The following is a 115,343-nucleotide window of genomic DNA, read 5'->3' as shown; positions in this document are numbered from 1 at the left end:
GCGCCACCATCGCGGCGATCGTCGCCGCCAGCTCCTGCACGGCCTGCTGCGCGGTGATATCGCCCGTGGTGGCGGCATAGGAGAGCCCTTCGGCCGCGCCCAGCATGCCCCACAATCCCGCCTGGGCCAGCACGCCGGAGGGTGCGAACGGTGACAGCAGCGCGCCGCACTGCTCGAGAAACACGACGTCGTACTCGCGCTTGATCCGTGCCAGTTCGGGCGAACCGGCCAACGCCGCGATCACGCCGGGAATCTCACGCCCCTGCTTCATGACGCAGGCGACGTAGGCATCGGCAATGACCTGCGCCTTCTCGGCGAGCGTCGGACCGCTGTCTGCAAAGCGCGCTTCCATCACCACGCCCTGGCGCGCATCGAAATCCTGGTACAGCGCCGCGAGCAGACCGGCCCGCGTACCGAAATGGTCATACACCACCGGCTTGGTCACCCCGGCCTGCTCGGCCAATCGCCCCAGGGTCAGCGCGTCGGTGCCTTCCTCGCGCACCAGCCGCCACGCTTCCTCCAGCAACTGGCGCAGGCGATCGTCGCGGGTCATGCGGCGGCGAGGCGCCACCGGAACGGCAGAGTCGAGCGGGCTTGACATCGCTATATACCAATCGTAACTTACAGTTCGTAACTTACCGAAAGTATACAACCTCCTCCCCTTGGACGCGCATGCACACCCTGATCGTCACCTCTCACCCCCATCCCGACGCCCTGACCCAGGCCGTCGCCCGCCGCATCGCGGACGGCCTATCCACCGCCCCCGGCGCGACCGTGGAACTGGCCGACCTCCATGCCGAGGGCTTCGACCCCCGCTACACCCGGCACGACCTGGACGGCCACCACCGCCTGAGCGCGTTCCCGGCCGATGTACTGGCCGAACAGGCCCGCCTGGACCGCGCCGACGCACTCGTGCTGGTGTTTCCCGTTTACTGGTGGAGCATGCCGGCGCTGATGAAGGGCTGGATCGACCGCGTCTTCACGGGCGGCTGGGCCTATGACGACAGCAGCGGCCAGGGCGTGCTCAAGAAACTGGGGCGCCTGTCCGTCCATCTGGTCGTACTGGGGGGCGCCGATGCGCGCACCTGGCACAAGCGCGGCTACACCGAGGCTATGAAGACCCAGATCGACACCGGCATCTTCGATTACTGCGGCGCGCCGGTGCTCTCGTCCACGCTGCTGCTGGAGACCGACACGGGTGATGCTCAGGCCCACCTGCACAGTGCGTTCGCGCTGGGCGAGCGGATCGCAACGGCAGCGACGGCAGCGCGGTGAGCGGAGAAGACAGCACGCAATGCGACGTGGCTGAAGGACCGACACGAGCATGACGCGCCGCACGCTTCATGAATCGCGACAGCACCTCGCGCATCAACTGTGACGTGCGGCAGGCGCCGGCGACCGCCGGCGCTTTACTCTCCGGCGACCGCCTCGCCCCGCACGCCACCTTCGCCCGGACCCTGCATGAAGTACTTCCTTGTTCTGTTGCTGTTGCTGCCCGCAACGCAAAGCCACGCCCTGACCTTGACCAACCCGGCGTGGCGCGTCGAGATCGATCCTGCAACGCTGGCGGTGACCGCCACCCAGTCCGACGGCACCACCACCCGCATCTCTTCGGCGGGCGACGCCGGCACGGTGTCGGCGCTGAAGCAGACCGCCGCTACCGGTCGATGGCAATGGGGCGATGCAACGCAGGTACGGGCCGAGCTGGTCGGCGATACGCTGCAGATGCACTTCAACCGGACCACCGAGGGCAGCGTGCACTGGCCGCGACTGCCCGCCGGTCCGCACGCCCTGTTGCTGCCGCTGCACGAGGGCTACTACCTTCCCGCCGATGACACCGTCTGGCGGGATGAACTGCTTGATGCCTACGGCGAGATCAACACCACCGAAGACCTTACCCTGCCCGTGATCGGCCTGGCGTGGCCGGATCGCGTGCTGTCGATCCTGTTCGCGACACCCTTCAACAACACCGTTCACTTCAGCGCCGATGGGCCAGGCGTCGCGGTCGCCGCCGAGCACCACTTCAATGCGCTCAACGTGTCTGAGCCGTATACCGTCATCGTCAGCCTGGATGCGCCGGATTGGCTGGCGCCGGCCAAACGCTACCGGGCGTGGCTGCAGGCGCAGGGCGGCTTCGTGCCGCTGAAGGACAAACTCGCCGCGTTGCCGGACGGTGAGAAGCTCATCGGTGCCAGCCACCTGTATCTGTGGGGTGACCGCCTGCTGGTGGAACAGGACGTGCGCGACTGGGCGACGCTGAAGGCGCTGCTGCCACGCGCGTGGATCCAGAAGGATGACGAGGCGTTGGAGGCGTTGGCGGCCGCACGCAGCGGCCCCTATGTGCAACAGGTGTTGGTGGCCGCGATCAATGCCGCGCTGGCGGAACAGTTTCCCGGTGACACCGCCCAGGCCATGCAGCAGCGCCGGCACCAGCTGGATGCAACCTTGGGCACGGCGCTGCAGCCCGAGGCGTTGCGGGGCGACAGCGCGTCGCCGCAGATGATCCGCGCCCTGCAGGCCGCGGGCCTGCCGCGCCTGTGGCTGGGACTACCGGACTGGACGGCGGGCTGGGCGAGCCCGGGCGGCGTGGAAGCAGGCGTACAGGCCGGCTACCTGGTGGCGCCGTACGATTCCTATGACACCGCCCTGCCCGACGGCAACGACAATCCGTCCTGGCTGTCGGCCCAGCTCGGCCAGGACGCGTTCGAGCGCTGCGGAATCATGAAACCCGATGGCCAGCGGATCAAAGGGTTCCAGGGCAGCGGGGTGTATACCAACGCAGCCTGTATCCGGCCATTGATGGAACGTCGGGTGCGGGACCTGCGCGCCACCACGCCCTACAACAGCTGGTTCCTGGATGTCGCAGCGACCGGCATGCTGTTCGATGACAGCGACCCGGCCAAGCCCACCCCGCAGGCGCAGGATGCGGCCAACCGCAACGCGGCCCTCGCCTGGCTGGCCGATACCCAGGCACTGGTGGTCGGCTCGGAAGTCGGCTCGGCCGTGGTCAACCGGCATATCGTCTTCGCGCACGGCGCGCAGACCGCCGGGTTCGGCTGGCGCGATCCGCAGATGCGCCGCGAGCGCGACTCGCCGTACTACCTCGGGGCGTGGGCGCCGGAGCACCAGCCTGCCTTCTTCTTCAAACAGAGCCGGCTCAAGCCCCGCTACCAGCAGCTCTACTTCAATCCGGCCCGTCGCCTGCCCTTGCTGCAGGCAGCCTTCCACGACAGCGTGGTCAGCACCCATCACTGGACCCTGGACAGCCTCAAGTTCCGCGAGAGCCGCAGCACCACCGAGCTGCTGCAGCAGCTGTACAACGTACCACCCCTGCTCAACCTCAGCGTGGCGACCGCCCCGTCACGGATCGCCTACCTGCGCCAGCTGGACGCGTTCTTCCGTCCCGTGCATGAGCACTTGTTCGACCAGGCACTGACCGACTTCCGCTGGCGCGATGCCGCCGGGCAGGTGCAGCAGACCACATTTGCCGATGGCAGCGTGATCGTGGCGAATTTCTCCGATCAACCACGACAGGTGGATGACCGTCCGCTTCCGGCGCGCAGCGCGACCGCCCGCCTGGCAGACGGCCGTACGCTGGAGTTCATTTCGCCGGCGGGGCCGTAGGCCGGCACGCCACCCGACCTGTGCGCCCGCGGACCTGCCCCCCCCCCGGACGTGTGCGCGCCCACCGCTCCGGTGAGCGCGCCAAGGCGTCACTCCTTCGCCGCTTCCGCCTTCCACGCAGCGACCTTGGCCCTGGTCTGCGTCAACAGCGCATCCAGCGCCGTGCGGTCATAGCCCTGGCCGCGCAGCACGACGTACTGGATGCCGCGCGTGGCCTCGATATCCTCCAGTGGATTGCGCTCCAGCAACACCAGGTCGGCCGCCTTGCCGGGCGCGACCGCACCGTAACGATCCAGGGTGCCGAACCAGGCCGGGCCCGCGCGCGTGGCCGCGGACAGGGCCTGCGCCGGGGTCAGCCCTTCCTTGACGAACAGCGACAGCTCGTCATGCAGGCCGATACCGGGATAGTTGAACGAGTTGAGGAAGCCCGCATCGGTACCGGCCATGATCGTCACGCCGGCCTGCTGCAGCATCGGCAGCACCGCGGCGACCTGGTGGTACTCCTGGTGCCGCGCGTCGATCTGCGCCGGGGTCGCCTTTGCCGCGCGCTCGACGCGCCAGGCGTAGGTGGCCTGCAGCTTCGGGCCGATGTAGGCCAGGTAGGGATCGTTGCGATGGTCGTCCTGGTCCAGGAAGTCCAGAATGCGCCCGCCATTGAGGGTCGGCGTCACGAACACGCCTTTGGCCGCGAAACCACGATAGGCGGCCATGGCGGTGTCACGGTCAAAGCCCGCATCCAAGCGCGCGTTGGCCTGCGCGCGATCGATGCGCTTGGCGCCGAAGTCCGCGGCGATCGCGGCTTCATCGTTGACGCCCGCCTTGTAGGCGTAGTCCAGGTGTTCGATCGAGCTGATGCCCGCATCGACCGCCTGCTGCACGGTCAATGCCATCGGAATATGCCCGGATGCACGCAGACCGTTGGCGCGTGCACCGCGCACGGCCGCCAGGAACAATTCCGGGGTCAGGGTGCTGTCGGTGATCTTGACGAAGTCGACGCGGTCGCGCTTCAAGCGCACGAACGCCGCATCCAGGTCCGCCTGCGAGCCGACTTCGATGGTGCCCTTCCAGACCGGCTTGATGCCTTCGATCTTGGCACCCGAGGTGAACAACTGCGGGCCGGCCAACCGGCCGCTGGCGATCTCGCCGCGCCACTGCAGCACCTGGTCGGGCAGATCGCCGGAGGCGTCGCGGATGGTCGTGATGCCATGGGCGATGTACAGCGGCAGCAGCGCCTTGTTCTCCTCAATGAGCTCCGGGCCGCCCCCGAAATGCACGTGCATGTCCCACAGGCCCGGGATCAGATAGCGCCCCTTGCCGTTGACCTCCTCGCGGGCCTTCCACGCCTTGCGCATCGCACGATCACTGCCCATCGCCACGATGTCCTGGCCGCGTACCACGACGGTCTGGTCCGGCACGGTGGAGGCATGCTCCACATCGACCACGGTCGCATGCCGGATCATCAGGTCGGCCTGCTCGGCCGCGAATGCGGAAGGGGCCAGTGCAAGCAGCACCGGAAGGGCAAGACGCAGGGACATGGGCAATGCACCGGAAAATGGAGAACCGGGCCACCTTACGGTCGGGCCCGGTCCATTCACCAGTTAAATTTTGGAATGCGCGTCATGTGCATTCCAGATGAGCATGCTGCTTCACATCTCGCCCTGCATCACCGGCCGTGCCTGCAGCTGTCCCAGCCACGCCGCCACGGCCGGGTGCGCGTCCACGGCAGCGCCCACGAAGGTCCCGTAGCCGACCACCTTGCCCACCACGAGATCTACCAGCGAGTAGGCCTCACCCAACATCCATGGCTGCTGCGACAGGCGCGCCTCCAGCACGTCCAGTAGTTCATTGGCCGCGCGGATGCCAGCTGCGGCATGGTCGGCATGGCGCAGCGCATCGTCCGTGGTGGCCAGCCACACACGCCCGATCACCGCGCCATAGGTGACATATGCCCACGTGCACCACGACATCGCCTCCAGCCGCGCCGGTGTACCGTCCTGCGGCCAGAGCCCCTTGGCCACGCCGTGGTGCTCGCCCAGCCACAGGTGGATCGCCAGGGCTTCGAACATCGGCGTGCCATCCACCACCAGGCACGGCACCTTGCCGTTGGGATTGATGGCCAGGTAGTCGGCCGTGCGCTGCTCGCCGGCGCGGATGTCGATCCTGACCCGCTCATGAGGGACAGCCAGTTCGGCCAGGGCGCAGGCGATCGGGGTGGCGCTGGACATCGGGTGCCAATAGAAGACGAGGGACATCTGGAACTCCTTGAGGGTGGTCAGGGGTGCGACCAAAGCGGTCCTGCACCGTGGCCCCAAGGCTAGCCACCCTTGCGGACAGAACCCGCCCGCAATGGCTGCTACGCTTTCCTGATGCTGACCGCCTCCGCCCGCCTGCTGAGCCTGCTGTCCCTGCTGCAATCGCGCCCGCATTGGGGCGGCGGCATGCTGGCCGAGCGCATGGGCATCCATCCACGCACGCTCCGCCGCGACATCGACCGGCTGCGCCAGCTGGGCTATCCCATCCACGCCAGCACCGGTGTCGCCGGCGGCTACGCGTTCCGCCCGGGCCGGGCCCTGCCACCGCTGCTGCTGGACGACGATGAAGCGCTGGCGGCCGCAATCGCGCTGCGCACGGCGATGGCCGGCACCATCAGCGGGATCGAGCAGACCGCGATCACCGCGCTGGTCAAGATTGAACAGGCGATGCCACCGCGCCTGCGGCCCCGTCTGGAGGCACTGCGCTCAGCGATCCTGCCCACCGATCAGATCGGACCGTTGGTCGATGCCGGTCGGCTGACCGCCCTGGCCGCTGCCTGCCGCGACCAACTGCAACTGGCCTTCGAGTACATCGACCGCACAGGTCAGCCGAGTTCTCGCCAGGTGGAGCCACAAGGCGTGGTGCACACCGATCGGCGCTGGTATCTGGTTGCCTGGGACCCCGCACGCGACGACTGGCGCACCTTCCGCATCGACCGGATCACCAGTACGCCCGTGGTGGGCGCGCATTTCGCGCCCCGCGCCGGCCCCGGCGACGGCGACCTGCGCCAGTGGGTGGCCCGCTCGCTCTCGCTCGGGCAGTACCCCGATGAGGCGCGGATCATCCTGCACGCACCCCTGGCTGCCCTGCGCCAGCGCATCCCTGCGTCGGCCGGGGTACTGGAGGGTGTGGATGACCAGCGCTGCCTGCTGCGCTGTGGCGCCAACCCGATGGGCTCGGTGATCTATTGGCTGCTGGCCATGGACCTGGAGTTCGAGGTGCTGGGGCCACCCGCACTGATCGACCGGCTACGTGCGGCTGGCGAGCGGGTGGCGCGCAGCCTGACCCCAGGCGTCGCCGCCGTCGTGCCGACGCCCGAGGACGTGTAGCCACCGGGCATGGCCATGGCGGCCGTGGTCATTGCGCTTCACAATGGCGCCATGACTGCCAGTGAAAAACCGAATCGGGCCCTGTTCGACCTGGACCTGTTGCGCGCCATGGTGATGGTGGCCGATTGCGCCAGCTTCACCACGGCGGCCGCCCGCCTGCATTCCACCCAATCCACCATCAGCCAGAAGATCCGCCGGCTGGAGGACATGGCCGGCCATCCGCTGCTGGTGCGCGGCAACCGTGATGTGCATCCCACCGATGCCGGCGAGATCGTCCTGGGTCACGCGCGCCAACTGCTGGCGCTCAACGATCAGCTGCTGGAGGCCCTGGCCGGCACCACGGTGGCCGTCACCGTGCGGCTGGGCGTACCGGAGGACTTTGTCAGCGCCGCGACCACCCAGCTGCTTGGCGCCTTCAACCGCGAACATCCCCAGGTGAAGCTGGAGGTCACCAGCGGCCTCAGCCGCGACCTGGCCCACGGCTACGATCACGGCGAACTCGACCTGATCCTGGTCAAGCAGCGTCGCCACAGCCGTGCTGCGGTGGCCTGCTGGCCCGAGACCATGGTCTGGATCGACAGTGCCCGCAATGGCTGCATCGGGCTGGATCCGGTGCCCCTGGTCACCTTTCCGCCGCGCGGACTCTACCGCGACGACATCATCGACGCGATCGAAGCACTCGGGCGCCGCTGGCGGATCAGCTTCACCAGTTCCAGTCTGAGCGGGATCCAGGGCGCGGTGGCCGATGGCATGGGCATCAGCCTGCTGCCGGCGCGTGCCTTGAGCCGCGAGCACACCGTGCTGGGTGCCGAACAGGGCCTGCCACCGATCGATACGTTCGAGATCGCCCTGCTCCATCGCGCCACCGCCGACCCGCTGGTCAAGATGCTGGCGATGCGCCTTGGCGAACTCCTCAACCACGAGCGCGCCAGCAAGAACGTCACGCCGGCCTGAGCATGCAGTCGATCCGGATCACGCACCAGTCGATCGACCACGACGTCAGGCTGTATCACGCGTGGCAGGCCGCCCTTACTTGAGCTGCAGCGGGTAGCGCTGCCAGAGCACGTGCACCAGGAACCCGGTCAGTTCCGGGTCCTTGCTGGTGATCGAGGCGCGGATCTTGTCCAGCAGCACCATGTCGCTGCAGTTGCGCACATCGGCGTGGCCGGCCTGGCCGGCGCGGCGGGCCCGGTAGCGGGCGGCGCGCTGTGCATCGGTCATCGCGTAGCCGAAGGTGGGCGGACGGCCGCGCTTGCGCGGCAGCGTCAGTTCCAGTGTTCCGGGGTCTTGTTCATCGCGCATGACGGACGAGGATGCAAACGGGGGCGCGCACGATATCGTGAGACATCACTTTAATCCAGCGTTTTCCGTGGATTTCTGCATTTGCGACGCAAGCGTCAGCGCCACGCCTCTGCGACACGCGCGCCCGCCCACACCAGCAGCATCCCGCCAACGAGGCTCACGCCCAGATACAGCGGCACCATCACGCTGCGATCGGTGCGGGTGAACACCAGCGATTCGAGCATCATCGAGGAGAACGTGGTCAATCCGCCCACGATCCCGACGATCAGGAACGCGCGCCAGTACAGCGCCGCCGTGCCACGACTCTGCAGCCAGATCATCACGTAACCGGCGACGAACGCACCGGCCAGGTTCACCGTCAGCGTGCCCCACGGAAAGCCATTGCCGAACTGGCGCAGCATCGCATCGCCCACCATGAAGCGCAGCGCGGCGCCCAGTGCGCCGCCGGCCATCACCAGGCCCAGCTGCTGCCACCAGACGCCGATGCCGTCCATCAGTCGCTGCCCTTCTCCGCACGGGCCTGTTCGCGCGCGGCACGCAGGCGGTCCAGCTTTTCCTTCAGCTTGATCTCCAGCCCGCGCGGCACCGGCTCGTAATACACGCGCTCGCCCATCGCATCGGGGAAGCCGGTCTGGTCCAGCGCGATCCCGCCGTCGGCATCATGGTCGTACTGGTAGGTCTTGCCGTAACCCAGCTCTTTCATCAGCTTGGTCGGCGCGTTGCGCAGGTGCAACGGCACCTCCTGGGTGCCGGTCTCGCGCACTTCCTGTTTGGCCTTGTTGAACGCGGCATACCCGGCGTTCGATTTGGCGGTGCTGGCCAGGTACAGGACCAGCTGTGCGAAGGCGAGCTCGCCTTCCGGACTGCCCAGGCGCTCATAGATATCCCACGCCTCCAGCGCCATCGACTGCGCGCGCGGATCGGCCAGGCCGATGTCCTCGATCGCCATCCGGGTCAGGCGCCTTGCCAGGTACGACGGATCGCAGCCGCCATCGAGCATGCGGGTCAGCCAGTACAGCGCGGCATCGGGGTTGGAGCTGCGCACGGATTTGTGCAGCGCCGAGATCTGGTCGTAGAACTGCTCGCCGCCCTTGTCGAAACGACGGGTGCGATCGGCCAGCACCTGCACCAGCATCTCCGGACTGATCCGCCCGCCGTCGCCGCTGGCCAGTTCGGCCGCGATCTCCAACAGCGTCAGCCCACGGCGCACGTCACCATCGGCTGCGGTTGCGATCTCCAGCAATGCCTCGGGTGCCACCTGCAGATGCTCCGCGCCCAGACCGCGCTCGGTGTCCTGCAGCGCACGTTCCAGCGCCTCGACGATGTCACTTGGCGACACCGACTCCAGCACGTGCACGCGGCAGCGCGACAGCAGCGCCGAGTTCAGTTCGAACGAGGGGTTTTCGGTCGTGGCGCCCACGAACACGATCGTGCCGCGCTCGATGTGCGGCAGGAACGCATCCTGCTGGGCCTTGTTGAAGCGGTGCACCTCGTCCACGAACAGCACCGTGCGGCGCCCCTCGACGAAGCGCTGCGCGGCCTCGGCCAGCACCTGGCGCACCTCCGGCAGGCCGGACAGCACGGCGGAGATCGCGCGGAACTCGGCATCGGCGTAATGCGCCAGCAGCAGCGACAGCGTGGTCTTGCCGCAGCCTGGCGGGCCCCACAGGATCATCGAGTGCACATGGCCGGACTCGACCGCCCGGCGCAGCGCGCTGCCCGGGGCGAGCAGGCGCTTCTGGCCCACCATCTCGTCCAGCGTCTGCGGGCGCATCCGCTCGGCGAGCGGACGCATGTTGTCCCGATCCACGGTCAGCAGATCGGGCCCATTGAAAGTCGTTCGGTTTCTGGCCACGTGTCTAGTGTATCGCGGCAGATTGCAGCGGGCATGCCGGCCAGCGGCCGGCACTACACCGTCATTCGCCGATGACGTCCACACCCTTGGCCGGGGTGAAGCTGAAGGTGCCCGAGGCGAAGCTCGGGTTGCGTTTCCAGCCAGTGAAGCTGATCACCGTGCGCTGGCCAACCGCATCCACGACTTCCATGCGGGCCAGGCCCTGGCCATTGAAGCCCAGTGCGGCGTACTGGAAGGCGGTATCGGTATCACGCTTCGGGCTCAGCGCCAGCCACTGCAGGCCATCACGCACGGCCGCCTCTTCGCTGACGTCGTACTGCTTGTCCAGCAGCGCCGGATTGATCAGGGCGGTCAGCGGGCTGTTCTGCTCTTCCTGGCCCTGCGGGCGCACGCTGGCCTGCTCCAGGTCCGGCTCATACACCCAGACCTTCTTGCCATCGGCCACGATCAACTGTTCGTGCGGCTTGATGTACTCCCAGCGGAACAGGCGCGGCGCGGACAACGCAACGCGGCCGCTGGTGGTTTCCTTGACCTTGCCCTTGCTGTCGAACACCTGCTGGCTGAACTGCCCGTCCAGGCCCTTCAGACCCTGGGTGAAACGGTTGAGCTCATCACGGGCGCCCGCCCAGGCCGACGCCGAACCGACACTGGCGACAACCAGGGTGGCAGCAAGCAGGGAGCGGCGGAAAGTGGTGTGCATGCGGGTATCCAGGCGAATGGGAAGGATGGGAGGCAGTGTGCCCATTCAATCCTGAATGGGCGATCAGGGACGCATTATGCGCTGGAAGCGGGTGTGCCGAGCGTACTCATGGCCCGGCCTGCACCGTCTTCAGATCGCCGTACACCACCTGCCCGCGGAAGCCGCGCCGGACCTGCTGGTACAGCTCGCGGAACGCCGCGTAGTCCTGCGGCTGGCAGAGCGCGTCCGCCCCGCGCACGGCGCGTTGATGCAGCCGGTGGCGCGCGGTGACCACCTGCCCTTCGCGCGTCCACTCCACCGTGTACTGCCCACCCGCATTGTCGAACTGCTGGCTGCGCGGAATCGCCACGATCGGCACGCTGGCCGGGAAGGTGAGCCGATAGCGCTCCTCGCGCACACTGTCGTTGCAGTAGAACGGCGTAGCGTTGTCCGGCGCCGAGGTGCTGGCGTACAGGTCACGGAACGACTCACCGCCCGGCGCATCGGGCAGCACCATGCCGCCGAGAACCGCGAAATCGACGTAGTCGCTGGCCTGGAAGTCGTAGCGGAAGTTGAACGGACGGGTCAGGTCCTGCGGATCCCCGAGCAGGGTGAGCGCGCCACTGCCATCGAAACCGGAGGCGGCCATGATCGATTCTTCCGCCCGCGCCCGGTTCTGTGCGTTGAGCCGTGCGAAGGCGGCCCGCATGCCGATCTCGGCCACGCCGCTGGGCTGCTGCAGGGTCTGGCCGACCAGGTTGCCAGCCGCGTCGAAGCGGAAATCAGCCTCCAGCCCGGTGCCGTTGCGGCTGGCATCGTTGGCGGGGGTGCGCGCCACCACGGCCTGGCGGGTGTGCAGCACCGGTGCGCCGAGATCGGCGTCGGGCAGTTGGCCGAAGCGCGCGTAGGAGGTCGTCGAGTCCAGATACAGGTCGAACTCGGGGAGATAGGTGATCGCGTGGTTGAAGCGGCCCAGCAGCGGAATGGTCGGCAGGGTCGGCCCGCCACCGGCGCCGATCAGCACCGGGGTGCTCTGGATGCCCCGTGCAGCCAGCAGCGCCTCCAGGATCACTACATGGTCTTTGCAGTCGCCGTAGTGATTGTCGAGGATGCTCTGCGCCGGGTTCGGCTCCAGCCCACCGTTGCCCAGGTAGACCGCCACGTAGCGGATGTTCTGGGCGACCCAGCGGTACAGCACGGCGGCCTGCTCGCGCCGGTCGGTGATGCCACGGGTGAGCTGGTCCGCCAGCGCCTGGATCTGCGGGGTGACCGCGGCCGCCTCGCCACCCTTGAGCTGATAGGCCTGTGCCACCTGCGACCAGTCACGATACGTGCTGGCCATGATGCCCGGGCTGTACTCCCAGGCGGCGGCGGACCAGTTCTGTGCCTTGAGCGGCTCACTGCGGCGGTACGTCCACTCCCACTTCGCCTGGCCATTGCGGATCCGGGGCTTCTCACTGCCACGCACGCCCCGCTGCTCCACCTGCATCGGCAGGCTGGCCGGGGCGGTGAGGGTCACGCGCGCATCGTCATACGGCGTGAACACGCTGAAGGTTTCCCAAAGGCCGAAGTAGCCGGGGAAGTACGGCGTGTTCTGGGTCCGGCGGGTCTGGTAGACCACGCGCGTGCCCGGCGCCAGGTTCGGAAACACCACCACCCGCACCTTGCGGTCGGCATACATCGCTGCGGCAGCGCTGGAGTAGCTTTCCTGCGTGTAGATGCGGTCGGCGGGCACGTCGCGGCGCTGGCCATCGGCGGTCAGGGTATAGGCCTGCAGCACCTCCAGCGTTTCCATTTTCTCGCTGTAGCTCAGCCGCACCTGGCTGAACTGCTCGACCGCCGATTTGGTCTTGAGCAGGATCTCGTACTCTTCGGTCTGGGTGTTGCCCGCATCGGGGCGCACCACGTAGTCGGCACGATAGCGTACGAAACTGAAGTTGTTGCTGGCCTGCGCTTCAGCGCCCGCGGCCGGGCCGCCCTGCCCGCCCGGGGTGGTCGGTGCAACGGGTGTCGCGGGTGTCGCGGGTGCCGGTACGGGCTGGGCATCGGCCCACGCCACTGCCGGCGCAAGCGTCATGGCGCCCAGCATCGTCCAGATCATCGGCTTCATTGCAGGTTCCTTGTGCTCGGCAACACCCGGGCAGCGCCCGGGTTCCATGCAGCCAGGCCGAGCCCGGCGTTACTTGGGCGGGGGCGGCGCCAGCACGCTGCGGTCGCCATTGTGCTCGGGCGGGCTGACCACGCCAGCCGCCTCCATCGCTTCAATCAGGCGCGCAGCACGGTTGTAGCCGATCTTCAGGCGACGCTGCACGCCGGAGATGGAGGCACGGCGGGTTTCGGTGACGATGCGCAGCGCTTCGTCGTACAGCGGGTCGGATTCGTCGCCGCCACCACCGCCTGCCTCGGGCAGTCCGCCGGGGCCGACCACCACGCCATCGCCCATCATCTGCACCTCGTCCAGCACGCCGGTGATGTAATCGGTCGGGCCGCTGGCCTTGAGGTGTTCGACCACCCGGTGCACTTCCTCATCGGAGACGAACGCACCGTGCACGCGGTCCGGCAATGCCGTGCCCGGCGGCAGATACAGCATGTCGCCGTGGCCCAGCAGCGTTTCCGCGCCGGACTGGTCGAGGATGGTGCGCGAATCGATCTTGGAGCTGACCTGGAAGCCGATGCGGGTCGGGATGTTGGCCTTGATCAGGCCGGTGATCACATCCACCGAGGGGCGCTGCGTGGCCAGGATCAGGTGGATGCCGGCCGCACGCGCCTTCTGCGCCAACCGCGCGATCAGCTCTTCGACCTTCTTGCCGACGATCATCATCATGTCGGCGAATTCGTCGATGAAGATGACGATGAACGGCAGTGTCTCCAGCGGACGCGGGGCCTCGCCAAGTTCCGGATTGGGCTTGAACAGCGGGTCCATCATCGGCTGCCCGGCATCCTGGGCATCCTTGACCTTCTTGTTGAAGCCGGCCAGGTTGCGCACGCCCACCGCGCTCATCAGCTTGTAGCGGCGTTCCATCTCGGCCACGCACCAGCGCAGGCCGTTGGCGGCCTCCTTCATGTCGGTGACCACCGGCGCCAGCAGATGCGGGATGCCTTGGTAGACGCTCAGCTCGAGCATCTTCGGGTCGATCATCAGCATCCGCAGGTCTTTCGGCGAAGCCTTGTACAGCAGGCTCAGCACCATCGCGTTGACCGCCACCGACTTGCCCGAGCCGGTGGTGCCGGCCACCAGCAGGTGAGGCATGCGCGCCAGGTCGGCCACGGTCGGGCGGCCGGCGATGTCCTTGCCCAGCGCCAGCGTCAGCACGCTGGCCGACTTGTCGTATTCCTTGGAGCGCAGCAGTTCGGACAGGTAGATCATCTCGCGGGTGACGTTGGGGATCTCCAGACCCACCACCGATTTGCCCGGGATCACATCCACCACGCGCACCGACTTCACCGACAGGCCGCGGGCGATGTCCTTGTCCAGCGAACTGATCTGGCTGACCTTGATGCCCGGCGCGGGTTCGATCTCGAAGCGGGTGATCACCGGGCCGGGATAGGCGCCGACCACCTGCGCATCGATGCGGAAATCCTTGAGCTTGAACTCGATCTGGCGCGAGAGCGTCTCCAGCGTGCCCTCGTCGTAGCCCTTGGGCTGCGGCTTGGGATCATCCAGCAGCGCCAGCGGCGGCACGTCCGAGCCATCGCCATTGACGCCACGGAACATCGGAATCTGGGTCTCGCGCTTGGCCCGGTCGCTTTTCTCGAGGACCGGCTCCGGGCGCGGCTCGATCTTGACCGGCTCGCGCTTGGCGCGGACCTCGGCGTCGACCTTGCGCACTTCCTGGCGCTCCTCGCGCATGGCGCGGGTCTGCTGCCACTCGGTGGCCTGCTCTTTCTTCTTGTTGAACAGCGGCGGCAGCGCCAGCACCCAGTTGCCGATCTTCTCCATCACCACGAACCAGGAGATGCCCGTGGCCAGGGTGATCGACGCCAGCAGCAGTACCAGCACGAACAGATTCGCGCCCAGGGCGCCGAAACCGACGCTGAGCGAACTGCCCACCAGCTTGCCGAGGATGCCGCCGGCGTGGGCCACATCGGCGACGAACAGGCGCAGGTGCAGGAAGCCGGTACCGGCGATCAGGAAGCCGACCAGACCGACCAGGCGCAGGGCCGGGTCCAGGTCATGCTCGCCCTTGGCCTCGCGCTTGAGGCCGAACATCGCGATCCACGCCAGTGCGCCCAGCACGATCGGCAGTACGAAGGCCATGTAGCCGAACAGCTGCAGCAGCACGTCGGCGATCCAGGCACCGGCGCGGCCACCCATGTTGTGGACCGGCGCGACCACGCTGCCGGTATGCGACCAGCCCGGGTCGGTGGCCGAATAGGTGAACAGACTGGCGACCAGATACAGCAGCGCCGGGGCGACCGCGATCAAGCCCAGGTCGCGCCACAGGCGCTGCCGGCGCGGGTTGTCCACGCTGGCCGGTTTGCGCGGCGCTGCCTTGCTGTCGGACGCCTTGGATCGTTCCGGGACCTGTTTCGCCACCTTAGACCACACCTTGGGAATGCACTGTTAGTGCTTGATAATAAACGACTGGACCCCACCCCGGTAGGTGCCGGCCGCTGGCCGGCACGGTCAGCGTCAAAACCCCGGCGCCGGAATGGGCGTCGTGCTGCGCGGGTCGCCGCGTTCCACTGCGCGCCTTGAATCGCCCCGCCCCTGCCGCCACTCTATGACTTCGCTCGGATGCCGCGCAATCACTGCGCCGGCACTCCCGCCCTACCTTCTATTGCGAGCTTACATGAGCAACTCCAAGCACTCCCGCCTGTTGATCCTTGGTTCCGGCCCGGCCGGCTGGACCGCCGCCGTCTACGCCGCGCGCGCCAACCTCAAGCCCGTCGTGATCACCGGCCTGCAGCAGGGCGGCCAGCTGATGACCACCACCGAGGTGGACAACTGGCCTGGAGATGCACACGGCCTGATGGGCCCGGACCTGATGACCCGCATGCAGGCGCATGCCGAGCGCTTCGAGACCGAGGTCATCTTCGACCACATCCACACCGCTGATGTCTCCCAGCGCCCGTTCAAGCTGATCGGCGACAGCGCCGAGTACACCTGCGACGCCCTGATCATCGCCACCGGCGCCACCGCCAAGTACCTGGGCATCCCCAGCGAAGAGGCCTTCAAGGGCCGCGGCGTGTCCGCCTGCGCCACCTGCGACGGCTTCTTCTACCGTGACCAGGACGTGGTCGTGGTCGGCGGCGGCAACACCGCCGTGGAAGAGGCCCTGTACCTGTCCAACATCGCCCGCAAGGTCTACCTGGTCCACCGCCGCGACACCCTCAAGGCGGAAAAGATCATGCAGGACAAGCTGTTCGCCAAGGTCGCCGCCGGCAAGATCGAGACCGTGTGGCACCACCAGGTGGACGAAGTGCTGGGCAACGACGCCGGCGTGACCGGTGTGCGCGTAAAGTCCACGCTGGACGGCAGCACCCGTGACATCGAGGCCCATGGCTTCTTCGTGGCGATCGGCCACCACCCCAACACCAGCCTGTTCGATGGCCAGCTGACCATGAACAACGGCTACCTGGACATCCGCTCGGGCCTGGGCGGCAACGCCACCCAGACCTCGGTGGAAGGCGTGTTCGCCGCCGGCGACGTGGCCGACCAGCACTACCGTCAGGCGATCACCTCGGCCGGCTTCGGCTGCATGGCCGCACTGGATGCCGAGCGCTATCTGGATGCGAAGGGTCAGGCGAGCTGATCTGACGCCCGAATCGCGCAGCACACGAAGGCCGGTGAATCATTCACCGGCCTTTTTACTGGCCGGTACGTTCCGCCCGCCCTGCGCCCGTCCCACCTGCTCTATCCTCTGCCCATGCCCGATCCACGTTTCCTGCATCGCCTGTCCGATGTCCCCGCCGCCGCCTGGGACGCCCTGCACGACGGCCGCAACCCGTTCCTGTCGCACGCCTTCCTCGCCGGCCTTGAAGAACACGGTTGCCTGCGCCCCGAATGGGGCTGGCGGCCGCGCCACTTCACCCTGTGGGACGGGGACACCCTGGTCGCGGCGATCCCGGGTTATCTCAAGGACAACTCGCACGGCGAGTTCGTGTTCGATCACGCCTGGGCGCACGCGTACGCCCAGCACGGGCTGGACTACTTCCCCAAGTGGCTGGGCGCGGTGCCGTATTCGCCCGTGACCGGCCCGCGTCTACTTGCCGGCACAACGGAGGATCGTGGCGCGCTGCTGGCATCGCTGGCGGGCGAAGTGGCACGCCTGGGCTGGTCCTCGGCCCACATCAACTTCCACCCCGCCGAGGAAGACCCCGCCTTCAGCCCGGACTGGCTGCTGCGCGAGGACATCCAGTTCCAGTGGCACAACCACGGTGGCTGGCAGACCCTCGACGACTTCCTCGGTGCGATGGACCACAAGCACCGCAAGAACATCCGCCAGGAACGCGCCAAGCTCGCCCGCAGCGGCGTCACGTATCGCATCGTGCACGGCGACGAGGCGACCGATGGCGATCTGCGCGCCATGCACGGCTTCTACCTGCAGACCTTCGCCGAGTACGGCAATTCGCCCGCCCTGACGCTGCCATTCCTGCAGCATCTCGCCCGCACGATGCCGCGCGCGCTGGTGATCTTCCTGGCCATGCGCGACGGAGCGCCGGTCGCCGGCGCGCTGTGCCTGCGCGGCGCGGACACCCTGTACGGGCGCTACTGGGGCGGCGCCACCCTGCCCGGCCTGCATTTCGAGACCTGCTATTACCAGGGCATCGCCTACTGCCTGCGCGAGGGACTCACCCGCTTCGAGCCCGGCGCCCAGGGCGAGCACAAGCTGGCGCGCGGCTTCCTGCCACACACCGTGCGCAGCCGGCACTGGATCGCCGAACCGGCCTTTGCCGAAGCACTGGCTGCGTGGTGCGCGCAGGAGCGCGCCGAGACTGCCCGTTATCGGCAGGTGCTGGCCGCGCACAGCCCATTCAAGAGCGACCCGGCATGACGCGCCGCCTGCCCTGGCGGCTGGACGAGGCGCCCGACGCCCCGTTCCCGCCCGCCGAGACCGCCCTGCGCGATCCCGATGGCCTGCTCGCGCTCGGTGGCGACCTCTCGCCGGTGCGCCTGCTCAACGCCTATGCCGGCGGCATCTTCCCGTGGTTCTCCGAGGGCCAGCCGCTGCTGTGGTGGTCTCCGGACCCGCGGATGGTGTTCCGCACCGACGGCGTGCACCTGTCCAGCCGTTTCCGCCGCTCGCTGCGGCAGAGCACATGGACGCTGCGCGCCGACAGCTGCTTTGCGCAGGTGATCGATGCCTGCGCGGCCAGCCCGCGGCCGGGGCAGGACGGCACCTGGATCACCCGCGACATGCGCGATGCCTACATCGAACTGCACCGGCTGGGCTTCGCGCACTCGGTGGAGGTGTTCGATGGCGGACAACTGGTCGGCGGCATCTATGGCGTAGCGATCGGCCGGATGTTTTTTGGCGAGAGCATGTTCAGTGCGGCTACCGGCGGCTCCAAGGTTGCCCTGGCCGGATTGGCCCATCGGCTGGCCGGCTGGGGCTGGCCGCTGATCGACGCACAGGTCGAAAATGACCATCTGCTACGCATGGGCGCCGAGCACTGGCCACGCCAACGCTTCCTGGCCTTTGTCCGTGAACAGGTCCAACAGCCAGCTCCCGCAGGCGATTGGCGGGATTTGTTCGGGACGCTGGCGGCTGCCGATCTGGCCACGCGGGCCTGGCCTTAACCAAAACTTTGCATCAAACGCCCGACGCGCGTAAAATGCCCGCTCTTCAGGCCAGCTCGGCCGGTTACAGAACTGCACAGGACTACATGTCGAAAGACGACTCCATCGAGTTCGAAGGCACCGTCAGCGAGACGCTGCCGAACACCACTTTCCGCGTACGACTGGAAAATGGGCATGAAATCATCGCCCACATCTCCGGCCGCATGCGCAAGAACTACATCCGCATCCTGACGGGCGACCGCGTCAAGGTCGAAATGACCCCGTACGACCTGACCAAGGGTCGCATCACCTACCGCATGAAATAAGCGGTCCGGGGGTTGTTCCCGTCAGAAGGCCAGCCAGGTGCTGGCCTTTTCGCGTGGGCGCCATTCAGCCATCGCCCCACCCCTGCCAAGCGTCACCCTGACCCTGTGCACCCTGACGTCGGTCAGGATGCCTTGATGCAGATTCGCCCTGGCGCAAAAACGCCCATTGTGGCCCTCGATCCAATCCGGATCCCGACCCGATGGCCCCCGCCATGAAACGCCTGCCTTCCCTGCTCCTGCTTGCTGCCTGCCTGGCTACCGCTGCCTCCGTCCAGGCCGCCGAACCGGCCGCTGCCGGCGATTGCATTACCCTGTCCCCGGATCAGCAGCTGGTGCGCAATGGGGCAGACCGCGATGTACTGCTCCGCAATGGCGACCAGCACTACCTGGTCCGTTTCGAGCGCTCCTGCAGCAGCGCAGCCATGTCCCCGAAACTGGCCTTTGTCACTCCCGGCCGGGACGGCCAACTCTGTGGCGCAGGAGCCAGCAGGCTGCGCACGAACGGACAAAGCTGCACGATCAGTGCGGTCGAGCCGATCACCGCCGAAGAATTCACCCGCAAGGCACGCGCCCGCCAGTAACCGCACCGAAGGCTGCCGCGCACCCAAAGAAAAGCCCCCTTGCGGGGGCTTTTCAATGACGGTGCAGGCATCTACCGCGCGGTCAGACCGTGGCCGGCAGCAGACGCTCCGGCTCGGCTTCGGTCTCGACGAACAGCTGGTCGTCGCGCACATCGATGCTGACCTTGCCACCGTTGACCAGCTTGCCGAACAGCAGCTCGTCGGCCAGCGGACGCTTGATCTTGTCCTGGATCACGCGCGCCATCGGGCGGGCACCCATCAGCGGATCGAAGCCATGGTGGGCCAGCCAGTCGCGCGCGGTCGGGGTGGCCGACAGGCTGACGTGCTTTTCCTGCAGCAGCATTTCCAGCTCGATCAGGAACTTGTCCACCACGCGCAGGATGTGCTCGAAGCCCAGCGCCTGGAACTGCACGATCGCATCCAGACGGTTGCGGAACTCCGGCGTGAAGCTCTTGCGGATGACCTCCATCGCGTCGGTGGCATGGTCCTGGCGGGTGAAGCCGATCGAACGCCGCGAGGCCTGGGCCGCGCCGGCATTGGTGGTCATCACCAGCACCACGTTCTTGAAGTTCGCCTCACGGCCATTGGTGTCGGTCAGCACACCGCGGTCCATGACCTGCAGCAGGATGTTGAAGATGTCCGGGTGGGCTTTTTCCACCTCGTCCAGCAGCAGCACGCAGTGCGGGGTCTTGACGATCTTCTCGGTCAGCAGGCCTCCCTGGTCGAAGCCGACATAGCCCGGAGGGGCACCGATCAGGCGGCTGATCGAATGCGACTCCATGTACTCGCTCATGTCGAAGCGGACCAGCTCGATGCCCAGCTGCAGCGCGAGCTGCTTGGTCACTTCGGTCTTGCCTACGCCGGTCGGGCCGGAGAACAGGAAGTTGCCGATCGGCTTTTCCGGATTGGCCAGGCCCGAGCGTGCCAGCTTGATCGCCGAGGACAGCGTCTCGATGGCCGGGTCCTGGCCGAAGATCACCATCTTCAGGTTGCGCTCCAGATGCTGGAGCACGTCCTTGTCGGTGGCGCTGACCTGCTTGGCCGGGATCCGCGCCATCTTGGCGACGATGGTCTCGATCTCCTCGATGTCGATCAGCTCCTTGCGCTCGCCGTCCGGCAGCAGCCGCTGGCGGGCACCGGCCTCGTCGATCACGTCGATCGCCTTGTCCGGCAGCAGGCGGTCGTTGATGTGCTTGACCGACAGGTCCACGGCGGCCTGCAGCGCGTCATCGGCATAGGTCACGCCGTGGTGCGCTTCGTACTTGGGCTTGAGGCCCTGCAGGATCTCGTAGGTCTCGCCCACCGTCGGCTCGACGATGTCGATCTTCTGGAAGCGGCGGGCCAGCGCCCGGTCCTTCTCGAAGATGCCGCGGTATTCCTGGAAGGTGGTCGAGCCGATGCAGCGCAGCTCGCCCGAGGCCAGGGCCGGCTTGATCAGGTTGGAGGCATCCATGGTGCCGCCCGAGGCGGACCCGGCACCGATGATGGTGTGGATCTCATCGATGAACAGCACCGCGTTGGGCAGCTTCTTCATCGCGGTCAGCACGCCCTTCAGGCGCTTTTCGAAATCACCGCGGTACTTGGTCCCGGCCACCAGCGCGCCCAGGTCCAGCGAGTAGATCACCGCATCGGCGAGCACATCCGGCACCGACCCTTCCACGATGCGCTTGGCCAGGCCTTCGGCAATGGCGGTCTTGCCCACGCCGGCCTCGCCCACGTAGAGCGGGTTGTTCTTGCGGCGGCGGCACAGGACCTGGATGGTGCGCTCGATCTCATCGGCACGGCCGACCAGCGGGTCGATCTTGCCGTTGCGGGCCTGGTCGTTGAGGTTGCTGGCGAACTCGGCCAGGGCATCGCCCTTGCCCTCGCCTTCGGCACCCTCGGCGCGGCCCTCGCCATCGGCGGCGGGCGGCACTTCGCCCTCCTCGCCCAGCTTGGCAATGCCATGGGAGAGGTAATTGACGATGTCCAGCCGGGTCACGTCCTGCTGGTTGAGGTAGTACACGGCATGCGAGTCCTTCTCGCCGAAGATCGCGACCAGCACGTTGGCGCCGGTGACTTCCTTCTTGCCCGAGGACTGCACGTGGTAGACCGCGCGCTGCAGCACGCGCTGGAAGCCCAGGGTCGGCTGGGTATCGCGCCCATCATCTTCGGCCAGGCGCGAGACGGATGCCTCGATGGCCTGCTCCAGTTCCTGGCGCAGGCGCTCGGCGTCCGCACCGCAGGCCTTGAGAACGGCTTGGGCGGACGGGTTGTCGAGCAGTGCCAGCAGCAGGTGTTCCACCGTCATGAATTCATGCCGGGCCTCACGGGCGCGCTTGTAGCACTGTCCGATGGTGTGTTCGAGGTCTTTACTGAACATGATTAACTCCGGCGGCAGTTAGGAACAATATGCGGCCAACCTTCACGATTTCCATCACCCTAGCGGATCAGTGCGTTCAGACGGCGTTAGCACTCCGCCGATCGCGCCGATCCATTCGACGGCCTCCATCATGCACGAACTTGCCGCCACGAAATGGCAGCTTCAACGTGATGGTGATGTCATCGTGACGCCACCCCGGACCAGCGCTGGCCGGTGCAGCCGCCGGGCGGCAGCCTGGCGATGCTCACGTGGGTGCGGATGCCGAGAACCCGACGGCTCCGGCTAGGCTGGGGCTGGCCGCACGTCTGTCGCCATGGCTGGAACAGTGGCGGATCGCTGGCGCGCCTGTGGCGGGGCCAGGGGCGGCTCAGCCGCTGGCCTTCTCCATCGTGCACAGCAGCGGGTGCTGGTTCATGCGCGAGAATTCATTGACCTGGGCGACCTTGGATTCGGCGACCTCGCGGGTGAACACCCCGCACACGCCGCGGCCGCGGGTATGCACGTGGAGCATCACCTGGGTGGCCTGGTCCAGGTCCATCGAGAAGAAGTGCTGCAGGACCGTCACCACGAAATCCATCGGGGTGTAGTCGTCGTTCAACAGCATCACCTGGTACAGCGGCGGCGGCGCGACCTCGGGACGTGCAGGCTCAAGCAGCACGCCGTGGTCGTGATGAGTTTCGTGGGAAGTCTCGCGGGGCATCCCCCCATTATAGGGCCCCGCCCGGCCGGATTGGACGTTGCCCCCTGCGGCCTTCACAATCTGCACTCTCCAACCAGATGTTCACAGGGATTTCATGAAAAGGATTGCTGCCGCACTGCTGCTGGCCGTCACTGCCACCGGCGCCCATGCGGCCGAAGCGGACAAGGCCGTCGGGCGAGCGCTGGACACGCTCAAGTACACCTACGAGGTGGACGAGGACGGCGATTACAAGATGGTGTTCGACATGGATGACGGCCGCAGCCAGCTGGCCTTCGTGCGCTCCACCGTCGAGGAATTCGGCAAGCACAGGATCCGTGAGATCTGGTCGCCGGCCTACAATTCGCCGGGCAAGCAGTTCCCCGCTGCCGTCGCTAACCGCCTGCTGGAAGACTCGCAGGATGCCAAGATGGGTGCCTGGGTGAAGCAGGACCAGCTGGCGATGTTCGTGGTCAAGGTCGATGCCACTGCCACCCCGGAGCAACTCAGCGACGCCATCGATGCGGCCATCCGCACTGCGGACGCCATGGAACTCGAACTGACCGAGCAGGACGAATACTGAAGTGAATGCCGTGCAGGAACCGCGCTGGACGCCCCATGTCACCGTGGCCACCGTGGTGGTGCGTGACGGGCGTCTGTTGCTGGTCGAGGAGGCGATCGACGGCCGCCAGGTGCTGAACCAGCCCGCTGGCCACCTGGAGCCCGACGAGAGCCTGGCCGCCGCCGCGTGCCGGGAAACGCTGGAAGAGACCGGCTGGACGGTGCGCCTGAGCGCCTTCATCGGCACCTACCAGTGGACCGCCCCGGACGGCACGCCGTTCCTGCGCTTTGCCTATGCGGCCGAGCCGGTCTCGCACGATCCCGCCCGTCCGCTGGACACCGGGATCCTGCGGGCCGTGTGGCTGACCCCGGCCGAGCTGAAGGCCGAGCCCGGCCGGCTGCGCAGCCCGCTGGTCTGGCAGGTGGTGGCCGACTATCTGGCCGGCCAGCGCCACCCGCTCTCCATCGTCAAGGAGGCCGCATGAGCCCCCCACGGATCATGGTCGGTGTCTCCGGCGGCGTGGATTCCTCGGTCGCGGCCTGGCGGCTGGTCCAGCAGGGCGAGCCGGTGGCGGGACTGTTCATGCAGAACTGGGCCGATGACGGCAGTGGCGACTGCCGTGCCGAAGATGACCGCCGCGATGCGGTGGCAGTCTGCGGCCTGCTCGGCATCCCGTTCCACTTCCGCGATTTTTCCAGCGAGTACTGGCAGGGCGTGTTCGAGCATTTCCTGGCCGAGTACGCCGCCGGCCGCACGCCCAACCCGGACGTGCTGTGCAACCGCGAAGTGAAGTTCAAGCATTTCCTCGACGCCGCGCGCGAGCTTGGCGCCGAACGCATCGCAACCGGCCATTACGCGCGGATCGCCCAGGTGGGCGGCCGCTGGGCGCTGCTGCGCGGCGCCGACCGCAGCAAGGACCAGAGCTACTTCCTGCACCAGCTGGGCCAGGAACAGCTGGCCGCGACCCTGTTCCCGATCGGCGACCTGCAGAAGAACGACCTGCGCCGGATCGCACGGGATGCACGCCTGCCGACCCACGCCAAGAAGGATTCGACCGGGATCTGCTTCATCGGCGAACGCGACTTCCGCGAGTTCCTCGGCCGCTACCTGCCGGCCAGAACGGGCGAGATCCGCGATCCCGATGGCGCCCTGATCGCCGAACATCCCGGCGTGTTCTATTTCACGCTCGGCCAGCGCGAGGGCCTGAACATCGGTGGCGTGCGTGGCCGGCCGGCGGCCCCGTGGTACGTCGTCGGCAAGGACGTGGCCAGCAACGTGCTGTACGTGGACCAGGACCGCGAGAGCCCGTGGCTGCAGTCCACCCGCCTGCATTCGGAGGCCGCCCACTGGATCGCCGGCGCCCCGCCCGCGCGCCGCTTCGAGTGCACCGCCCAGACCCGTTACCGCCAGCCCGACGAGCCGTGCACCGTTACCGTGCGCGACGATGGCACCGTGGACGTGCGCTTCGCGCGCCCGCAGCGTGCCGTCACCCCGGGCCAATCGCTGGTGTTGTATGACGATGAGGTCTGCCTTGGTGGCGCCGTCATCGCCGCCACCGATGCGCCGCTGGAACAACGCCTTCGCGCCACCCCTTCTCCTTTCGAGGTATCTGCTGCATGAGTTTTTCCGTCGACGACCGCGTACTCGCTCTGGCCGGCATCGCCCAGGCCCTGCAGCAGGTGCGCCGCATCGCCGAAACCGGCCACTCCGAAGCCGCCGTGGTCCGCACCGCGGTGGAGAGCGTGTTCCGCATCGATGCGGCCAGCCCGCAGGACATCTACGGCAGCGCCAGCAATGTCGCCCCCGGCCTGCGCCTGCTGCACAACTACCTCAGCAGCCAGGGGCAGGACGAGCAGTTGCCGCGCCTGGCGCTGTCGGTGCTGCAGCTTGAGCGCCGCTTCGTGCGCGAGGACGCGATCGTGGCCAAGGTCAGCACCGGGATCGAGCGCGCCCGCACCCAGGCCGGCGAGCTGGGCGACAGCGCCCACCCGGACGTGCTCGCCGCACTGGGTGGCCTGTACGCGGACACCATCAGCAACCTCAAGCCGCGGGTGATGGTCCAGGGCAACCCGCACTACCTCGGCCAGGCGGGCGTGGTCGCCGAGATCCGCGCGCTGCTGCTGGCCGCGGTCCGTTCGGCGGTGCTGTGGCGCCAGACCGGTGGCCAGTACTGGGACTTCCTGTTCTCGCGCAAGACGATGCTGGAAGCGGTCGCGCGCCAGCTGCGCTGAGCTCGGCAGCCACCCATCGGGTGGCTCCACCCGGGGGGCCGGGACGTGCGGTTTTTGATCGAATGTGTGGTGCAGGACTAAAGCAAACCGGGGTACGGCCGATACAGCATCCGTGCACCTCCCCGAGAACGTCCATGTACTCACGCCTCTTCATCCGCCTGGCCGCCCCCCTGGTCCTGACCCTTCTGCTTCCCTTTGCCATCGGCTTCGAGTGGCCCGCCGCCCTGCGCTGGGCGATCCTGAGCACGATGACGCTCAGCTGGCTCGGGTTTGCCTGGTGGAGCGCCCGCGCCCAGACCCAGCGTTCGCCTGAGCAGGCCCGCATCATGCGCGAGCAGGACCAGCTGCTGACCGAGCTGCGCTCGTTCGTCGGCAACGAAATCGACGGCTCGCGTGGCGAAGTCGAACGTGCCCGCGACCTGATCCGTCATGCGGTCGGTGGCCTGGGCAGCAGCTTCGATGCGATGAACCGCAAGTCGCGCCAGCAGAGCCAGGCCCTGGCCCGCATCGTCGACCGCGCCGGCGAAGAAGGCGGTGCCGGCGTCGACGTGGCCCGTTTCGCCCAGCACGCCAGCCAGCGGATGGAGCAGCTGGTCGAGGCGCTGGAACAGGTCAGCGGCCAGAGCAGCAACACCGTGCAGCACATCGACCAGATGGCCCAGCACCTGGATGGCATCTTCGCGCTGCTGGAGGACGTCAAGTCGATCGCCGACCAGACCAACCTGCTGGCCCTGAACGCGGCCATCGAAGCCGCACGTGCCGGTGAAGCCGGCCGTGGCTTTGCGGTGGTCGCCGACGAAGTCCGCAACCTGTCCGAGCGCTCGACCACCTTCAACGAGCAGATCCGCAAGCTGGCGCACAGCTCCAAGGACGCCATCGCCAAGGTGCGCGAGACGGTCTCGCACATGGCCTCCCGCGATATGGACCGTTCCCGCGAAGCGCGCCACGAAGCGGCGCAGATGCTGGAGAACGTGGCCCAGATCAATGCCTCGCTCGGTGACGGCATGCGCGAGATCTCCGAATGCGGTCGCGCCATCGACAGCAGCGTCGCTGAAGCCGTGCGCGCCCTGCAGTTCGAAGACATCGCCACCCAGGCCCTGGGCGGCGTGCACACCCACCTGGACCGCCTGACGGCGATCAACCGCGAGGCCGTCGCCCTGCAGGAGCTGCTGCATCGCAGTGGCGGCGTGTTCGACGAGGAGGTCGTGACCGCCCTGCAGCGCACCGGCAGCCGCCTGCGTGACATGCGCACCGAGTGGGAGCGCCCGCCGCACAAGGCGGTCGCCCAGCAGAGCATGGCCGCAGGCGCGGTCGAGCTGTTCTGATCCAGATGTCCCGTGCCGACCCCGGCACAGACAACGGCCCCGGTTTCCCCGGGGCCGTTGTGCTTGCACGACCCGCCTTGGCTGCAGATGATTACCCGATGTTGAACGCGTCCGTGTTGTCCGTTGCATCCGTTGTCCCCGCCGAGCTGGAGCCGGCGGTGCAGCGCAGTGAGACCGTCACCGCCGTTGCAGCGCCTGCCGCTGCGGCAGCGCCGGTTGCCCCGCTGCAGGGCCGCGCCCTGATCGCACGGTTGGAGCAGCTGGCCCAGCAGGAACTCGCGCAGCTGGCCAAGCGCCCCGCGCCGGGCATCGTCACCCTGCCCTCCGCCGTCGACCCCGCCCTGGCCGGCCTGGCCTGGGACCTTGGCCTGAGCGGTGATGATCTGGATGCGGCGGCGCGCTGACGCTGCCTGCCCGGCATCAACCGCCGTGAACGCCAACGCAGCTACCCGTCATCGCACGTCCGCAAGCGGCCGTCACGGCGCTACCCGTTGAGGCGAGCGCAGCACTCGCCGCAGGACTGACGCCCAGGGCGGTTCGGCAGCTTCATCGTATTTCCATCTGTGTGCCCGCTGATATCGCCGGGCGATGGCCTGTGCCGGACCGAGGGGGACCCCGGCCGGAGGGCTGTGCGCAGGTCACATGCAACGCAAGCGCCGAGGTCGCGCACGACCCGTATGACGGGACGGCAACCCAGGGCTGTGCAGAGCCCACGGAGGGGCGCTGCAGGACCTTACTCAAACGCTCTGCGTCACCGCGGCATAGCTCTCGCGCGGCAGCGTCTGCGTGCCCAGCTTCAACCACTGCGCCAGATCGCGCGGCGCCAGCGGGCGCGAGTACAGGTAGCCCTGGATCTCATCGCAGCCCTGGCGGCGCAGCATGGCCTCTTCCTGCTCGGTCTCCACGCCTTCGGCCACGACCTTCATGCCCAGCGCGTGGCCCAGGTGCACGATCGCCTGGGTGACCTCAGCGGTGCCGGCATCGTGCAGCATGCCCTGGACGAAACTGCGGTCGATCTTCAGGCGCCCCACCGGGAAGCGGTTGAGGTAGTGCAGGTTCGAGAAGCCGGTACCGAAGTCGTCGACCGCCAGCGGCACGCCGTGGCGTTCGAGCACCTCGAAGCAGTGCCGCAGCACGTCGGTGTCACGGATCAGGGCGGACTCGGTCAGCTCCAGCTCCAGGCGCTGCGGCGGCCAGCCGTGGGCGTGGCAGATGTCGATCACGCGTTCGGCGAACCCGCGGTCGCGCAGCTGTACGGCCGACACGTTGACCGCCACGCGGTCGAATTGCAGGCCGGCGGCGTCCCACGCAGCGGCCTGGCGGCAGGCCTCGGCCAGCACCCAGTCACCGATCCGCACGATCTCGCCGCACTTCTCGGCAATCGGTATGAACTCGGCCGGGCTGCAGTAGCCGATGCCGGGCCGATGCCAGCGCAGCAGCGCCTCGATCGCCGGGGGCTGGTCGTTCTCGGCATGCAGCAGCGGCTGGTAGGCCAGGGTGAATTCTTCGCGCTCGATCGCGCCGAGCAGTGCGTGCTCGATCTCCAGCTTGCGCTGGATCTTGGCCAGGGCGTCCTGGCTGTAATACTGGTAGGTGTTGCGCCCGGCTTCCTTGGCCGCGTACATGGCGGCATCGGCGGCGCGCAGCAGCGATTCGAAATCCTGGCGACTCTCATCGAGCATCGCGATACCGACGCTGGCGCCGACTTTCAGCGTGCTCTCGCCGCGGTGCAGCGGCTCGGCCAGCGAGGCGATCAGTTTGCGCGCGACATGGCCGGCATCTTCCGGCGCGGCCAGGTCGCGCAGCACGACGATGAACTCGTCGCCGCTGAAGCGGCCGAACAGGTCGTTGTTGCGCAGGCTCTGGTGCAGGCGCGAGGCGGCCGCCTTGAGCAGCGCATCGCCGGTGGCGTGGCCGAAGGTGTCGTTGATGGTCTTGAAGCCGTCCAGGTCGATGAACAGCATCGCCAGCGGGCTGCCGCGATCGCGCGCCACCTCGATGGCATCGGCGGTCTGCTCGCGCAGCAGCATCCGGTTGGGCAGGCCGGTGAGCAGGTCGTAATGGGCCAGCAGTTCGATGCGCTCGTTGGCTTCGCGCTCGCGGGTGATGTCACGGAACAGCACCACGAACCGCGTCGGCAGGCCATCGCGGCGGTCCAGCTCGATCAGCACCTGGACCCAGATGCGCAGTCCGGACTGCCGGTAGAAGCACAGGTCCAGCTGCTCGGGCAGGCCCCCCTCGGCGATCCGCACCAGCGCCGCCTCGAACGCATCGCGCGAATCCTGGGTGTACAGGCTCAGGGCCTGGTCAAGGCTGATCGGCTCCTTGCGCAGCCCGTGGATGCGGTAGCACTCCTCGGTCCACTGCATGTGGCGGGTGCCCACCTCGATCTCGCAGCCGCCGATACGACCCAGGGCCGAGACGCGGTTGAGCAGCTCGGTACGCCAGCGGATCAGCGCATCGGTCTGGTGTTGTTCGGTAATGTTCTGGACTTGGCCCAGCAGGCGCTGGATGCGACCGTCCGGCCCGATCAGCGGCTGCATCCACACGCGCAGGTGCAGCGCGCCGTTGTCGCGGATCAGCTCCAGCTCCAGCGTGGTGGCCGCACCATCGCGCCACATCCGGCGCCAGGCATTGCGCAACCGGCCGCGCGACTGCGGTTCGAGCTGACGCAGCCAATGGCGGCGACCGTGCGGCGGTGTTTCGCCGGTGCCCAGCAGTACGCGGAACTCGGGCGACCACCAGAACCGGCGCGCCTCCGGATCCCAGGACCAGCTGCCCATGCTGGCGATGCGCTGGGCTTCGCGCAGCTGCACCTGCTGCTCGCGCAGCTGGACTTCCATCTGCTTCTGGGCCTGGATGTCGGTATGGGTGCCGACCATGCGCAGCGGCTGGCCATCGGCCGTGCGGGTGACCACCCGGCCCCGATCCAGCACCCAGCGCCACTCGCCATCGGGGTGCCGGGCGCGGAACTGGGCCGTATAGACCTCGCTCTCGCCGCGCAGGTGCGCATCCATCGCCAGCCGCACCGCCGGCTGGTCGTCCGGGTGGACGTTCTCCAGCAGCGCGCTCACGCCCTCGGCATGGCTGTGGGAGTCCTCGATGGGCTGACCATCCCAACGCCGCGAGCGGCGCACGCTGTCGCTGGGCAGGTCCCAGTCCCACAGCCCATGCCCGGCATGATCCAGGGCGACTTCCCAACGGCTGCCGGCATAGGCGGCGACCGGCTCGGGCACGCTCAGGGTGAAGGCCAGCAGATGCCCATCCGGATCGTGCACGGCGCGCATCCAGCCATCGAAGCGGCCACCGGGCCCACCGGGCAGCTGGCAGGGCACCAGCCCGCCGTCCGCGGCGAGCAGGCGCAGATCTTCCAGTACCTCGCCGTACGCGGCGACGGTTGCCGGCAGGCCGTGCTCGCGCGCGGCCGGGTTGGCGGCGATCGGACGACCGGCACGGTCGAGGATCACCAGCGCCGAGGCCAGTGGGTGCTGCAGCAGACTCGCGATAATGCCTTGGTCCACGCCCTGTAACTCCGAAAACGCACCCGACAACCGGGGAACGCAATCGTTAACGGCGGAGATTGCGGATTATTGAGTTCCCTGGCGACCTGCATCCTCACCCCGGGCAGGTAAGATGACGCTCGCCTTGTCCGACTGGCCCCGCCCTGCCCCATGCCGACCCACCTGCCAGGCCCTTCCGCACCCGCTGACGACACGCCCCTGGCCCGCGATCTGCGCCGCGACCGCTGGCGCGTGGTCGTGGCCTACCTGGTGCTGGCCCTGGTGTGGATCCTGTGCAGCGATGCGGCGGTCAAGGTGGTGGCCGGCGACCTGCAGACCGCGGCGCAGTGGCAGACCATCAAGGGCACGTTCTTCGTGGTCGCCAGTGCGGCGCTGATCTATCTGCTGCTGCGGCCGCTGGCCCAGCACGTGCTGCACACCCATGCGCGGCTGGAGAGTTCGGAAACCCGTCATCGGCAGATGTTCGAAGGCAATCCCGGCCCCATCCTGGTGTATGACCTGGAATCGCTGGCGATCCTGGACGTCAATCCGGCGGCGGCGGGCTTCTTCGGCTACAGCCGGGAAACCTTCACCGCGATGCCGATCACGGCGCTGTGGCCGCCCGGTCACGAGGCCCTGCTCGAAGCCAAGCTGGACCACATCCGCGCCAACCCCGAGCAGCTGTGCGTGATCACCGCCGATCTGCGCCTGAGTGATGGCAGCACCCGGCGCATGGAGATGCGCAGCAATTTCATCGATTACGGCGGCCGCCGTGCGCGACTGCTGATCGCGATCGACCGTACCCGCGAAGACCAGGCCCTGCTGCGCCGCGACCAGGCGTTGGCCCGCGTGGAGGAAGCGCACGAGATGGCGCGCATCGGCGCGTGGGAGATCGACCCGGCCACCGGACTGGGCCGCTACGCCAACCAGGTCTACCGCCTGCTGGCGCGGCGCGCGCCGGAAGCCCGGCGCTGGCACCGTTTCGAGGAACTGCTGGTGCCCGCCGATCCGGCCACCGCCGCGCTCAGCGAACAGCTGTTGCAGGAAATGAGCTCGGGCGAACCGGTGCAGATCGATGTGCTGCTGCCGCTGCTGGCGATGGACGGGCGCGCCTTGATGGTGCACCTGCGCGCCGAGAGCGGCCAGGACGATGCCGGGCGGCCGCGGGTGCTGGGCACCCTGCAGGACGTCACCGAGCGCGAGCAGTCGCGGCGCCTGTTGCGTGAGCGCGAAGAGCAGTTCCGCGAGCTGGTGCGGGTGCTGCCCGATGGCGTGGTGATCCTGTCCGAAGAACACGTGCTGTACGCCAACGCCTGCGCCGCCACCCAGTTCGGGTACGGCCACAACACCCTGCTCGGCGAGCCGCTGGCCGCGCTGGTGACCGCCGACGATCTGCCCCGCGTACGCGCCCAGCTGTTCGCCCAGCTGCCGCTGCACCACGGCGGGGCCGGCGAGGTGATCGGCATGCGCCGCTTCAACGGCCAGGCGTTCCAGGCCGGCCTGGCGGTCGGCGATGTGCGGTATGGCGGCCGCAACTGCAAATTGCTGATCGTGCGCGACCTCAGTGAGCCCGAGCGCATCCGCGAGGCGCTGGAAACCAGCAACCGCGAGCTGCAGGCCATGGCCGGCCGGCTGTTCTCGCTGCAGGAAGACGAGCGCCGCGCCATCTCGCGCGATCTGCACGACGATATCGGCCAGGCGATCACCGCGATGAAACTGTCCGCGTATGCGGCCCAGGATGAGCAGGACGCCGCCCGCCGCGACGAGGACCTGGCCCAGATCATCCAACTGGCCGATGCGACCGTGGGCAAGCTGCGCGACATCTCGACCCTGCTGCGCCCGCCGCAGCTGGATGCACTCGGGCTGGAAGCGGCGCTGCGCTGGCAGGCCGGCGTGCTGTTCCGCTCGGCGGCGATCGAGCTGCTGCCCGATATCCAGTCCCTGCCCCGGCGCCCGGCCGGCGATATCGAACAGGCCTGCTTCCGCATCGCCCAGGAAAGCCTGACCAACGTGCTGCGCCATGCGCGTGCGAGCCAGGTGAACCTGCATCTGCGCGATGTGGACGACCACGGCCTGCACCTGCAGGTCCGCGACGACGGCGAGGGCTTCGACCCGGATGGCCCGCGCGGGCTGGGCCTGATCGTGATGCGCGAGCGCGCGCAGAGCGTGGGTGGCACATTACGCATTGAATCGGCGCATGGCGCCGGTACCCTGATCGACCTTTACCTGCCGTACCGCGCCACCGGCGCGACGGCTCACGACGCACTGGAACACTGAGCTCATGTGGAACCCTTCCCTGCCCCTGGTCAGCATCGAGGACGCCCCGGCCCGCCTGGGCGCGGGCAATCCCGAACTGCAGGCGATGGTGACCGAGGCCGCGTCCGGCGGCACGCCGCTGATGCTGATGCACGTGGACATCGACCACTTCGCCTCGGTCAACGAGAACATGAGCGCCGAAGTCGGCGACCAGGCCCTGGTGCTGGTCGCCCAGCGCCTGCAGCACCACCTGCGTGGCCGCGGCAAGCTGTGGCGCCACGGCAGCGATGAATTCCTGCTGGCCGTGCCGCGCACCGCCGACATGCCACTGCCCGAAGACCTGGCCGAGGAAATCCGCCAGCAACTCGAGCTGCCGCTGTCGGTGCTGCCCTACACCCTGTTCATGACCGGCAAGCTGGGCGTGAGCCTGTGCCCGGAACACGCCACCGGTGTCTCGCGCCTGCTCGACCACGCCGAAGATGCGCTGTACCAGGCCGCCCGCGAAGGCGGCAACGCCGTGCGCATCCACGCCGTGGATACCCCCTCCAGCGCGCACAGCGAGAGCATCATCGCGCGCCAGATTGTCGATGCGATCCCCAACGGCGAGCTCAAGCTGCGTTACCAGCCGCTGGTCAGCGCACGCGACGGCCACGTGGTGGGGATGGAGGCACTGCTGCGCTGGCAGTCGCCCACCCTGGGGATGCTGGTGCCCGAGCGCTTCATGCGTACCGCCGAGCGGCTGGGCATCATCGTGCAGATCGGCACCTGGGTGCTGGAAGGCGCACTCAAACAGGCCAGGCTGTGGCGCGACCAGGGGTTTGATGACTTCACCATCGCGGTGAACGTCTCCACCCTGCAGCTGCTGCGCCCGAACTTCTTCGCCGAGGTGATGTCGCTGATGCAGGCGGCCGGCGTTCCGGCGCAGATGCTGACGCTGGAGATCAACGAAAGCGCGCTGACCAACAACGTCAACTTCGTCCACGAGACCCTGGTCAACCTGCGCAACGAAGGCATCAGCCTGAGCCTGGACAACTTCGGCACCGGCGATTCCAGCCTCAGCGCGCTGGTCCGCTATCCGGTGGACAAGCTCAAGATCGACCGCAGCTTCATCAAGAGTGCGCCGGCCGGCAATCGCGAGGCTGCCATCGCGCGCGCGATCATCGCCATGGGCCACCAGCTGGGCATGACGGTGATCGCCAACGGCGTCGAGTCGCAGGCACAGCTGGGCTTCCTGCGCCGCAACGACTGCGATGTGTTCCAGGGGTATCTGTTCGGCGAGCCGATGTCGGCCGACGCGGCCGGGATGACCCTGCGCCGCCGTTACCTGCGCCCGGAGGCCTTCGCCGAGACCCGCCCGGACCGCACGCTGTTGCTGCTGGACGACGAAGAGAACGTGCTGCGCTCGCTGGTGCGCCTGTTCCGCCGCGACGGCTACCGCATCCTGGCCGCCGGCAACGTGCGCGATGCGTTCGATCTGCTGGCCATCAACGATGTGCAGGTGATCCTCTCCGACCAGCGCATGAGCGACATGAGCGGCACCGAGTTCCTGGGCCGGGTGAAGATGCTCTACCCCGACACGATCCGGCTGGTGTTGTCCGGCTACACGGACCTCAACACGGTGACCGACGCGATCAACCGCGGTGCGATCTACCGGTTCCTGACCAAGCCATGGAACGATGATGAGCTGCGCAAGCACATCCACCAGGCATTCCGCACGCACGAGGAACAGCGCCGGGCGAACACCGCACCGGCGCCAGCGCTGCCGGCGGTTGACGCGGACTGAGTCGGATTGAGGCGGATTGACGCGGCAGCCGACCAACGGTCGGCTCTACGTTGCACGCGCCAGATATCCAGGTAGAGCCGACCGTTGGTCGGCTGCTCTCGCTCAACCGAACGCGATGCCTGAAAGCCCCTCCCCGCAATGCCGGCCAGCGACCGGCACGGCCATTGCCGGCTCAGCGCGGCTGCTTGATCGGCAGCACCACGCGGAACTTCGAGCCCACGCCCGGGGTGCTCTCCAGATCGATGCGGCCGTGGTGCTTGTTGATGATGCTGTAGGAGATCGACAGGCCCAGCCCCGTACCGCTGCCAACCGGCTTGGTGGTGAAGAACGGATCGAAGATGCGCTGGCGCAGGTCCGGTGAGATGCCGCCGCCGGTATCTTCAAATTCCACCCACACCGTGTCGCCGTCCACACCGGTGCGGACGTGGATCGTGCCGCGGTCGGCGATGGCGTGGCCAGCGTTGAGCAGCAGGTTCATGTAGACCTGGTTCAATTCCGAAGGCAGGCACTCCACCAGCGGCAACTGGCCGAACTCCCGGTGCAGGGCGACCTTGTACTTGAGCTCGTTCCAGATGATGTTGATCGTGGATTCCAGGCCCGCATGCAGGTCCACCAGCTTCCACGATTCATCGCGGCCGGAATACGAGAAGTCCTTCAGGTCACGCACGATCCGGGTCACCCGTTCGATGCCTTCGCGTGATTCGGCCATCAGCTGCGGCAGATCGCGGCTGATGAAGTCGATGTCGAAGCGTTGACGGATGTCGTCGATTTCCGGGATCAGTGCTTTCGGGTCCGGCGCACGCAACGCGCGCTCGTAGGCTTCGATCACGGTGAACAGGCTGCGCAGGTATTCCTGCAGGCTGCCCAGGTTGGAATGCACGTAACCGATCGGGTTGTTGATCTCGTGCGCCACGCCGGCAGCGAGCTGGCCGATGGAGGCCATCTTTTCCGACTGCAGCAGCTTTTCCTGGGTGCCGTTCAGGCGCAGGTAGGCCTGGCGCAGTTCGGCATGGCGCTGCTGCAGTTCGCGCTCGTAGTCTTCCTGGCCCTCGATACGCCGGAACAACGCCAGGTAGTGCCGCTGGCCAGCGTCGTCGTGATGGTAGACATGGGCAATGACCATGCGCTCGCCGACCGGCAGGCTGCCGTTCCAGTGGCCGTTGAGGCGCGCATGTTCCAGGGCATCCGGTGGCAGCAGCTGGCGCAGCCATTGCGCCGGCGTCTGCTCGGCATCGCGTTCGGCCTGGCCGAGGATCTCGCTGACCGCGGCATTGGCCAGGGCCACGCTGCCATCCTCGCGGAACAGCAGCACGCCCTCCTTGATCCGCTCGAACAGGGCAAGCAGGACCGGATGCGGAGGCAACGGGGCGGTGACAAGGGTGGACGTTACGGTCACGGTCACATCGAGGCGGCTGGAAACAGGCGATCAATATACGCGGTGACGTTCACATCGGCAGCCCGGGGCTGCCAGACAGGGAGATCAGGCGACCGCGAGGGGCCGCCGGGTGTGCAGGATGTGCGACTGGCCCTTGGCGTCATACGCCGAGGATTCTTCACTGCGGCCGAGCTGGCGCAGCGCCCAGTTCACTTCGCGGCGGCGGCGCGACAGCAGCACACCGTTGGCGTGGTTGCGCTCGGCCAGTTCCTGCACGCGTTCGGCCTGGCCGACCGGCAGCGCGGCCTCGAGCGCCCGAAGCGCTTCCAGTTTGGCGCCGGTCGCACGGATCAGCGCGTGCACGTCATGCTCGACCAAGGCCTGGCGTTCGACGTCCAGGGCATCGCTGAGGCGCTGCAGCGGCTCGCTCATCGCCAGCTTCATCCCTGCAGCTGCTGGTCCAGCTCAAGCATGCGCGAAGCGATCGCGTCAGGATTGATCTTGTAGCTGCCGTTCTGCAGGGCTTCGCGCACCGCCTGCACCCGCCCGGCATCGATCGCCGGCGCCGAGGACAGTTCACGCTGCAGGGTCTGCAGGCTGGTCGCTTCGCCGGTCAGGCGCAGGCTGTCAGCGGCTTCCACCGGGCGGGCCGGGGCATCGGTGCTGACGCTCGGCTTGTTGCCCGGAGCGACGCTGCGCAGATGGGCGGTGGCCGGGAGGTTGCCGTCGATTTTCTGGCTCATGGAGTTGTCCTGGGAATGCGGTTCACAAGGGATAACGGCCGGGCGGACGCCATCTTTAGGGGAATATTGCAGGTTTCGCGGGGAAAGTGGCGCGTATTCACAATGGTGTTCAGCGCGTCACTAAAACGTCACCGCTGGCCGCGACGGTGCCCTGCACGATCTTGCGCGAGGACAGGTTCTCGACCGAGACCCGCTCGTTTTCGCCGGCATCGGCCATGGCGCGTCCGGCTACCCGGACCTCCACCCCGCCCCGCCGCGACACCAGCGCGACGCTGTCGCCCCGCCGTACCAGCCGCTGCGCGACCAGGTCATTGGCCGACAGCAGGCTGCCCGCACTGAGGGTCCTGCGTGCCACGCGACCGACCGCCGCGGCCGGATCGGCCAGCGCAGCACCGGCGATCCGTGCCGCATCACGCTGGCCAGTGGTGATATCGGCCGCCGAGAGGGTTTCTCCAGCGGCCACGCCACGGTTGAGGATGAGCACCGTCTGGTTGCGACGCACTTTTACGGGTACGAACAGGCGCCAGCCGCCCGCATCGGGGCAGCTGACCTCCACGGTGCTGCTGCCGGTTGGCTGGGCCGCCAGCGGCTGGCCGCACGCCGGCAGGCGCAGTGCCGAATCCAGCGTGGTGTCACCTTCGCTGCCGGCCGGGAGGGTGCCCAGCGCCGCCTGGCGGATGCTGTCCACGGGTTGCCAGCCGCCGGCGGCCCAGGCGGGCGCCACCAGCACCAGCGCGGCAAGGACAAGAGAACGCATGGGCACTCCAGGGGCAAGGAACATGGGCAGCACGATGCAAGCGCCGTGCCGAAGCCTTGCGCACGCCGCGCTCAAGTCATCGCCACCGCCGCCGATACCAAGCCCATGTCCCATGACCTGCTCAACCGCATCGACCAGCGTACGCGCCTGGCCGGCCACAATCGTCTGGCCCTGCTGCTGTTCCGGCTGGGGGGACGTCAGCTTTTTGGCGTGAACGTGTTCAAGGTGCAGGAAGTCCTGCGGCGCCCGGATCTGTTCCAGGTGCCCGGGCTGCCCAGCCAGTTCGCCGGTGTGGCCGATGTGCGTGGCCGCTCGGTGCCGGTGCTGGACCTGGGCCTGGCGATCGGCCACCCCGAGCGTGAGCCCGATGCCGACAAGGCGCCCGGCTACCTGGTGGTGACCGAGTTCAACCGCTCCATCCAGGGCTTCCTGGTCAGCGGTGTGGAACGCATCGTCAACATCGCCGTGGAAGACATCCACCCGCCGCCGGAACTGGGCGCCGAGTCGAGCTACCTGACTGCCGTGACCCGTTTCCAGGGCGAGCTGATCCAGGTGATCGACGTGGAAAGCGTGCTGGCCGACATCGCCGAGATCCGCGGTGAGGCGGTGCTGGATCCCTCCATGGCCCTGCCGCCCGATGCCCCGCCGATGCAGGTACTGGTGGTGGACGACTCGCGCGTGGCCCGCCAGCAGATCCGCAGCGTGCTCGACCAGCTGGGGGTCGGGGCGACCCTGCTGTCGGACGGCAAGCAGGCGTTGGACCACCTGCTGCAGATCCACGCCTCGGGCGAGAACCCGGCCGAGCGCTACGCCATGGTGATCTCCGATATCGAGATGCCGGCGATGGATGGTTACACCCTGACGACGGAAATCCGGCGTCACCCGGGCCTGGCCGGCCTGTACGTGCTGCTGCACACCTCCCTGTCGGGCGTGTTCAACAACGCGATGGTGGAACGGGTCGGCGCGAACGCGTTCGTGGCCAAGTACTCCCCGCATGAGCTGGCGGACTTCCTGCTGGACCGCCTGCGCAAGGTGGCGATGGCGGCATGACACGCCGCCCAGCGCGGCCGGAATGACCCCCGGCCGCTAGACGACATCCACGCCTGGCGTGGATCCACCCCGGCGTGAACACGCCGCCGGGGAGCGGCCCGCAGCCCCCTCTGGCACGCCGCTTGCACTGCCCCAGGCATCGTCCCGTGGGAGTGCGTCATGCCCAATCTGATTTCGAACTATCTGGGTGTCCACGCCCAGGCCATGCCGTTGCGCGAGCAGCGGATGAAGCTGATCGCCAGCAACCTGAGCAACGCCGACACCCCCGGGTACAAGGCCCAGGACCTGGACTTCGATGCCGCCCTGCGCAATGCCCAGGGGCTGGATGCCAACGGTCTGATGAGGACCACCAACGAACAGCATTATGAGATCGGCAACGGATTGAACCCGTTCCAGATCGCCAAGGAAGGCGTGCAGCCGAGCATCGACGGCAACACCGTCGACCCGGATGCAGAACGTGCCGCCTATGGCCGCGCCGCGCTGGAGTACCGCGCCTCGCTGAGCTTCGTCGAATCCAAGGTGCGCTCCATGCTCACCGCGATCACGGGGCAGTAAGCCATGAGCAATCTGCCCATCTTCGACATCGCCGGGTCCGCGCTGCAGGCGCAGTCCGTGCGCATGAGCACCATCGCCTCCAACCTCTCCAATGCCGACACCGTCGCCGGCTCGGCCGATGCGGTCTACAAGCCGCTGGAGCCGATCTTCCAGTCGGTGACCAGCCGCAACGATCCGAACATCACCACGGTGCAGGTCAAGGAGATCAGCCAGAGCAACGCCGCGCCGATCCAGCGCTACGAGCCGGGCCACCCGCTGGCCGATGCCGATGGCTACATCTACCAGCCGGACGTGGACCCGGTCGCGCAGATGGTCAACCTGATCTCCACCTCGCGCAATTACCAGGCGGGCGTGGAAATGCTGACCACCGCCAAGGAACTGGCGCTGGCCACGCTGACCATGGGTCGCTGACCCTCTAACCGCAGGAATCCCCTCCCATGAGCAGCACCACCGGCGTCGGCCAGAACAGCAGCGACATCTACACCGCACTGGGCCTGAACGCGCCCAACAGCGATACCAGCAAGAAGAAGAGCACCCTGGACCAGGCCGATTTCATGCGCCTGATGACCGAGCAGCTGCGGCACCAGGATCCGCTCAAGCCGATGGACAACACCCAGATGGTCGCGCAGATGGCGCAGCTGTCGCAGGTCCAGGGCATCACCGACCTCAACAACACGGTCAAGGGCTTCCAGGATTCGATGTCCAGCGACCAGATCCTGCGCGGCGCGGCCCTGGTCGGCCACGAAGTGCTGGTGCCGTCGGAAAAGCTGGCCCTGGAGAAGGACGGCGATGTGACCGGCATGGTCGCCGCGCCCGGCGCCGGCTTCGTGACCGTGGACATCACCGATGCCAACGGCGTCAAGGTCAACCAGATCAGCGTGGAAGCCAAGGCCTCCGGCGAAGTCACCTTCGATTGGGACGGCAAGGATGCCAACGGCAACCGCATGGCCGAAGGCACCTACACCATCGCCGCCTCGCACACCGATACCGCCGGCACCAAGACCAAGCTCAACACCTACGTGCAGGCCCCGGTGGAGAGCGTCACGGTCGGCACGGACGGCCTGTACCTCAACCTCAAGGGTCTGGGCACGGCCCCGATCGATTACGTGCTCCGCATCAGCTGAGCCGCCTTACCCGCATCCACAGGAGCATCCCATGGGCTTCAACGTCTCGTTGTCCGGCATCAACGCAGCCAATGCCGATCTGAACGTCACCGCGAACAACATCGCCAACGTCAACACCACCGGCTTCAAGCAGTCGCGCGCGGAGTTCGCCGATCTGTTCTCCGCCACCAGTTATGGCCTGTCAAAGAACGCGGTCGGTTCCGGCGTGCGGGTGACCAACGTGGCCCAGCAGTTCTCGCAGGGCAACAACGAACAGACCGGGCGCAGCCTGGACATGGCCATTTCCGGCGAAGGTTTCTTCACCCTGACCATGAACGGTGAGCGCGTGTACTCGCGCGCCGGCAACTTCCAGACCGACCAGGCCGGCTACGTGACCAACCCGCAGGGTGCGCGCCTGCAGGTGTTCGCCCCGAATGCGGACGGCACCAACTTCGATGCCGGCCGCCTGACCGACCTGCAGCTGATGACCACCGACAGCCCGCCGCGGCAGACCGGCAAGGTCGATGTGAGCTTCACCCTGCCCGCCAACGCCAAGCAGCCGACGGTCGCCGCCTTCGACCCGACCGACTCCAACAGCTACAACCACTCCACCGGCGGCATCACCGTGTACGACTCGCTGGGCGTGAGCCACACCCAGACCTCCTACTTCGTGAAGACCGAAAACCCGAACGAGTGGCAGGTCTACAACTACGTGGACGGCAAGGCCGCTGGGACCCCGACCACGCTGCAGTTCTCCGACAGCGGTGCGTTGACCAGCCCGGCCGACGGCCAGATCGTCATGGATCCGTTCATCCCGACCACCGGCGCCGGCGTGCTGTCGATGTCGCTGAACCTGAGCGGCTCGACCCAGTACGGCGAGAAGTTCGCGCTGCGCAACACCCAGCAGGACGGCTATGCGGCAGGCAAGCTCAACGAGATCACCGTCTCCGAAGAGGGCATCGTCTACGCCCGCTACTCCAATGGCGATGACAAGGCGCTGGGCCAGGTCGCCCTGACCACCTTCAACAACGCACAGGGCCTGGAAGCCAAGGGCAACAACCTGTGGACGGAAAGCTTCGCCTCGGGCACGCCCCGCACCGGTGCGCCGGACAGCTCCAACCTGGGCAAGATCCAGGCCGGTTCGCTGGAAGCCTCCACGGTCGACCTGACCGAGCAGCTGGTCAACATGATCACCGCCCAGCGCAACTTCCAGGCCAACTCGCAGATGGTCTCCACGCAGGACCAGATCACCCAGACCATCATCAACCTGCGTTGATGAGCCACTGACCGCAACACGGGACTACACCGATGGACAAGGCACTCTACGTCGCGATGACCGGTGCACGCGCTTCCCTGCAGGCGCAGGGCACGCTGTCGCACAATCTGGCCAACACCGATACCCCCGGCTTCAAGGAGGCGCTCGCCAACACCGAGGCCTTCCCGATCAAGGGGACCGGCTATGCCTCGCGCGTGGATGCCCTGCACGTGGATGCCGGCTTCAACCGGCGCATGGGCGCCCAGCAGATCACCGGCAACCCGCTGGATCTGTCCCTGCAGGCCGGCAACTGGCTGGCCGTGCAGGCACCGGGCGCCAATGGCGGCGAGGCGTATACCCGGGGTGCGGCGCTGTCGATCACGCCCAATGGCCAGCTGGTGACCGCCGGCGGCCATCCGGTGCTGGATGAGAACGGCAACCCGATCGCGATACCGCCGCACCAGGCGATGGACATCGGCAACGACGGCACGATCTCGATCATCCCGCTGGGCGAAGGCCCGCAGACGATGGCCAACATCGGCCGCATCCGCGTGGTGCAGGCCGACGACGCACGGCTGGAACGCGGCCTGGATGGGCTGATGCGCAACAGCGACCCGCAGCAACCCTTCGTGCAGGCCCAGGGCAAGTCGCTGGAAAGCGGCCAGCTGGAAGGCAGCAACGTCGATGCGGCCGGTGCGCTGGTGCAGATGATCCAGCTGCAGCGCCAGTACGAAATGCAGGTGAAGGTCATCAAGCACGGCGATGACAACGCACGCAGCGCCAACAGCCTGCTGCGCCTGGGCGGCTGACCGCGCGCCGTGACGTAATCCCGGCGCCGTTCTGGCACGCGCCATGCATTGCCCTTCGCAAGGGCCGCACCACGCGGCCACCCGCTACAACACAGGAATGACGCCATGAACCAGGCATTGTGGATCGCCAAGACCGGACTGGATGCGCAGCAGACGCGCATGTCGGTGGTTTCCAACAACCTCGCCAACACCAACACCACCGGTTTCAAGCAGGACCGTGCCAGCTTTGAAGATCTGCTGTACCAGCAGGTCCGTCAGCCCGGCGGCGCTTCCTCGGCGCAGACGCAGTTGCCGTCGGGCCTGCAGCTGGGCACCGGTGTGCGCGTGGTCGCCACCTCAAAGAACTTCGAGCAGGGCAGCCAGCAGCAGACCGGCCGCGCACTGGATGTGATGGTCAACGGCCGCGGGTTCTTTGAAGTGCAGATGCCGGACGGTTCCTCGGCCTATACCCGCGACGGCTCGTTCCAGCGCAACCAGGATGGCGAGCTGGTCACCAACAGCGGCTACCCGGTGCAGCCGGGCATCCAGATTCCCGAAGGCGCGCAGTCGCTGACCATCGGCACCGACGGCACGATCAGCGTGAAGATGGCCGACGACGCCGCCTCGGTGGAAATCGGCGCACTGACCCTGACCGACTTCGTCAACCCGGCCGGCCTGCAGGCCCGCGGTGAAAACCTGTTCCTGGAAACCACCGCCTCCGGCCCGGCGCAGAACGGCAATCCCGGCCTCAACGGCCTGGGCACCGTGGTGCAGGGTGCGCTGGAAGGCAGCAACGTCAACGTGGTGGAAGAGCTGGTCTCGATGATCGAAACCCAGCGCGCCTACGAAATGAACGCCAAGGCGATCTCCACCACCGACGCGATGCTCGGCTACCTCAACCAGAACGTCTGATCGGTCGACCCGGGAACCTGCCATGTCGCGTCTTGCCCCTACCCTCCGCCTGCTCGCCGCCGCCGCCCTCATCGCCACCCTCGGTGGCTGCGTGATCGCCGGCGATGTCCGCCCCTACCCGGCCATGGCGCCGGTGGAACCGATCATGCCGCCCTCGGCCCAGGCCACGGCCGGTGCGATCTACGCCGCCGGCCCTGGCCTGCAGCTTTACTCGGACCGGCGCGCCCGCGATGTGGGCGACCTGCTCACGATCACGCTGACCGAGAACACCACCGCGCAGACCACCGCCAACACCTCCACCTCGAAAGAGTCGGAGCTGAGCATCGGCACGCCGACCATCTTCGGCGCCCCGGTCACGCTCGGCGGCAAGGACATCCTCAGTGCCAGCGCCGCCGGTTCGCGCGATTTCACCGGCAAAGGCACCAGCGCGCAGAGCAACCGCCTGCAGGGCAGCGTGACGGTCACCGTGATCCAGCGCCTGCCCAACGGCAACCTGGTCGTGCAGGGCGCCAAGAACCTGCGCTTGAACCGGGGCGATGAGCTGGTGCAGGTGCAGGGCATCGTGCGCGCGGCGGACATCTTCCCGGACAACACCATTCCCTCCAGCCGCGTTGCCGATGCCCGCATCGTCTACGGCGGCCGCGGCGCGATCGCCCAATCCAACGCGATGGGCTGGCTGAGCCGCTTCTTCAACTCGGCGCTGGCGCCGTACTGAGCCTGACATGACCTTCTCCCTTTCCCTGTTCCGGCAGCGACGCATGGCGTACCCCCACGTGGCGAAGCAGCGACGCGCGGCGTCGCTCTACATGGTGACGCAACGCATGGTGTCGCACGGCGCGACGCGTGCCGTGCTGGCGCTGCTGGCGGTGTTCGCGCTGGTCGCGCCCGCCTCCGCCGAGCGCATCAAGGACCTGGCCCAGGTCGGCGGCGTGCGTGGCAACGCGCTGGTCGGCTACGGTCTGGTGGTCGGCCTGGATGGCAGCGGCGACCGCACCAGCCAGGCGCCCTTCACGGTGCAGAGCCTGAAGAACCTGCTGGGCGAGCTGGGCGTCAACGTGCCGGCCAACGTCAATCCGCAGTTGAAGAACGTGGCGGCCGTGGCCATCCATGCCGAGCTGCCGCCGTTCGCCAAGCCCGGCCAGCCGATCGACATCACCGTTTCCTCGGTAGGCAACGCGGTCTCGCTGCGCGGCGGTTCGCTGTTGATGGCGCCGCTGCGCGGTGCCGATGGGCAGGTCTACGCCATCGCCCAGGGCAACCTGATCGTGGGCGGCTTCGGTGCGCAGGGCAAGGATGGCTCGCGCGTGTCGGTCAACGTGCCCAGCGTCGGGCGTATTCCCAATGGCGCCACCGTCGAGCGTGCGCTGCCGGATGTCTTCAGCGGCGGTGGCGACATCACCCTGAACCTGCACAAGAACGACTTCACCACGGTCTCGCGGATGGTGGCGGCACTCAACAATGCCTTCGGTGAAGGCGCCGCGCGTGCCATCGATGGCGTCACCGTGGCGGTCAACGCGCCGTCCGACCCGGGCGCACGCATCGGCCTGCTGGCGCGCATCGAGAACCTGGAACTGACCCCCGGCAGTGCGCCGGCCAAGGTGGTGGTCAATTCGCGTACCGGCACGGTGGTGATCGGCGCACAGGTGCGCGTGGGCGCCGCGGCGATCTCCCATGGCTCGCTGACCGTGACCATCAACGAGAACGCCAACGTCAGCCAGCCGGGCGCGTTCAGTGGTGGCCAGACCGTGGTGACACCGCAGTCCACCATCACCGCCACCAACGATGGCAGCCGCATGTTCAAGTTCAACGGCGGCACCACCCTGGATGAAATCGTGCACGCGGTGAATGCCGTGGGCGCGGCCCCGGGCGATCTGATCGCCATCCTGGAAGCCCTCAAGCAGGCCGGCGCGCTCAGTGCCGAACTCGAGGTGATCTGACATGCGCATCCAACCGGCCCTGGAACTCAATCCCGCCCAGCCCAACAGCCCGGCCAAGGTCGACAAGGTTGCCCGCCAGCTGGAAGGCCAGTTCGCGCAGATGCTGATCAAGAGCATGCGCGAGGCGAGCTTCGGTGATTCGCTGTTCCCCGGCGAAAACACCATGTTCCGCGAGATCTACGACCAGAAGATCGCCGATGCGATGACCCGCGGCCGCGGCCTGGGGCTGTCGAGCATGATCGCGCGCCAGCTGGGCGGCGCCGAGGGCGAGACGGCCAAGCCGGTTGATACCACGCTCAACCCGGCTGCGGCCCTGCGTGCCTATCAACTCAATGCACCGGCCGCCGGCATGCCGTTGCCGGCCAGCACCGCGCCGTCCGCGCCACGCGAGGTCGACCTGCTGCAGCAGTTGAACGGCGATGCACCGTCCGCGGTGCTGCAGCCGATGGAACGCGCGCTGGACCTGATTGCCGGCCGTGAAAGCAGCCAGATGCACGAGGCGATCGGCCGCAGCGATCCCTATGCGGCGACCCCTGTGACCGATCCAGCCAGCGCCGACTGGGCCATGGCCGATGACCGCTGGAGCGGCGTCAACCGCACTACGGCCACCGGCCCGAGCGCCGCCGATACCCTGGCGGCCAACACAGCCGCCGCCGAGCTCGGCCCGCACACGCCGGAAGGCTTCGTGGCCAGCATCTGGGGCCATGCGCAGCAGGCCGCGCGCGAACTGGGCGTGGATGCCAAGGCGCTGGTCGCCCAGGCCGCGCTGGAAACCGGCTGGGGCCGCAAGCTGGTCCGCCGCAGTGGCGGTGACAGCTCGCACAACCTGTTCGGGATCAAGGCCAATGGCTGGCAGGGTGAGCGCGCCACCAGCGGCACCCACGAGTACGTCAACGGTGTGCGCCGCAACGAGACGGCGAGCTTCCGCGCCTACAACTCGGTGGGCGAGAGCTTCGCCGACTACGTGCGCCTGCTCAAGACCAGTCCGCGCTACCAGAACGCCCTGCAGGCCGGCAGCAACGTGCGCAGCTTTGCGCAGGGGCTGCAGCGCGCCGGCTACGCCACCGACCCGACCTACGCGGCCAAGATCGCCGCGATCGCCGGCGGCCCGACCATCGAGCGCGCCGTCGCGGCGGTGAGCGATGCCGGCGAGCGCCTGGGCCGCACTTTTGCCAGCACCGCCAGCCCGACCGGGCTGGGTTTCATCCGTCGTTGAGGTAACCCATGTCCAGCGTACTCTCCACCGGCACCAGCGCCCTGCTCGCTTTCCAGCGGGCCCTGGCGACCACCAGCCACAACGTCGCCAACATCAAAACGCCCGGCTACAGCCGGCAGAAGGTGGACTTCGCCACCGCCAACCCGCAGAACTACGGGTATGGCGACGTCGGCAATGGCACCCGCATCACCGATGTCCGCCGCGTGGCGGACCAGCTGGCCATCTCGCGCCTGCTCGATGGCAGCGGTGAGCTGGCGCGCCTGAAGCAGTTGTCCACGATGGCCGACCGGGTCGATGCCATGTTCTCCGACGCCTCCACCAACGTCGCCGGGGTCTGGTCGAACTTCTTCGATTCGGTCAGCGGACTCTCATCCAACGCCTCGGGCAGCGCCGACCGGCAGAACGTGCTGGACAGCGGCAAGACGCTGGCCAACCGCTTCCAGCAGCTCAATACACAGCTCAACAACCTCAATGGCGAGGTCAACAACGGCCTCATCGCCGGCGCCACCGAGATCAACCGGTTGGCCCAGGAGATCGCCCAGCTCAATGGTTCCATCGGCAGCAACGCCGCCACGGCGGCCCCGGACCTGCTCGATCGCCGTGACCAGCTGATCGCCAACCTGGTCGGCTACACCGGCGGCAACGCGGTGATGCAGGACGGCGGCATCATGAATGTCTACACCGCCGGCGGCCAGGCCCTGGTGGTGGGCACCACCGCCTCCAAGGTCACCACCGTCACCGATCCGTACCAGCCCGAGCGGCTGCAGCTGGCGCTGGAGAGCCAGGGCCAGAAGATCAACATTGATGGCAAGACCCTCGGCGGCCAGATCGGTGGCCTGCTGGAGTTCCGCAATACCGTCCTGACCCCGGCCCAGGCCGAGCTGGGCAAGCTGGCGATCGGCATGGCCAGCAGCTTCAACGACGTCCACCGCCAGGGCGCGGATCTGTACGGCAACATGGGCGGCGACTTCTTCGCCATCGGCAACCCACGCATCACCGCCAACAGCAGCAACACCGGCACGGCCAGCATGAGCGCCAGCTTCGGCGACCTCGCCAAGCTGGATGGCCAGAACATCGTGATGAAGTTCGATGGCACCCAGTGGCAGGCCACCCGCGCCGACACCGGCGCCACGATCCCGATGACCGGCACCGGCACCGCAGCCGACCCGCTGGTGCTCAATGGCGTCAGCCTGGTCATGAGTGGTACGCCGGCCAAGGACGACCGCTTCCTGCTGCAGCCCACCGCAGGCGTGGCCGGCAGCATGGAAGTGGCGATCACCGACACCTCGCGCATTGCCGCCGCCGCGCCGATCAAGGGCAGCGCCGCGATGGCCAACACCGGCACCGGCAAGCTCACCGGGGTCAAGGTGACCGATGCCGGCAACCCGGCGCTGCGTAATCCTGCGGCGATCGTGTTCACCAGTGCCACCGAATACACGATCGATGGCGTCGGCCCGAACACCTACACCGCCGGGCAGACCATCACCGCCAACGGCTGGAGCTTCGTGCTGGACGGTGCTCCCAAGCAGGGGGATACCTTCAACATCGGGCCGACCCCGGCCGGTTCTTCGGACAACAGCAATGCGCTGCTGCTGGCCAAGGTCGAAGACGCCAAAACGTTCAACGCAGGCACGGTGACGCTCAGCGGCGCGCTGGGCGGCTTGACCACCCAGGTCGGCGCCGCCGCCCGCTCGGCCGAGTACTCGCTGCAGGCCCAGCAGGTGATCACCGATCAGGCCCAGGCCGCACGCGACTCGATATCCGGCGTGAACCTGGATGAGGAAGCGGCCGACATGCTTCGCCTTCAACAGGCTTACCAGGCTGCATCGCAGCTGATCTCCACCGCCGACACCATGTTCCAGACGATCCTGGGAGCCGTACGCTCATGAACAACCGCATCTCCACCGGCATGATGTTCAACCAGTCGGTTTCGCTGATGCTGGCCAAGCAGGCCAAGCTGAACCATCTGGAGAACCAGATCGCCACCGGGAGCAAGATCGTCTCCGCCAAGGACGACCCGGTCTCGGCCGGCGCTGCGGTCGGCCTGGATCGTGTCGTCGCCGGGCTGGAGCAGTTGGGCAAGAACGCCAACAACGTCCAGAACCGCCTCGGCATGCAGGAGAACGCGTTGGCGCAGGTCAACGACCTGATGTCGCGCGCGGTCGAGCTGAGCATCCAGGCCAACAGCCCGGTGCCCAAGAGCAGCGACCTGAAGGCCATCGTCAGCGAGCTGAAGACCATCCAGCAGAGCCTGTTGTCGCTGGCCAATTCCAAGGACGGCAGTGGCCGCTACCTCTTCGGCGGAAACAACGATGCTGACGCCCCCTTCCTGCTCACCGGGGGCAGTGTCAGCTACACCGGTGACCAGAGCCAGCGACAGGTGGAGGTCGCCCCCGGGCAACTGGTATCCGATGCCCTGCCCGGCAGCGACATCTTCATGCGCATCCGCACCGGCGATGGCACGGTGGATGCCAGTGCGAGCGCCGGCAACACCGGCAGCGGTCTGCTGACCTCGGTCAGTCGCGACGGCACCGGCGCGTGGGCAGGCGGTTCGCTGACCGTGCACTTCACCGATGCCGGTGAGGGCGCCTACGAGGTTCTGGACGCCGGCGGCGCCGTGGTCGGCACTGGCACGCATGCTGCCGGGGAAGACATCGTGGTCGCCGGTGTTCGTCTTCGTATCGAAGGCAAGCCCGCTGCCGGCGATGCGTTCAACGTCGGCGATGCGGAGACACGCGACATCTTCTCCACCCTGGACAAGCTGGTCAGCGCGCTGGAAACCGATCCGTCGACCGACAGCGATCGCGCGGCACTGCAGAACACCCTGCAGTCCAGCATCCGCGACATCACCCGCGCATCGGAAAACATGATCGATGCGCGTGCCAAAGGCGGAGCCCAGCTGGCCGCCATCGACAGCGCGGCCAGTGCGCGTGAATCCACCGCTGTCACCGTCAAATCCACGCTGTCGACCATGCGTGACCTCGACTACGCCGATGCCATCGGCCAGTACAAGCTGGAGAGCGCCGCTCTCCAGGCTGCACAGACCATTTTCAGCCAGATGCAATCGATGTCCCTCTTCAACATGATCCGCTGATCCCCCCTCCCTTCATCTGAATCCACGCAGGGCGCATCCCGCGCCAGACCCACCCGACCCGAATCGAGCACCCACGGAGACGCAACATGGCACAGATCATCAACACCAACACGATGTCGCTGAATGCTCAGCGCAACCTGACCACCAGCAGCAACTCGCTGGCCACCTCCATCCAGCGCCTGTCGTCCGGCCTGCGCATCAACAGCGCCAAGGATGACGCGGCCGGCCTGGCGATCTCCGAGCGCTTCACCACCCAGATCCGTGGCCTGAACCAGGCTGCCCGCAACGCCAACGACGGCATTTCGCTGGCGCAGACTGCTGAAGGCGCGCTGGGCGAAGTCGGCAACAACCTGCAGCGCATCCGCGAGCTGGCCGTGCAGGCCCGCAGCGCCACCAACTCCTCTTCCGATCGCCAGGCGCTGAATGCCGAAGTGCAGTTGCTGAAGCAGGAAATCCAGCGCGTGGCCGAACAGACCACGTTCAACGGCACAAATCTGCTCGACGGCAGCTTCACCAACCAGGCCTTCCAGATCGGTGCCGATCAGGGCCAGACGATCAGCATTTCGCAGATCGCCAATGCGAATGTACATAAGCTGGGCAGCTGGACCAGTGCCTCGACGAACGCCTCTGCTCAGGGCGTCATGCCGGACGGTGGTGCCGTCAAGGCGGAAGCGTCCATCTCGGCAGTGTCCGGCGTCTTCCAACCGGTCGCTGCGGGTGGTACGGACGCGTACAACCTTACTGTCGGCGGCGTAGAGATCCTGGGCCGCGCAGCCGGCACTGCTGTCTCGGCGGGTGAAATGCAGACGGCGATCGACGCCAAGACTGAGCAGCTCAAGGCCGCCGGCATCACCGTTACGGGTACCGTCACGGGTGGGGATATCCAGTTCAGCCGCGCAGATGGCGGCAACTTCACCATTACCCAGACCGGCGGCGGCTTCGACGGCGGCACGTTTGCAGCCGCCGTCAATAACGGGATCGAAGCCACACCGGCAACCTTTGGCAAGACCAGCTTCACCATCACCGGCACCGTGAATGGCGCCCCCGGTCAGGCAGTGACCATCGACCTGGACAGTGCCAAGACCGCCGCAGAGCGCTCGACTCAGATGGTCAACGCCATCAATGCCAAGACCCATGAAACTGGCGTAAGCGCGTCGCTGGTGGATGGGGCGCTGAAGCTGACGTCGAAGGACGAGAACTTCACCGTCGGTGCCATCGGCACGGACCAGACCGCGGCTGCGGCTGCGTTGGCGCAGCAGACCGGCCTGACCGCCGGTGCCACCACCAACTACGCCGCGGGCACTGCTCAGGTTGGCTTCGCCGAGTTGGACATTTCCAACCAGGAGAACGCTGACAACGCCATCCTCGCAATGGACGCTGCGTTGAATTCCATCAACTCGGCCCGCGCGGACCTGGGCGCGATCCAGAACCGATTCACCTCGACCATCGCCAACCTGAACACCACCTCGGAAAACCTTTCCGCCGCGCGCAGCCGTATCCGCGACGTGGACTACGCACAGGAAACCGCCGAGCTCACCCGGGGCCAGATCCTGCAGCAGGCGGGCACGGCCATGCTGGCCCAGGCCAACCAGGTGCCGCAGAACGTGTTGCGACTGCTGCAGTCGTAAGCCGCCGCCGGTGACAAGCTCTGAACGGGCCCCGCCATGCAGATGGCGGGGCCTTTTCGTTGGCCGCCACGAAAAAAACGGGAAAGACCGCTAAAGGCAGGGCGTGGGGTGCCGTTATTGATTTCAGCAGCGGTAGCACACCCCTTGGTGGGGCGCCAGCCACTGCCCCCCGAAACCGGTCAGGCTGCTCTGCCGGACACACTGCCAACAAGGAAACCGCACCATGGCACAAGTCATCAACACCAACACCATGTCGCTGAACGCCCAGCGCAACCTGAGCACCAGCGGCACCAACCTGGCCACCACGATCCAGCGCCTGTCCTCCGGCCTGCGCATCAACAGCGCCAAGGATGACGCGGCCGGCCTGGCCATTTCCGAGCGCTTCAGCACCCAGATCCGCGGCGCCAACCAGGCCGCCCGCAACGCCAACGACGGCATCTCGCTGGCCCAGACCGCCGAAGGCGCCCTGGGTGAAATTGGCAACAACCTGCAGCGCGTCCGTGAGCTGGCCGTGCAGTCGCGCAGCGCCACCAACTCGGATTCGGACCGCCAGGCGCTGAACGCTGAAGTCCAGCTGCTGAAGCAGGAAATCCAGCGCGTCGCCGAACAGACCAACTTCAACGGCACCAGCCTGCTAAACGGCAAGTTCACCAACCAGGCCTTCCAGATCGGTGCCAACCAGGGCGAAACGATCAACATCTCGCAGATTGCGAACGCCAACATCAGCAAGCTGGGCAGCTGGACCAGCGCAACGCAGTCTGCGTCGACCGCTGGCGGTCTCCCGAACGGTGGCGCCGCCGCCGCCGATGCCAACGTGTCCGCGGCGAGCGGTGCCTTCACCAGCGCAGTGTCCAATGCAGCTGGCCAGAGCTTCAGTCTCTCGGTCGGCTCGGTTGAGATCCTTTCGCGCACGCAGGTCGGCGCCACTGCGGAGACAGTTGATGACGCAGCGATCGATGCCGCACTGACGGCTGACAAGATTGCGGAGCTGAAGGCGGCTGGCATCACCGTCAGTGGCAAGGCTGCAGACGATGACCTGAAGTTCACCAAGGCTGATGGCACCGCGTTCGAAATCAAGCTGACCAGCGACTTCAATACCGCCGGTGCATTTGCTGGCACTGGATTCGTGGGTGATCAGGACAATGGCGAAGCCGCAGTCGCTGCGAGCTTTGGCAAGACCAGCTTCACCATCTCCGGTACGCTCGATGGCAAGCCCACGTCGGCAGTATCTATCGACCTGGATCCGGCGAAGTCTGCCGGTGACCGCGCAACCCAGATTGTCAACGCCGTCAATGCCAAGACCCACGAAACCGGCGTGAGCGCCTCGCTCGTCGAGGGCAAGGTCCAGCTGACCGGCAAGGAGGGCAACTTCACCGTCGCCTCCACCGCAAACGACGCCGCCGGAAACGCCGCTCTGAAGGAGCAGACCGGCCTGACCACCGGCACCACCAACAACTACTCGGCAGGCAGCGCAAAGGACGGCTTTGCCGATATGGACATTTCCTCGGTCGGCGGTGCGGACAACGCCATCCTGGCGATGGACGCCGCGCTGAACTCGATCAACTCGGCCCGTGCTGACCTGGGCGCCATCCAGAACCGCTTCACCTCGGTGGTTGCGAACCTGAACACCTCGTCGGAGAACATGTCCGCCGCCCGTAGCCGTATCCGCGACGTGGACTACGCTTCGGAAACCGCCGAGCTGACCCGCAACCAGATCCTGCAGCAGGCCGGTACCGCCATGCTGGCACAGGCCAACCAGTCCAGCCAGAACGTGCTGAGCCTGCTGCGCTGATCCAGCAGTAGTACCTTGCAGTAACGGGAAGGGGGCGAAAGCCCCCTTCTTCGTGTCCGGAGCAAACGTGGCACGGAGCTTGCAGCACGCAGGGATGCGCCCAGGCGCTCAAGCTCGTCCATCAACAGCCGATAGCAGATGCAGGACATCCGCACGGCCCGCCCCAGAACAAGGATCCCCTTCATGGCCCTCGGCACGATTGGCTCCGGCCTCGACATTCCCTCCCTGGTTTCACAGCTGGTCGCCAAGGAGCGCGAACCCCGGGAAAAGCAGATCAATACCGCCGGCGTGGCCGCCAGCGCCAAACTCTCGGCGCTCGGCACCATCAAGAGCGGCATGACCGGTCTGCAGACGGCGCTGACCACGCTGACAAAGGGCATGGCAACCCCCGGGCTGAAGACCAGCACGCCGACCGAGTCCAACTTCACCGCTGCATTGGATACCAGCACCACCGCTGGAAAAGCGGCAGCGGGTACCCACCAGGTGGAAGTCAAATCCCTGGCACAGAACCAGAAGCTGAGTTCGAAGGCCTATGAGAAAGAAGCGGTCGTCGGTGACGGTACGCTGACGATCGGCTATGGCGACAAGAGCATCAGTGTCACCATCGAAGCGGGCGCAACGCTGGCCAAGATCGCGGCCGAGATCAATTCCGCCGCCGCCAGCAAGGGCGTGACCGCGGCGGTCGTCACCGCCGACGATGGCGAGCACCTGGTGCTGACGGCGGTGGACGCCGGCACCAAGGGTGCCCTCAAGGTCAGCGCCAGCGGCGGCAACGGCGGGCTTGCGGCGCTGCAGTACGACGGTACCGATGCCTCGACGATGGACGTGATGGTCGAAGCCAAGGATGCGGTGGTGGTGGTGGACGGGTTCACCCGGACCAGCAGCTCCAACACCATTACCGATCTGGTGCCGGGCGTCAGCCTGACCTTGACCAAGGCCAAGGAAGGCGAGACCCAGACGCTGACCATCAGCCCGGATAACAGCACGCTCAAGACCAACCTCAACGCGTTCATCACCGCCTACAACTCCATCCAGTCCACGCTGAAAAACTCCAGCGCCTACAACGCCGAAACCGGCACCGCCTCGACCATGACCGGCGATGCAATGGTGCGCGGCCTGCAGCAGCAGCTGCGCGGGCAGATAAGCGCGAACGTCAACGACCTCAAGGCGCTGGGCGTGACGATCGCCGCCGATGGCACCCTGAGCCTCAACTCGACCACGCTCGATACGGCGTTGTCCAAGAATCCCGAGGCCGCAACGAAACTGTTCGGGGCCGATGGCGCCATGGGCAAGCCGATGACCGAGCTGCTCAAGAGCAACCTCGATGCGACCACGGGCACCATCACCCAGCGCACCAGCTCGCTCAACAAACAGATCAAGGCGCTGGAAAAGCAACTGGACGACCTGGATGCGCGGATGGAAAAAGTCTCCGATCGCTACACCAAGCAGTTCACCGCCATGGAATCGCTGGTCACCCAGATGCAATCGGCCAGCAGCTCGCTGGCCTCGCAGCTGACCAGCTGATCCGCCCCGCCTTCCCCCTTTGCATACGGCAGCCTCAAGTCGGCGGCCGTATGCGCCGATAACCCAGTAAGACCTGTGCCACGCTGCGTCAACCGCGCAGGTACTCCGGCACGCAGGCAACTCAGGAGAGTCCATACATGTACGGTCCCAATCGGCAGTTCGCCGAGCAGTACCGCAAAGTCGGCGTCACCACTTCAGTGGTCGATGCCGATCCGCACAAGCTCGTCGCCCTGCTGCTGGCTGGCGCCTGCGAGCGTATCCGTACGGCCGAAGCATCGCTGCAGCGCAATGACCAGCCGCGCAAGGGTAAGGCGATCGGCGAAGCCTGCGCCATCGTCGGGCACCTCAACGGTTCGCTGGATCATGAGGCCGGCGGCGAGATCGCGGCCAACCTTTCGGCACTCTACGATTTCATCATCATGCGCCTGACCGAGGCCAACCTGCACAACGATCCAACGGCGTTGAAAGAGGCCCTTGGACTGGTGATGGAAATCGACTCGGCGTGGAACGCCATCCCGGCTGACCACCGGCAGGTGCGGCCGGTTGCTGCGCCATGAACCTGCGCCCGCTCCACGACACTCTGGATACCCTGGAAGCTGCATTGCCCAGCGGCGACCACGAAGCCAGCCAACGCCTGATGACCGACCATCTGCAGGCGGTTGCGGCGCTGTCACTGGTGGTGGAACGCCCGACCGATGCTGCGATCCAGGCGTTGCGCGACCATCAGCAGCGCGTGCTTTCGCGCATGGTCCAGCTGCGCGACGAAGCTGCCGCGCAGTTGCAGCACAGCGGTCGCTCCCTCCGCGCCGCCCACGCCTACCTGCAGGCAGAGGCGCTGTGATCGCCTCGCTCGGCTCGATCAACGCACGGCTGGATGCACTGGAAGCGGCCCTGCACGATGAGAACCTCGTCGAAGCGGGTCGCCAGCTGGATGCCCTCGATGCCGCCCAGCGCAATTATCTGGCCGGTCCATCAGCCCTGTTCGACGTGCCGGGGCTGGCTTCACTACAGGCACGCCAGCAGCGCATCATGCTGTTCATGATGCGGCAGCGCGAAGGAGCCAGCCGCTCTGGCCGTGACCATCGCCACCCACCCCGCGCCGCACAGGCGCGCCTTTGCGCAGAATCCCTGTCATGAACGAACTTCGCACCAGCGCCATCCATCACCCGGCCGAAAGCGAGCTGTTCGATGAGACGCTGAGCTGCGAAGTGGCGCTGCCGGCCGAGTTCCGCATCGGCAGCGCGGTGATCCGCCCCGGCACGGCCGAGACCCTGCTGCGCAGCGTGGCGCTGGTGGAGGATGCCCGCGGCGATGACGGGCATGACGAGCGCAGCGATGCCACCCTGCAGGTGCAGCGCCTGGAAGCCAAGCTCGATCTGGTCATGGTGCTGCTGGGCCGCCTGGTCCGGCAGAGTGCGCAGGACCTGCCACTGCGCCCCCTGCGCTGGTCACGCCGTGGCATCCGCCTGGAACAGGGCAGCCGCAGCGGCGCCGCGCCGGGCAACATGGGCGTCATCCGCCTACAGCCCTGCGATTGGCTGCCCGACCATATCGACCTGCCCGTGGTGATCGTGGCCGAAGCGGCCAATGGCTCCGGCGCGCACTATCTGTGGCTGCGTTTCGAAGGGCTCAGCGATGCGCTGGAGATGGCCCTGGAGCGGCATCTGTTCCGGCTGCACCGTCGCCAGATCGCAGAAGCACGTCGCCTGCGTTGACCGTACGGCCCCGACTGTGACGCATTCGGCTTGGCGGTAGGCCTTCACTCCGTTAAGGTGACGGCCTCCCCGCTCCCCAAGCAGCCTGTGCGCGTTCTCATCGTCGATGATCACACCCTGGTCCGTGCCGGCCTCAGCCGTCTGCTGCAGGGCTTTGCCGACGTCGAGGTCATCGCCGAGGCCAGCAACGCCGAGCAGGCGCTGCAGCTGAGCGTGCAGCATTCCCCGGATGTCGTCCTGATGGACCTGTCCCTGCCCGGCCGTACCGGGCTGGAGGCCCTGAGCGACATTCTCCTGCGGACGCCCGGCTCGCGCGTGGTGATGATGACCATGCACGACGATGCCGTGCACGTTCGCGATGCGCTGGATCGTGGCGCGGTCGGCTTCGTGGTCAAGGATGCCGCGCCGCAGGAACTGGAACTGGCATTGCGCGCCGCGCATGCCGGCCAGGTGTTCCTGAGCCCGCAGATCTCGGCCAAGATGCTCGCCCCCATGCTGGGCAGGGAAAAACCGGTTGGAGTCGCAGCCCTGTCGCCACGGCAGCGCGAGATCCTGCGCCGTATCGGCAAGGGCGAGAGCAACAAGGAAATCGCCGCGGACCTGGGCATCAGCGTCAAGACGGTGGAAACCCATCGCGCCCGGATGATGGAATCGCTGGGCTGCCGCCGCGCCAATGACCTGGTGCTGCTCGCTGCCCGTCACCAGCACGAGCTGGAGTGACCAGCGCCGGTTCTCCGGCACACACGTCTTCCCCGTCACGCAGGGTGACGGATTTTTGAAGCCCGGTCGGCAGGCTGGGCACGGAAAGACAAGGCCTGCGCGCCAACGCCCGTCAAAATACCGCGCCGATGTCGGGATATCCCCTACACGCTGTCAGGCATTTGACGACCCGACTCAGGAACCCCCTGATTCCCGGCGTACGGGAACACAAGCAAGATGTGTTCCATAACGCACCGGGGAGTCGGTGCGAACGGGGAACCACCTTGAAAGCCTCCATGTCGACCCAGATGGGTCAGCAGCTTCACCTCACCCCTCAGCTTCTGCAGTCCATCCGTCTGCTGCAGCTGGACGGCATGCAGCTGGAACTGGAAATCCGCCGCGCGTTGGAGACCAACCCGCTGCTGGAACTGGAAGAGGCGCCGGAACCGGTCGCTGCCGACACCGATCCGGCCAGCACCACCCAGGACGTGGCCGCCTTCGACGAACTGCCGGAATCCTCCCTGTGGGACGTGCCCGGTGCCGGCTGGCAGGACGGCGACGATGACCGCATGCAGCGCGTGGCGGCCGGTGAGTCGTCCGATCCGCAGCTGCGCGCCCTGCAGCGCCTGGCGATGGAAATGGATGCCCGCGAGCTGGCCGTGGCCGGTTTCTGGCTGGAGCACTGCGACGACGCCGGCTATCTGGATGCCCCGCTCGCCCAGCTGACCCTGCTGGCCAGTGCGCGCTGCGATGTGGATGCGGCCGGCGTGGAAGCGGTGCGCCAGCAGATCCTGCACGGCGATCCGGTCGGCCTGGCCGCCCAGGACCTGCATGAATGCCTGAGCGTGCAGCTGCGCTGCCTGCCCGGCCGTGTGCCGGCCCGCCACCTCGCCCAGCGTGTGCTCGACGACGGCCTGGCCGCGCTGGCCGCACACGACTACCCGGCCCTGGCCAAGCAGCTGGATGCCGAAGTCGCCGACATCCATGAAGCCGTCCGCCTGATCCTCTCGCTGCAGCCGCGCCCGGGTGAGAGCCTGCTGCCGGACAGCAACGGGGTGGTGATCCCGGACGTGATCGCCTGGCACGCCGATGGCCAGTGGCGCGTCGCACTCAACCCGGCCACCAGCCGCCGCCTCAGCATCAACCCGCAGTACGAGCAGGCGCTGGCCGAGACCAGCGACGCCGCACAGCCGCTGCGCGACATGATGCAGGAGGCCCGCTGGCTGACCCGCGGTCTGTCGATGCGCTACGACACGCTGCTGCGCACCGCGCGGGTGATCATCGAGCGCCAGGCCGGCTTCCTGACCCGTGGCGAAGAAGCGATGGCACCGCTCACGCTGAAGGAAGTGGCCGACGAAATCGGCATGCACGAGTCCACCGTCTCGCGCATCACCACCGGCAAGTACCTGCAGACCCCGCGCGGCACCCTGGAACTGAAGCACTTCTTCGCGGTGCGCCTGGAAGGTGCCAGTGTCTCCGGCCAGGCCGTGAAAGCGATGGTGCGCCGCCTGATCGAGTCCGAACCGGCCGCCCGGCCGCTGGCCGACGAAGCGATCGCCGGCCTGCTCTCGCGCCAAGGGGTGAACATCGCCCGCCGTACCGTTGCAAAATACCGCGAACAACTGGACATCGCCCCGGCGCGCGAACGCCGCCGCAGCCATGCCAGCACCCCGCACCTCCTGGCCCGGGTGGGCTGAAGGAAATGGAAGACATGAACAAGCTCACCGTCCTGCTGGTCGACGACCACGAAGGTTTCATCAATGCCGCCATGCGCCACTTCCGCAAGGTCGACTGGCTCGACGTGATCGGCAGCGCCGCCAATGGCCTGGAAGCGATCGAACGCTCCGAGTCGCTGCGCCCGAAGGTGGTGCTGATGGATCTGGCCATGCCGGAGATGGGCGGCCTGCAGGCGACCCGCCTGATCAAATCCCAGGATGATGCGCCGTACATCGTCATCGCCAGCCACTTCGATGACGCCGAACACCGCGAGCATGCGCTGCGCGCCGGGGCCGACAACTTCGTCAGCAAGCTGTCCTACATCCAGGAAGTGATGCCGATCCTGGAAGGCCTGAAGGGGAACGGATCATGAGCGAATCCCGCATCCTGGTACTGGACAACGACGCCGTCCGCGCCGAGCGCACCGTCGCCCTGCTGGAATTCATGGACTTCAACCCGCGCTGGGTGGCCGATGCCAACGACTTCGACATCACCCGCCACCGCCCGAACGACTGGATGGCCGCGATCATCGGCGGGCTGGACAATTCCGACCGCAGCGATGCACTGTTTGCCTGGCTGGGCAAGGGCGCGCTGCCGCCGCCGGTCATGCTGATCGACGGTGACACCACTGCTTTCGCCCAGCAGTACGGCCTGCACGAAGCCAATGTGTGGCCGCTGGAAGCGCCGCTGCGCCATGCACAGATGGAAGGCCTGCTGCGTCGCGCCAGCCTCAAGCGCCTGGATGCCGAGCACCAGGCCGGCGCCGTGCAGGAACAGGGTCCGACCGGTGAAGGTGCGGCGGTCACCCAGCTGCGCCGGATGATCGAGCAGGTGGCCGCGTTCGACACCACCGTGCTGGTGCTGGGTGAATCGGGCACCGGCAAGGAAGTGGTGTCGCGCTCCATCCACCAGCGCTCGCCGCGTCGCGATGGTCCGTTCGTGGCGATCAACTGCGGCGCGATTCCGCCGGATCTGCTGGAAAGCGAGCTGTTCGGTCACGAAAAAGGCGCCTTCACCGGCGCGCTGAGCGCACGCAAGGGCCGTTTCGAAATGGCCGAGGGTGGCACCCTGCTCCTCGATGAAATCGGCGACATGAGCCTGCCGATGCAGGTCAAGCTGCTGCGCGTGCTGCAGGAGCGCAGCTTCGAGCGCGTGGGTGGCAACCAGACCATCCGCTGCAACGTGCGCGTGATCGCCGCGACCCACCGCGACCTGGAGTCACGTATCGCCGACGGCAAGTTCCGCGAGGATCTGTTCTATCGCCTCAACGTGTTTCCCATCGATGTGCCGGCCCTGCGCGAGCGCAGCGAAGACCTGCCGGCGCTGGTGACCACCATTGCCGGGCAGTTGGCCCGTACCGGCCGCGGTGAAGTGCGTTTCACCGGCGAAGCCCTGCAGGCGCTGGCCGCCTACGAATGGCCGGGCAATGTGCGCGAGCTGACCAACCTGGTGGAACGCCTGGCCGTGCTGCACCCCAGCGGCAACGTGCGCGTGCAGGATCTGCCGGCCCGCTATCGCGGCGACTTCGCTGCTACCGCACCCGTGCCCGCGGCAGCAGCGCCGGCCCAGGCCGATGAGCGGCTGGACCTGCGCAGCTTCTCCTTCCACACCCCGGGTGCACCGGGCAGCACGGCCACGGACAACGGCACCGGCCCGGTCGCCCGCGCCCCGGCCCTGCCCGATGACGGCCTGGATCTGCGCAACCACATGGCCAGCATCGAGTTGAACCTGATCAACGAAGCGCTGGAGCGCACCCAGGGCGTCGTCGCCCATGCCGCCCAGCTGCTCGGCCTGCGCCGCACCACCCTGGTGGAAAAGCTGCGCAAGTACGGGATCGAACGCGACCAGACCGAACTGGCCGGCTGAGCGGGCCGGCACGCGGAAACCAGACGCCCGGGCATGTCCCGGGCTTTTTTGTTGCCACGACCGTCCGCCCCGCCGGTTTTCCGGCGTCGACTCTCCGGCACGGCGCGGCTTCACCCCGCCGCATGGGCACGCCGTCGCCCACACCGGTCAGGCCGCCACGCGCTTGGGGGCTGCGTGACGCGCAACCCCGCGCCACCGTTACAAAACTGAATCACTCATCCATTTCGGCACGGCACTTGCAACGTCTCCCGGTGTAACCCACCCCTGCTTCGGAACGTTCCAGATGTCGCACTCCGTCACCTCGATCCTTTCTCAGATCCGCACCTTCCAGACCCAGATGGGGCAGCCCGCCGTCAGCCCGCTGACGGAGCTGCCGCGCAGCAATGCCATCCAGGGTCTGGTGTCCCCCCAGGAGATCCAGGGCCCGAGCTTCACCGAAACGCTGCGCGGCGCCATCGCCGGCGTCAACGACGCCCAGCAGAAATCCGGCGCACTGGCCAAGGCCTTCGAACTGGGTGAACCCGGTGCAGACCTGGCCAAGGTCATGGTCGCCTCGCAGCAGTCCCAGATCGCCTTCCGCGCCACCGTGGAAGTCCGCAACCGTCTCGTCCAGGCTTACCAGGACGTGATGAACATGCCGCTGTAAGGATAGAAACGCATGGCCCTGTCGCTCTCCAAAGAATCGCTGAACACCGAAAAGGCTGGGCAGTGGTTCGACCGGCTGCAAAGCCTGCAGATCACCCGTCGGCTTGGCCTGATGGCGATGATCGCCGTGGCCGTGGCGGCAGGCCTGTTCGTGTTCTTCTGGTCGCAGAAGCCGGGCATGGTGCCGCTGTACACCGGGCTGGACCAGAAGGCCACGGCCGAGGCCACCGACCTGCTGCGCGCGGCACAGATTCCGTTCCAGCTGGATCCCGCCACCGGCGGCATCACCGTGCCGGAAAAGAACCTGCACGATGCGCGCCTGAAGCTGGCCGGCTCCGGCCTGACCGACAGCGGCCGCCTTGGCTTTGAGCTGATGGAGCGCGACCCGGGCTTCGGCGTCAGCCAGTTCATGGAGAACGCGCGGTACCAGCACTCGCTGGAAACCGAGCTGTCGCGCACGATCAATACGCTGCGCCCGGTCCGTGATTCGCGCGTGCACCTGGCCATCCCCAAGCCCAGCGCCTTCACCCGCCAACGCGACGTGGCCAGTGCCTCGGTGGTGCTGGAACTGCGCGGTGGCCAGCAGCTCGAACGCGGCCAGATCGATGCGATCGTGCACATGGTCGCCGCCAGCATCCCGGACCTGGCACCCGAGCGCGTTACCGTCGTCGACCAGAGCGGGCGCATGCTCAGCGTCTCCGATCCGAACAGCGAAGCGGCCATGAACGCCGCGCAGTTCGAACAGGTGCGCCGCCAGGAAACCTCGTTCAACCAGCGCATCCGCGAGCTGCTCGAGCCGATGACCGGCCCGGGCCGGGTCAACCCGGAAGTCAGCGTGGACATGGATTTTTCGGTGATCGAAGAAGCCCGTGAGCTCTACAACGGCGAGCCGCAGAAGCTGCGCAGCGAGCAGATGAGCGAAAACAGCAGCAACGTGCCCGGCCCGCAGGGCGTGCCCGGCGCCGCCAGCAACACCCCGCCCGGCCCGGCGGCCGCCCCGGCCACCGCGCAGGCACCGACGGAAACCTCCAAGAACGCCACCCGCAACTACGAGCTGGACCGCACTCTGCAGCACACCCGCCAACCGGCCGGTCGCATCAAGCGCGTGTCGGTGGCGGTGCTGGTGGACAACGTGCCGCGCGCCGGTGCCAACGGCAAGATGACCGACCAGGCCCTCTCCGCCGCCGAACTGACCCGCGTTGAAGCGCTGGTCAAGCAGGCGGTCGGCTTCGATGCCGAGCGTGGCGACACGGTCTCGGTGATGAATGCCCCGTTCGTGCGTGAGGTCACCCCGGTCGAAGGGCCGAAGTGGTGGGAGCTGCCGCAGGTACAGGACGCACTGCGTCTGCTGCTCGGCGCGATCGTGGTGCTGGCCCTGGTGTTCGGCGTGCTGCGCCCGGCGCTGCGCTCGATCACCGGGCAGACCAAGCCCAAGGACGACGCGCTGGAACCCCACAGTGCCGATGTGCAGCTGGTCGATGACGGCGAGGGCCTGCCCGCGATCGGCAGCGAACGCCTGCACGCGGCCGGACATGAACCGCTGGCATTGCCGGTGGACTCCTACGAGGAACGACTGCGCATGGCGCGTGAAGCTGTAAAGACCGATTCCAAACGCGTGGCCCAGGTGGTCAAGGGCTGGGTGGCCAATGATTGATGCACCTCCCCCGCTGACCGGCGTGCAGCGCGCCGCCGTCCTGCTGCTCTCGCTGGGTGAACTGGACGCGGCCGAAGTGCTGCGCCACATGGAGCCCAAGGAAGTCCAGAAGATCGGCATCGCCATGGCGACCATGACCGACATCACCCGCGAACAGGTCGAGCGGGTCATGGACCAGTTCGGCAGCGAGCTGGGCTCCAAGACCTCGCTGGGCGTGGGCTCGGACGACTACATCCGCAACATGCTGGTGCAGGCGCTGGGTACCGAAAAGGCCGGCAGCCTGATCGACCGCATCCTGCTGGGTCGCAACACCACCGGCCTTGACGCGCTGAAGTGGATGGATCCGCGTGCCGTCGCAGACCTGGTCCGCAATGAGCACCCGCAGATCATCGCCATCGTGATGGCCCACCTGGAAACCGACCAGGCCGCCGATGCGCTCAAGCTGCTGCCCGAGCGCACCCGGGTGGACGTGCTGCTGCGTATCGCCACGCTGGACGGCATTCCGCCGAACGCCCTCAATGAACTCAACGAGATCATGGAACGCCAGTTCGCCGGCAACCAGAACCTGAAGTCGTCCAACGTGGGCGGCGTGCAGTGCGCCGCCAACATCCTGAACTTCATGGACAGTGGGCAGGACCAGGCGATTCTGGGCGAAATCGCCCGCATCGATGCCCCGCTGAGCGGCCGCATCCAGGACCTGATGTTCGTGTTCGACGATCTGGTGGACCTGGACGACCGCGAGCTGCAGCTGGTGCTGCGCGAAGTCAGCGGCGAGCGCCTCGGCCTGGCCCTGCGCGGCGCCGACATCAAGGTGCGCGACAAGATCACCCGCAACATGTCCCAGCGTGCCGCTGAAATCCTGCTTGAAGACATGGAAGCCCGGGGCCCGGTGCGCCTGTCCGATGTGGAAGTGGCGCAGCGCGAGATCCTGGCCATCGTCAAGCGCATGGCCGATGAAGGCACGGTCACCATTGGTGGCAACGCGGAGGCCATGCTGTGAACAATGCCGTGCGCTGGCTTGCCCCGGATCTGCTGGCGGTGCCCGAGCCGCCACCGGAAGAACAGTTCGAGCTCACCGAACCCGATCCGGACCACGAGCCGGAGCCGCTGCTGCAGCTGCCCACCCTGGAGGAGATCCAGGCCATCCAGGACAGTGCCGAGAAGGACGGCTTCGATCAGGGCCACGCCGAAGGGCTGGCCCAGGGTCAGGCCGAGGTGCGCCGCCTGATCGCACAGATCGAAGGCATCCTGGACAACTTCAGCCGGCCGCTGGTGCGGCTGGAGAACGAAGTGGTCGCCGCGCTGGGCGAGCTGGCAGTGCGCGTGGCCGGCAACCTGGTCGGGCGGGCCTATGAAGCCGAGCCGGAACTGCTGGCGCAGCTGGTCAACGAAGCGGTGGATGCCGTCGGCGGCGCGAGCCGCGATGTGGAAGTGCGCCTGCACCCGGACGACATCGCCGCGCTGGCCCCGGTGCTCAACCTGGCACCGAACCAGCGCCTGACCCCGGACCTGAGCCTGAGCCGCGGCGACCTGCGCGTGCATGCCGAGGCCGTGCGCATCGACGGCACCCTGGATGCACGCCTGCGCGGCGCCCTGGATGCGGTCATCCGCAAAGCCGGAACCACCCCATGAACACCGATACCCTGCCCCCACCCGCCGATTGGACCGCCGCCCGCAACCTGCGGCTGGCCTCGCGGCTGGACAACATCCGCCCGGATACCGCGCACGGCCGTGGCCTGATCCGCGAGGGCGTGCTGCGCCGCGCGGTCGGCCTGACGCTGGAGGCGGTCGGCTGCGAGGCACCGATGGGTGCCAGCTGCAAGGTGGAAGTTGCCGATGGCGGCTGGGTCGATGCCGAAGTGGTCGGCTTCGCCGGTGAACGCACCTACCTGATGCCCAGCGCCGAACTGCACGGCCTGCTGCCCAATGCGCGGGTTGTGCCCTCGCTCGGCCGCGGTGGCGTGGAAGTGGGCGAAGGCCTGCTCGGCCGCGTGATCGACAGCGACGGCGTGCCGCTGGATGGCAAGGGCCCGATCCGCGCCGAAGGCACCGTCGGCATGGCCGGCGTCTCGATCAACCCGCTCGCGCGCGAGCCGATCACCCAGCCACTGGACGTGGGCGTGCGTGCGATCAACGCGCTGCTGCCGATCGGTCGCGGCCAGCGTGTCGGCCTGTTCGCAGGCTCCGGTGTCGGTAAATCGACCCTGCTGGGCATGATGACCCGCTACACCGCCGCCGATGTCATCGTGGTGGGCCTGATCGGCGAACGTGGCCGCGAGGTCCGCGATTTCGTGGAAAGCACGTTGGGCGAAGAAGGCCTGCGCCGCGCCGTGGTGGTGGCGGCCCCGGCCGACCGCCCGCCGCTGGCCCGCCTGCACGGTGCCTACCGCGCCACCGCGATCGCCGAGTGGTTCCGCGACCAGGGGTTGAACGTGCTGTTGCTCATGGACTCGCTGACCCGCTTCGCCCAGGCCCAGCGCGAGATCGGCCTGTCCGTCGGTGAGCCGCCGACCACCCGCGGCTATCCGCCCTCCGTATTCGCCAAGCTGCCCGCACTGGTTGAACGCGCGGGCAATGGCGCCAAGGGCCGCGGCTCGATCACCGCGTTCTACACCGTGCTGACCGAAGGCGATGATCCGCAGGATCCGATCGCCGATGCCGCACGCGCGATTCTTGACGGCCACATCCTGCTCTCGCGCCGCGTCGCCGACAGCGGCCTGTACCCCGCCATCGACGTGGAGTCCTCGGTCAGCCGCGTGGTCACGGAAATTGCCGACGAACCGTGGCGCCTGCGCATCCGCAAGCTCAAACGGCTGGTGTCGGCGTACTCGTCCAACCGCGACCTGATCGCGATCGGCGCCTACCAGCGCGGTAATGACCCGGCCACCGACGAAGCGCTGGAGCGCTGGTCGGACATCGTTGAATTCCTCGGTCAGGACGTCGGCAAGGCCGCCGACCTGCCGCACAGTCAGGCCGCCCTCAAGCGGCTGGTGGAACCAGAGACTTAAGCCATGATCCAATCCAAGCGCTTCGACCCCTTGCTGAAACGAGCCCAGGACCACGAAGACGAGGTCGCCCGCGACCTGGCCGAGCGCCAGCGTGCGCTCGACACGCATGTGTCGCGCCTGGATGAGCTGCGCCGTTACGCCGAGGAATACGCCGGCGCCCAGATGTCGGCCACCAGCCCGGCCCAGCTGATAAACCGCCGCGCATTCCTGGATCGCCTGGACAGCGCGGTCGCCCAGCAGCGCAAAACCGTGGACAACAACCGCGAAAAGGTCGACGCCGAACGCGCCCGCCTGCTGCTGGCCAGCCGTGACAAGCAGGTGCTGGAACAGTTGGCCGCCAGTTACCGCGCCCAGGAAAAGGTCGTCACCGACCGCCGCGACCAGCGCGAGATGGATGACCTGGGTGCGCGTCGCTCGCGCCAGTCACAGCGCGAAGACGGCGAGAACGGAGGGGCCCCGTGATGCCCGCCGCCCTGCTCGGCGGCGCCGCGCCGGTACAGAACGCGGGCAGCACGCCTTCCGGTGCCCGGGCCGACAGCAACGACAACCGCAACGGCGACCGTCGGGACTTTGACGCACTGCTCAAGCCCGGCAGCGAAGCACCGCGCAGCGATACGCCGCGCAAGGCGGGCAGCAGCCGCGATGCCGGAAAGCACGCGGCGACAGACACATCGCGCCAGGACAAGCACGCAGCAACGCGTCCTGCCACGTCCGGTGCCAGGACTGCCGAGGACACGCCCGCTCCCGCCGACGCCGGCACGCCAGCATCGGCCCGTGCCGAAAAGCCCGCCGCCGAGCCAGCGGACGACACCGAGGCCGCCTGGCCACCGCTGGGCCTGGCCGGCCTCGCGTTGAACGGCCTGCCGGTACCCGCGCCGACCCCGGCCGTGGCAGGCCTCGCCGGCCCGGCGTCGGGCGCCAATGCGGCCTTGCCCACGTTGACGGCGGGCGCCCAGGCGGCCGAGGGTTCCGCACCGGCGCCGGCACCTCCCAGCCCCTCCACCGAGGGCGGCTTCGCACTGCCCGCCCTCACTACGGACGCCGCCGCGGCCGACGATGCCCCGCTGCTCAAGACCTTCACCGATGCCTTGACCGCAGCAACCGCCGACGGTCCGGATGCACCGGCCACGCCCCTGCTGCATGCCCTGCACGGCATGACCGAAGCCAAGCCGGTGATGGCCAGCCTGTTCACCGGCTCCCCCACCGCCACCCCACACCTGGGCGGTGAGGATTTCGATGATGCCGTCGGCGCCCGGGTCGGTTGGCTGGCGGACCAGAAGATCGGCCACGCCCACATCAAGATCACCCCGAACGACCTCGGCCCGATCGACGTTCGCCTGCAGCTGGATGGCGACAAGGTCCATGCGAGCTTCACCAGTGCCCATGCCGATGTGCGCCACGCACTGGAAAGCAGCCTGCCGCGCCTGCGCGAGCTGCTCGGCGAACAGGGCTTCCAGCTTGGTCACGCCGATGTGGGCCAACAGCAGACCGCGCCGGACGGCGGACGTGGCAACGCCGGCAGCGGGATGACCGGCGATGACGGAGAACCGGCACTGGCCGAGACCACGCTGTCGCCCTCGCAGTTGATCCGCCAGCGCGGCCTGGTCGACGCCTACGCGTGACCCCGCGCGGCGCGGCGGCGCGGCCTCCGCCGCGCCGCCAGAAACCCGACGCACCCGATCCCCGGCATTCAGGCACACCGTTTGCATGTAGGCAGGAAGCAATCCTCTGGAGCTTCCCCTCGTGGCCGCAGCCGCCGATAAAACCAAGAAATCCGCCGAGAAGGACAAGGCCGCCAAGCCGCGCAGTCCGCTCCTGGTCACCGCCCTGGCCGCGGTGCTCGCCGCTGGCGCCGCCGGTGGCGGAGTCTGGTACTTCACCCAGCCCAAGCACGACGACAAGGCCACCAAGCCGGCTGCCAGCAAATCCGCAGTGCCTGCCCCGGCGCAGTACTTCGGCCTGGAGCCGCCGTTCGTCGTCAACCTCAACAGCAGCTTCGACGGCCCGCGCTACCTGCAGGTTGAAGTGCAGCTGATGAGCCGTGACCCGGCCGCGATGGAAGCGATCAAGCTTCACGCCCCGGCCATCCGCGCCAAGCTGCTGATGCTGTTCTCGCAGGTCGAGCCGAGCGACATCGCCGACCGCGCCGGCAAAGAGCGCTTGCAGGCCAGTTCCCTGGCCGAAGTGCAGAAGCTGCTCAAGGCCGAGACCGGCAAGCCCGGTGCCGACGAATTGCTGTTCACCAGTTTCGTGACCCAGTAAGGGCGACCATGAATGACCTGCTTTCCCAGGACGAGATCGATGCCCTGCTGCACGGCGTGGATTCCGGTGCGGTCGAGACCGACATCGACGCGCCCACGCCCGGCGAGGCGCGTTCGTACGATTTCGCCAGCCAGGACCGCATCATCCGCGGCCGCATGCCGACCCTGGAAATGGTCAACGAGCGTTTCGCGCGCCTGTGGCGCATCGGTCTGTTCAACCTGATCCGCCGTTCGGCCGAACTGTCCGTGCGCGGCATCGAGCTGATCAAGTTCAATGACTACATGCACTCGCTGTACGTGCCGACCAACCTCAACCTGATCCGCTTCAAGCCGCTGCGCGGCACCGGGCTGATCGTGTTCGAGCCGACGCTGGTGTTCGCGATCGTGGACAACTTCTTCGGCGGCGACGGCCGCTACCCGACCCGCATCGAAGGCCGCGAGTTCACCGCCACCGAGATGCGCGTGATCCACCTGCTGCTCAAGCAGACCTTCGCCGACCTCCAGGAAGCCTGGGCGCCGGTGATGGACGTGGAGCTGGAATACATCAATTCCGAGATCAACCCGCACTTTGCCAACATCGTGACGCCGCGCGAGTACGTGGTGGTCTGCCGCCTGCATGTCGAGCTCGATGGCGGTGGCGGCGATATCCACGTCACCCTGCCCTACTCGATGCTCGAGCCGATCCGCGAGCTGCTCGACGCCGGTATCCAGAGCGACCGCAACGACCGCGACGCCAGCTGGGGCGTGATGCTGCGCGAGCAGCTCAACATCGCCGAAGTCACGCTCTCCAGCGTACTCGCCACCAAGCGCATGAGCCTGCGCGACCTGACCCGGTTGAAGATCGGTGACGTGCTGCCGATCGAGCTGCCCAAGCAGGTGCCGCTGTGCGTGGAAAACGTGCCGGTGTTCACCGGTGAGTTCGGCGTCGCCAATGGTTTCAACGCGGTGAAGATCACCGCCACCCATCCCCCGGGCATCCGCCCACGCGTTCCCGTACTGCAGGAAGACCCGCAATGAACGATATCGAATCCAACGAGCCGGCACCGGCACAGTTCACCCAGCTGCAGTCGGACGACGCCACCGTCGGCGACGAGCTCAACCTGGATGTGATCCTGGATGTACCGGTGACCCTGTCGCTGGAAGTCGGCCGCGCGCGCCTGCCGATCCGCAACCTGCTGCAGCTCAACCAGGGCTCGGTGGTGGAACTGGAACGCGGCGCTGGCGAATCGCTGGACGTGTTCGTCAACGGCACCCTGATCGCCCATGGCGAGGTGGTGGTGATCAACGATCGCTTCGGCGTGCGCCTGACCGACGTGGTCAGCCCGAGCGAACGGATCCGGAGACTGCGTTGAGTGCCGGGCTGCTGATCGCGGCCGGCGCCTCGACCGTCAAGGTCGGCCAGCATGCCGCCGCCGCACCGGGCATGTTCGGTGCGGTGCTGGCGTTGCTGGGCGTGCTGGCACTGATCGTCGGCCTGGGCTGGCTGCTCAAGCGCATGCCCGGCAGCGGCTTCCGCCCGGCCGAGGGGCTGCGCGTGGTCGCCAGCCTCACTGTCGGCGCCAAGGAGCGCGTGGTGGTGGTCGAGGTCAATGGCACCCAGCTGCTGCTGGGCGTCACGGCCGGCGGCATCAATACGCTGCATCAGCTTCCCGACCCCCTGCCGCCGCCGGCGCCGGCGCGCCTTCCCGATTTCAAACAGCTCCCGAATTTCGCCCAGCTGCTGCAACAGCGGCTGCGCAAGGAACCCTGAACATGCGTGGCCCCCGTACCTCCTGGACCCGTTACCTGCCGCTGTTGCTGACTGCCCTGCTGTGCGCGCTGCCCGCCCTGGCCTGGGCTGCGCCCGGCGTGCCGGGCGTGCCCGCACTGCCGGATGTGAATGTCGGCAAGATCGGCGGCCAGCCGGTGAGCCTGCCGCTGCAGACCCTGTTGCTGATGACGGCGATCACCCTGATCCCGTCGATGCTGCTGGTGCTGACCGCCTTCACCCGCATCATCATCGTGCTCGGCCTGCTGCGCCAGGCGCTGGGCACCGGCCAGACCCCATCCAACCAGGTGCTGCTCGGCCTGGCGTTGTTCCTCACCGCGATGGTGATGCTGCCGGTGTGGCAGAAGGCGTGGGGCAGCGGCATGGCGCCGTACCTCAACGGCGAGATCGACTTCCAGACCGCCTGGACGCTGACCACCCAGCCGCTACGCGCCTTCATGCTGGCGCAGATCCGCGAGACCGATCTGATGACCTTCGCGGGCATGGCCGGGCACGGCACCTACTCCAGCCCGGATGCCATTCCGTTCCCGATCCTGGTCGCCTCGTTCGTCACCAGCGAACTGAAGACCGCCTTCGAGATCGGCTTCCTGATCTTCATTCCGTTCGTGATCATCGATCTGGTCGTGGCCAGCGTGTTGATGTCGATGGGCATGATGATGCTCTCGCCGATGCTGGTCTCCGCTCCGTTCAAGATCCTGTTGTTCGTGCTGGTGGATGGCTGGGTCCTGGTGGTGGGCACCTTGGCCGCCAGTTTCAATGCGGTCTGACCGCCCTGCCCTGCTGATCGATACGGACCCGAGACCGACATGACGCCCGAACTTGCCCTGACCGAACTCCGTGGTGGCCTGATCACCGTGCTGTGGGTCGCCGGCCCGCTGCTGCTCACCGTGCTGATCGTCGGCGTGGTGGTCGGCGTGGTCCAGGCCGCGACCCAGCTCAACGAGCCGACCATCGCCTTCGTCGCCAAGGCGGCGGCACTGACCGTGGTGCTGTTTGCGCTGGGCAGCCTGCTGATCGGCCATCTGGTCGAATACACCACGCTGCTGTTCCAGCGCATCCCGCACCTGATCGGCTGAGGCCAGCCGCCGTGGATTCCGCGACCCAGATGGCCGCCGACGGCCTGCAGGCCTTCGGCATGATCGGCACGATCCTGTGGACGATGCTGCGCATCGGCGCGATGTTGATGGCCATGCCGTTGATCGGCACCCGCGCGGTGCCGTCCCGGATACGCGTGCTGCTGGCCGGCGCGCTGGCCATCGCGCTGTCGCCGATGCTGCCGCCAGTACCGGAATGGACCGGCTTCGATGCGGCCACGGTGCTGACCATTGCGCGCGAACTGGCGATCGGCGTGTCGATCGGCTTCGTGCTGCGGCTGGTGTTCGAGGCCGGTGCGATGGCCGGCGAGCTGGTCGCGCAGGGGACCGGCCTGGCCTTCGCGCAGATGAGCGACCCGCTGCGTGGCGGCAGCTCCGGCGTGATCGGGCAATGGTTCTATCTGCTGTTCGGCCTGCTCTTCTTCACCGCCAATGGCCACCTGGCGCTGATCTCATTGCTGATGGACAGCTACAAGGCCCTGCCGATCGGCACCTCGCTGCCCGACCCCCAGGCATTCCTGAGCATCGCGCCGACGTTCCTGCTGCAGGTGTTCCGCGGCGCGCTCACGCTGGCGCTGCCGCTGACCGTAGCGATGCTGGCGATCAACCTGGCCTTCGGCGTACTGGCCCGTGCGGCGCCCGCGTTGAACCCGATCCAGCTCGGCCTGCCGGTCGCGCTGCTGTTGGGGCTGTTCCTGCTGACCGTGCTGGCCGGTGAGATGGGCCCGCCCGTGCAACGCCTGTTCGACGCGGCGTTCGATGCCGCCGACAGCGTCAGCCGCTGACCCGGGACACGTGCGGGACAACCGCGTGGCCACCGTATCGCCCTGCACGCCTGCCACTTGCGATCCCCCCGGTGCGTGGCGTTAGTCTTGGCTGACGACGAAATCTTCACCCGCGCTCTGCGCTGATGGCGGCGCGTTCTGTCGTATCGCTCAGGCGTTGACCAAGGAGAGCGTCATCCATGCTGATCGGCAGTTACACCCCGTGGTTGGTGGTCGTGTCATTCCTGGTTGCCGTGCTGGCCTCGTTCACTGCGCTGGACATGGCCAGCCGCGTCACCACCGCGGCCACGCGCCGTACCACCTGGTTGTGGCTGATCGGCGGCGGCTGCGCGATGGGGCTGGGCATCTGCTCGATGCATTTCATCGGGATGCTGGCCTTCCGCCTGCCCATCCCACTCGGCTATGCGCTCGGCCTGACCACGGTTTCGCTGCTGGCTGCGATGGCCTCGTCCATCTTCGCGCTGTGGCTGGTCTCGCAACCGACCCTGCCGCACGGGCGCCTCGCCCTTGGCGCACTGCTCATGGGCAGCGGCATCGCCGCGATGCACTACCTCGGCATGGCCGCGCTGCACATGCAGCCCGGCATCGACTACCACCCCGGTTGGGTGGCCCTGTCGTTGCTGATCGCCGTGGTCGCCTCCTGGACCGCGCTGTTCATCGCCTTCCGCCTGCGCAGCAGCCATCGCCGCCTGCGCGACCGTGCCGCGCCGGCACTGGTGCTGGGCACGGCGATCGTGGGCATGCACTACACCGGGATGGCCGCCGCCCGCTTCCCCGCGGGCAGCATCTGCAGTGCCGCCGGCGGGGAGGGCCTGCAGGCGCAGTGGCTGGCACTGGTGGTGCTGGCCCTGACCATCGCGATCCTGGCGGTAGTGCTGATCGTGTCCTGGCTGGACCAGCGCATGGAGGCCCAGCTGCTGCGTCTGCGCAACACCGACCTGAGCAGTTCGCTTGACGATGCCTATGCCGAGCTGACCCAGGCGGCCCTGCACGACCCGCTCACCCGCCTGCCGAATCGTCGCCTGCTGCAGCAGCGGATCGAGCAATCCCTGGCCGAAGCGGAACAGCGCGGCAGCCGGTTTGCGGTGATGTTCATGGACCTGGACGGCTTCAAGCAGGTCAACGATGCCTACGGCCACCAGACCGGCGACGCCCTGCTGGTCGCCGTGGCGGACCGCACCCGCAAGCTGCTGCGCCCGGCGGACATGCTGGCGCGGCTGGGCGGCGATGAATTCGTGCTGGTGGTGCCGATCGAGAACGACGAAGACGTGGCGACACTGGCCAGCCGCATCATCCAGACCGTCGGCCGCGAGCCGTTGCTGCCCCGCCACGACCTGCAGGTGACGGCCAGCGTCGGCATCGCGATCTGTCCGGACCACGCCGCCAGCGAGCGGCAGCTGATGGCCTTCGCCGATGCCGCGATGTACCAGGCCAAGGAGGCCGGGCGCAATGCCTACGTGCTGTTCGCCGAGTGGATGAACGACAGCGCCGAACAGCAGTTCCAGCTGTTGGCCGACCTGCGCCGCGCGATCGGCACCGAGCAGCTGTTGCTGCACTATCAACCCAAGACCCGCGTGGCCGGGCAGTCGGTCAGTGGCGCTGAAGCCCTGATCCGCTGGCGCCATCCCCAGCAGGGGCTGATTCCACCAGACCGCTTCATCCGCCTGGCCGAGCGCAGCGGCGTGATCAACGAGATCGGCCGGTGGGCGCTGGACGAAGCCTGCCGCCAGCTGCGTGTGTGGCACGACGCCGGGCATGACGGCTGGACGGTCTCGGTGAACCTCTCCCCGATCCAGTTTGCCTCGCCCAACCTGCTGCGGGAAGTGCGCGAGGCGCTGCAGACCCACCGGATCGAACCACGCCGGCTGATCCTGGAAATTACGGAAAACACGGTCATGCGCGACACCGAGGCGAGCCTGACGCTGCTGCTGGCGATGGCGGCGCTGGGCGTGGGCATCTCCATCGACGATTTCGGTACCGGCTACTCCAGCCTGCTCTACCTCAAGCGCCTGCCGGCAACCGAGATCAAGATCGACCACGCCTTCGTACGCGACCTGGAGAACAGCTCCGAAGACGTGGTGATCGTCTCGGCGATCGTGGCGCTGGGACACGCGCTGGACATGGACATCGTGGCCGAAGGCGTCGAGACCGCCGGGCAGCGCGCCTACCTGGAACGGTTGGGCTGCGACTACCTGCAGGGTTACCTGCTGGGGCGCCCGGTGGACCCGGAGCGGTTCACGCAGCTGCATGACCACCCGCGCCCGCGGGTGGAGATCGCCGCCGGATGGAAGGCGCAGGCACGGCCAGGCGCGGCAACAGGCTAGCCGCACGCGCTGGAAATTGGCGGCTGCGCGCAATACCCTGCCCCCTACCATGGGAACAGCAGGCAGCAGGATGTCAGGGAAGAATGTGTTTGAAGGTCCGCGCTGGCAGCGCGATCTTGTTCGTTTCCTTCCCTTGAAGAGCCAGTTCGTGCTTTCCGGGAACATCCGCGACCTGCAGGCCGCCGAAGTGGCACCGGGCACGGTCACCGCGCAGAGCTTCAATCAGACCCTGTGCAACACCCTGCTCGACCAGGGCTATGCGCAGGTGCTGGGCTGGGATCCGTTGGCCGGCCTCCGCGCCCTGGAACGCCCCGGCACCGATCCCGCCAGCGGCGTCGCCCTGCTGCAATCGCTGGGGCTGACCCCGGTGGATGGCGCCGCGCCCGCCGGTATCGACCTGCTCAGTGCCACGCTCCAGCGGCTGGTCGTGCGCCAAGGCGAGCCGGTGGCAGTGATCATCGATTTCGCCTCGCGCCTGGCAGTGCGCAGCGACGCCCTCAGCGCCGCCGAACACCAGCTGTTCACCCAGGCCCTGGTGCTCTCCCACCAGGCACGCAGCCGACCGGGTGGCGTGCAGCGCAAGCCGTTCTTCAACACGGTGCTCTGGGTAGTGGAGAAGGAAGGTGACCTGCCCGACTGGCTGCTGGTCGGCAACCCGCGCATCCGCCACATTCCGGTGGCCAAGCCGGACCAGCTCACCCGGCGCGCACTGGCCCCGGCGCTGCTCAAGGGTCTGGCCGGTGCGCCGGACGCCGGCGCCGAGGCCACCGCGCAGGCGGTGGACGCATTTGTGCAGAGCACCGAGGGGCTGCTGTTGCTGGACCTCAGTGCCATCGCGCAGCTGGCCCGGGTCGAAGGGGTGGCGGTGGACCAGATCGGCGACGCCGTGCGCCGCTACAAGGTCGGGGTCACCGAAGACCCCTGGCTGCGCATTGACCGGCAGCGCATCCGCATGGGCGATGCGTTCGTCCATCAACGGGTCAAGGGCCAGCACCATGCGGTGACCCACATGCTGGACATCGTCAAGCGCGCCATGACCGGTGTGGGTGCGAGCCGCAAGGGCAACCGGCCGCGCGGCGTGGCGTTCCTGGCCGGCCCGACCGGCGTGGGCAAGACCGAGCTGGCCAAGACCGTCACCAGCCTGCTGTTTGGTGACGAAAGCGCCTACATCCGGTTCGACATGTCCGAGTTCAGCGCCGAGCATGCCGACCAGCGGCTGATCGGCGCCCCGCCCGGCTACGTGGGCTACGACGTAGGCGGCGAACTGACCAACGCCATCCGCGAGAAGCCGTTCAGCGTGGTCCTGTTCGATGAGATCGAGAAGGCCCATCCGCGCATCCTGGACAAGTTCCTGCAGATCCTCGATGACGGCGTGCTCACGTCCGGGCGTGGCGACCGCGTGTACTTCTCCGAGGCGCTGATCGTGTTCACCTCCAATCTGGGCATCTACCGTCAGGGCGAGCATGGCGAGCGCGTGGCCAACGTGTTGCCCGGCGAGCCCTTCGAGCAGGTGCAGAGCAAGGTGCACGACGAAATCGACCGGCACTTCAAGCTGGTCCTGAACCGGCCGGAGATCCTCAACCGGATCGGCGAGAACATCATCGTGTTCGATTTCATCCGCGAGGAGGTCGCGGTGCAGATCTTCGACCAGATGGTCGACGCGACCCTGGCCGACCTGCAGGCCCAGCACCTGCGCGTGACCCTGGCCGCGCCGGCCCGCCACGCGCTGCGCGCGCTATGCCTGAAGGACCTCTCCAACGGCGGGCGCGGCATCCGCAACCAGCTCGAGGCCCACCTGCTCAACCCGCTGGCGCGTGCCCTGTTCGACCAGGACGCGCAGCCCGGCCAGCAGTTCACCATCGTTGCGGTGGATGCCAACGTGCTCAACCTGGAACGCGGTTGAACCGTCCACTGCAGCTGTCACGCGTGCATTTCCCGGTGACCACGCTGGGGCCGGGGCAACGCCTGGGCATCTGGTTCCAGGGCTGCAGCATCCGCTGCAGCGGCTGCATTTCAGCCGACACCTGGGGGCCGGGGCGCACCGTCGTCGACGTGGCCTCCCTGCTCGAGCAGGTGGCCCCGTGGCTGGACCAGGCCGACGGCATCACCATTTCCGGCGGCGAGCCGTTCGACCAGTTCGACGCCCTGCTGCAGATGCTGGTGGGACTGCGCCAACGCACCGCCGCGGACATCCTGGTGTACAGCGGCCATCCGTTGGAAACGCTGCAGCCCATGCTGGACCAGGCGCGCGACCTGATCGATGCGGTGATCAGCGACCCCTACCTCGAACAGGCGGACCAGTCGCTGGCGCTGCGGGGTAGCGACAACCAGCGCCTCACCCTGCTCACCGCGCTGGGTCGGTCGCGCCTGGCGGGCCTGGAGCGGGCCAGCACGCCGGCCGACAAGGCGCTTGACCTGATGTTCGATGCCACCGGCACCGTCTGGATGGCCGGCATCCCCCGCCGCGGCGACCTGCTGCGCCTGCGCGAGCTGCTGCGCGCTCAGGGCCACCAGGTACAGACCAGCGCACACACTTCATCGCGTCGTCCAGTCGAGTAAGTCCATGATTCGTTTTTGCCCCAATTGCCACACCGAACGCGCGCTGGCCGAGATGTTCTGCGAAGGCCATGTTGATGCGCACGCGTGCGGCTGGGATCTGGCCGGCGAGCCGATCCATCCCGATGGCTGGCGGCCGCAGAGCGTGGTCACCCAGGCAGCGGTGCAGGCATCGACGGTCGGCGCCGTTGCCGCGGAGGTGGTCTGCGACAACGGCCACCCGATGACCCCCGGCGACCTGATGTGCCTGCACTGCGGCGCCAGCGCGACCGATGGGACGGCGGCGGCGGACCTGCCGCCCCCGGTGGCCGACAGCAGCGAAACGGTCATCGATGGCTGGCGGCTGCTGCGCCAGATCAGCAGCACCGACGGCGTGCGTGACCGCTACCAGGCCGAACACACCGTCACGGCGGTGCAGGCCATGCTGACCCTGTACCGCCCCGGTGCCGAACCCGACCCGGCCATCTACGATGTGATCCGCCGCCTGCCACGCGCGCACGTGCCGGAGGTCATCGCCACCGGGCGCTGGGATGACCGCGCGTTCGAAGTGGTGGAAATGCTCACCGGTGGCACCCTGGCCGAACTGGGCAGCGTGATCGGCGACCGCGATGCGGTCCGGCATATCGTCGGCGAACTGGGCCAGGCGCTGCATGCGTTCAACGAAGCCGGGCTGCGCCACCGCGACCTGCGCCCGGCCAGCCTGCTGGTGCGGGCGCGCGCGCCACTGGACCTGGTGATCAGCGGATTCGGTTCGGCCCGGTTGTCCGAGTTCGACCTGGACATCGTCTCGCCCCTGGAGATCAGCCGCTACATGGCGCCCGAGGCGATCGCCGGTGGCGTGGCTGCCGCGTCGGACTGGTGGAGCCTGGGGATGATCCTGCTCGAACAGCTCACCGACGGCGCCTGCTTCGAGGGCATCCATCCCAATGCGTTCCTGATCCACGTGCTGGCCAATGGTGTCCCGATTCCGGAAACGCTGGACCCGGAGCTGGCGCTGCTGCTGCGCGGGCTGCTGGCCCGCGACCGCCACCAGCGCTGGCAATGGCCGCAGGTGGCCGACTGGCTGGCCGGCATCGCCGTGCCGGCGCCGCCGGCGGCGCAGCACGCGCACGATGAGGGCGATGGCGCCAGCCTGCCGCTGGGCACGCGCCGCTATCATCGCCCCGCCGTGTTCGCGCTGGCCGCCGCCCAGGCCGACGGCTGGGACCAGGCCCTGGACCACCTGCTGCGCGGGGCGATCGTCACCTGGGCCGAGCAGGTCGGCCTGCCTGCCACCCGTGTCGCCGGGCTGCGCCAGATTGCCCGACACGAAGGCATCGAGGACGATTTCCGGCTGATGCTGGCGTTGAAGGTGCTCAACCCGGAAATGCCGTTGATCCATCGGGGCGACATCGTCACACCCGGCTGGTTGCTTGAGCACCCGTTGGAGGGCTACCGGCTGATCAGCGGTTCGGTGCCGGACCTGCTGGAACACCTGCAGACCGACAACTGGCTGTGCAGGCTCAAGCGGCGCGAGGAAAGCGTACGCCAACGCGCGCTGCACCAGCACATCGCCCTGGTCGAGGAATCCCTGCGCGTCTACCTGCTGTCCACCTCGCGGGCCAAGCTGGCCTCGCAATGGCAGGAACGCCAGCGCCTGCTGCCTGACACCGCGCATCCCGGGCTGCTGTCGCTGGCCGAGCGCCGGGTGGTGGCCGAAGAAGACCTGATCGTGTTGCTGAGCGCGGAAATCGGCCAGTTCCGCAGTGCCGAGGCCATCCTTGCCGAGGCGGCCACACTCGCCGCCAGCGCCGGTCTCGACGCCTTCGACAGCGACGCAGCCGCGGCCCTGCTACAGCACCCGCGTACCGAGCTGTATCGCAGCGTGGACGCGCGCATCCTGGGCTTCGCCCGCTCCGGCCTGCCCGTGGTGGATGGCTGGGCCGAGCAGTTCCGGCTGGAACGGCGCATGCCGCTGGCGCGCGCCCTGGTGGTGCTGGCCGTGCCCGCCAGCCGCTGGCTGCAGCCGCAGAAGCAGCAGTACGTCTCGCAGATCCTGGACTTCTTCGAAAAGAAAGTGGTCACCGCGGTGATGCGTGGCCCGCTGGTGCGCATGAGTATCGGCAAGACCACCGCACGCGTGGACATGCACGACGTGGATAGCGCCCGGCGACCCGCCGCCGCGCTGCTCGATCACCTGTTGCAGCGCAACGCGCGCGCCGTGCAGCTGGACCCCGAATCGTTCCAGCGCAACCCGCTGCTGGAACCCCGCCTGATGGCCCTGGCACGGCAGAGCGCGCTGTACAAGCGCGACACCGGCATCGATGGGCTGTATCTGGGTTTTCCGTTCCTGCTCAGCCGCGATCCGCGCGGCACCTCGCGCACCCGCATCATTCCGCTGCTGCTGTGGCCGGCCACGCTGCTGCTGGAGCCGGGCACGCGCGGCCAGGTCGGGCTGGCCTTCGATGGCGAACGCGAGGAAGTACGGCTCAACCCTGCGCTTGAAAGCGTGCTGGGTGCCGAGACCTGCAAGCGCTGGCGCAGCACCGCCGACGAACTGCTGGGACGCTCGGCGATCCGGGCCGCCGATGTGATGGATGCCTTCGGGATGCTGGCCACGATCCGCTCGCGCAGCCTGGTCGGCCTGCCCTCGAGCAGCGTGGACGTGGCGCCCTACCAGGACGAACTGGACTGCGCCGCGGTGCTTTTCCATGTCACGTTCATGGGCCAGGCCATCGGCGAAGACCTGCGCCAGCTCAAGGTTCTGTCGCCGTCCGGCACCGGCCTTGAAACCGCGTTGCGGCTGGCACCGCCGACCGACACCGACGGCACTGCCCCGCCTGCCACGCCGGAGCTGCAGCGCTACTTCACCGTGGCCAGCGATCCCTCGCAGGAAGCGGCGGTGCTGCAGGCACGGCAGGGACCGGGCTTGTTGATCGAAGGCCCGCCTGGCACCGGCAAGAGCCAGACCATCGTCAACATGGTGGCCGACGCGATCGGACGGCAACGCAGCCTGCTGATCGTCTGCCAGAAGCATGCGGCGTTGGAAGTGGTGCACAAGCGCCTGGTCGCCGAAGGGCTGGGCCAGCGCGTGGTCATGCTCAACGACGTCAACCGCGACCGCGAACCGGTCATCCGCAGCATCCGCGAGCAGCTCGACGCCCTGTTCACCGCCGGCGCCACGCAAACGGCCTGGCAGCAGCAGCGCCAGCAGGTGGCCGCGCGGATCGAGGCACTGGAAGGCGAACTGGATCGCCACCAGCACAGCCTGCACCAGATCGACGACGCCACCGGGCTGAGCTACCGGCGCCTGCTCGGCGAACTGATCGCGCTGGACGCCGGCACGCCCCCACTGGTCCTGCCCGCCCTGCGCCAACGCCTGCTGGCACTGGACCTGCCCACCCTGGTGCAGCGCGAAGAAGCCTGCGCGCCCTTGATCCGGTTGTGGCTGCCGGCCCGTTACGAGGGCAGCCCGCTGGCGCAGCTGCGCCCCTTTGCGGCCGACGCGGACACCCTCGCCGCATTCGTTGCCGCCCTGCAGACGTTCACTGCGGCCGAACAGCACCGGCAGGCGATCCTGCTGGCGCACCCGGCCACGTTCGAGCTGGACGATCCCGCGCCGCACCAGGCCTGGAAGTCGGCGCATGTGGCGACCCTGCTCGGCCTGGATGACGCACAACGGAGCCGACTGGCACGCTGGCTGCCGCTGTTCCGCACCGCACGCGCGGGGCAGCCAAGCCAGGGCGACATCGCCCTGGACCGGCTGCAGCAGATCGAGAAGGCCGTGGCGGCGCTCGACCTTGACACGTTCTCCAGCACGCTGTCGCCGGCCCTCACCGGCATCGACGAGCGCACGCTTGCGCAGCTGCAGCGCGACGCCGCGCGCGTGCTGGGCGCGCGCGGCCTGCTGGCGCGCATCAACCCGCTTCACCTGCTGCGCCGGCGACGGGTGAACCGCGTCCTGCAGGCGCAGTCCCATGCGATGGGGGAAGCGGGCACCGCAGCACTGCTGGCCGCTGCGACGCTGGAAGCGCGCCTGCGCCCGCTGCGCACCGAACTGGCCGGCCTGCACCAGCAGCTGGCGCTGGACCCGGTTGGCCAACAGACCGGCATCGCGCTGGGCCCGATGGCACGCGCCAGCGGGCGCCAACTGCTGGATGTGCAGGCACTTGCCCAGGCGCTGGCGCAGTCGCCCCGCCCCCAGCAGGCCGACGACGCGGCCCTGGCGGGCGACCGCGCGCACCTGGACGCACTGCTGCAGGACCTGGATGCCTCGCTCGCCCGGCATGCCGCCCGCCATGCCAGCGCGCAGCAGCTCGCACTGCTGGCAGACTGGCTGGAGCAGGCGCTGGCGGACGCATTGGCCACCGCCATCGCCCACAACCAGAGCAACGCCCAGGCGCTGCAGCACCTGCACGATGCCCTGCCCCATCTGGCTGCCTACCAGGCCTTCCGCGGGCGCGCCGGGCAGCTGTCGGGTGCAGACCTGGAGCTGCTGGCACTGCTGCGTCAGCTGCAACCGCAGCTGGATACTCTTTCCAGCGACGCGCTGGAGCCGGCCGTGCGCCGCCTGTTGCATCGCGAAGCACGGCTGGGCTGGAAGCACCGCATGGAGCAGGCGAACCCGGCGCTGCAGTTCGGCCAGGATGAAACCCAGGCCAAGGTCGCCAGCCTGGCAGCTGCCGACCAGCAGATGCGGCGGCTCAACCGCCAGATGCTGGGCACCCACATCGACCTGGAGCAGTTAGGCAACCGCAAGCAGTGGGAAGACGTCACCCGGCTGACCGGGCGCCGTTCGCGCCGCCTGCGCGAGTTCATCGAGCTGGGCAGCGAACTGGGCCTGATGCACCTGCGCCCGGTCTGGCTGATGAACCCGGACGTGGCCAGCCGCGTGCTGCCACTGCAGGCGGGGCTGTTCGACACGGTGATCTACGACGAGGCCTCGCAGATGCCGGTCGAGTTCGCCCTGCCCACGCTGTTCCGTGGCCGGGTCACGGTCGTCAGCGGTGATGAGAAGCAGATGCCGCCCACCGCCTTCTTCTCCAGCCGGGTGGAAAGCGATGAAGCAGAGGTCTTCGATGGCGACGAGCCCGATGCCGAGGTCGATGCCGAGCAGCGCGACGCCTTCGAGGAAACCTGGAACCGGCGCGAAATCAAGGATTGCCCGGACCTGCTGCAGCTGGCCCGCAATGCCCTGCCCAGCACCACGCTGCAGATCCACTACCGCTCGGCGTACCGCGAACTGATCGGCTTCTCCAATGCGGCCTTCTACGGCAACCGCCTCAACGTGCCGGTACGCCATCCGCGCAGCAGCATCGCGCGGATCAAGCCCCTGGAGCTGATCCAGGTCGACGGCGTGTACCAGCAGCAGAGCAACCCTGCCGAGGCGGCGCGGGTGGTGGAGTACCTGGCCCAGGTGTGGCAACAGCCCTATGCCATGCGCCCCTCGGTGGGCGTGGTCACCTTCAACCGCAAGCAGGCCGAGTTGATCGAGGAACACCTGGAGCAGCGCGCCGGGCAGGATGCCGCCTTCCGCGCCGCATTCGCCGAGGAACGCGAGCGCAGCGAAGACGGCGAGGACATGGCGGTCTTCGTCAAGAACGTGGAGAACGTGCAGGGCGACGAGCGCGACATCATCGTGTTTTCCTCCACCTTCGGCCGCAACGCGCAGGGCACCTTCCGGCGCAACTTCGGCGTGCTCGGCCAGACCGGCGGCGAGCGCCGCCTCAACGTGGCCGTCACCCGCGCCCGGCAACGGGTGGTGATGATCACCTCCATGCCGATCGCCGACATCTCCGACCTGTTCAACACCCAGCGTGCCCCGGCCAGCCCGCGCGACTACCTGCAGGGTTACCTGGAGTACGCCCGGGCCCTGTGTGCCGGCGAGTTCGACGGCAGCGCACGGCTGTTGGATCGCCTGCAGACCGACCGCAGCGTGGCCAACCGCACCCACGCGGCGCCCGCCGACGGGTTCACGCAGATCGTCGGTGCCTACCTGCAGTCGCTGGGATGGAATGCGGCCGCCGCCAGCGAAGGCGATGCATTCGGGCTGGACTTCGCCATCGAACACCCCGACACCGGCAACTTCGCCATCGGCATCGAGTGCGACGCGCCCAGCCACCCGCTGCTGGCGCATGCCCGCGCCCGGGAAATCTGGCGACCCTCGGTCCTGCGTCGCGCCATCGGCGGCATCCACCGGGTGTCCTCGCATGCCTGGTACCACGACGGCGAGGCCGAACGGGCACGCCTGCGCGTTGCCATCGAGGCAGCCATGGCCCCCGCCCCGGTGCCGCCCCCGCCTGTCCCCGCGCAACCGGAAACCCTGCCATGAGTGGTCCCAAAGTCGTCCGTATCGTGACTGCCGAAGAACTGCTGGCCCTGCGAGAAGCGATGCTGCACCGGCTGGACCAGGCGGTTGCGCGCTGGCAGGCCCAGTGCGAGCGGATCGGCGAGCGCGATGCATCGGCCGTGGCCGCCGTCATGGCACGCCGCCAGGCGCTGCAGGCGCTGGTGGCAGACAGCGACAACACGCGGTATGCGCGACTGATCGAGGCCGAAATCGCCTTCCTGCAGGCCGACACCCGCGACCGCGAGGCGCGCGCCGTGGACCGCGCTGCGGCAGGCCGCCAGCAGCAGCGGCGGCAGCGCGACAACGCGGCGGCCGTGCTCAAAACGCTGCAGGATCGACCCGTCGATGCAGAGGCGGGCCTGCTGCAGGCGCTACGGGCACTGGCCGACGGTCATCCCGGTGCTGACGCGGAGGCGGTGCTGGCCCGTGCCTTCGCCCTCCTTTCGCCCCCGGAGGAGCAGGCAACACTGAGCGAGGACCAGCGCGCGTTGGCCACTGCATTGCAGACCTCGGCGCCCACCCCCACGCTGGCCGACTGGGCCGCCGGGCAGCCCGCCGACCCCGGACGCGAGGCGCGCCTGCTGCGCGTGGACCGCTACATCGCCGAACTGCAAGTACTGCAAGGCCCGGCAGTCGCCGCGCCCTACCTGGAGGCGCTGCACCACGCCGAGCAGGAAACCGCTCCGCAGCGGCGCAACCTGCTGCTGGACAGCCTGGTTCTGGAACTGGCCGCCGCCTCGGCCGCGTTCGCCCAGCGCCGCGTGCAGCTGGAGCGGCTGCAGGATGTGGCCAGCAGGCTGGCGGCACTGGACCCGGTTGACCATGCGCCGTTGCTGGCCCAGGTGGGCGCGTGCAGTACCGACACCGCGCTGCCGCTGCTGACCGCGCTGGCCCAGCAGTGCGACACCGCCCTGGCCAGCCACCAGCAGGCGCTGGCGGCAGTTTCCCGGCGCCAGGCCGTACTCGACGGTCTGGCCAGCCTCGGCTATGAGGTGCGCGAAGGCATGGCCACCGCATGGCAGGACAGCGGCGCGGTGGTGCTCAAGAAAGCCGCCACCCCCGGCTATGGCGTTGAAGTGGGCGGCCAGGCCGACGGTGTGCGTCTGCAGGTTCGGGCCGTGGCGCTGGCGGCCGACCGCGACCGCAGTCGCGACCGCGACATCGAAACCCTGTGGTGCGGCGAGTTCGGACGGCTGCAGGCGCTGTTGCACGGTCAAGGCACCGAGCTGGTGGTCGAACGGGCCCTGGGCGTGGGTGAGGTGCCCTTGAAGGAGGCCATCGCCACCGCGACGCCGTCCGGACAGGTGCAGGTGTCGCACGCGCGCAGCGGCCCGGCCTGACGTCACGGAACGGTTCTTGCACGACCCCGGGTAATCCCCCGTGTCGTGCAGCCCATGTCCGAGAACGAACAAGCCGGCGAAAAGACCGAGCAACCTACCGAAAAACGCCTGCGCGATGCCCGGGAACAGGGCAACATCCCGCGTTCGCGTGAGCTGGCGACGGCGGCTGTGTTCGGTGCCGGTGTGCTGGCGCTGATGGCCTTCTCCGGCACCATCGCCCGCAACGCCAAGACCTGGATGCAGGTCGCGCTGAGCCCCGAGCCGGGGCTGCGCCTGCATCCCCAGGCGTTGTTCGGGCACTTCGGCGAATTGATGCTGCGCTTGCTGGTGGCCATGTGGCCGCTGCTCGTGATCTGTCTGCTGGCCTGCTTCCTGTCGCCGGTGGCGATGGGCGGGCTGCGCTGGTCGAACAAATCGCTGATGCCCGATTTCAAGCGGCTCAGCCCGATGGCCGGCATGAAGCGCCTGTATGGCCCGGAAGCGATTGCCGAGTTCACCAAGTCCCTGCTGCGCATCGCCTTTGTCGGCACCGCCGCCGGGCTGGTGGTGTGGCACGGCATCCGCCCGCTGCGCGACCTGCTCAACCAGCCACTGGAGGCCGCGATGATCCACGGCCTGGGCTTCACCCTGAAGCTCATGCTCGCCACCGGCGGCGCAATGATGCTGCTGGCCGCCATCGATGCCCCGTACCAGCGCTGGAACTGGATGCGCAAATTGAAGATGACCCGTGAAGAGCTGCGCCGGGAAATGAAGGAGAGCGAGGGCAGCCCGGAGGTCAAGGGCCGCATCCGCCAGCTGCAGCAGCAGATGTCCAACCGCCGGATGATGGAAGCGGTGCCCACCGCCGATGTCGTGGTGGTCAATCCCACCCATTACGCGGTCGCCCTGAAGTATGAAGGCGGAAAGATGGGGGCGCCCACCGTGGTGGCCCTGGGCGTGGATGAAACCGCCCTGCGCATCCGTGAGGTGGCCGACGGCAACAAGGTCGCCATCGTCTCCGCCCCGCCTTTGGCACGCGCCTTGTATCGGGAAGGTCAACTTGGAAAGGAAATTCCCGTGAGACTGTATTCGGCCGTGGCCCAGGTGCTCTCCTATGTCTACCAGCTGCGCGGCTGGCAGAACGGCCCGATGCCGGCAGCGCCCAGCATCGACATCGATGAATTCGGCAAGGGAGGCCGCCCATGAGCGCGCAGCCGGCCGGCATGAACGCGCGCCGCGCGCTGGACATGATCCGCCACGGGCTGGGTGCCCCGCTGATCGTGCTGGCCCTGCTGGCGATGGTGGTGGTGCCGCTGGCACCGCCCGTGCTGGATGCGCTGTTCACCTTCAACATCGCCATCTCGCTGATGGTGCTGCTGGCGGTGGTCTATGTGAAGCGCCCACTGGACTTCACCATCTTCCCGATCGTGCTGCTGATCACCACGATGCTGCGGCTGGCGCTGAACGTGGCCTCCACCCGCGTGATCCTGCTGCACGGCCAGAACGGCCACGAGGCCGCCGGCAAGGTGATCGCCTCGTTCGGCGAGTTCGTCATCGGCGGCAACTACGCGGTCGGCATCGTGGTGTTCGCGATCCTGACCATCATCAACTTCGTGGTGATCACCAAGGGCGCCGGCCGCGTGTCCGAAGTGACCGCACGCTTCATCCTCGATGCCATGCCGGGCAAGCAGATGGCGATCGACGCCGATCTCAACGCCGGTTTGCTGACGCGTGAAGAGGCCAAGGCCCGCCGCGAGGAGGTCCGTGAGGAAGCTGACTTCTACGGCGCAATGGACGGTGCCAGCAAGTTCATCCGCGGCGACGCGATCGCTGGCATCCTGATCCTGTTCATCAACCTGGTCGGCGGCCTGGCGGTCGGCGTGCTGCAGCATGGCATGCCCTTCGGCGATGCCGCCGCGACCTACACCCTGCTCTCCATCGGTGACGGCCTGGTGGCCCAGCTGCCGGCCCTGCTGGTGTCCTCGGCGGTGGCCATGCTGGTCACCCGCGCCTCGCGCTCGCAGGACATGGCCCAGGCCATGATGGGCCAGGTATTCGGCCAGTACCGCGCACTGACCATCGCCGCAGCGATCCTTGCAGTCGTCGGCCTGGTCCCGGGCATGCCCAACGTCGCCTTCTTGACGCTGGCCGCGATCCTGGGCTTCATCGCCTGGAAGGCGTGGAAGAAGAGCACCGCCCAGGGCGCGGCGGCTGATTCCCCGGCCGCCAACCGCCCCGACACCCTCGGCCTGCCCGGTGCAGCGCCCTCGCCCACCGCCGAGCTGACCTGGGACGAACTGCGCCCGGTCGATCCGCTCGGCCTGGAAGTCGGCTACCGGCTGATCCCGCTGGTGGACAAGAACCAGGGCGGCGAGCTGATGGCCCGGATCAAGGGCGTGCGCCGCAAGCTCACCCACGACATCGGCTTCCTGATTCCCTCGGTGCATATCCGCGACAACCTGGAACTGCCGGCGACCGCGTACCGCCTGCTGATCCACGGGGTGCCGGTGGCCACCGCAGAGATCCATCCCGACCGCGAACTCGCGCTGGACCCGGGCAGTGCGCTGGGCACGCTGGAAGGCATTGCCGGCAAGGACCCCGCCTTCGGCCTGGATGCCACCTGGATCCAGCCGCACCAGCGCGCCAATGCCGAATCGATGGGCTACACCGTGGTCGACCCGGCCACCGTGGTCGCCACCCATCTGTCGCACCTGATTCGGGAGCACGCCCCGGAGCTGCTCGGCCACGAGGAAGTGCAGCAGCTGCTGGCCAACCTGGCCAAGAGCGCTCCCAAGCTCGTCGAAGATCTGACGCCCAAGTCGCTGCCGCTGTCGGCCGTGGTGCGGGTATTGCAGAACCTGCTGATCGAGCGCATCCCGATCCGCCAGCTGCGCAAGATCGTCGAATCGTTGGTGGAAAGCGCGCCGACCAGCCAGGACCCGGCCGTGCTCACCGCTGCCGTGCGCAACGCGCTGGGCCGTTTCATCGTGCAGGAGATCGCCGGGATGTCGCCGGAGCTGCCGGTGTTCACCCTCAACCCGCAACTGGAACGGGTCTTGCAGGAGTCCACGCAGGGCAACGGCGCCGCGCTGGAACCCGGACTCGCCGAGCGACTGCATCAAAGCCTGGCCGAATGTGTCGGCAAGCAGGAAGCGAAGAACGAGCCCGCGGTCGTGCTGGTGCCTGGCCCGGTACGTGCGGCGCTGGCACGGCTGGTACGCCACAGCGTCCCCTCGCTGTCCGTACTCGCCTACAGCGAGGTGCCCGAGGACAAACGGTTGAAGCTGGTCGGCACGATCAGTTGAGCCGGACACCCGACGGTACCGCGACAGAAAACAGACACCTCATTCGATTTCACCGCAGCAGGAAATAAAGGGACTCCCTGACCGTGCAGACCACCGACAACCAGCGTTTCCCTTCCACGACTCCGCCGCCCCAGTCCCGGTACCACAGCATGAAAATCAAACGCTTCGTCGCCTCCGATATGCGCTCGGCCATGAACCTGGTGCGCAAGGAACACGGACCGGACGCAGTGATCCTGTCCAACCGCCGGATCGAGGAAGGTGTCGAAATCGTGGCGGCGGCCAACTATGACGAAAGCGCCGTGCAGCGTGCGCTGGAAGCGGCCCGCAAGGACGTGGCCCCACCGCCGGTGCCGCGCCCGCGCAGCGCCGCCGATGCCGTGATCGCCGCCGTGACCCGCCGCAGGGCCCCGGTCGCCGCGCCCGAGCCGGTGGCCGCGACCACCTCGGCCGTCGCCGCGCTGGCCCGCGCCGCCGTCGGCGCCACCGGTCGCACCCTGGATACCGCCAACGAGATCGTGCCACCGCCTGGCAGCAGTGGCTTCGCCGCCACCCTGGCCCGTGCCAGCGTCGGCCCGGCCGTCAACGAACCGTCGCTGCCGGAGCAGATCTTCGCGCCGTTCAATGTCGAGCAGGCCGCGGCCGCGTCGCCAGCGCTGCTGCAGCCTGAGCCGCCTGTCGCCGAGCCCAGCGTGGCGGCCGTGAACCCGCCGATCAACCGCGCGCGCTTCGTCATCGACCCGCCGATGGACGACGAACCGCACTTCCAGATGCACGTGCCGGCCGCCGCCGTGGCGATGCCGCCGCTGCCGGTCAGCGTCACCGTGCCGCCGGCCCTGCCCGCGGCCGAGAGCGTCGTGGCAGCGCCGGACACGGTCGCCCAAGCCCGTACCGAAAACCCGGCGCCCGCCGTTGTCGCCGAACCGGCGCAGGCCCAGCCCCAGCCGGCCGCCGAACTGGTGGTGGTGCAGCGTGATGACGAAGAGATCCGCCAGCTGCGTCACGAAGTGGCCGGCATGCGCCATGTCATCGAGCGCGAGATGAACCGCTTCACCGACGAGCGCCTGCGCGGCTCGCCGGTCCGCGCTGCCGCACTGGACCTGATGGACGAGTACGGCTTCGATGCCGGCATCAGCCGCGACGTGGCGATGCAGATTCCGCTGGACACCGAAGCCCACCGTGGCCGCGGGCTGATGCTCGGCCTGCTCTCCAAAAAGCTGCCGATCGCCCCGGTCGACCCGCTCGAAGCCGGCGGCGTGATCGCCCTGGTCGGCCCCACCGGCGCCGGCAAGACCACCACCATCGCCAAGCTGGCCTCGCGCTTCGCCGAGGCGCATGCGGCCCGCGATGTCGCCCTGGTCACCACTGATACCGGCCGCATTGGCGCCCGCGAGCAGCTGTACGGCTTCGGCCGGCAGCTCGGCATCGCGGTCCATGAAGCCAGCAGCGGCAGCGATCTGAACCAACTGCTGGAGCGCCTGAAGGACTACAAGCTGGTCCTGATCGACACCGCGGGCCTGGGCCCGCGTGACCGCGCCCTGGCCGCCCAGCTGCAGTGGCTGCGCGCGGCCCAGCAGATCCGCACCCTGCTGGTGCTGCCGGCCAACACCAGCTTCGGCGACATGGACGAGGTGGTCCGCCGCTTCAGCGCCGCCAACCCGCAGGGCGTGGTGCTGAGCAAGCTCGACGAGACCGGCCGCTTCGGCAGCGCCCTGTCGGTGGCCGTGGACCACCGCCTGCCGATCACCTGGGTCACCGATGGCCAGGACGTTCCTGAAGACCTGCACCGTGCCAGTGCGGCCAATCTTGTACTTCGCCTTGAAGATTTGCGCCGCGCGGCCGATATGCCCTGCAACCCGGAGTTGAACCATGCCGTCGCGTGAGTACGCCAAGCTGACCAAGACCTTCCCGTTGTCGGCTACCCGAAGCCAGCCGCTGGGCCCGGTCCGCACCATCGCCGTCACTGGCGGCAAGGGCGGCGTGGGCAAAACGAACGTTTCGGCCAATCTGGCCGTGGCGCTGGCAGACATGGGCAAACGCACGCTGCTGCTGGACGCCGACCTCGGCCTGGCCAACATCGACGTGATCCTGGGCCTGCAGCCGAAGGTGACCCTGGCCGACCTGGTCGCCGGGCGCTGCACGCTGGAAGAAGTGATCATGGAAGGCCCCGGTGGCGTGCTGGTGGTCCCGGCCGCCTCCGGCCGCCGCCACATGGCCGAACTGCAGCCGGCCGAACACGTCGGCCTGGTCAATGTGTTCTCCGAGCTCGAGCGCGAGCTGGACATCATGATCGTGGACACCGCCGCCGGCATCACTGATGGCGTGCTCACCTTCTGCCAGGCCGCGCAGGACACCGTGGTGGTGGTCTGCGACGAGCCGGCCTCGATCACCGATGCCTACGCCCTGATCAAGGTGCTCTCGCGCGAGCGCGGCGTGGACCGGATCCAGGTGGTGGCCAACATGGTCCGCGACCCGAACGAAGGCCGCGTGCTGTACGAGAAGCTATCCCGCGTGTGCGAGAAGTTCCTCGCCGATGTCTCGCTGAACTACCTGGGCTGCGTGCCGCAGGATGACTGGCTGCGCCTGTCGGTGCAGCGCCAGCAGCCGGTGGTGAAGGCCTACCCCTCCAGCCCGGCCGCCCTGGCGCTGACCGAAATCGCGCGCCGCACCGCCCGCTGGCAGGCCCCGACCGAGCCGCGTGGCGGGGTCGAGTTCTTCCTGGAACGCATCCTCAAGCAACGCGGGGTGACGGTATGAAGGGCGCAGCACAATACAAAGAGGTCCAGCGGACCGCGGCCAACGAGTGCATTGCCCAGCACTCGGACCTGGTCCGGCGGATCGCCCACCATCTTGCCGCGCGCCTGCCGGCGAGCGTGGAAGTGGACGACCTGATCCAGGCCGGCATGATGGGCCTGATCGAGGCCTCGCGCAGCTACGACGCCGACCAGGGCGCCTCGTTCGAGACCTACGCCTCGATCCGTATCCGCGGCTCGATGATCGACGAGATCCGCCGGGGCGACTGGGTGCCGCGCTCGGTGCATCGCCGTGCCCGGGATGCCGCCGCCACCATCCGTCGCCTCGAGCAGAGCACCGGCCGCGCCGCCAGCGCCACCGAAGTGGCGGCCGCGATGGACATGCCGCTGCCGGATTACCTGCGGCTGATGGAAGACGCCTCGCGCGGCCAGGTGCTGAGCCTGGAATCGCGGATCGAAGACCAGGGCGAGCTGGACACCGTCGCCCAGGGTGGCCCGACCCCGCAGCAGGTGCTGGAACGCGGCGAGTTCGGGCGCGAGCTGGGCAACGCGATCGGCCTGCTGCCCGAGCGCGAACAGCTGGTCCTGTCGCTGTACTACGAGCAGGAACTGAACCTGAAAGAGATCGGCGCCGTACTGGGTGTCAGCGAATCGCGCGTGTGCCAGATCCATGGCCAGGCCGTGCTGCGCCTGCGGGGCCGGCTGAAGATCTTCGAGGCGGCAGACGCCGGCCTCGAGAACCATTGAAATCGAGGAAAGTGCTTTGAACAAGAACATGCGTATCCTGATCGTCGACGACTTCTCGACCATGCGTCGTATCGTCAAGAACCTGCTGGGCGATCTGGGCTTCACCAATACGGCCGAAGCCGAGGACGGGCATGCCGCGCTGGCGATGTTGCAGAGCCAGCCGTTCGATTTCGTGGTCACCGACTGGAACATGCCGGTGATGACCGGCATCGACCTGCTCAAGGCGGTGCGTGCCGATGCCAAGCTCAAGACCCTGCCGGTGCTGATGGTGACCGCCGAAGCCAAGCGCGAGCAGATCATCGAAGCGGCCCAGGCCGGCGTGAACGGCTACATCATCAAGCCCTTCACCGCGCAGACGCTGGAAGAGAAGCTCGGCAAGATCTTCGAACGCCTGGCAGCGAGCGCCTGATGGAGACCCTGAGCGACAAATCCGCGCTGGTGCAGCGCCTGCAGGATGCCCTGGCCGCGCTGGAAAGTGGCGACGAAGCCGGCTGGCGCCGGGAAATCGACGCCCTCGCCGCGCTGCGCACGCAGCCGATGATGGCCGGCCTGAACCGCCTGGCCCGCGAACTCGGCCAGGCCCTGGGCGAGCTGCCCAGCCTGCCCAGCGAAGCCGGCGAACTGGATGACGCCTGCGCGCGCCTGGACCACGTGGTGGCGATGACCGAACAGGCCACCCACCGCACGCTGGACCTGGCCGAGGAGTGTCGCTCGCTCACCGAACAGCTGCGCGCCAACGGGTTGACGCCCGACCAGGGCCAGCAGCTCGACCGGATCCGCCACAACCTCACCGAAATCGCGCTGACGCAGAGCTACCAGGACCTCACCGGCCAGATCATCCGCCGCGTGGTGGGGATCGTGCGCCGCGTGCATGAAGGTTTCGGTGCGCTCGGTCTGCCGCCACAGGAAGACGAGAAGAAGCGCGACAACAACGGCCTGGCCGGCCCGGCCGTGAACGGCCTGGATCGCCATGCGGTGTCACAGAACGACGCCGACGACCTGCTCTCGGACCTGGGACTGTAACGATCATGAGTGCTGTTCCAGACGATATCGCTGCCGACTTCATCCTCGAGGCCCAGGAAATCCTGGACCGCCTCGGCGAACAGCTGGTGTCGCTGGAGCAGGCGCCCCAGGACGCGGACCAGCTCAACGCCGTGTTCCGCGGCTTCCACACGCTCAAGGGCGGTGCCGGCTTCCTCGGCATCCAGGCGATGGTCGAACTGTGCCACGCGGCCGAGGAAACCCTCGGCATGGCGCGTTCGGGCCAGGCCACGCTGCAGGCGCACCACTTCGACGCGGCCCAGCAGTCGCTGGACTACCTGCAGTCGATGCTGGATTCGGTCTCGGCCGGAACCGAGCCGGGCTATGCCCCGCCGGAACTGATCGCCCAGTTCGACGTCAACGGTCCGGCCACCCCGACGCCCGCGGCTGCCGCCAGCGCCGGCAGCGGCGGTGGCGAGCTGATCACCGATGATGAGTTCGAAGCACTGCTCGACCAGTTGCATGGCGGCGCCGCGCCGACCGCGGTGGCCGTGTCGAAGAAGGACGACGGCCTGATTGGCGAAGACGAGTTCGAAGCCCTGCTTGACCAGCTGCATGGCGGCGCCGTTCCCGGTGCCAAGGCCATTGCCGCTGCGCCCGTGCCTGCCGCGCCCCCGCGCGCCGTGGCCGCCCCGGCGGCGCCGAACGCCAAGCCGGCCCCAGCCAAACCGGTCGCCGAAGCCGAACACACCGTGCGCGTGGATACCAAGCGCCTGGATGCGATCGTCAACCTGATCGGCGAGCTGGTGCTCTCGCGCAACCGCCTCAAGACCCTGCGTGCGCGCCTGCACGATGAAGAACTCGACCGCGCGGTGTCCACGCTGGACATCGCCACCGCGCGCCTGCAGTCGGCGGTCATGCGCACCCGCATGCAGCCGGTCGGCAAGGTGTTCTCGCGCTTCCCCAAGGTGGCCCGCGATGTCGCGCGCTCGCTGAAGAAGGAAGTCGAGCTGGAGCTGATCGGCGCCGAAACCGAGCTGGACCGCAACCTGGTCGAAGCACTGGCCGATCCGCTGGTGCATCTGGTCCGCAACGCGATCGACCACGGCGTGGAAATGCCGGAGCTGCGTGAAGCCCAGGGCAAGCCGCGCAGCGGCCATGTGCGCCTGTCGGCCCAGCAGGAAGGCGACTACGTCAGCATCGAGGTGCAGGACGATGGTGCCGGCATCGATCCCGAACGCCTGCGCCAGAAGGCGCGTGAGAAAGGCTTGATCGATCCGGAAGCGGCGGCTCGCCTGAGCAGCGAAGAATGCCTGCACCTGGTGTTCCTGCCCGGCTTTTCGACCAAACAGCAGGTCACCGACATCTCCGGCCGCGGCGTGGGCATGGACGTGGTCCAGTCGCGCATCCGCGAGCTGAGCGGCCAGATCCAGATCCAGTCCGAACTGGGTCGTGGCAGCCGCTTCATGATCCGCGTGCCGCTCACCCTGGCGATCCTGCCGACCCTGCTGGTGCAGGCCGGCGAAGACGTCTACGCCCTGCCCCTGGCCCGCGTGATGGAGGTGCTGCATGCGCCCAACAGCTCGCTGGGCTGGTTCGATGGCCGCGCCGTGCTGGACCGCAAGTCGCACACGCTGGCCCTGGTCGATCTGCGCCACTGGCTGGATGTGGAGCCGATGCCGTCCTCGCTGCTGACCATCGTGGTGCTGCAGGCCGGCGAAGCCCGCTTCGGCCTGGTGGTCGACCAGGTGCGCGGCCGCGAGGAAGTGGTGATCAAACCCCTGCCCAAGGCGCTGCGTGGCCTGCGCGGCTATGCCGGTGCCACCCTGATCGGCGATGGCCGGATGGCGCTGATCCTGGACGTGGATGGACTGCGCACCCACCACGATTGACCGCGTGAAAGTGTGACCGCCGCATCACTGGATTCCTTCGGCGTCTCAAGTCCCATTCATACAAGCCGATAACGGACCCATGGACAGACTCAGCCTCATTGGACTATTCCTCGCGTTGGCCTCGCTGGTCGGCGGCAGCATCCTCAAGGGAGCCGGTCTGGCGTCGCTGTGGTCGCCGGCCGCCTTCGTGATCGTCATCGTCGGCACCATCGCCGCGATCCTGCTGCACACCTCGCCGGCAGTCTTCAAGCATGCGTTCAAGATCGTGCGCTGGGTGATCCGGCCGCCGAGCAGTGACCGTCGCCAGTTGATCCAGCAGATCGTGGAATGGAGCAACATCGCCCGCCGCCAGGGCTTGCTCGGCCTGGAAGCGCAGGTCGACGCCCAGGACGATCCGTTCCTGCGCAAAGGCCTGCAGCTGCTGGTGGACGGCGTCGAGCCAGAGACCATCCGGCACATGATGGAGATTGAACTGAGCAGCCAGGAAAGCCAGGACCTGGCCGCCTCCAAGGTGTTCGAGGGCATGGGCATCTACGCCCCGACCCTGGGCATCATCGGCGCCGTGCTCGGCCTGATCGCGGTGATGAAGAACCTGGCCGACCCGAGCAAGCTCGGGCATGGCATCGCCGCGGCGTTCACCGCCACCATCTACGGCATCGCCTCGGCCAACCTGCTGTTCCTGCCGGTTTCGGCCAAGCTCAAGAGCGTGATCCATCACAACAGCCGCGACCGCGAGATGATCATCGAAGGGCTGATCTCCATCGCCCAGGGCGAGAACCCGCGCAACATCGAAACCAACCTGTCCGGGTTCCTGCACTGACATGGCCCGCCGCAGGCACCACGAAGAGCACGCCAACCATGAGGCCTGGGCGATTCCCTACGCCGACCTCATGACGCTGCTGCTCGCCTTCTTCGTGGTGATGTACGCCATCTCCTCGCTCAACGAAGGCAAGTACCGGATCATGGCAGACGCGTTGACCACCGCCTTCGGTGGCGCGCCGCGCACGATCAACCCGGTGCAGGTCGGCAACCAGCAGGTCCAGGGCGGTGGCTGGGACAGCCCCTCGGTGATCAGGGCCGGGACCAAGATCGGCCCCTCCGCCCCCGCCCCCAGCAACGACCCGACCCTGCTGCCGGCGATGGCCTCGCAGATGCGCATGCCGGTCTCGATCCGCAACCAGGAACAGCTGCAGCGTGCCGAGCGCCAGCTCAACGGCATCGCCGACAAGCTCACCGCCACCCTGGCACCGCTGATCGAACGCGGCATGATCACCGTGCGCCGCACCGAGTTGTGGATCGAGGTGGAGATCAACAGCGACATCCTGTTCCCGACCGGCTCGGCCACGCTGGATGTTCACGCGCGCGACACCCTCTCCAAGCTGGCCGAAGTGCTGCGTGACGCGCCCAACGGCGTACGCGTGGAAGGCCATACCGACAACATCCCGATCGCCACCTCGCTGTTCCCCTCCAACTGGGAGCTCTCGGCCGGACGCGCGGCAAGCGTGGTGCACCTGTTCGCCGACCAGGGCCTGCAGCCGGCACGCCTGGCGATGGTCGGCTACGGCCAGTTCCGCCCGCGCGAAGACAATGCCAGCGCCGAAGGCCGCAACCGCAACCGGCGGGTGATGGTGATCATCCTGGCCGACACGGCGCAGAGCATCGACCCGATCACCGACCGCCTCAGCGCCGACGCCGACGCCACCGATGCCGCCAAGGCGCCCAGCGCCGGCAGCCCCGTTACCCCCATTACCCCCATCGCACCGGTGCAGTTGCCACCGGTGCCGGCCGGCAGCCGCGTTGGCGCCGCCGTTCCGCCCGCAATGAAGGAGTGAACCGCATGCGTATCTGGGCTGTTGCCAATCAGAAAGGCGGCGTGGGCAAGACCACCACGACGCTCGCACTCGGCCGCGGCCTGGCCACGCAGGGCCACCGCGTGCTGTTGATCGATCTGGATCCGCATTCCTCGCTGACCCGCGCCTTCGGCGTGCCGTTGGATCCGCCGCCGCAGGGTGTGCTGGAGCTGTTCGCCACGCCGCCGGCCGAGCTGCCCACCCTCGCCCGCCACAGCGACATCCCGGGCCTGGACTACGTCTGCGCACAGGCGGCACTGGCCACGCTGGAACGGCGCAGCGCCAACCAGCCGGGCCTCGGCCTGGCCCTGCAGAACGCGCTCGGCCGTCACCAGGGCCAGCATGACTACATCCTGCTGGACTGCGCGCCCACCCTGGGGCTGTTGATGATCAACGCACTGGCCGCGGCCGACCGCCTGATCATCCCGACCCAGGCCGAGCCACTCGCCCTGCATGGCCTGGATGGCATGGTCCGCACCGGCGAGATGGTCGAGCGCTCGCGCCGCCGCGCGCTGCCGATGTCGATCCTGCCGACCCTGTTCGACCGCCGCACCCGCGCCGGCAACGAGACCGTCAAGCTGATGCAGGACAAGCATGGCCATCGCGTCTGGGAAGACGCGATTCCGGTCGATACCCGCATCTGCAATGCCGCCAGCCTGACCGTGCCGCCGCAATCGGAGGATTACCCCGGCCGTGGCCTGGCCGCGTATCGCCGCGCGCTGGAATGGATCCTGGCCGACGATGCACAGCAGATGGAGCGCGCGGCATGAACACCACCGGCGTGCTCGACGATTACCTGGAGCAGCTGCTTGGCGACGCGATGCCGCCGCCGGCAGCGTCACCGGTGGCCGTCGCGACGGCCGACACCGTCGAAGCGACCGGCGGCCTCGACGCTGCACCTGCGACTGTCGAAACGGCCAGCGCCGACGCGGCGCCGGCCACCGACGAACAGACCGCCGCTGGTACAGCGCCGGCGGCAGACGACCCGGTTGTCCCGCCAGGCTTCCGTGACCTGCTCAATGAGCTTCGCGACGATCCGCTGCTGAGCGGCGCCATGACGCTGCCCACGGCGGGCGTTGCACTGGACGCCGAGACAGCCTCGCTTGCCATCAGCGCGCCGGCACTGGGATTCGACGACCTGCTCGACGAACTGCGCAACGATCCGCTGCTCAGCGGCGCGATGCCCGCGCCCGACGAAGAAGCGCGCCCCAGCTGGGACGACCTGCCGCCCGAGGTCGTCTACGAAACCGATCCCATGCCCGCAGGCGCCAGCACGCCGGCCGAATTGCCCGCGCCTGTCGCGCCCCCCGCCCCGGCCCTGGCGCCGGGGCAGGTGCCGGCGCCCGAGTCCGCACCGCCCGCCGCCGCGCCAGCCGCCCGCGCACCGATTGCCCGGCAGATGCCCTCGATGCCGCCCATGCCGGCGGCGACCAGTGCCCGCGCCGGCACGCCCTCATTGGCACAGAGCCGGCCCGGCAGCTGGGAAGAGTTGCAGCGCCAGGCACGCGACCCGGCCTCCAGCCCGCGCGAGAACCGCCGCGCCAGCGAGCGCACCTCGCGCTGGCTGCGCCTGCGCTGCGGCGCCCAGGCCTACGCGCTCGAACTGCTCAAGGTCCAAGAGGTGGTCCTGCCCGTGCCTCTGCTGCCCCTGCGCGGCACCTCCCCGGCGATGCTGGGCATCATGAACCTGCGTGGCCAGGTCGTGCCGGTAATGGACCTGGGCCTCCACCTGGGCAGCAGTGCGGCCGGCAATGACGCCAACACCCGCATCGTGGTGCTGGAGGAGAACGGCGAGACCATGGGCCTGCGCGTATCGGCCGTGGAGGATGTCGCCAATCTCACCGATTCCCAGATCGAGCCCCCCGATACCGCCCGCATCTGCCAGATCTCCAACGACCTGTTCCGCGGCGTGGCCCGGTGCGGCGCCCAGCCGATGATCCTGCTGGACGCGACCCAGTTGCTGAACTGACCGGCACCCACGCGATCGCCCACGCCGCCCCTAAAGCTTTGTGGGTTCGGGCCGTTATCTCTCTCGGAACCGTTTGTCCGGAGCAATGATGAGCACTGTGGCCCTGGGTGATGATCTCGGTATCGAGACCAGCACCGAGCTGAAAACACGTTTGGCCCCCCTGGTGGATCAGGCCGGCGATCTGACGCTGGATGCCAGCCAGATCGGCCGTATCCATACCGCCTCGGTGCAGGTGCTGTGCGCATTCGTCGAGGCCCGCCGCAAGGCCGGGCATCCCACCGGATTCTACGGTTGCACCGCAACCTTCCGTGATGCCGCACGACTGCTCGGCGTCACCCAGGCCCTCGGCCTGGATGCACCCCATGACAACCTGAAATCTGTGGAGAACGCTGCATGAGCGCACGTATCTTGGTGGTGGACGATTCGGCGTCGATGCGCCAGATGGTCTCTTTCGCCCTCACCTCGGCCGGCTTTTCCGTCGAGGAAGCCGAAGACGGCGCGGTCGCCCTCGGTCGTGCCAAGGGCCAACGCTTCAACGCGGTGGTCACCGACGTCAACATGCCGAACATGGATGGCATCTCGCTGATCCGTGAGCTGCGCCAGCTGGCCGAATACAAGTTCACGCCGATGCTGATGCTGACCACCGAATCGGCTGCGGACAAGAAGTCCGAAGGCAAGGCCGCCGGTGCCACCGGTTGGCTGGTCAAGCCGTTCAATCCGGAACAGCTGGTGGCCACCGTCCAGAAAGTCCTGGGCTGATCCCGCTTCACCTTTCCCTCCCCTCGCAACCGGACACCCCGCACCATGAGCATGGATCTGCAACGTTTCCACGCCACCTTCTTCGAAGAAAGCCGCGAGGGGCTGGATGCGATGGAAGCTGGCCTGCTGGCGCTCGAATCGGGCCAGCAGGACCCGGAGATCATCAACTCGGTGTTCCGCGCCGCGCACTCGATCAAGGGCGGCGCCGGCACGTTCGGCTTCGATGCGATCGCCGCGCTGACCCACGTGCTGGAAACGCTGCTGGACGAACTGCGCGCCGGCAAGCGCGCGCTGGAGCCGGCCGCGGTGGACGCGATGCTGGCCTCGGTGGACGTGCTGCGCGCCCTGCTGCGTGAAGCCGAGCACGGCCAGGCAGCCGATCCGCAGGCGGTTGCCGAGGTCAAGGCGCGCCTGGAAGCGGTGCTGTCCGGCCAGGCCGCCGCAGCGGCGCCGGTCGCCGCCGCCAAGGTCGATGACACCCCCGAGGCGTGGCAGATCGGCTTCGTGCCAGCACCGTCGCTGTTCATGAGCGGCAACGACCCGCTGCGCATCATCCGCGAGCTTGAACACCTGGGCTCGCTGCAGGTTGCCGCGCGCCTGGACCGCCTGCCCGGCTTCGACCAGCTCGATCCGCTCGAAGCGCACCTGGCCTGGGACCTGGGGCTGGTCGGCAAGGTGCCGCGCAGCAAGATCGAAGATACCTTTGCCTGGGTCGTGGACGACTGCGAACTGGACATCCGTCCGGCCGCGCCGCCGAGTCTGGCCACCAGCGCGCCGGCCGAGGCCAAGCCTGCCGTCGCCCCCGCCATCGCTCCCGCCGCACCGGCCGCAGCAGCACCGGCCACCGCCGCACACGAAGCTGAAACCTCGATCCGCGTCAGCGTGGACAAGGTCGATGCGCTGATCAACCTGGTCGGCGAACTGGTCATCACCCAGGCCATGCTCAAGCAGGTCTCGCACGCACTGGATCCGGCACAGGCCGAGCAGTTGCTGACCGGGCTGGACCTGCTGGAACGCAATACCCGCGATCTGCAGGAAGCGGTCATCGGCGTGCGCATGCTGCCGGTGGATGCGGTGTTCCGCCGTTTCCCGCGCCTGGTCCGCGATCTCTCTTCGCGCCTGGGCAAGCACGTACGCCTGCGCACCATCGGCGAAGGCACCGAGCTGGACAAGGGCCTGATCGAAAAGATCGCCGACCCGCTGGTGCACCTGGTCCGCAACTCGATCGATCACGGCCTGGAAATGCCGGACGTGCGTCGCGAGGCGGGCAAGGACGAAACCGGCACGATCACACTAGCCGCCTCGCACCAGGGTGGGCACATCGTGATCGAAGTCAGCGACGACGGCCGCGGCCTGAACCGCGACAAGATCCTGTCCAAGGCGCTCGAGCGTGGCCTGAGCGTGCCGGACAACCCCACCGACGCGCAGGTGTGGGACCTGATCTTCCAGCCGGGCTTCTCCACCGCCGATGCCGTCACGGATCTGTCGGGGCGTGGCGTCGGCATGGACGTGGTCCGCCGCAACATCCAGGCACTGGGTGGTGAGGTGCAGCTGGAAAGCCAGGCCGGCAACGGCACCCGCGTGCTGATCCGCCTGCCGCTGACGCTGGCGATCCTGGATGGCATGACCGTCTCGGTGGCCGGCGAAACCCTGATCCTGCCGTTGGCCTACGTCCTCGAAGCCCTGCAGCCGCAGGCCGACGATGTGCGCACCATGGCCGGCGAAGGCCGCGTGCTGCGCGTCCGCGGAGAGTACCTGCCGATCCTCTCGCTCAGCGAGTACTACGGCTACGGTGGGCGCGCGCTGGACGATCCGCTGGTGGTCGTCGTCGAGGGCGATGGCCAGAAAATCGCGCTGGAAGTGGACGAACTGGTCGGCCAGCAGCAGGTGGTGGTCAAGAACATCGAGAACAACTACCGGCGGATCAGCGGCGTGTCCGGTGCAACCATCCTGGGCGATGGCCGGGTCGCGTTGATCGTGGACATCGGCGGCCTCGTGCGTTCGCTCAAGGTGCCGCAGGCCGCGTAACGCCGCTGCCATCGCGTTGGTCCCGACGCCGCCGCTCCCCCGGGAGCGGCGGCGTTCGTTCGTGGGCGCGCGGTTCCATACGCATGGGCCGGAAAGTGTGAACTTCATCCGCCACCTCGCCTCGTGATTGCCCTGCCAACCGTTCGCCACGGTATGGCCCATCCGCCCGCAACCCTTGCAACAGCAACCATCGTCGACCGATGAACCGCAGCTGCGCTCGTGAAAAAAATGTGACGTCGCACTATCAAGTTGCAACGGATCGACGCCGCTATCCGAAGTAGCGACCACGGCAACCGGCTCGCGCCTGCGCTCCACCCTCTCCCACCCCGCTGATTCCGCCCAGCACCCCACGGCTGTGCGCCACTGCCCTGCCCGGAGTTTCAACCATGAAGTGGTTCCACGACCTGCCCATCGCCCGCAAGCTGGCGGTAGGGTTCACCCTCACCACGTTGATGACGCTGGCCCTGGGCAGCTTCGCCCTGGTCCGCCTGGGCGAGGCCAACGCACAGCTACGCGCGATGAGTACCAACGACATTCCCTCGGTGCAGCACCTGGGCGAAGTGCGCGCGCAGCTCGGCGAGTTCCGCACCTACGAAATGGCGCAGCTGACCGTGCTCGACAAACCCGAGTCGGTTGCCGACTACGACAAGCGCATGGCCGACACCGGCAAAGTCGTCAATGCCGAGCTGGCCGCATATGCCGCACTGCCGGCCGGCGACAAGGAACGCCAGTTGTATGACGTGGTCGCCGCGCGCACCGCCGATTACTTCAAGGCCAACGGCCTGATCAAGGAAGCCATCGCCGCCGGCGACGGCGTCACCGCCCAGCAGATTTCCGATGAGCAGTCCCGCCCGGCACGCCGCGCCCTGTTCGCCGCGCTCAAGGAACTGGGGGAGTTCAGCAACGGGGTGATGGCCAGCCGCATCGAGAGCGCCAACGCCACCCACCAGAACAGCGTCTACGCGATCATCGGCTGCATCGTGCTGCTGTCGCTGCTGGCCGCCGTGATGGGCGTGGTCATCTCGCGCGCCATCACCCGCCCGCTGGGCCAGGCCGTGCACGCCATCCAGTCGGTCGCCCGTGGTGACCTGTCGGTCAACATCCAGGCCACGAGCAGGGATGAAGCGGGCAAGATGCTGACCGCCACCCGCGACATGACCGTGATGCTGCGCCGCTTCTCCGAGCAGACCCAGCAGATGGTCGACATGCACGCCGGCCCGGACATCAGCCACCGCATCCCGGAAGATTTCCCCGGCGTGTACGGCCAGCTGGCCGTCGGCATCAATACAGTGATCTTCGAGCACCTGGATGCAATCAAGGACGCGATCAACGTCCTCAACCAGTACGCCGCCGGCGACCTTTCGCCCGATGCCCGCCGCCTGCCCGGCAGCCGCGCGATCCTGCACGAATCGATGGATGCGGCCAAAGCCAGCCTGCTGGCGATCAATACCCAGATCCAGGCACTCGCCCAGGCGGCCGCGGCCGGTGACTTCACCCAGCGTGGCGATGCGACGCGCTTCGACCACGACTTCCGGGTCATGATCGAGCACCTCAACACCATGATGCAGGTCGCCGATGGCAACCTGTCCCAGCTGTCGCACCTGCTGCAGTCGATCGCCAACGGCGACCTGACCGCCCGCATGCAGGGTGAGTTCCGCGGTGTGTTCGCCTCGATGCGTGATGATGCCAACACCACGGTCGCCCAGCTGACCCGGATCGTCGGCCGCATCCAGCAAGCCTCCTCCAGCATCAGCACCGCGGCCGGCGAGATCGCCTCGGGCAACAACGACCTGTCCCGCCGCACCGAGCAGCAGGCCGCCAACCTGGAAGAAACCGCCGCGTCGATGGAAGAGCTGACCTCCACCGTGCGCCAGAACGCCGAACACGCCCGTCAGGCGAACCAGCTTGCGATCGGCGCGCACTCGGTCGCCTCGCAGGGCGGTGACGTGGTGGGCCGCGTGGTCAGCACCATGCACGAGATCGACGCCTCCTCGCGCCGCATCGCCGACATCATCACCGTGATCGACGGCATCGCCTTCCAGACCAACATCCTGGCATTGAACGCCGCGGTGGAAGCGGCCCGTGCCGGCGAGCAGGGCCGTGGTTTCGCCGTGGTCGCCTCGGAAGTGCGCACCCTGGCCCAGCGTTCGGCCGGTGCGGCCAAGGAGATCAAGGGCCTGATCGACGAATCGGTCGGCAAGGTTGCCGAAGGCTCGCAGCTGGTCAACCAGGCCGGCGCGACCATGGGCGAAATCGTGGCCTCGGTGCAGCGCGTGACCGACATCATGGCCGAGATCTCCGCCGCCTCGCAGGAACAGTCGGCCGGCATCGAGCAGGTCAACCAGACTGTCGTTCAGATGGATGAGACCACCCAGCAGAACGCCGCGCTGGTGGAAGAAGCTACTGCCGCCGCCCGTGCCATGGAAGAACAGGCCGGTCACCTGACCGACGCTGTCGCACTGTTCAAGCTGGACAGCCACGGGCACGCGGCACCGGCCACCGTGGTCCATGCACCGGCCGCGCCACGAGCCGTCGCAGCGGCCAAGCCGCGCAGCGTCGTTGCCGCACCGCGACGGGTCAGCCCCCGCGAACCGGCCCTGGCCAACGACACCGAGTGGCAGGAGTTCTGATCGCGCCTGCCACGTGATCACGCGCCCTTCGACACCCCGCTCCGGCGGGGTGTCGTCGTTTCGGCAGGGCCATCGCGCATCGCCGCGCTGCAATTGCCCCTACATAAATGTGAACTACTGCCGATAAACGGACAGAGCCCCGGCATCTACGCCTGCCGGCACCCGCCCAACCCAGCAGATTCCATGTCCGAAGGCAGCCTCGACGCACACGACCGCCCCCATGGCATCCACGACGATGCCACGGATGACAGGTACCTGGTCCGCAACCCCCGCCAGATCCGGCAGTTGCTGCAGGCGCTGATCGACCAGCGTTCGTTGATCAACGCCCATCTCGGCGGCCGTGACCAGTCCTTCCCCACGGCCGTCCTGGAGCTGGACGAAGACGACGACTGGCTGCTGCTCGACGGCAGCCCGTCCGAGCCCTCCAATCGCGCCGCCGAGGACGCCGGCCACCTGCTCTGCTTCGCCCAGCTGGACCGGGTGATGGTCCGCTTTCGCCTGGACGGGCTGGAGCGCGTGCGCAACGAAGGCCATGTTGCCTTCCGCGTGCCGTTCCCGCAGGAACTGGTGCATCTGCAACGCCGCGAACTGTACCGGCTGGAAACGCCGATCACCGATTCCCCGCACCTGCAGTTCCCGGTCAACGAAGATCGCAGCGAAGCGCTCCAGCTGCGCGTGGTCGACATCAGCGGCGGTGGCCTGGCCGTCACGGTGCCGGTGGACTGCAACGTGTTCTCCCTGCAGAAACGCTACGCCGCCCGGCTCGACCTCCCCGACGGCAGCCCGCTGCACGTCTCGCTGATCGTCTGCAACCAGTTGGCGCTCAGACTGCCCAACGGGGCGGAGATGAAGCGGATCGGCATGCGCTTCGACGACCTCCCGCGCGGCGGCGACAGCGCGATCCAGCGCTACATCTTCCGTATCGACCGGCAGCGGAGTGCGCGGAAGAACGGGGAGAGTTGATCGCTGCTTCAACGGCATGGCGTCGCCGCATCCCTGCGGCTCATGGTCCCGACTGAAGGCAGGGTTTGGGTGGGTGGAAGCTAAAGTCGCCCCCGGGCAGGCCGATATCCAGCGTGACCCCCGGTTTTTCGACCGCTACGCCCGACCCAGGACCCCTCGATGAACGACAAGAACAGCAACGCCGCCAGCGACGGCGGCGAGTACCTCAGCTTCACCCTCGGCGCCGAGCACTACGGCGTGGACATCCTCAAAGTCCAGGAAATCCGCGGCTACGACTCCGTCACCCGCGTGCCCGATGCCCCGGATTACATCAAAGGCGTCATCAACCTGCGCGGCACCATCGTCCCCGTCATCGACCTGCGCCTCAAACTGCGCCTGGAAAATGCCACCTACGATGCCTTCACCGTGATGATCGTCCTCAACGTCGAAGACCGCGTCGTCGGCATCGTCGTGGACAGTGTCTCCGACGTCATCCCGCTCGCCGCCGACCAGATCCGCCCGACCCCCGAATTCGGCGCCGCCGTCGATACCCGCTTCATCTCCGGCATCGGCACCCAGGACGACCGCATGCTGATCCTGCTGGATATCGAAACCCTGCTCGACAGCGCCGACATGGGCCAGGCAGCGGTCATCGACGACGTCGCCGCCTGAGACATCCGTCACAGAAAAGCGGCAGTCACGCCGCTGCCGCCGTCTGCAACGGCCACCGTCGAAAAAATTGCTTCAGTTCCCCCCTGACCGGCCGATAGCTGGTTTCAGAACCCGGCTGCACTGGATCGCCCATGGCCGGGCCACCTTGCCCATATCCCCGGAGAATTTTCCCGATGAAGTCCCTGCTTGCCCTGTTCTCGGTCGCCGTGATCGCCTCTTCCGCCTCCACTGCATTCGCCCAGTCCGGTGAAATGATTCCGCCGGAACTGGCACCGCGCTCGGTCGGCAAGGACGGCATGGTCTGCGGCAAGGTCGAAAAGGCCCGCTACGCCGAAGGCTCCGAAGGCCAGCCGACCTTCCTGTACATGGGCGGCGCCTTCCCGCGCCACACCTTCTCGGCCCGCATCGCCGGCGCCAACCGCGACAAGTTCAGCTTCCCGCTGGAATCGCTGGAAGGCAAGACCGTCTGCGTGATCGGCAAGATCGCCCGCGATGCCTCGCGTGCTGAAATCGAAGTCAGCTCGCCGGCCGGCCTGAAGCTGGCCAACATCAAGTAACTGCCCGTTCGCCCTGCCACGCCGGCCCTGGCCGGCGTGGTCGCTGCAACCGGCCCCGACGGCCGGACGCGTTTGCCACTGGAGACCGCACCTGCCATGCCTTGGATCAACAACCTCAAACTGATGCCCAAGTTGATGCTGACTTTCGGCGTCCTCCTGCTGGTGATGCTGCTGCAGGGCATCGTGGCCTATCGTGGCCTGCACTCACTCAACAACGTCACCACCGAACTGGCCGGCCCCCGGATGGACAGCATCCGCACCGCCGGTGAGCTGCGTGGCATGGTCGGCGAGTACCGCAACTCCGCCTACCAGGGCCTCATCCGCGCCAGCGATGACGTCAAGGCCGAAGCCAAGGCCCGCGCCGCGGAGCTTCGCACCCAGATCGACGCCTCGATCAAGAAATACCCCGCGCTGATCGACAATCCCCAGCAGAAGAAGCTGTTTGACACCTTCGCCAAGGATTGGACCGATTCGCTGGCGTCCTACGACGCCGTTACCGAAATGCTCGAGCTGGACCTGCCCGACGATGCCGTGGACACCTTCGTCGGCGAAACCCGCGCCAAGCATCGCAAGGCCTCGGCGGCGCTCGAAGCGCTGATTGCTGAAGACAACCGTCTCGCACGCGCCTCCCGCGAGGAAGCCGAATCCACCTACGCCGCCTCCGCCACGCTGACCGTCATCACCCTGCTGGGCGGCGCCGCCCTGGGCCTGGTGCTGGTGTATCTGTTTGCCCGTTCGCTGGTGGGCAGCATGCGCGGCGCGGTCTCGGTCGCCAACGATGTCGCCAGCGGCAAGCTGGACGGCCATATCGACGTCAGCCGCAAGGATGAAGTGGGCGATCTGCTGCAGGCCATGCAGCGCATGCAGCGCGATCTGCGCGAGCGCACCGAAACCGACCAGGCCATCGCCCGCGAGAACCTGCGCATCCGTACCGCGCTGGATTACAGCTCCACCGGCGTCTACCTGACCGATGCCCACCACACCATCGTCTACAGCAACCGCGCCCTGCAGCAGACCCTGAGCCAGTACGAAGCCGACATCCGCAAGGACCTGCCGGACTTCGACGCCGCCGCCTCGCTGATCGGCAAGTCGGCCGCCGCGCTGGAACATGGCAGCGAAATCGATCCCAAGACCTTGGCCCAACTGCAGCAGCATGGCGTCAGCCGCCGCCCGATGCAGTTCGGCCAGGCCCAGTTCGCCCAGGTGATCTCCTCCATCGCCAACGAGCAGGGCGAGACCGTCGGCCACGTCATCGAATGGCGCGACCGTACCCCTGAAGCCCTGGTGGAAGCCGAAGTTGCCCGCGTGATCGCCCAGGCAGCGGCCGGCGACCTCTCCGGCCGCATCGACAGCGACGGCAAGGAAGGCTTCTTCCTGCAGCTGGCCCAGCAGCTCAACGGTCTGCTGGATGCCAACTCGGCCAGCATCGAACAGGTCTCCAACCTGCTCGCCTCGCTCTCGCAGGGCGACCTGACGGTGCGCATGCACGGCGACTTCCAGGGCGTGTTCGCCCGGATGCGCGACGATGCCAACGCCACCGCCGAACAGCTCAGCGGCATCGTCACCCGGATCAAGCACTCCAGCCAGCAGATCAACTCGGCCGCCAGCGAGATCGCCACCGGCAACAGCGACCTGTCGCGCCGCACCGAGCAGCAGGCCGCCAACCTGGAAGAAACCGCCGCATCGATGGAGGAGCTGACCTCTACCGTGCGCCAGAACGCCGAGCACGCCCGCCAGGCCAACCAGCTCGCCATCGGCGCACACAGCGTCGCCTCCCAGGGCGGTGATGTGGTCGGCCAGGTGGTGACCACCATGAGTGCGATCCAGACCTCGTCCAAGAAGATCGCCGAGATCATCTCGGTCATCGATGGCATCGCCTTCCAGACCAACATCCTGGCGCTGAATGCCGCGGTGGAAGCGGCACGTGCCGGCGAGCAGGGGCGTGGCTTTGCGGTCGTCGCCTCCGAGGTGCGCACCCTGGCCCAGCGCTCGGCCGGCGCGGCCAAGGAGATCAAGGGCCTGATCGACGACTCCGTCGGCAAGGTCAACGATGGCTCGGCGCTGGTACAGAAGGCCGGCGCCACCATGGGCGAAATCGTCGCCTCGGTGCAGCGCGTGACCGACATCATGGCCGAGATTTCCGCGGCTTCGCAGGAACAGTCGGCCGGCATCGAGCAGGTCAACCAGACCGTCGTGCAGATGGATGAGACCACCCAGCAGAACGCCGCGCTGGTGGAAGAAGCCACCGCCGCTGCCCGCGCCATGGAAGAACAGGCCGGTCACCTGACCGACGCGGTGTCCATCTTCAAGCTCGACGAGCAGGAGATCGCCCCGGCGCCGGTCGTGGCCGCACCGCCGCGCGCCGTGCGTGCACCGCTGGCGCAGGCCGCGGTACGTCGCCCGGCCTCGCGCCCAGTGGCCACCGAACTGGCCGACGGCGACTGGCAGGAGTTCTAAGCCCCGCCACGCACCACGCGGAAAGGCCCCGATGCATGCGCATCGGGGCCTTTTTTCTGCGCGTTCCACTGCGGCGCCGCCCGCAACCTGAATACGCTCAGTCGAGCGGACTCAATCGTGGCGACCTGCGGCCGATAACAGCATTGCCGCGACATGTCTGTCGATCAAAGACCCCTGCCCATGAATCTACTCAGCCGCTGGAACCAGTCCTTCTCCAACCTGTCCGTCAGGCGCAAGCTCAACCTGCTGACCGCACTCATCGCCGTCGGCGTGATCGCGCTGGCGATCATTGCTGCCCGCATGCAGTACCTGGACCTTGCCGAAACCCGCAAGGAAGCGCTGAAGACCCAGGTTGAACTCAGCTACGGCATCCTGGCGCACTACACCCGACTGGCCAGTTCCGGCGAGCTGACCGAAGAGGCTGCCAAGGCAGCGGCGTTGCAGGCGCTGGACGTGATGCGTGCCGACAATGACAGCGCGTACTACAACGTGCTCGGCACCGACTACACCCTGTTGATGCACCCCTTCGCGCGTGACCGCGTGGGCAAGGTGCAGAAGGACTACACCTCCAAGGACGGCGTGCCGATCTATCTGCAGCAGGTCGACATGGCCAGGACCGGGGGCGGCTACACGTATTACAAGACCACCAAGCCCGGCAATGACGCCCTGATCGAGAAGGTCACCTACGCCGGCATGTACGCCCCGTGGCAGTGGGTCATCACCAGCGGCGTGTACATGGATGACGTGCAGTCCGACGCATTGGCCTTCACGGCCGTGATGACCGCCAGTGGCGGCGCCGTGGTGTTGATCGTGCTGGGGCTGAGCTGGCTGATCGGCAATCGCATCACCCTGCCCCTGCGCCAGGCCACGCACGTGGCCGAAAGCATCGCCCGCGGCAAGCTGGACAGCCGCATCGGCGAGCAGGCGCACGACGAGCCCGGCCGCCTGCTGGAAAGCATGGCGCGCATGCAGGAACAGCTGCATGCGGTGATCAGCGGCCAGCGCGAGATGGCCCGCCGCCACGATGCCGGCAGCACCGGCTACCGCATGGACGAAACCGCCTTCCCCGGTGAGTACGGCCTGATGGTGCATGAAACCAATACCCTGGTCGGCGCACACGTGCAGACCATGGATGCGGTGCTGGCGGTGGTGCAGCGCTACGCGCAGGGCGACCTCAGCGCGGACATCGCGCGCTACCCCGGTGAGAAGGCCGCCATCACCGCCACCGTGGATGCGGTCAAGCAGAACCTGGGCAACATCAACGGCGAGATCCAGCGCCTGGCCGCGGCGGCCGCCGCCGGCGATTTCAGCCAGCGTGGCGACACCGCCCGCTTCGATCACGATTTCCGCCGGATGATCGGCCACCTCAACGCGATGATGCAGGTCAGCGATGACAACCTGGGCAAGCTCTCCCAGCTGCTCTCGGCGATCGCCGAGGGTGATCTGACCGCGCGCATGCACGGTGACTTCCAGGGCGTGTTCGCCACCATGCGCGACGATGCCAACGCCACCGTCGCGCAGCTGACCCAGATCGTCGGCCAGATCCAGGAGGCCGCCGGCAGCATCAACCTCGCCGCCGGCGAAATCGCCACCGGCAACAGCGATCTCTCGCGCCGTACCGAGCAGCAGGCCGCCAACCTGGAAGAGACCGCCGCATCGATGGAGGAACTCACCTCCACCGTGCGCCAGAACGCCGAGCACGCGCGCCAGGCCAACCAGCTCGCGATCGGCGCACATACCGTCGCCACCCAGGGGGGCCATGTCGTCGGCGAAGTGGTCACCACCATGGCCGCGATCCAGACCTCCTCGAAGAAGATTGCCGAGATCATCTCGGTCATCGACGGCATCGCCTTCCAGACCAACATCCTGGCGCTGAACGCCGCGGTGGAGGCGGCACGTGCCGGGGAACAGGGACGTGGTTTTGCCGTGGTCGCCTCCGAAGTGCGCACCCTGGCCCAGCGCTCGGCGGGCGCGGCCAAGGAGATCAAGGGCCTGATCGACGACTCGGTCGGCAAGGTCGCCGAAGGCTCGCAGCTGGTCAACCAGGCCGGCGCGACCATGGGCGAGATCGTCGCCTCGGTGCAGCGCGTGACCGACATCATGGCCGAGATCTCGGCGGCCTCGCAGGAGCAGTCCGCCGGCATCGACCAGGTCAACCAGACCGTGGTGCAGATGGACGAGACCACCCAGCAGAACGCCGCCCTGGTGGAAGAAGCCACGGCTGCCGCCCGCGCGATGGAAGAACAGGCCACCCAGCTGGCCGATGCCGTGGCCATCTTCCGCCTGGACGACCATGTCGCGCAGGCCGTCAGCGCGGTCACCGCCCGCGCGGTTGCCGGGATGCCGCCGGTGCGTCCCGCCAGCCGCCCAACGCCGGCGGCCCCGCGTGCCGCCACGCCGATGCGTCCCGCGCGCAGCACGCCGGCCGATGACGGCAACTGGCAAGAGTTCTGAGTGCCCGCGGCGATCACCCGGTCGCCGCATCCCCTTCCCCTGCGAGTCCGCCCGTGTCCACGCCCCCCGCCAACGCCGCTTCACCGAACGCTCGCGAATTCGAGTTCGCCGACCGCGACTTCCGCCGCGTCTGCGAACTGATCTACCAGCGGGTCGGCATTTCGCTGGCGCCGGCCAAGCGCGACATGGTCTACGGCCGGCTGTCGCGCCGGCTGCGGGCGCTGGGCATGCGCAGTTTCAGCGAGTACCTGGACCAGCTTGAAGCCCACGGCGGCGACGAATGGCAGGCGTTCACCAATGCGCTCACCACCAACCTGACCGCCTTCTTCCGCGAGCCGCACCACTTCGAGAAGCTGGCCGAGGAACTGCGCCTGCGCGCCGGCCAGGGCACGCTGCAGCTGTGGTCGTGCGCGGCCTCCACCGGTGAGGAGCCCTACTCGATGGCGATCACCGCCTGCGAGACCTTCGGCACGCTCAAGCCGCCGGTGCGCATCCTGGCCACCGACGTGGACACCCAGGTGCTGGCCACCGCCAGCCGTGGCGTCTACGCGATCGACCGCGTCGCCGGGCTGGATCCGGCGATCCGCAAGCGCTACTTCCAGCGCGGCACCGGTCCCAACGAAGGTCACTGCCGGGTCAACCCCGCGCTGCGCGACCTGATCGACTACCGCCCGCTCAACCTGCTCGCCACCCGTTACGACGTTGGCGGCCCGTTCGATGCCCTGTTCTGCCGCAACGTGATGATCTACTTCGACAAACCCACCCAGCGCGGCATCCTCTCGCGGCTCATCCAGCACATGGGCGATGACGGCCTGCTCTACACCGGTCACTCGGAGAACTACCTGCACGCCGCCGACCTGATCCAGCCCTGTGGCCGCACGCTGTACAAACGCGCGCCGGGAGCGCCGGCATGAGTCTGCCGATCCGCAACGACGAGGTGATGCGGTACTTCGACAGCCGCTTCCAGGTCACCGCAGCCAAGCTGCTGCCGACCCAGTACCTGGCCGTGGACGACGCCACCGCGTTGACCACCACCCTGGGCTCCTGCGTGGCCGCCTGCCTGCGCGACCCGGTGCTCAAGATCGGCGGGATGAACCACTTCCTGCTGCCCGAGGGCAACGTCGGTGATGGCGCGCCTGCACGCTACGGCAGCTATGCCATGGAACTGCTGATCAACGACCTGCTCAAGCGCGGCGCCCACCGCAAGCGCCTGGAGGCCAAAGTGTTCGGCGGTGCCAACGTGCTCAAGGGATTCACCAGCAATCCGGTCGGCACCCGCAACGCCGAGTTCGTCCGCCAGTACCTGCAGGCCGAGCACATCCCGATCATCGCCGAGGACCTGTGCGGCATCCACCCGCGCAAGGTGTGGTTCTTCGCCGATACCGGGCGCGTGGTGGTGCAGCGACTGCCGCACGCCCACGAAGCCGAAGTGGCCGCGACCGAATCGGCCGTGCGCGCCCGCCTGTCCAAAGCCCCCGTCACCGGTGGCGTGGAGCTGTTCGAATGAGCCACGGTGTGCCCTGCAAGGTCCTGATCGTCGACGACTCGGCGGTCGTGCGCCAGATGCTCAGCGAGATCCTCGCCAGCGATCCCGGTATCGAGGTGGTCGGCACCGCGGCCGATCCGCTGCTGGCGCGCGAGAAGATCAAGCGCCTGGCGCCGGATGTGATCACGCTGGACGTGGAAATGCCGCGCATGGACGGGCTGGCCTTCCTGGAAAACCTGATGCGCCTGCACCCCCTGCCGGTGGTGATGATTTCCTCGCTGACCGAGCGCGGTGCCGACACCACCCTGCAGGCGCTGGCGCTGGGCGCGGTGGACTTCGTCTCCAAGCCCAAGCTCGACGTCGCCCGCGGCCTGCAGGGCTACGCCGAGGAGATCATCGCCAAGGTCAAGATGGCCGCGCGCTCGCGCGTGCGGCCCCTGTCGCGGCCGAACCCGCCGCGCATCACGCTTGATGCCGTTGCGCCCGTGGCCGTGCCCCGCTCCATCCAGTTCCGCACCACCGACCGCCTGATCGCCATTGGTGCCTCGGCCGGGGGTACCGAAGCCCTGCGCGTGGTGCTGGAGGGCCTGCCGGCCGACGCCCCGGCGGTGGTGATGACCCAGCATCTGCCGGCGCAGTTCAGCACGCCCTTCGCCGAGCGACTGGACCGCCATTCGGCGATGTCGGTGCGCGAGGCCACTGACGGTGAAGCGGTGCTGCCCGGCCACGCCTACCTGCCCCCTGGCGGCAAGCACCTGCGCGTGATCCGCGACGGTGCCCGCTGGCGCTGCCGGATCGACGATGGCCCCCCGATCAACCGCCACAAGCCGGCGGTCGATGTGCTGTTCCGCTCGGTGGCCGAAAGTGCCGGGGCCAACGCCATCGGCGCCATCCTGACCGGCATGGGCGACGACGGCGCCCGCGGCCTGCTGGACCTGCGCAATGCCGGCGCCCCGACCCTGGTGCAGGACGAGGCCACCAGCGTGGTCTGGGGCATGCCCGGCAGCGCGGTGAGGATCGGCGCGGCCGAGGAAATGGTGCCGCTGGAGCGGATCGCCGAGCGCTTGATGGCGTTGGCGCGCAGCTGACCCCGACGGACCGCCTGCTGGCCCTATGCCCAGTACAACCGCATCGGGTTGTCCACCAGCAGCTTGCGCTGCAGCTCGGCGGTCGGCGCGATCCGGGGAATGACATCCACCAGCGCGCCGTCATCGGGCATATGCGATTTCAGGTTCGGGTGCGGCCAGTCCGTGCCCCACAGCACGCGATCGGGGAAGCGCTCCACCAGATGCCGGGCGAACGGCACCACGTCGTCGTAGGTCGGCGGGCCGCTCCGTGACAGACGCTCCGGGCAGCTCACCTTGCTCCACACATTCGGGTGCTCGGCCATCAGCCGCACGAACTGCTGGAACGCCGGGCCATCCACCGGTTGGGTGACGTCCGGGCGGCCCATATGGTCCACCACCACGGTGGTCGGCAACGAGGTGAAAAAGTCCCAGCGTTCGGCCAGGTCGGCCGCCTCGAAGTAGACAACCACGTGCCAGCCCAGCGGCGCGATGCGCTCGATGATCGCGCGGTAGTAGGCATCCGGCTTGGGGTCGACCAGCCGCTTGACGAAGTTGAAGCGAACCCCGCGCACGCCAGCTTCGTGCAGCGCTTGCAGCTCGGCATCGGTCACGCTGTCACGCACGGTCGCCACGCCACGGGCGCGGCCTTCCGCGCTGCGCAGGGCGTCGACCAGGGCGCTGTTGTCGGCGCCGTGGCAGGTGGCCTGGACGATCACGCTGCGCTCGAAACCCAGCCGGTCGCGCAGCGCGAACAACTGGTCCTTTCCTGCATCGCACGGGGTGTACTTGCGCTCGGGGGCATACGGAAACCGGTCGCCCGGGCCGAACACGTGGCAATGCGCATCCACCGCCCCGGGCGGCGGCACGAAACCGGGCACGCTCGGGTCAGGGCAGAAATCCAGCCAGTCAGCGTCTTTCACGAACGTCGTCATCTCACAGACCCCTTGCCTTCAGCTGTGCATCCAGGCGCGGGTAGACGCGCCGCGCGTTGCCTTCGCAAACCTTGTAACGGTCGCCTTCGGACAGGCCCAGCGCGTTCACGTAGCGCAGCGTGTCGTCGAAGAACTGCCCGGTCTCCGGATCAATGCCCCGCACCGCGCCCACCATTTCCGAGCCGAACAGGATGTTGTCGATGTCGATGACCTTGAACAGCAGATCGATGCCCGGCTGATGATAGACGCAGGTATCGAAGAACACGTTCTTCATCACGTGCTCGTTCAGCGGCGGCTTGCCCAGCATGTCGGCCAGCCCGCGGAAGCGCCCCCAGTGGTAGGGCACCGCGCCGCCGCCATGCGGGATGATGAAGCGCAGGTCGGGGAAGTCACGGAACAGGTCGCCCTGCAGGAACTGCATGAACGCCGTGGTATCGGCATTGAGGTAGTGCGCGCCGGTGGCATGGAAGTTGGCATTGCAGCTGCCCGAGACGTGCACCATCGCCGGCACGTCCAGTTCCACCATTTTCTCGAAGAACGGATACCAGGCGCGGTCGGTCAGCGGCAGGCCGGTCCAGTGTCCGCCGGACGGGTCGGGGTTGAGGTTGCAGCCGACGAAGCCCAGTTCGTTGACGCAGCGCTCCAGCTCGGCAATGGAGTGGGCGATCGGTACGCCAGGCGACTGCGGCAGCTGGCACACGCCGATGAAGGTTTCCGGATAGAGCGCCACCACGCGGGCGATCAGGTCGTTGCAGCGGCGGGTCCACTCGGCGCTGACCCGTTCATCGCCGATGTGGTGGGCCATCGTGCTGGCGCGGGGGGAAAAGATGGTCATGTCCGCACCGCGCTCGCGCAGCAGGCGCAGCTGGTTGCCCTCCACGCTCTGGCGCAGTTCCGCATCGCTGATGTCCGGATAGACCGGCACAGGCAGCGAGGGATCGTTGTAGTGCGCGATCTGCTGTTTGCGGAAGGCGTCGTGGCTGGCGGGGGCGGTCGTGTAGTGACCGTGGCAGTCGATGATCATGCAAGGGCCTCGTGGCGGAGGAATCACCAGCCGAACAGCTGGGCGAAGTGGATGTCCACGCGCAGCCCGACGATCAGCGCACCGGGGATGTCGGTGGTGCGGGTCGGCGCGTAGATGGGGTCGGGGTTGATGACGTACTGCAGGTTGGGCATCACGCGGATCCCCTTGTGCACGGCCCAGCCATAGCTGAGTTCGGCGATGATTTCGTCCGCATGAGGAGCCCCGCTACCGCCGTTTCGGGTGCGCCGGTCGCGCAGGAAGTCGATCTGTTCATCGCTGAAATGGGTGTTGGAGACGAACATCGCCAGCGTGTCCTGCTCGCGGCCGGCGAAGGTACCGGTCTTGACGAAGCCGGCCGAGAAGAAGGTATCGATCGGTGCTTCGTTGCCCGTGTTCACGTATGCCCGTGCGAACAGTGCGAGGTTGCGCTTGCCTTCGCCACGCCAGACGGTCTGGTCGGCCATCGCATACCCGCCCGCCCGCGCACCGTCCTGCACGGCGGTCGGTCTGCCGGTCAGCGCCGCGGAGTTGCCGTCGGCGTCGTAGTAGGAGCTCTTGCCCCCATCGCTGTTGCGGTACATGCCCAGCCGGTAGGTCCGTGGCAGGCGGTCATTGGCGAAGCTGGTCTGGTAACCCACTTCATAGGCGGTGATGGTGCCGGTGCCCTCGCCCACCGAAAAGTCCAGGCCGTTCTTGCCAGCCTTGTTCAACTCGTTGTTGTAGTCGAACGCGCCAGCCTGCGCATACCAGCGCTCGTTCACGTCGTAGCGCACGATCCCGGCCCAGGACGCGTTCGGGTAGGCGGTGATGCCCAGGTCGGTGATCGCCCCATACGGGGTCAGGCACATCGCGTTGCTCATGAACACGCAGTTGAGCGCGGAGCTGTTGAAGTAGCTGTTCACCGGGGCGCGCCCGGCGATGATGCTCAGGCCGTTGTCGAAGCGGTGGCGCAGGGTCAGGCGGGTCAGGCGCCCGCCGGCCACCGGCCGCCAGGTCTGCTGGGCACTGATCGAATTGCCGATCTTCTCGCGTGCCAGGTTGCGGCCGGCGAACCAGGCCCACTGCGCGTCGACCTCGGTGTTGTGGATACCCCACAGCGTGTCCAGATCCAGCTTGGACTGGGCCATCACCCAGTACGAGCCTTCGGTGCCCTGCTCGACACCGCCGACCGGATTGGAGGCGACGTTGCCGACCAGGTCCAGCGTGAGATCGACGCCATCAGGCAGA

General features: G+C 67.6%; 102 protein-coding genes (2 of these 102 running past the window's edge). 83 read left to right on the top strand and 19 right to left on the bottom strand.

Annotated elements, in window-relative coordinates; genetic code table 11:
* Positions 1-553 carry the 5' portion of a TetR/AcrR family transcriptional regulator gene (locus C0R07_RS06940; protein ID WP_254427791.1) on the bottom strand. 8 nt of this gene lie to the left of the window's left edge, so the window shows 553 of its 561 coding nt (coding positions 1-553); it begins with the start codon at positions 551-553; the stop codon falls past the left edge of the window.
* Between the two features lie 119 nt (positions 554-672).
* Between C0R07_RS06940 and C0R07_RS06935 the strand changes: the two genes are divergently transcribed.
* Both C0R07_RS06935 and C0R07_RS06930 read left to right on the top strand, forming a co-directional pair.
* Positions 673-1,275, top strand: a complete 603-nt coding sequence (locus C0R07_RS06935; protein WP_102788480.1) for an NAD(P)H-dependent oxidoreductase — start codon at positions 673-675, stop codon at positions 1,273-1,275.
* Positions 1,276-1,461: 186 nt separating this feature from the next.
* Positions 1,462-3,624 carry a glycoside hydrolase gene (locus C0R07_RS06930; RefSeq protein ID WP_102788479.1) on the top strand — a complete coding sequence of 721 codons (2,163 nt, stop codon included), beginning with the start codon at positions 1,462-1,464 and terminating at the stop codon, positions 3,622-3,624.
* An 89-nt stretch (positions 3,625-3,713) separates the two neighbouring features.
* On the opposite strand, the gene C0R07_RS06925 is transcribed toward C0R07_RS06930, so the two are convergent.
* Together C0R07_RS06925 and C0R07_RS06920 are read right to left on the bottom strand one after the other, a co-directional pair.
* Positions 3,714-5,159 (bottom strand): amidohydrolase family protein, encoded by a 1,446-nt coding sequence (locus tag C0R07_RS06925; RefSeq protein ID WP_070471572.1) that lies wholly within the window; start codon positions 5,157-5,159, stop codon positions 3,714-3,716.
* Positions 5,160-5,270: 111 nt separating this feature from the next.
* On the bottom strand, positions 5,271-5,876 hold the full coding sequence (locus C0R07_RS06920; RefSeq protein ID WP_102788515.1) for a glutathione S-transferase family protein: 606 nt from the start codon (positions 5,874-5,876) through the stop codon (positions 5,271-5,273).
* 114 nt (positions 5,877-5,990) lie between these two features.
* Between C0R07_RS06920 and C0R07_RS06915 the strand changes: the two genes are divergently transcribed.
* Positions 5,991-6,986, top strand: coding sequence for a helix-turn-helix transcriptional regulator (locus tag C0R07_RS06915; protein ID WP_102788478.1), 996 nt, complete (start codon positions 5,991-5,993; stop codon positions 6,984-6,986).
* Between the two features lie 51 nt (positions 6,987-7,037).
* Positions 7,038-7,940, top strand: coding sequence for a LysR substrate-binding domain-containing protein (locus C0R07_RS06910; RefSeq protein WP_102788514.1), 903 nt, complete (start codon positions 7,038-7,040; stop codon positions 7,938-7,940).
* 75 nt (positions 7,941-8,015) lie between these two features.
* Here C0R07_RS06910 and C0R07_RS06905 read toward each other — a convergent pair whose 3' ends face one another.
* The 6 genes from C0R07_RS06905 to C0R07_RS06880 all read right to left on the bottom strand — a co-directional run bounded on the left by C0R07_RS06905 (position 8,016) and on the right by C0R07_RS06880 (position 15,359).
* Positions 8,016-8,288, bottom strand: coding sequence for a hypothetical protein (locus tag C0R07_RS06905; RefSeq protein WP_019184750.1), 273 nt, complete (start codon positions 8,286-8,288; stop codon positions 8,016-8,018).
* Between the two features lie 95 nt (positions 8,289-8,383).
* Positions 8,384-8,782 carry a fluoride efflux transporter CrcB gene (gene crcB / locus C0R07_RS06900; RefSeq protein ID WP_019184751.1) on the bottom strand — a complete coding sequence of 133 codons (399 nt, stop codon included), beginning with the start codon at positions 8,780-8,782 and terminating at the stop codon, positions 8,384-8,386.
* Positions 8,782-10,083, bottom strand: a complete 1,302-nt coding sequence (locus C0R07_RS06895) for a replication-associated recombination protein A (RefSeq protein WP_254427790.1) — start codon at positions 10,081-10,083, stop codon at positions 8,782-8,784. Before C0R07_RS06895 ends, crcB begins: the two co-directional genes overlap by 1 nt.
* Before the next feature lie 121 nt (positions 10,084-10,204).
* Positions 10,205-10,843 carry an outer membrane lipoprotein chaperone LolA gene (gene lolA / locus C0R07_RS06890; protein ID WP_070471577.1) on the bottom strand — a complete coding sequence of 213 codons (639 nt, stop codon included), beginning with the start codon at positions 10,841-10,843 and terminating at the stop codon, positions 10,205-10,207.
* Between the two features lie 106 nt (positions 10,844-10,949).
* On the bottom strand, positions 10,950-12,911 hold the full coding sequence (locus C0R07_RS06885; RefSeq protein ID WP_428991898.1) for a DUF3857 domain-containing transglutaminase family protein: 1,962 nt from the start codon (positions 12,909-12,911) through the stop codon (positions 10,950-10,952).
* Positions 12,912-13,001: 90 nt separating this feature from the next.
* Positions 13,002-15,359: a DNA translocase FtsK gene (locus C0R07_RS06880; RefSeq protein ID WP_046272445.1), complete on the bottom strand. Its 2,358-nt coding sequence runs from the start codon at positions 15,357-15,359 to the stop codon at positions 13,002-13,004.
* Between the two features lie 256 nt (positions 15,360-15,615).
* On the opposite strand from C0R07_RS06880, the gene trxB reads away from it, so the two are divergent.
* The 5 genes from trxB to C0R07_RS06855 all read left to right on the top strand — a co-directional run bounded on the left by trxB (position 15,616) and on the right by C0R07_RS06855 (position 19,452).
* Positions 15,616-16,578 (top strand): thioredoxin-disulfide reductase, encoded by a 963-nt coding sequence (gene trxB / locus C0R07_RS06875; RefSeq protein ID WP_102788476.1) that lies wholly within the window; start codon positions 15,616-15,618, stop codon positions 16,576-16,578.
* A gap of 114 nt (positions 16,579-16,692) precedes the next feature.
* On the top strand, positions 16,693-17,820 hold the full coding sequence (locus C0R07_RS06870) for a GNAT family N-acetyltransferase (RefSeq protein WP_102788475.1): 1,128 nt from the start codon (positions 16,693-16,695) through the stop codon (positions 17,818-17,820).
* Entirely contained in the window at positions 17,817-18,566 is a 750-nt protein-coding gene (aat, locus tag C0R07_RS06865; RefSeq protein ID WP_102788474.1) for a leucyl/phenylalanyl-tRNA--protein transferase, read from the top strand. The genes C0R07_RS06870 and aat overlap by 4 nt, the downstream gene beginning before the upstream one ends.
* Before the next feature lie 86 nt (positions 18,567-18,652).
* Positions 18,653-18,871 (top strand): translation initiation factor IF-1, encoded by a 219-nt coding sequence (infA, locus tag C0R07_RS06860; RefSeq protein ID WP_005409596.1) that lies wholly within the window; start codon positions 18,653-18,655, stop codon positions 18,869-18,871.
* Positions 18,872-19,083: 212 nt separating this feature from the next.
* Positions 19,084-19,452 (top strand): hypothetical protein, encoded by a 369-nt coding sequence (locus tag C0R07_RS06855; protein WP_037553682.1) that lies wholly within the window; start codon positions 19,084-19,086, stop codon positions 19,450-19,452.
* 82 nt (positions 19,453-19,534) lie between these two features.
* Here C0R07_RS06855 and clpA read toward each other — a convergent pair whose 3' ends face one another.
* Positions 19,535-21,814 carry an ATP-dependent Clp protease ATP-binding subunit ClpA gene (gene clpA / locus C0R07_RS06850; RefSeq protein ID WP_070471583.1) on the bottom strand — a complete coding sequence of 760 codons (2,280 nt, stop codon included), beginning with the start codon at positions 21,812-21,814 and terminating at the stop codon, positions 19,535-19,537.
* A gap of 367 nt (positions 21,815-22,181) precedes the next feature.
* Positions 22,182-22,514 carry an ATP-dependent Clp protease adapter ClpS gene (clpS, locus tag C0R07_RS06845; protein WP_019184760.1) on the bottom strand — a complete coding sequence of 111 codons (333 nt, stop codon included), beginning with the start codon at positions 22,512-22,514 and terminating at the stop codon, positions 22,182-22,184.
* A 94-nt stretch (positions 22,515-22,608) separates the two neighbouring features.
* Between clpS and C0R07_RS06840 the strand changes: the two genes are divergently transcribed.
* The 6 genes from C0R07_RS06840 to C0R07_RS06815 all read left to right on the top strand — a co-directional run bounded on the left by C0R07_RS06840 (position 22,609) and on the right by C0R07_RS06815 (position 27,012).
* Complete coding sequence (locus C0R07_RS06840; protein ID WP_070471584.1) at positions 22,609-23,073, top strand: YbjN domain-containing protein; 465 nt, start codon at positions 22,609-22,611, stop codon at positions 23,071-23,073.
* 1 nt (position 23,074) lies between these two features.
* Entirely contained in the window at positions 23,075-23,536 is a 462-nt protein-coding gene (locus C0R07_RS06835) for an NUDIX hydrolase (RefSeq protein WP_070427351.1), read from the top strand.
* Complete coding sequence (gene mnmA, locus C0R07_RS06830; protein ID WP_070471585.1) at positions 23,533-24,672, top strand: tRNA 2-thiouridine(34) synthase MnmA; 1,140 nt, start codon at positions 23,533-23,535, stop codon at positions 24,670-24,672. Before C0R07_RS06835 ends, mnmA begins: the two co-directional genes overlap by 4 nt.
* Positions 24,669-25,283 (top strand): high frequency lysogenization protein HflD, encoded by a 615-nt coding sequence (gene hflD / locus C0R07_RS06825; protein ID WP_070471586.1) that lies wholly within the window; start codon positions 24,669-24,671, stop codon positions 25,281-25,283. The genes mnmA and hflD overlap by 4 nt, the downstream gene beginning before the upstream one ends.
* Before the next feature lie 134 nt (positions 25,284-25,417).
* On the top strand, positions 25,418-26,608 hold the full coding sequence (locus C0R07_RS06820; protein ID WP_019184765.1) for a methyl-accepting chemotaxis protein: 1,191 nt from the start codon (positions 25,418-25,420) through the stop codon (positions 26,606-26,608).
* A gap of 98 nt (positions 26,609-26,706) precedes the next feature.
* Complete coding sequence (locus tag C0R07_RS06815; protein ID WP_070427348.1) at positions 26,707-27,012, top strand: hypothetical protein; 306 nt, start codon at positions 26,707-26,709, stop codon at positions 27,010-27,012.
* Between the two features lie 333 nt (positions 27,013-27,345).
* Here the strand turns inward: C0R07_RS06815 and C0R07_RS06810 are convergent, their stop codons facing one another.
* Positions 27,346-30,129 (bottom strand): bifunctional diguanylate cyclase/phosphodiesterase, encoded by a 2,784-nt coding sequence (locus C0R07_RS06810; protein ID WP_102788473.1) that lies wholly within the window; start codon positions 30,127-30,129, stop codon positions 27,346-27,348.
* Between the two features lie 150 nt (positions 30,130-30,279).
* On the opposite strand from C0R07_RS06810, the gene C0R07_RS06805 reads away from it, so the two are divergent.
* Positions 30,280-32,385: a PAS domain S-box protein gene (locus C0R07_RS06805; protein WP_102788472.1), complete on the top strand. Its 2,106-nt coding sequence runs from the start codon at positions 30,280-30,282 to the stop codon at positions 32,383-32,385.
* A 4-nt stretch (positions 32,386-32,389) separates the two neighbouring features.
* On the top strand, positions 32,390-34,147 hold the full coding sequence (locus C0R07_RS06800; RefSeq protein ID WP_019184769.1) for an EAL domain-containing protein: 1,758 nt from the start codon (positions 32,390-32,392) through the stop codon (positions 34,145-34,147).
* A gap of 172 nt (positions 34,148-34,319) precedes the next feature.
* Here the strand turns inward: C0R07_RS06800 and C0R07_RS06795 are convergent, their stop codons facing one another.
* The 4 genes from C0R07_RS06795 to flgA form a co-directional block, all read right to left on the bottom strand.
* Positions 34,320-35,543 carry an ATP-binding protein gene (locus C0R07_RS06795; protein WP_026070036.1) on the bottom strand — a complete coding sequence of 408 codons (1,224 nt, stop codon included), beginning with the start codon at positions 35,541-35,543 and terminating at the stop codon, positions 34,320-34,322.
* 84 nt (positions 35,544-35,627) lie between these two features.
* Positions 35,628-35,960, bottom strand: coding sequence for a hypothetical protein (locus C0R07_RS06790; protein ID WP_026070037.1), 333 nt, complete (start codon positions 35,958-35,960; stop codon positions 35,628-35,630).
* Between the two features lie 2 nt (positions 35,961-35,962).
* A complete protein-coding gene (gene flgM / locus C0R07_RS06785; RefSeq protein ID WP_019184772.1) occupies positions 35,963-36,265 on the bottom strand; it encodes a flagellar biosynthesis anti-sigma factor FlgM in 303 nt (100 codons plus the stop codon).
* A gap of 109 nt (positions 36,266-36,374) precedes the next feature.
* A complete protein-coding gene (gene flgA / locus C0R07_RS06780; RefSeq protein WP_102788471.1) occupies positions 36,375-37,022 on the bottom strand; it encodes a flagellar basal body P-ring formation chaperone FlgA in 648 nt (215 codons plus the stop codon).
* Positions 37,023-37,127: 105 nt separating this feature from the next.
* On the opposite strand from flgA, the gene C0R07_RS06775 reads away from it, so the two are divergent.
* The 66 genes from C0R07_RS06775 (at position 37,128) to C0R07_RS06450 (ending at position 112,181) form a co-directional block, all read left to right on the top strand.
* Positions 37,128-38,072 carry a chemotaxis protein gene (locus C0R07_RS06775; RefSeq protein ID WP_070471614.1) on the top strand — a complete coding sequence of 315 codons (945 nt, stop codon included), beginning with the start codon at positions 37,128-37,130 and terminating at the stop codon, positions 38,070-38,072.
* 159 nt (positions 38,073-38,231) lie between these two features.
* On the top strand, positions 38,232-38,627 hold the full coding sequence (gene flgB, locus C0R07_RS06770) for a flagellar basal body rod protein FlgB (RefSeq protein ID WP_019184775.1): 396 nt from the start codon (positions 38,232-38,234) through the stop codon (positions 38,625-38,627).
* Between the two features lie 3 nt (positions 38,628-38,630).
* Complete coding sequence (gene flgC, locus C0R07_RS06765; protein ID WP_019184776.1) at positions 38,631-39,038, top strand: flagellar basal body rod protein FlgC; 408 nt, start codon at positions 38,631-38,633, stop codon at positions 39,036-39,038.
* 26 nt (positions 39,039-39,064) lie between these two features.
* The gene (locus C0R07_RS06760; RefSeq protein WP_019184777.1) at positions 39,065-39,751 is read left to right on the top strand and encodes a flagellar hook capping FlgD N-terminal domain-containing protein; all 687 of its coding nucleotides are present in this window, start codon (positions 39,065-39,067) and stop codon (positions 39,749-39,751) included.
* Between the two features lie 31 nt (positions 39,752-39,782).
* On the top strand, positions 39,783-41,006 hold the full coding sequence (gene flgE / locus C0R07_RS06755; RefSeq protein ID WP_019184778.1) for a flagellar hook protein FlgE: 1,224 nt from the start codon (positions 39,783-39,785) through the stop codon (positions 41,004-41,006).
* A 32-nt stretch (positions 41,007-41,038) separates the two neighbouring features.
* Positions 41,039-41,794, top strand: a complete 756-nt coding sequence (locus tag C0R07_RS06750; protein WP_070471592.1) for a flagellar basal body rod protein FlgF — start codon at positions 41,039-41,041, stop codon at positions 41,792-41,794.
* A gap of 105 nt (positions 41,795-41,899) precedes the next feature.
* A complete protein-coding gene (flgG, locus tag C0R07_RS06745) occupies positions 41,900-42,685 on the top strand; it encodes a flagellar basal-body rod protein FlgG (RefSeq protein WP_102788470.1) in 786 nt (261 codons plus the stop codon).
* A gap of 22 nt (positions 42,686-42,707) precedes the next feature.
* Positions 42,708-43,400 (top strand): flagellar basal body L-ring protein FlgH, encoded by a 693-nt coding sequence (gene flgH / locus C0R07_RS06740; protein WP_046272458.1) that lies wholly within the window; start codon positions 42,708-42,710, stop codon positions 43,398-43,400.
* Between the two features lie 106 nt (positions 43,401-43,506).
* Positions 43,507-44,622, top strand: a complete 1,116-nt coding sequence (locus tag C0R07_RS06735) for a flagellar basal body P-ring protein FlgI (RefSeq protein ID WP_070427339.1) — start codon at positions 43,507-43,509, stop codon at positions 44,620-44,622.
* Position 44,623: 1 nt separating this feature from the next.
* Positions 44,624-45,838 carry a flagellar assembly peptidoglycan hydrolase FlgJ gene (gene flgJ, locus C0R07_RS06730; RefSeq protein ID WP_102788469.1) on the top strand — a complete coding sequence of 405 codons (1,215 nt, stop codon included), beginning with the start codon at positions 44,624-44,626 and terminating at the stop codon, positions 45,836-45,838.
* 8 nt (positions 45,839-45,846) lie between these two features.
* On the top strand, positions 45,847-47,727 hold the full coding sequence (flgK, locus tag C0R07_RS06725; RefSeq protein ID WP_070471597.1) for a flagellar hook-associated protein FlgK: 1,881 nt from the start codon (positions 45,847-45,849) through the stop codon (positions 47,725-47,727).
* Positions 47,724-48,932 (top strand): flagellar hook-associated protein FlgL, encoded by a 1,209-nt coding sequence (gene flgL, locus C0R07_RS06720; protein WP_019184785.1) that lies wholly within the window; start codon positions 47,724-47,726, stop codon positions 48,930-48,932. The genes flgK and flgL overlap by 4 nt, the downstream gene beginning before the upstream one ends.
* An 86-nt stretch (positions 48,933-49,018) precedes the next feature.
* A complete protein-coding gene (locus C0R07_RS20215; protein WP_102788468.1) occupies positions 49,019-50,560 on the top strand; it encodes a flagellin in 1,542 nt (513 codons plus the stop codon).
* A gap of 223 nt (positions 50,561-50,783) precedes the next feature.
* On the top strand, positions 50,784-52,352 hold the full coding sequence (locus C0R07_RS06710) for a flagellin (RefSeq protein ID WP_102788467.1): 1,569 nt from the start codon (positions 50,784-50,786) through the stop codon (positions 52,350-52,352).
* A gap of 183 nt (positions 52,353-52,535) precedes the next feature.
* Positions 52,536-53,876: a flagellar filament capping protein FliD gene (fliD, locus tag C0R07_RS06705; protein WP_102788466.1), complete on the top strand. Its 1,341-nt coding sequence runs from the start codon at positions 52,536-52,538 to the stop codon at positions 53,874-53,876.
* Positions 53,877-54,013: 137 nt separating this feature from the next.
* Positions 54,014-54,433 (top strand): flagellar export chaperone FliS, encoded by a 420-nt coding sequence (fliS, locus tag C0R07_RS06700; RefSeq protein WP_019184789.1) that lies wholly within the window; start codon positions 54,014-54,016, stop codon positions 54,431-54,433.
* Positions 54,430-54,717: a hypothetical protein gene (locus tag C0R07_RS06695; protein ID WP_019184790.1), complete on the top strand. Its 288-nt coding sequence runs from the start codon at positions 54,430-54,432 to the stop codon at positions 54,715-54,717. The genes fliS and C0R07_RS06695 overlap by 4 nt, the downstream gene beginning before the upstream one ends.
* Positions 54,714-55,013, top strand: a complete 300-nt coding sequence (locus C0R07_RS06690) for a hypothetical protein (protein ID WP_019184791.1) — start codon at positions 54,714-54,716, stop codon at positions 55,011-55,013. Before C0R07_RS06695 ends, C0R07_RS06690 begins: the two co-directional genes overlap by 4 nt.
* Complete coding sequence (locus C0R07_RS06685) at positions 55,010-55,591, top strand: PilZ domain-containing protein (protein WP_102788465.1); 582 nt, start codon at positions 55,010-55,012, stop codon at positions 55,589-55,591. Before C0R07_RS06690 ends, C0R07_RS06685 begins: the two co-directional genes overlap by 4 nt.
* Positions 55,592-55,678: 87 nt before the next feature.
* The gene (locus C0R07_RS06680) at positions 55,679-56,311 is read left to right on the top strand and encodes a response regulator (protein ID WP_026070039.1); all 633 of its coding nucleotides are present in this window, start codon (positions 55,679-55,681) and stop codon (positions 56,309-56,311) included.
* Between the two features lie 263 nt (positions 56,312-56,574).
* On the top strand, positions 56,575-57,987 hold the full coding sequence (gene rpoN, locus C0R07_RS06675; protein WP_102788464.1) for an RNA polymerase factor sigma-54: 1,413 nt from the start codon (positions 56,575-56,577) through the stop codon (positions 57,985-57,987).
* A 14-nt stretch (positions 57,988-58,001) separates the two neighbouring features.
* A complete protein-coding gene (locus C0R07_RS06670) occupies positions 58,002-58,379 on the top strand; it encodes a response regulator (protein WP_026070040.1) in 378 nt (125 codons plus the stop codon).
* The gene (locus C0R07_RS06665) at positions 58,376-59,872 is read left to right on the top strand and encodes a sigma-54 dependent transcriptional regulator (RefSeq protein WP_102788463.1); all 1,497 of its coding nucleotides are present in this window, start codon (positions 58,376-58,378) and stop codon (positions 59,870-59,872) included. The genes C0R07_RS06670 and C0R07_RS06665 overlap by 4 nt, the downstream gene beginning before the upstream one ends.
* 283 nt (positions 59,873-60,155) lie before the next feature.
* Complete coding sequence (fliE, locus tag C0R07_RS06660) at positions 60,156-60,518, top strand: flagellar hook-basal body complex protein FliE (protein WP_070427326.1); 363 nt, start codon at positions 60,156-60,158, stop codon at positions 60,516-60,518.
* Between the two features lie 12 nt (positions 60,519-60,530).
* Positions 60,531-62,171, top strand: coding sequence for a flagellar basal-body MS-ring/collar protein FliF (fliF, locus tag C0R07_RS06655; protein WP_019184798.1), 1,641 nt, complete (start codon positions 60,531-60,533; stop codon positions 62,169-62,171).
* 13 nt (positions 62,172-62,184) lie between these two features.
* Entirely contained in the window at positions 62,185-63,171 is a 987-nt protein-coding gene (gene fliG / locus C0R07_RS06650) for a flagellar motor switch protein FliG (protein ID WP_026070041.1), read from the top strand.
* The gene (locus C0R07_RS06645) at positions 63,168-63,803 is read left to right on the top strand and encodes a FliH/SctL family protein (RefSeq protein ID WP_046274284.1); all 636 of its coding nucleotides are present in this window, start codon (positions 63,168-63,170) and stop codon (positions 63,801-63,803) included. The genes fliG and C0R07_RS06645 overlap by 4 nt, the downstream gene beginning before the upstream one ends.
* A complete protein-coding gene (locus tag C0R07_RS06640; protein WP_102788462.1) occupies positions 63,800-65,179 on the top strand; it encodes a FliI/YscN family ATPase in 1,380 nt (459 codons plus the stop codon). Before C0R07_RS06645 ends, C0R07_RS06640 begins: the two co-directional genes overlap by 4 nt.
* A 3-nt stretch (positions 65,180-65,182) precedes the next feature.
* Positions 65,183-65,641: a flagellar export protein FliJ gene (gene fliJ, locus C0R07_RS06635; RefSeq protein WP_102788461.1), complete on the top strand. Its 459-nt coding sequence runs from the start codon at positions 65,183-65,185 to the stop codon at positions 65,639-65,641.
* Positions 65,641-66,801 (top strand): flagellar hook-length control protein FliK, encoded by a 1,161-nt coding sequence (locus C0R07_RS06630; protein WP_102788460.1) that lies wholly within the window; start codon positions 65,641-65,643, stop codon positions 66,799-66,801. The genes fliJ and C0R07_RS06630 overlap by 1 nt, the downstream gene beginning before the upstream one ends.
* 121 nt (positions 66,802-66,922) lie before the next feature.
* Complete coding sequence (locus C0R07_RS06625) at positions 66,923-67,441, top strand: flagellar basal body-associated FliL family protein (protein ID WP_102788459.1); 519 nt, start codon at positions 66,923-66,925, stop codon at positions 67,439-67,441.
* An 8-nt stretch (positions 67,442-67,449) separates the two neighbouring features.
* Complete coding sequence (gene fliM / locus C0R07_RS06620) at positions 67,450-68,457, top strand: flagellar motor switch protein FliM (RefSeq protein WP_019184805.1); 1,008 nt, start codon at positions 67,450-67,452, stop codon at positions 68,455-68,457.
* Positions 68,454-68,792, top strand: a complete 339-nt coding sequence (gene fliN, locus C0R07_RS06615; protein WP_019184806.1) for a flagellar motor switch protein FliN — start codon at positions 68,454-68,456, stop codon at positions 68,790-68,792. The genes fliM and fliN overlap by 4 nt, the downstream gene beginning before the upstream one ends.
* Positions 68,789-69,190, top strand: a complete 402-nt coding sequence (gene fliO / locus C0R07_RS06610; protein WP_019184807.1) for a flagellar biosynthetic protein FliO — start codon at positions 68,789-68,791, stop codon at positions 69,188-69,190. Before fliN ends, fliO begins: the two co-directional genes overlap by 4 nt.
* 2 nt (positions 69,191-69,192) lie before the next feature.
* Positions 69,193-69,975, top strand: coding sequence for a flagellar type III secretion system pore protein FliP (gene fliP, locus C0R07_RS06605; RefSeq protein ID WP_019184808.1), 783 nt, complete (start codon positions 69,193-69,195; stop codon positions 69,973-69,975).
* A 39-nt stretch (positions 69,976-70,014) separates the two neighbouring features.
* Complete coding sequence (locus C0R07_RS06600; protein WP_019184809.1) at positions 70,015-70,284, top strand: flagellar biosynthetic protein FliQ; 270 nt, start codon at positions 70,015-70,017, stop codon at positions 70,282-70,284.
* Positions 70,285-70,295: 11 nt separating this feature from the next.
* Positions 70,296-71,087, top strand: coding sequence for a flagellar biosynthetic protein FliR (gene fliR, locus C0R07_RS06595; RefSeq protein ID WP_046273537.1), 792 nt, complete (start codon positions 70,296-70,298; stop codon positions 71,085-71,087).
* A 179-nt stretch (positions 71,088-71,266) separates the two neighbouring features.
* Positions 71,267-73,411, top strand: a complete 2,145-nt coding sequence (locus tag C0R07_RS06590; RefSeq protein WP_102788458.1) for a putative bifunctional diguanylate cyclase/phosphodiesterase — start codon at positions 71,267-71,269, stop codon at positions 73,409-73,411.
* Positions 73,412-73,481: 70 nt separating this feature from the next.
* Complete coding sequence (locus C0R07_RS06585) at positions 73,482-75,314, top strand: AAA family ATPase (protein WP_254427789.1); 1,833 nt, start codon at positions 73,482-73,484, stop codon at positions 75,312-75,314.
* Complete coding sequence (locus C0R07_RS06580) at positions 75,311-75,970, top strand: 4Fe-4S single cluster domain-containing protein (RefSeq protein WP_070427322.1); 660 nt, start codon at positions 75,311-75,313, stop codon at positions 75,968-75,970. The genes C0R07_RS06585 and C0R07_RS06580 overlap by 4 nt, the downstream gene beginning before the upstream one ends.
* A 4-nt stretch (positions 75,971-75,974) precedes the next feature.
* On the top strand, positions 75,975-82,277 hold the full coding sequence (locus C0R07_RS06575) for an AAA domain-containing protein (RefSeq protein ID WP_102788456.1): 6,303 nt from the start codon (positions 75,975-75,977) through the stop codon (positions 82,275-82,277).
* Positions 82,274-83,635 (top strand): hypothetical protein, encoded by a 1,362-nt coding sequence (locus tag C0R07_RS06570; protein ID WP_102788455.1) that lies wholly within the window; start codon positions 82,274-82,276, stop codon positions 83,633-83,635. The genes C0R07_RS06575 and C0R07_RS06570 overlap by 4 nt, the downstream gene beginning before the upstream one ends.
* Before the next feature lie 54 nt (positions 83,636-83,689).
* On the top strand, positions 83,690-84,820 hold the full coding sequence (gene flhB / locus C0R07_RS06565) for a flagellar biosynthesis protein FlhB (protein WP_102788454.1): 1,131 nt from the start codon (positions 83,690-83,692) through the stop codon (positions 84,818-84,820).
* Positions 84,817-86,919: a flagellar biosynthesis protein FlhA gene (flhA, locus tag C0R07_RS06560; protein ID WP_102788453.1), complete on the top strand. Its 2,103-nt coding sequence runs from the start codon at positions 84,817-84,819 to the stop codon at positions 86,917-86,919. The genes flhB and flhA overlap by 4 nt, the downstream gene beginning before the upstream one ends.
* Positions 86,920-87,068: 149 nt before the next feature.
* On the top strand, positions 87,069-88,799 hold the full coding sequence (flhF, locus tag C0R07_RS06555; RefSeq protein ID WP_102788512.1) for a flagellar biosynthesis protein FlhF: 1,731 nt from the start codon (positions 87,069-87,071) through the stop codon (positions 88,797-88,799).
* Positions 88,786-89,673: a MinD/ParA family ATP-binding protein gene (locus C0R07_RS06550; protein WP_019182906.1), complete on the top strand. Its 888-nt coding sequence runs from the start codon at positions 88,786-88,788 to the stop codon at positions 89,671-89,673. The genes flhF and C0R07_RS06550 overlap by 14 nt, the downstream gene beginning before the upstream one ends.
* Positions 89,670-90,416, top strand: coding sequence for an RNA polymerase sigma factor FliA (locus tag C0R07_RS06545; protein ID WP_019182907.1), 747 nt, complete (start codon positions 89,670-89,672; stop codon positions 90,414-90,416). The genes C0R07_RS06550 and C0R07_RS06545 overlap by 4 nt, the downstream gene beginning before the upstream one ends.
* A 16-nt stretch (positions 90,417-90,432) precedes the next feature.
* The gene (gene cheY, locus C0R07_RS06540) at positions 90,433-90,825 is read left to right on the top strand and encodes a chemotaxis response regulator CheY (RefSeq protein WP_019182908.1); all 393 of its coding nucleotides are present in this window, start codon (positions 90,433-90,435) and stop codon (positions 90,823-90,825) included.
* Positions 90,825-91,439, top strand: coding sequence for a protein phosphatase CheZ (locus C0R07_RS06535; RefSeq protein WP_070427319.1), 615 nt, complete (start codon positions 90,825-90,827; stop codon positions 91,437-91,439). Before cheY ends, C0R07_RS06535 begins: the two co-directional genes overlap by 1 nt.
* 5 nt (positions 91,440-91,444) lie before the next feature.
* Entirely contained in the window at positions 91,445-93,289 is a 1,845-nt protein-coding gene (locus C0R07_RS06530; RefSeq protein ID WP_046273860.1) for a chemotaxis protein CheA, read from the top strand.
* 79 nt (positions 93,290-93,368) lie between these two features.
* Complete coding sequence (locus tag C0R07_RS06525; protein ID WP_019182911.1) at positions 93,369-94,109, top strand: flagellar motor protein; 741 nt, start codon at positions 93,369-93,371, stop codon at positions 94,107-94,109.
* Position 94,110: 1 nt separating this feature from the next.
* On the top strand, positions 94,111-95,121 hold the full coding sequence (motD, locus tag C0R07_RS06520; protein ID WP_102788452.1) for a flagellar motor protein MotD: 1,011 nt from the start codon (positions 94,111-94,113) through the stop codon (positions 95,119-95,121).
* A 5-nt stretch (positions 95,122-95,126) separates the two neighbouring features.
* Positions 95,127-95,909: a ParA family protein gene (locus tag C0R07_RS06515; protein WP_070427596.1), complete on the top strand. Its 783-nt coding sequence runs from the start codon at positions 95,127-95,129 to the stop codon at positions 95,907-95,909.
* Positions 95,906-97,108, top strand: coding sequence for a chemotaxis protein CheW (locus C0R07_RS06510; RefSeq protein ID WP_102788451.1), 1,203 nt, complete (start codon positions 95,906-95,908; stop codon positions 97,106-97,108). Before C0R07_RS06515 ends, C0R07_RS06510 begins: the two co-directional genes overlap by 4 nt.
* A gap of 88 nt (positions 97,109-97,196) precedes the next feature.
* A complete protein-coding gene (locus C0R07_RS06505) occupies positions 97,197-97,505 on the top strand; it encodes an STAS domain-containing protein (protein ID WP_102788450.1) in 309 nt (102 codons plus the stop codon).
* Positions 97,502-97,867: a response regulator gene (locus C0R07_RS06500; protein ID WP_019182916.1), complete on the top strand. Its 366-nt coding sequence runs from the start codon at positions 97,502-97,504 to the stop codon at positions 97,865-97,867. Before C0R07_RS06505 ends, C0R07_RS06500 begins: the two co-directional genes overlap by 4 nt.
* A 45-nt stretch (positions 97,868-97,912) precedes the next feature.
* Complete coding sequence (locus C0R07_RS06495) at positions 97,913-99,895, top strand: chemotaxis protein CheA (RefSeq protein ID WP_070472006.1); 1,983 nt, start codon at positions 97,913-97,915, stop codon at positions 99,893-99,895.
* A 386-nt stretch (positions 99,896-100,281) separates the two neighbouring features.
* Complete coding sequence (locus C0R07_RS06490) at positions 100,282-102,525, top strand: methyl-accepting chemotaxis protein (protein WP_102788449.1); 2,244 nt, start codon at positions 100,282-100,284, stop codon at positions 102,523-102,525.
* Positions 102,526-102,708: 183 nt separating this feature from the next.
* Positions 102,709-103,488 (top strand): flagellar brake protein, encoded by a 780-nt coding sequence (locus tag C0R07_RS06485; protein WP_046273421.1) that lies wholly within the window; start codon positions 102,709-102,711, stop codon positions 103,486-103,488.
* Positions 103,489-103,647: 159 nt separating this feature from the next.
* Positions 103,648-104,139 carry a chemotaxis protein CheW gene (locus C0R07_RS06480; RefSeq protein ID WP_019182921.1) on the top strand — a complete coding sequence of 164 codons (492 nt, stop codon included), beginning with the start codon at positions 103,648-103,650 and terminating at the stop codon, positions 104,137-104,139.
* Positions 104,140-104,312: 173 nt separating this feature from the next.
* Positions 104,313-104,696, top strand: a complete 384-nt coding sequence (locus C0R07_RS06475) for a hypothetical protein (RefSeq protein WP_019182922.1) — start codon at positions 104,313-104,315, stop codon at positions 104,694-104,696.
* Positions 104,697-104,792: 96 nt separating this feature from the next.
* On the top strand, positions 104,793-107,153 hold the full coding sequence (locus C0R07_RS06470) for a methyl-accepting chemotaxis protein (RefSeq protein ID WP_102788448.1): 2,361 nt from the start codon (positions 104,793-104,795) through the stop codon (positions 107,151-107,153).
* Positions 107,154-107,333: 180 nt separating this feature from the next.
* The gene (locus tag C0R07_RS06465; protein WP_102788447.1) at positions 107,334-109,607 is read left to right on the top strand and encodes a methyl-accepting chemotaxis protein; all 2,274 of its coding nucleotides are present in this window, start codon (positions 107,334-107,336) and stop codon (positions 109,605-109,607) included.
* A gap of 53 nt (positions 109,608-109,660) precedes the next feature.
* Positions 109,661-110,521 (top strand): CheR family methyltransferase, encoded by an 861-nt coding sequence (locus C0R07_RS06460; protein WP_019182925.1) that lies wholly within the window; start codon positions 109,661-109,663, stop codon positions 110,519-110,521.
* Complete coding sequence (gene cheD / locus C0R07_RS06455) at positions 110,518-111,114, top strand: chemoreceptor glutamine deamidase CheD (RefSeq protein WP_019182926.1); 597 nt, start codon at positions 110,518-110,520, stop codon at positions 111,112-111,114. Before C0R07_RS06460 ends, cheD begins: the two co-directional genes overlap by 4 nt.
* The gene (locus C0R07_RS06450; protein ID WP_070427310.1) at positions 111,111-112,181 is read left to right on the top strand and encodes a protein-glutamate methylesterase/protein-glutamine glutaminase; all 1,071 of its coding nucleotides are present in this window, start codon (positions 111,111-111,113) and stop codon (positions 112,179-112,181) included. Before cheD ends, C0R07_RS06450 begins: the two co-directional genes overlap by 4 nt.
* A 23-nt stretch (positions 112,182-112,204) precedes the next feature.
* On the opposite strand, the gene C0R07_RS06445 is transcribed toward C0R07_RS06450, so the two are convergent.
* The 3 genes in view from C0R07_RS06445 to C0R07_RS06435 are tightly spaced (at most 23 nt apart) and all read right to left on the bottom strand, a layout consistent with a single transcriptional unit that may run on beyond the window.
* A complete protein-coding gene (locus tag C0R07_RS06445; RefSeq protein ID WP_070472829.1) occupies positions 112,205-113,092 on the bottom strand; it encodes an amidohydrolase family protein in 888 nt (295 codons plus the stop codon).
* Position 113,093: 1 nt separating this feature from the next.
* Positions 113,094-114,116 carry an amidohydrolase family protein gene (locus C0R07_RS06440; RefSeq protein WP_019182929.1) on the bottom strand — a complete coding sequence of 341 codons (1,023 nt, stop codon included), beginning with the start codon at positions 114,114-114,116 and terminating at the stop codon, positions 113,094-113,096.
* A gap of 23 nt (positions 114,117-114,139) precedes the next feature.
* Positions 114,140-115,343, bottom strand: the 3' portion of a protein-coding gene (locus C0R07_RS06435; protein ID WP_102788446.1) for a carbohydrate porin. Its footprint extends 92 nt past the window's final position; only the last 1,204 of its 1,296 coding nucleotides appear in the window; its start codon lies off the right edge, out of view; it ends in the stop codon at positions 114,140-114,142.

The organism is Stenotrophomonas bentonitica (assembly GCF_002887735.1).
Lineage (GTDB): Bacteria > Pseudomonadota > Gammaproteobacteria > Xanthomonadales > Xanthomonadaceae > Stenotrophomonas > Stenotrophomonas bentonitica_A.
This window is presented reverse-complemented; position numbering and strand designations above follow the sequence as displayed.

Coding starts and splice junctions, on each gene's coding strand:
- C0R07_RS06935 (WP_102788480.1), top strand. CDS start 673: ATGCACACCCTGATCGTCACCTCTCACCCCCATCCCGACGCCCTGACC.
- C0R07_RS06930 (WP_102788479.1), top strand. CDS start 1,462: ATGAAGTACTTCCTTGTTCTGTTGCTGTTGCTGCCCGCAACGCAAAGC.
- C0R07_RS06925 (WP_070471572.1), bottom strand. CDS start 5,159: ATGTCCCTGCGTCTTGCCCTTCCGGTGCTGCTTGCACTGGCCCCTTCC.
- C0R07_RS06920 (WP_102788515.1), bottom strand. CDS start 5,876: ATGTCCCTCGTCTTCTATTGGCACCCGATGTCCAGCGCCACCCCGATC.
- C0R07_RS06915 (WP_102788478.1), top strand. CDS start 5,991: ATGCTGACCGCCTCCGCCCGCCTGCTGAGCCTGCTGTCCCTGCTGCAA.
- C0R07_RS06910 (WP_102788514.1), top strand. CDS start 7,038: ATGACTGCCAGTGAAAAACCGAATCGGGCCCTGTTCGACCTGGACCTG.
- C0R07_RS06905 (WP_019184750.1), bottom strand. CDS start 8,288: ATGCGCGATGAACAAGACCCCGGAACACTGGAACTGACGCTGCCGCGC.
- crcB (WP_019184751.1), bottom strand. CDS start 8,782: ATGGACGGCATCGGCGTCTGGTGGCAGCAGCTGGGCCTGGTGATGGCC.
- C0R07_RS06895 (WP_254427790.1), bottom strand. CDS start 10,083: ATGCGTCCGCTCGCCGAGCGGATGCGCCCGCAGACGCTGGACGAGATG.
- lolA (WP_070471577.1), bottom strand. CDS start 10,843: ATGCACACCACTTTCCGCCGCTCCCTGCTTGCTGCCACCCTGGTTGTC.
- C0R07_RS06885 (WP_428991898.1), bottom strand. CDS start 12,911: ATGCTGGGCGCCATGACGCTTGCGCCGGCAGTGGCGTGGGCCGATGCC.
- trxB (WP_102788476.1), top strand. CDS start 15,616: ATGAGCAACTCCAAGCACTCCCGCCTGTTGATCCTTGGTTCCGGCCCG.
- C0R07_RS06870 (WP_102788475.1), top strand. CDS start 16,693: ATGCCCGATCCACGTTTCCTGCATCGCCTGTCCGATGTCCCCGCCGCC.
- aat (WP_102788474.1), top strand. CDS start 17,817: ATGACGCGCCGCCTGCCCTGGCGGCTGGACGAGGCGCCCGACGCCCCG.
- infA (WP_005409596.1), top strand. CDS start 18,653: ATGTCGAAAGACGACTCCATCGAGTTCGAAGGCACCGTCAGCGAGACG.
- C0R07_RS06855 (WP_037553682.1), top strand. CDS start 19,084: ATGAAACGCCTGCCTTCCCTGCTCCTGCTTGCTGCCTGCCTGGCTACC.
- clpA (WP_070471583.1), bottom strand. CDS start 21,814: ATGTTCAGTAAAGACCTCGAACACACCATCGGACAGTGCTACAAGCGC.
- clpS (WP_019184760.1), bottom strand. CDS start 22,514: ATGCCCCGCGAGACTTCCCACGAAACTCATCACGACCACGGCGTGCTG.
- C0R07_RS06840 (WP_070471584.1), top strand. CDS start 22,609: ATGAAAAGGATTGCTGCCGCACTGCTGCTGGCCGTCACTGCCACCGGC.
- mnmA (WP_070471585.1), top strand. CDS start 23,533: ATGAGCCCCCCACGGATCATGGTCGGTGTCTCCGGCGGCGTGGATTCC.
- hflD (WP_070471586.1), top strand. CDS start 24,669: ATGAGTTTTTCCGTCGACGACCGCGTACTCGCTCTGGCCGGCATCGCC.
- C0R07_RS06820 (WP_019184765.1), top strand. CDS start 25,418: ATGTACTCACGCCTCTTCATCCGCCTGGCCGCCCCCCTGGTCCTGACC.
- C0R07_RS06815 (WP_070427348.1), top strand. CDS start 26,707: ATGTTGAACGCGTCCGTGTTGTCCGTTGCATCCGTTGTCCCCGCCGAG.
- C0R07_RS06805 (WP_102788472.1), top strand. CDS start 30,280: ATGCCGACCCACCTGCCAGGCCCTTCCGCACCCGCTGACGACACGCCC.
- C0R07_RS06800 (WP_019184769.1), top strand. CDS start 32,390: ATGTGGAACCCTTCCCTGCCCCTGGTCAGCATCGAGGACGCCCCGGCC.
- flgM (WP_019184772.1), bottom strand. CDS start 36,265: ATGAGCCAGAAAATCGACGGCAACCTCCCGGCCACCGCCCATCTGCGC.
- flgA (WP_102788471.1), bottom strand. CDS start 37,022: ATGCGTTCTCTTGTCCTTGCCGCGCTGGTGCTGGTGGCGCCCGCCTGG.
- C0R07_RS06775 (WP_070471614.1), top strand. CDS start 37,128: ATGTCCCATGACCTGCTCAACCGCATCGACCAGCGTACGCGCCTGGCC.
- flgB (WP_019184775.1), top strand. CDS start 38,232: ATGCCCAATCTGATTTCGAACTATCTGGGTGTCCACGCCCAGGCCATG.
- flgC (WP_019184776.1), top strand. CDS start 38,631: ATGAGCAATCTGCCCATCTTCGACATCGCCGGGTCCGCGCTGCAGGCG.
- C0R07_RS06760 (WP_019184777.1), top strand. CDS start 39,065: ATGAGCAGCACCACCGGCGTCGGCCAGAACAGCAGCGACATCTACACC.
- flgE (WP_019184778.1), top strand. CDS start 39,783: ATGGGCTTCAACGTCTCGTTGTCCGGCATCAACGCAGCCAATGCCGAT.
- C0R07_RS06750 (WP_070471592.1), top strand. CDS start 41,039: ATGGACAAGGCACTCTACGTCGCGATGACCGGTGCACGCGCTTCCCTG.
- flgG (WP_102788470.1), top strand. CDS start 41,900: ATGAACCAGGCATTGTGGATCGCCAAGACCGGACTGGATGCGCAGCAG.
- flgH (WP_046272458.1), top strand. CDS start 42,708: ATGTCGCGTCTTGCCCCTACCCTCCGCCTGCTCGCCGCCGCCGCCCTC.
- C0R07_RS06735 (WP_070427339.1), top strand. CDS start 43,507: ATGGTGTCGCACGGCGCGACGCGTGCCGTGCTGGCGCTGCTGGCGGTG.
- flgJ (WP_102788469.1), top strand. CDS start 44,624: ATGCGCATCCAACCGGCCCTGGAACTCAATCCCGCCCAGCCCAACAGC.
- flgK (WP_070471597.1), top strand. CDS start 45,847: ATGTCCAGCGTACTCTCCACCGGCACCAGCGCCCTGCTCGCTTTCCAG.
- flgL (WP_019184785.1), top strand. CDS start 47,724: ATGAACAACCGCATCTCCACCGGCATGATGTTCAACCAGTCGGTTTCG.
- C0R07_RS20215 (WP_102788468.1), top strand. CDS start 49,019: ATGGCACAGATCATCAACACCAACACGATGTCGCTGAATGCTCAGCGC.
- C0R07_RS06710 (WP_102788467.1), top strand. CDS start 50,784: ATGGCACAAGTCATCAACACCAACACCATGTCGCTGAACGCCCAGCGC.
- fliD (WP_102788466.1), top strand. CDS start 52,536: ATGGCCCTCGGCACGATTGGCTCCGGCCTCGACATTCCCTCCCTGGTT.
- fliS (WP_019184789.1), top strand. CDS start 54,014: ATGTACGGTCCCAATCGGCAGTTCGCCGAGCAGTACCGCAAAGTCGGC.
- C0R07_RS06695 (WP_019184790.1), top strand. CDS start 54,430: ATGAACCTGCGCCCGCTCCACGACACTCTGGATACCCTGGAAGCTGCA.
- C0R07_RS06685 (WP_102788465.1), top strand. CDS start 55,010: ATGAACGAACTTCGCACCAGCGCCATCCATCACCCGGCCGAAAGCGAG.
- C0R07_RS06670 (WP_026070040.1), top strand. CDS start 58,002: ATGAACAAGCTCACCGTCCTGCTGGTCGACGACCACGAAGGTTTCATC.
- C0R07_RS06665 (WP_102788463.1), top strand. CDS start 58,376: ATGAGCGAATCCCGCATCCTGGTACTGGACAACGACGCCGTCCGCGCC.
- fliE (WP_070427326.1), top strand. CDS start 60,156: ATGTCGCACTCCGTCACCTCGATCCTTTCTCAGATCCGCACCTTCCAG.
- fliF (WP_019184798.1), top strand. CDS start 60,531: ATGGCCCTGTCGCTCTCCAAAGAATCGCTGAACACCGAAAAGGCTGGG.
- C0R07_RS06640 (WP_102788462.1), top strand. CDS start 63,800: ATGAACACCGATACCCTGCCCCCACCCGCCGATTGGACCGCCGCCCGC.
- fliJ (WP_102788461.1), top strand. CDS start 65,183: ATGATCCAATCCAAGCGCTTCGACCCCTTGCTGAAACGAGCCCAGGAC.
- C0R07_RS06630 (WP_102788460.1), top strand. CDS start 65,641: ATGCCCGCCGCCCTGCTCGGCGGCGCCGCGCCGGTACAGAACGCGGGC.
- fliM (WP_019184805.1), top strand. CDS start 67,450: ATGAATGACCTGCTTTCCCAGGACGAGATCGATGCCCTGCTGCACGGC.
- fliN (WP_019184806.1), top strand. CDS start 68,454: ATGAACGATATCGAATCCAACGAGCCGGCACCGGCACAGTTCACCCAG.
- fliP (WP_019184808.1), top strand. CDS start 69,193: ATGCGTGGCCCCCGTACCTCCTGGACCCGTTACCTGCCGCTGTTGCTG.
- C0R07_RS06600 (WP_019184809.1), top strand. CDS start 70,015: ATGACGCCCGAACTTGCCCTGACCGAACTCCGTGGTGGCCTGATCACC.
- C0R07_RS06590 (WP_102788458.1), top strand. CDS start 71,267: ATGCTGATCGGCAGTTACACCCCGTGGTTGGTGGTCGTGTCATTCCTG.
- C0R07_RS06585 (WP_254427789.1), top strand. CDS start 73,482: ATGTCAGGGAAGAATGTGTTTGAAGGTCCGCGCTGGCAGCGCGATCTT.
- C0R07_RS06575 (WP_102788456.1), top strand. CDS start 75,975: ATGATTCGTTTTTGCCCCAATTGCCACACCGAACGCGCGCTGGCCGAG.
- C0R07_RS06570 (WP_102788455.1), top strand. CDS start 82,274: ATGAGTGGTCCCAAAGTCGTCCGTATCGTGACTGCCGAAGAACTGCTG.
- flhB (WP_102788454.1), top strand. CDS start 83,690: ATGTCCGAGAACGAACAAGCCGGCGAAAAGACCGAGCAACCTACCGAA.
- flhA (WP_102788453.1), top strand. CDS start 84,817: ATGAGCGCGCAGCCGGCCGGCATGAACGCGCGCCGCGCGCTGGACATG.
- flhF (WP_102788512.1), top strand. CDS start 87,069: ATGAAAATCAAACGCTTCGTCGCCTCCGATATGCGCTCGGCCATGAAC.
- C0R07_RS06550 (WP_019182906.1), top strand. CDS start 88,786: ATGCCGTCGCGTGAGTACGCCAAGCTGACCAAGACCTTCCCGTTGTCG.
- C0R07_RS06545 (WP_019182907.1), top strand. CDS start 89,670: ATGAAGGGCGCAGCACAATACAAAGAGGTCCAGCGGACCGCGGCCAAC.
- C0R07_RS06535 (WP_070427319.1), top strand. CDS start 90,825: ATGGAGACCCTGAGCGACAAATCCGCGCTGGTGCAGCGCCTGCAGGAT.
- C0R07_RS06530 (WP_046273860.1), top strand. CDS start 91,445: ATGAGTGCTGTTCCAGACGATATCGCTGCCGACTTCATCCTCGAGGCC.
- C0R07_RS06525 (WP_019182911.1), top strand. CDS start 93,369: ATGGACAGACTCAGCCTCATTGGACTATTCCTCGCGTTGGCCTCGCTG.
- motD (WP_102788452.1), top strand. CDS start 94,111: ATGGCCCGCCGCAGGCACCACGAAGAGCACGCCAACCATGAGGCCTGG.
- C0R07_RS06515 (WP_070427596.1), top strand. CDS start 95,127: ATGCGTATCTGGGCTGTTGCCAATCAGAAAGGCGGCGTGGGCAAGACC.
- C0R07_RS06510 (WP_102788451.1), top strand. CDS start 95,906: ATGAACACCACCGGCGTGCTCGACGATTACCTGGAGCAGCTGCTTGGC.
- C0R07_RS06505 (WP_102788450.1), top strand. CDS start 97,197: ATGAGCACTGTGGCCCTGGGTGATGATCTCGGTATCGAGACCAGCACC.
- C0R07_RS06500 (WP_019182916.1), top strand. CDS start 97,502: ATGAGCGCACGTATCTTGGTGGTGGACGATTCGGCGTCGATGCGCCAG.
- C0R07_RS06495 (WP_070472006.1), top strand. CDS start 97,913: ATGAGCATGGATCTGCAACGTTTCCACGCCACCTTCTTCGAAGAAAGC.
- C0R07_RS06490 (WP_102788449.1), top strand. CDS start 100,282: ATGAAGTGGTTCCACGACCTGCCCATCGCCCGCAAGCTGGCGGTAGGG.
- C0R07_RS06485 (WP_046273421.1), top strand. CDS start 102,709: ATGTCCGAAGGCAGCCTCGACGCACACGACCGCCCCCATGGCATCCAC.
- C0R07_RS06480 (WP_019182921.1), top strand. CDS start 103,648: ATGAACGACAAGAACAGCAACGCCGCCAGCGACGGCGGCGAGTACCTC.
- C0R07_RS06475 (WP_019182922.1), top strand. CDS start 104,313: ATGAAGTCCCTGCTTGCCCTGTTCTCGGTCGCCGTGATCGCCTCTTCC.
- C0R07_RS06470 (WP_102788448.1), top strand. CDS start 104,793: ATGCCTTGGATCAACAACCTCAAACTGATGCCCAAGTTGATGCTGACT.
- C0R07_RS06465 (WP_102788447.1), top strand. CDS start 107,334: ATGAATCTACTCAGCCGCTGGAACCAGTCCTTCTCCAACCTGTCCGTC.
- cheD (WP_019182926.1), top strand. CDS start 110,518: ATGAGTCTGCCGATCCGCAACGACGAGGTGATGCGGTACTTCGACAGC.
- C0R07_RS06450 (WP_070427310.1), top strand. CDS start 111,111: ATGAGCCACGGTGTGCCCTGCAAGGTCCTGATCGTCGACGACTCGGCG.
- C0R07_RS06445 (WP_070472829.1), bottom strand. CDS start 113,092: ATGACGACGTTCGTGAAAGACGCTGACTGGCTGGATTTCTGCCCTGAC.
- C0R07_RS06440 (WP_019182929.1), bottom strand. CDS start 114,116: ATGATCATCGACTGCCACGGTCACTACACGACCGCCCCCGCCAGCCAC.